This window comes from Serratia sp. H402Y, from assembly GCF_051172415.1.
GTDB classification, from domain to species: domain Bacteria; phylum Pseudomonadota; class Gammaproteobacteria; order Enterobacterales; family Enterobacteriaceae; genus Serratia; species Serratia ureilytica.
Genome location: NZ_JBPIYZ010000001.1, coordinates 332,554 through 445,460 on the forward strand (window position 1 = coordinate 332,554; position 112,907 = coordinate 445,460).

Sequence of the window (112,907 nt, forward strand, 5' to 3'; positions counted from 1 at the left end):
GGATAAAGATGAAAACTATTGAAGTCGACGAAGAGCTTTACCGTTATATTGCCAGCCACACGCAACACATCGGTGAAAGCGCGTCCGATATTTTACGCCGCATGTTGAAATTCACCGCCGGTCAGCCGATGCGCGCGTTGCCTGCCGCCAGTGCGTCGCCGTCCGTCGAACCGGAAAAAGCGGCGCCGGTTCAGCGCCCGCGCGATCGCGTACGCGCCGTGCGTGAACTGCTGCTGTCGGATGAATACGCCGAGCAGAACAAAGCGGTCAACCGTTTCATGCTGGTGCTGTCCACGCTGTACACCCTCGATGCCGCCGGTTTTGCCGCCGCCACCGAGGCGTTGACCGGCCGTACCCGCACCTATTTCGCCGGCGATCAGCAGACCCTGCTGGCCAACGGCACGCATACCAAGCCGAAGCATGTGCCGGGCACCCCTTACTGGGTGATCACCAATACCAATACCGGCCGCAAACGCAGCATGATCGAACACATCATGCAGGCGATGCAGTTCCCGGCGGAACTGATCGAGAAAGTTTGCGGTACCGTCTAATTTAGCGAACAGCCCGTCATGATGGCCGTGCGCGACGTATTTGCCCGGTCACCGACAGGGATGAGGGAGATATGTCGATGGCGAATAATCCACGTGCCGGGCAGCCCGCCCGTCAAAGCGATCTGATCAACGTAGCCCAGCTGACGTCGCAGTACTATGTGCTGCAACCGGAAGCCGGCAATGCCGCACATGCGGTGAAGTTTGGCACCTCCGGCCACCGCGGCAGCGCGCAGCGCCACAGCTTCAACGAAGCGCACATCCTCGCCATCGCTCAGGCGATCGCCGAAGTTCGTCATCAGCAGGGCACCACCGGCCCGTGCTACGTGGGCAAAGACACCCATGCGCTGTCCGAGCCGGCCTTTATTTCCGTGCTGGAAGTGCTGACCGCCAACGGCGTCGATGTGATCGTGCAGGAAAACAACGGCTTCACGCCAACGCCGGCGGTATCGCACGCCATTTTGTGCCACAACCGCCACGGCGGTGCCCAGGCCGACGGCATCGTCATTACGCCGTCCCACAACCCGCCGGAAGACGGCGGCATCAAATACAATCCGCCGAACGGCGGCCCGGCTGACACCAACCTGACGTCAGTGATCGAAAAGCGCGCCAACGAACTGCTGGCGCAGCAGCTGAAAGGCGTGCAGCGTCAGTCGCTGGACAAGGCCTGGAACAGCGGCCACCTGCACGCCAAAGATCTGGTGCAGCCTTACGTCGAAGGGCTGGTGGAGGTGGTCGACATGCCGGCCATCCAACGCGCCGGCCTGAAGCTGGGCGTGGATCCGCTCGGCGGTTCCGGCATCGCCTATTGGCAGCGGGTGGCGGAACACTACAAGCTGGATCTGACGCTGGTGAACGATTCCATCGATCAGACGTTCCGCTTTATGCACCTGGATCACGACGGCATCATCCGCATGGACTGCTCGTCGGAGTCGGCGATGGCCGGCCTGCTGGCGCTGCGCGACAAATTCGATTTGGCGTTCGCCAACGATCCGGATTACGACCGCCACGGCATCGTCACGCCGAAGGGCCTGATGAACCCGAACCACTATCTGGCGGTAGCCATCAACTACCTGTTCCAGCATCGCCCGCAGTGGGGCGCCGATGTTGCGGTAGGTAAAACGCTGGTGTCCAGCGCGATGATCGATCGCGTGGTGGCCGATCTGGGCCGCAAGCTGGTGGAAGTGCCGGTTGGCTTCAAGTGGTTTGTGGACGGTCTGTTCGACGGCAGCCTGGGCTTTGGCGGCGAAGAGAGCGCCGGGGCCTCGTTCCTGCGCTTCAACGGCCAGCCGTGGTCGACCGACAAAGACGGCATCATCATGTGCCTGCTGGCGGCTGAAATCACCGCGGTAACCGGTGAGAACCCGCAGCATCACTATGACGATCTGGCCAAGCGTTTCGGCGCGCCAAGCTACAACCGCATCCAGGCGCCGGCAACCCATGCGCAGAAAGCGGCGCTGTCCAAGCTGTCGCCGGAGATGGTCAAGGCCAGTACGCTGGGCGGAGACCCGATCACTGCACGTCTGACCGCAGCGCCGGGCAACGGCGCGTCGATCGGCGGCCTGAAAGTGATGACCGACAACGGTTGGTTCGCGGCTCGTCCTTCCGGCACCGAAGAGGCTTACAAGATCTACTGCGAGAGCTTCCTCGGGGCGGAGCACCGCGAGAAGATTGAGCACGAAGCGGTCGAGATCGTCAGCGAAGTGCTGGCTTCCGCCAAGTAATCACTTTTCTTGATTGATAAAAAGCGCTGTTTTTACAGCGCTTTTTTTATGGGCGCTATTTAGATATATCTTTTTCACGGCACGCGCTTGCGCATTTAGATATATCGATCTAGATTAGCGCTATCGATGCTGTTTAGATATATCTAAACAACCTCGTATTGATGTTCCCTACTAAAGCGAGGTCTCACCTTATGTTTCATCGATTAGGCTTACACCGGCATCATCATCACCATGAATGCGAAGAGGGTCGTCGTCATCGCGGCGGACGCCATCACTTCGGCGGTGAAGGCGAAGAGCGCGGCCGGGGTGGGCGCGGCGGCCGGGGCGGGCGTCATCGTCTGTTCGAACACGGCGATCTGCGCCTGGTGCTGCTGGCGCTGGTGGCGCGCAAGCCCAGCCACGGGTACGAATTGATCAAGGCGATCGAGGAAGCGTCATCCGGCCTGTACGTGCCGAGCCCGGGGGTGATTTACCCCACGCTGACGCTGCTGGAAGAGCAGGATTTCCTCGAACCGCTCACCACCGGCAACGGCCGCAAAAGCTACCGCATCACCGCGGCGGGCGAGGGCGAGCTGCAAAAGCATCAACAGGTGGTTGAGGTCATTCTGGCGCGTCTGGCGGGCGCCGGCCGCGAGCGTCATCGGCACGGCAACCTGGCGGAAGGCATCTACGACGCCATGAACCGTCTGCGCAGCCTGCTGCGCGGCAACGTGATGCGCGCCGATCTTACGCCGCAGCAGGTGGAGCGCATCAACGCCGCGTTGCTGACCGCCGTGGCGGCGATCGAAAGCGAAATGCAGATTCAACCTTCGCAACAGGAGAAGAACTGATGCCCGGCCACCGTTTTAACATTACCGTTGAAGCCCTGAGCGATCGCCAGGGCAATCCCGTCGAGAAAGCGCCGCTGAGTTTTGAGGTGAGCAACCACGACGATATTCTCGAGATCGTCGAACGCATTCGGGCGCGTGACGATCTGAACTTCGGCCCCGAGCAGAGCGCGGCCTTTGCCGTGGGGTTGAAGCTGTTCTCCGAAGTGATGATCGAAAACCGCAAACACCCGGTGTTCGCTCCGCTGCGCGAGGCGTTTAAGGAATTTATGGTCGGATTGAAGAAGGGCCCGGCGGCGTAAAGGCGCGGCAAACCGCGCCCTCCGGGGTTAAGGCATGAAGCGATAGCCGACGCCGGTTTCGGTCAGCAGGTGTTTGGGCCGGGCCGGATCGGCTTCGAGCTTCTGCCGCAAATGGCCCATGTAGATGCGCAGATAGTGGCTGTGCTCCACGTAGTTCGGCCCCCAGACGTGGCTCAACAGCTGGCGTTGGGTGATCACTTTGCCGGCGTTGGCCAGCAGCTCCGCCAACAGGCGAAACTCGATCGGCGTCAGATGCAGATCTTCGTCGTTGCGCAGCACCCGGCGATTCACCAGATCGACGGTGATCGCCGAAAAGCTCACCAGCGGGCTTTCCTGTTGGCTAGCCGAGTGGCGACGCAGCGCGACCCGCACCCGCGCCAGCAACTCACCGATGCCGAACGGCTTGCTGAGGTAGTCGTCGGCGCCGGCGTCCAGCGCGGCGATCTTGTCCTCTTCGGCGTTGCGCGCCGACAGCACGATCACCGGAATGGCGCTCCACTGCCGCAGATCGCGGATGTAACTCAGCCCGTCGCCATCCGGCAACCCCAAATCCAGGATGATCAGATCCGGTTTGCGCGTGCCGGCCTCAATCAGCCCCCGCTGCAGCGTTTCACTTTCAAACACCCGCAGGCCTTCGCTCTCCAGCGCGGTGCGCACGAAGCGGCGGATCTCTTTTTCATCTTCAACAATCAGAATGTTGGTTGGCGTTATGCTCACGTTTCCCCTGCGTTGATTACAGATCGAAGGCGTCGCCGTCGATCTCGGGCGGTTTTTCCAGCGGCAGCACGAAGCGGAAGCTGGCGCCGCCGTTGGCGCCGTTTTCCGCCCAGATGCGGCCGTCATGCACTTCAATAATGGCACGACAAATCGCTAACCCCAAGCCGACGCCAGGGATCGCCGACTCTTTATTGCCGCGTGAAAACTTGTCGAAAATCAGCTGCAGCTGATCGGCGGGGATGCCGGGGCCGTTATCCCAGACCTCGACTTCCAGCCACTCGGGCAGCGTGCGGGCGCGAATGCCGATGGTGGCCTCGGCGCCGGCGTATTTATTGGCGTTTTCCAACAGGTTGGTGAACACCCGTTCCAGCAGGCTGCCGTCGCAGTTGACCAGGATCTGTTCCGGCGGCAGATCGACCTCGATCGGATGCTGGCTGAGCAGCGGCTCCAGCATGTGCAGCGAAGCGCCGACGATCTCTTCCAGCGACTGCCACTCTTTACGCAGGCTGAAACCGCCAGACTGGATGCGCGCCATATCCAGCAGGTTGTTCACCAGCCGGGTGGTGCTCAGCACCTGCTGGCGGATCTGGCTGGCCTGGGTGGCGTGATTGGAGCCTTCGGCCGCCAGGTCCAGCGTGAGAATTTCCGCCTGGCCGAACAACACGGTCAGCGGGGTGCGCAGATCGTGCGACAGCGCCGCCAGCAGCGAGTTGCGCAGCTGTTCGCGTTCGGCGTCCAGCTTGGCTTCTTCGGCGCTGCGCGCCAGGTGCAGCCGTTCCAGCGCGCTGGCGATCAGCACTGCGAAGGTTTGCAGCAGCCGCTGTTGTTCCGGCACCATCAGCTGGCGCAGGTTGTTGGGTTCGATCGCCAACAGGCCGAAGGTCTGTTTGGGGGTATTGAGCGGCAGCAGTTGGTAAGGCACGCCGGGCAGGGTGTCGGTGCCGGCGCCGGCCGGCAAGCCTTTATCGAAACTCCAGCGCGCGATGGCTTCGTCTACCGACAGCAGCCCGCCTTCCTCGCCGATCATTTGCTGCAGCCGGCCGTCTTCCTGCGGCAGCAGCAGCACGGTTTTCGCCTGGAAGCTGCTGGAGAGGAAATGACGGCTGGTGTTGGCGATGTCGGCCACGGTCAGCGCGCGGCTCAGCCCGCGTGACATTTCGTACAGATGGCGCGCCCGCTGCTCGCGATAGCGCGCCACCCGGGCCTGATAACGCACCCCGGCGGTCAGGTTGCCGATGATGATGCCGACGGCGAGCATCACGCCGAAGGTCAGCAGATACTGCATATCGCTGACGGCGAACGACCATTCGGGCTGAACGAAGAACAGATCGAAACTGGCGACATTGATCACCGCCGCCAGCACCGATGGCCAGCGGCCGAAGAACAGCGCGACGATCGCCACGCCGAGCAGGTAGACCATCACCAGGTTGGCCTGATCGAAGCCCGGCAGCAGCCACTGCGAGAGCAGGGTGATCAGCGCGCACAGCGCCACCGCCACCGCGCAGCCGCGCAGCTGCATGCGCCATTTCTCATTGAAGCTGCGGCCGTCGTGCTCCTTGCCCGGCGGCGGCTGTACGGCGTCGCTGTCCAGCGCGACGATCACCAGATCGAGATCCGGGCCCAGGCGGCCGAGGCGATCGGCGAAACTGCCGCGCAGCTTCCAGCGCTGCTCGCTGCGGCGGCCGATGATGATTTTGCCGAGGTTATGTTCGCGGGCGTAGCGCAGCACTGCGCGCTCTTCGGACGGATCGGCCAGGGTGGCGGTTTCGGCGCCCAGCTCCTGCGCCAGCCGCAGCGCGCGCAGAATGGCGCGGCGCTGGTTTTCCGGCAGCCGGTGCAGCTTGGGGGTTTCCACGTAGACCGCATGCCAGTGGCAGCCGAGCCGCGCCGCCAGCCGGGCGGCGATGCGCACCAGCTTTTCGTTGCCGCTGTTGTGGCCGACGCACAGCAGAATGCTGTCGCGGGTGTGCCACACTTTCTCGCGTCCCTGGGTGTCGCGAAACTCGCGCATCTGGTCATCGACCCGATCGGCGGTGCGGCGCAGCGCCAACTCGCGCAGGGCGATCAGGTTGCCTTTACGGAAAAAATGCTCGATGGCGCGCTCGGCCTGACCGGGAATATACACTTTGCCTTCGTGCAGCCGTCGGCGCAGATCGTCCGGCGGCAGATCGACCAGCACCACTTCGCTGGCCTCGTCAAACACGTGGTCGGGCACCGTTTCGCGCACCCGCACGCCGGTCACGCCGCCCACCACGTCGTTCAGACTTTCCAAATGTTGTACGTTGACGGTAGTCAGCACGTCGATACCGGCGTCCAGCAGCTCTTCCACATCCTGCCAGCGTTTGGGGTGGCGCGAACCGTGGGCGTTGCTGTGCGCCAGTTCGTCCATCAGGATCAGCGCCGGATGGCGCGCCAACGCGGCGTCGAGGTCGAATTCCTGCACCAGTCGCCCGCGATGCTGGATGCGCTTTTGCGGCAACAGCGCCAGGCCGTCGAGCAGGGCGGCGGTCTCGCTGCGGCCGTGGGTTTCCACCACGCCGACCAGCACGTCCAGCCCCTGGGCGCGCAAACGCTGGGCCTCCTGCAGCATGGCGTAGGTTTTGCCCACGCCGGCGCAGGCGCCGAAGAATACCTTCAACCGGCCGCGCGGTTTTTCATTGGCCAGCGCCAGCAGGCTATCGGGATCGGGACGCTGCTGTTCTTCTTCGACCATGACAATTCCTTGTGTTACCAAGCAAAAAGGGGTTCGGCATGCCGAACCCTATCACTATGCTGAATACGGCGCGTTACTTCAACGCATCCAGCGCCAGGTTCAGCTTCAACACGTTGACCACCGATTCGCCCATGAAGTTGGGCGTGGCCCGATCGGTGTTGTCTTCGATCAGTTTGGCGACCTGTTCCGGCGGCAGATGACGTGCCGCCGCGACCCGCGCCAGCTGATACCGCGCCGCGACGATCGAGATATGCGGATCCAGCCCGCTGCCGGAGGCGGTCAGCAGATCCACCGGGATCGGGCCGTTCATGGCTGGATTGGCCTGGCGCAGCTGCGCCGCGCGTTCGGCGATAGCCTTATCCAGCGCCGGGTTGGTGGCCGCCAGGTTGCTGCCGGCGGAGGCCAGTGGATTATAGGCTGAATCGCCGGTCGCCGACGGGCGGCCCCAGAAATAGTCGGCGCGCGTGAAGTTCTGGCCGATCAGCGCGGAGCCGACCGCCTTGTCGCCCTGGTACAGCAGCGAACCGTTGGCCGCGCCCGAAAACAGCAGCTGCGCCAGCCCGGTGGTCAGCAGCGGATAGGCGATGCCGGTGAGCAGCGTCAGCAGGATCAACATCACCAGCGCAGGTCGTAAATACGTCATGTTCATTTCCCTCAATGGTTAACCGGCGACGTGCAGCGCGACCAGGATCAGGTCGATCAGTTTGATGCCGACGAACGGCACCAGCAGACCGCCGACCCCGTACAGCCACAGGTTGCGGCGCAGCAGAGCCGCGGCGCTCATCGGTTTGTAGCTCACCCCTTTCAGCGCCAGCGGGATCAGAAACACGATCACCAGGGCGTTGAAGATCACCGCCGACATGATGGCGGAGGCGGGGGAGTGCAGGTGCATCACGTTCAGCGCGTTCAGCTGCGGATAGGTGGCCGCGAACGCCGCCGGAATGATGGCGAAGTACTTGGCCACGTCGTTGGCGATGCTGAAGGTGGTCAGCGAACCGCGCGTCATCAGCATCTGTTTGCCGATATGCACCACTTCGATCAGCTTGGTCGGGTTGGAATCCAGATCGACCATGTTGCCCGCCTCTTTGGCGGCCTGGGTGCCGGAGTTCATCGCCACCGCCACATCGGCCTGCGCCAGCGCCGGGGCGTCGTTGGTGCCGTCGCCGGTCATCGCCACCAGACGGCCTTCCGCCTGATACTGGCGGATCAGCGCCAGCTTGGCTTCCGGCGTGGCTTCCGACAGGAAGTCGTCCACCCCGGCTTCGGCGGCGATCGCCGCCGCGGTCAGCGGGTTATCGCCGGTGATCATCACCGTTTTGATGCCCATCTTGCGCAGCTCATTGAAGCGCTCTTTGATGCCGCCCTTGACGATATCCTTCAACGCCACCACGCCCAGCACCCGGGCGCCTTCCGCCACCACCAGCGGCGTGCCGCCGGTGCGCGCCACGCTTTCCACCAGATCGTCCACCGCCCGCGGGAAGTGCCCCTGATTGGTTTCGACGTGACGGCGAATGGCGTCCACCGCGCCTTTGCGGATCATGCGCTCCTGCACGTTGACGCCGCTCATGCGGGTCTGGGCGGAGAAGGGCACGAAGGTGGCGTTCAGCGCCTGCAGATCGCGCTCGCGCAGGTTAAAGCGCTGTTTGGCCAGCACCACGATGCTGCGGCCTTCCGGCGTTTCGTCCGCCAGCGAAGCCAGCTGCGCGGCGTCCGCCAGCTCTTGTTCTTTCACGCCCGGCGCCGGCAAGAACTCCGAAGCCTGACGGTTGCCCAGCGTAATGGTGCCGGTTTTATCCAGCAGCAGCACGTCCACGTCGCCGGCGGCTTCCACCGCGCGGCCGCTGGTGGCGATCACGTTGGCGCCGAGCATGCGGCTCATCCCGGCCACGCCGATGGCGGACAGCAGACCGCCGATGGTGGTGGGGATCAGGCAAACCAGCAGCGCGACCAGTACGGTGATGGTGACCACGCTGCCGCTGCCGGCCGCCTCGACGCTGTATTGCGAGAACGGGAACAGGGTGGCGGTGGCCAACACGAACACGATGGTCAGCGCTACCAGCAGGATGGTCAGCGCGATTTCGTTCGGCGTTTTGCGGCGTTTGGCGCCTTCCACCATGGCGATCATGCGATCGAGGAAGGTTTCCCCCGGGTTGACGCTGCACTGCACCACCAGCCAGTCGGACAGCACGCGGGTGCCGCCGGTGACCGAGGAGAAGTCCCCGCCGGATTCGCGGATCACCGGGGCGGATTCCCCGGTAATGGCGCTTTCATCCACCGAGGCGCCGCCCTCCAGCACTTCGCCGTCGCACGGAATGGTGTCGCCGGCTTCCACCAGCACGATATCGCCTTTGCGCAGGCTCTCGGCGGCCACTTTCTCCGTGGCGCCGTCGCGGCGCGGGCCGGCCAGTTTTTTCGCCCAGCTGGTTTTCTTGGTGCCTTTCAGGCTTTCCGCCTGGGCCTTGCTGCGGCCTTCGGCCAGCGCCTCGGCGAAGTTGGCGAACAGCACGGTGAACCACAACCACAGGGAGACGCTGCCGGTAAAGGCGGCGGCACCGTCGGTTTGGCCGGCGAGGATCGCCAGCCAGATGGCGGTGGTCAGCAGACTGCCGATATACACCACGAACATCACCGGGTTGCGCCATTGAACGCGAGGGTCCAGTTTTTTCACCGCATCGATCAGCGCGGTGCGCACCAGAGCCGGTTCAAACAGCGCGCGTTGTTTGCGAGTCATCTCTTATTCTCTCTCTGTGACGTCTGTTAGTTTGCCAACCAAAGTTGCAAATGCTCGGCCACCGGGCCCAGCGCCAGCGCCGGCACGAAGGTCAGCGCGCCCACCAGCAGCACGGTGCCGATCAGCAGGCCGATAAACAGCGGCCCATAGGTCGGCAGGGTGCCGTTGCCCGCCGGCTGGCGTGGCTTGGCGCTCAGCGAACCGGCGATCGCCAGCACCGGCAGGATCACCCCGAAGCGGCCGACGAACATGGCGAAGGCCAGCAGCAGGTTGTAGAACGGCGTATTGACGCTCAAGCCGGCGAAGGCGCTGCCGTTGTTGTTGGCGGCGGAGGACAGGGCATAAAGCACTTCGCTGAAGCCGTGGGCGCCCGGATTGAGGATGCCGGCGCGGCCCGCGTCGGTGCCGATAGCCAGCGCGCTGCCCAGCAACACCAGCGCCGGCGTGACCAGGATCGCCAGCGCGGTCATCTTCATGTCATAGACGTCGATCTTCTTGCCCAGGTATTCCGGGGTGCGGCCGATCATCAGACCGGCGATAAACACCGTCAGCAGCACGAACAGCAGCATGCCGTACAGGCCGGAGCCGACGCCGCCGAACACCACTTCACCGATCTGCATCAGCCACATCGGCACCATGCCGCCCAGCGCGGTGAAGGAGTCGTGCATGGCGTTGACCGCCCCGCAGGACGCGGCGGTGGTCACCACCGAGAACAGGCTGGTGGCGAGAATGCCGAAGCGCGACTCTTTGCCTTCCATATTGATGTTGCTGTCGGCGCCCAGCGCGCTCAGGTGCGGGTTGCCCGCCAGCTCGGCGTACATCACCACCACCACCGCCACCACGAAGATCAGCGCCATCGCCCAGATCAGCGCGTGGCCCTGACGGTTTTCACCGGCCAGTTGTCCGAAAGAGAAGCACAGCGCGCAAGGGATCAGGAAGATGGCCAGCATCTGCACGAAGTTGGTCAGCACGGTCGGGTTTTCGAACGGGTGCGCCGAGTTGGCGCCGAAGAACCCCCCGCCGTTGGTACCGAGCATCTTGATCGCTTCCTGCGAGGCGACCGGCCCCATCGGCAGCGTCTGCTGCGCGCCTTCGAGCGTGGTGACGTGCAGGTAAGGCAGGAAGTTTTGCAGCGTGCCCTGGCTGACGAAGAACAGGGCGATCAGCAGCGCGATCGGCAGCAGCACATACAGCGTGATGCGGAACAGATCGGCCCAGGCGTTGCCGACGGTCTTGCCGGCGCGGCGGGTAAAGGCGCGGATCAGCGCAAAGGCCACGGCGATGCCGGTGGAGGCGGAAACGAAGTTCTGCACCGCCAGCCCGGCCATCTGGCTGAAATAGCTGAGGGCGCTTTCACCGCTGTAGGCTTGCCAGTTGGTGTTGGTGACGAAGCTGACGGCGGTGTTGAGCGCCAGATCCCAGGAGAGGCCAGGGAAGCCTTGCGGGTTGAGCGGCAGCGAGCCCTGCGCCATCAGCAGGGCGAACAGCAGCGCCAGGCCGAGCAGGTTAAACGTCAGGATCGCCAGCGCGTACTGCCACCAATTCATCTCGGTGGGGCGGATGCCGCAGGCGCGCCAGACGCCGGCTTCCACTGAGCGCAGCGCAGGCAGCGGCTCACCTTCGATCAGGCGCGCCATAAAACCGCCCAGCGGCCGGGCCAGCAGCAGAAGCACCAGCAGAAAACTGGCGATCAGTAAAAAGGCTGAAGCCGCCATCAGAAATCCTCCGCGTTAAACAGGGCGTAGACCAGATAGGCCAACAGCAGCAGAACCAACAGCGCACCACCAATAACGCTGAAACTCACGGGACACCTCCAGAGGTGTTGTTTTTGATAGAGGCAGTGTAGGGAGCGGGGTAGAAAGAAGATGAAAAAATCGCGCAGGCGGGTGTAAAAAAAGTATAAAAATGGCTGAAATTTCAGCAAAAATTGAGCATTTCAACCAGCAGGTTGGCGGCGAGATTGCGCCTGATGAGTGAATAAGCAAGGGCAGCGGCGTGGAAGCAGGAACCGGATAATAACCACAACGTAACCAATGTTAAGTTAAAAATTAACTTGGTTGTAACAAAATTACGAATCGCCGCGGTGATTAGCGATTTTTTGTGCGATTTAGTGGTCGGATGAGTAGTAAACTTTCATCAAGTGCGCTAAAATTTTGTCCAGTTACCAAATTACCGATTGTTCATTTGATACGCCCACGCCGTTTTCCCTGACAAATCAACGGCAGGCGTTTTTAAGGAGGTTCGCATGTCTACGACCTATCACGCTTATTCACTGCATCGGATTCTCCTGCGCCGCAGCGCAGTGGTGATCGCGGGCATTTTGGCCCTGCCGGTGATGCTGTTCCGCAGCGATCGCGGGCGTTTTTACAGCTACCTGCACCGCGTCTGGTCAAAAACCAGCGATAAACCGGTCTGGCTGCAGCAGGCGGAACTGGCGTCCTGCGACTTCTACTGAGTCACTGCCGACTCACGAACAACCCTCGCCCTGCGGCGGGGGTTTTTTTATGCCCCAAGCCCGCTGCCGTCAAGCGCAAGGTCGTATTTGGCAAGCCATTCTTCTACACTTTCCCCATCGACCAACACCACGAGAGAACGGTATGAGTGACAAGATCCCTATCGGCATCAGCGCCTGTTTACTGGGCGACGCGGTGCGTTTCGACGGTGGCCACAAGCGGCTGGCCTTCGCGGTGGAACAGTTGGCGCCCTATGTGCGCTTTGAGCCCGTATGCCCGGAAATGGCGATCGGCCTGCCCACGCCGCGCCCGGCGCTGCGCCTGGTGAAACAGGCGCAGCCGTGGCCGGCGATGCGCTACAGCAACGACGCCGGCGTGGATCTGACCGAGGAGATGCGCAGTTTCTCCGCGCAGCGCGTGGCCGCGTTGCAGCACTTGTGCGGTTACATCGTCTGCGCCAAGTCGCCGAGCTGCGGCCTGGAGCGGGTGCGGGTCTACAGCGAGAACGGCAAGGACTCGCGTAAAAACGGCGTCGGGCTGTTTACCGCCGAGCTGCTGCGCCAGATGCCGTGGCTGCCGGTGGAAGAGGATGGGCGTTTGCAGGATGCGGCGCTGCGGGAAAACTTTATCGAGCGAGTGTACGCGCTGTATGAGTTGAACATGCTATGGCGTCAGGGGCTGACCCGCGGCGGGCTGATCGCGTTTCACAGCCGCTACAAGCTGTCGCTGCTGGCGCATTCGCAGCCGGCGTACCGCGAACTGGGGCGTTTCGTCGCCGACATTCATCGCTGGGACTCGCTGGAAGACTTCGCCGTGGAGTACCGCAGCCGCCTGATGGCGCTGTTGGCGCACAAGGCGACGCGCCGCAACCATACCAACGTGCTGATGCACGTGCAGGGTTACTTCCGCCGCCAGCTCAGCGCGGCGCAGCGCCAGGAGCTGGCGCACCTGATCGACCGCTACCGGCAGGGCATGCAGCCGCTGCTGGCGCCGATCGCCTTGCTTAAGCATTACATGGCGGAATACCCCGACAGTTATTTGGCGGAACAACGCTATTTCGAACCTTATCCGGAGGCGCTGCGTTTGCGTTACGGCCATTGATTGACAAGGGAATTTTATGACCACGCATCTGGTCTGGTTGCGTAACGATCTGCGTATCACCGACAACAAAGCGCTGCACGCTGCCTGCAGCGATCCCAAAGCCCGGGTGCTGGCGGTGTTTATCGCCACCCCGCAGCAGTGGCGGGAACATGAGATGGCGCCGCGGCAGGCGGCGCTGATCCACGCCAGCCTGCGGGCGGTACAGCAGGCGCTGGCGCAAAAGGGCATTGCGCTGCATTGCCATGCCGGCACGGACTTTGCCGCGTCGATCGACTGGCTGGCGGAGTATTGCCGGCGAGAGCAGGTGGACGCGCTATTTTACAACCGCCAGTACGAACTGAATGAACGGCGACGCGATGCGCGGCTGGAGCAGCAGTTGAATGGACGGGTAACGTGCCACGGTTTTGATGACAGCCTGCTGTTGCCGCCGGGCAGCGTGCTAACCGGCGGCGGCGAGATGTACAAGGTTTATACGCCGTTTCGCAACGCCTTCATTCAGCGCCTGACTGAGTCCGACGTGAGCTGCCTGCCGGCGCCGAAGATCCGTGCCGATGGCGCGTTGCCTGCGCCTGAAGCGCCGGCGGCGTTCGATTATCCCGCGGCGGACATCGGGGATGATTATCCCGCCGGCGAGGAGGCCGCGCTGCAGCGGCTGCGCGCCTTTTGTCGTGAGCAGGTGCAAGATTACCTTCGGCAGCGCGATCTGCCCGCCATCGCCGGCACCAGCAGCCTGTCGCCCTATCTGGCGATCGGCGCGCTGTCGCCGCGCCAGTGTTTTAACCGCCTGCGCGCCGAATGCCCGCAGCTGCTGGAAGATCGCGAGAGCGGCGCTTTCGCCTGGCTGAACGAGCTGATTTGGCGCGAGTTCTATCGCCACCTGCTGGTGGCCTACCCCGAGCTGTGCCGCCATCGTCCCTTTATCGCCTGGACGGACAAGGTGCGCTGGAGCGCTGACGCGGCGAAGCTGCAGGCCTGGCAGCGGGGCGAAACCGGCTATCCGATCGTCGATGCCGCCATGCGCCAACTGAACGCTACCGGCTGGATGCACAACCGGCTGCGCATGATCAGCGCCAGTTTTCTGGTGAAGGATCTGCTGATCGACTGGCGCGCCGGGGAGCGCTATTTCATGTCGCAACTGCTGGACGGGGATCTGGCGGCCAATAACGGCGGCTGGCAGTGGGCGGCCTCCACCGGCACCGACGCCGCGCCGTATTTCCGCATCTTTAACCCGACCACCCAGGGTGAACGTTTTGATCCACAAGGCACTTTCATCCGTAAATGGTTGCCGGAACTGGCGGATGTGCCCGACAATGACATCCATTACCCCCACCGCTGGGCGGAAAAGCAGCGCCGTACGCTGAACTACCCGCTGCCGATCGTCGATCACAAACAAGCCCGCGTGGAGACGTTGGCGGCGTTCGAGGCGGCGAAACGGGGAGAGTCTTGAGGCAACTGCAAGGAGCGACGTAATGATGAAAAAGGTGCTGGCTCTGTGCCTGAGCGGCTATTCCGCGCTGGCGATCGCCGGCTTTGACGTGGTGGCGCTGGGCGTCGACGGCGGCGTCAGCGACGGCAACCTGACCTCTTATCTGATCCGCAGCGATAATCAGCCGCAGTATGTGGCGCTGGACGCCGGCTCGCTGCTGCCGGGCATCGCCAAAGGGCTGGAGAAGGGCAGTTTCCCGCAGGTGACCCCCGAGCTGGCCGCGCCTTATACGCCGCAGGGCTATGTGTTCCGGCAGTTGATCGGCGGCTATTTCATCAGCCACGGCCATCTGGACCACGTGGCGGGGCTGATCGTCGGCTCGCCCGAAGATAATAAAAAAACCGTTTACGCCCAGGCGGACACCGTGCTGACCCTGCGCAACCATTACTTCAACTGGAAGGCCTGGCCGAACTTTACCGACGCCGGCAACGGCTCGCGGCTGGGCACCTACCGGCTGCAAACGGTGCGGCCGCAGCAGCGCTTTACCCTCGGCCTGACCGGGTTGACCGGCGTGATGTACCCGCTCAGCCACGATCGCTACCCGTCATCAATGCTGCTGATTTCCAACGGCAACGAGTTCTTCGCCTACTTCGGCGATACCGGGCCGGACAAGGTGGAGCAGTCGCGCGATCTCGATACCGTGTGGCGCGTGCTGGGGCCGCTTGTCGAGCAGAAAAAGCTCAAGGGCATGATTATCGAAACCTCTTACCCTAACGGGGTGGAGGACAAACATCTGTACGGCCATCTGACGCCGGCCTGGCTGCTGAAGGAGCTGAAGAACCTGACGCAGTACAGCGGCGGCGAAGGCTCGCTGAACGGTCTGCCGGTGGTGATCAGCCACATCAAACCGAGCCTGAAGCAGGGCGAAGAGGCGCGCGCCGCCATTTCGCAGCAGCTGGCGCAGGGCAACGATCTGGGGGTGAAATTCATCCTGATGGCGCAGGGCGACCGGCAGACATTTTGACTATGAAGAGAGAAGAGAATGCGTAACCTCGATCTGGAACAACTGATCAACACGGAACTGAACGCCGCGGCGTTTCAGGACTATGCCCCCAATGGATTGCAGGTGGAAGGGCGCCCGCACGTGCAGCGCATCGTGACCGGCGTCACTGCCTGTCAGGCGCTGTTGGACGCCGCGGTGGCGCATCAGGCCGACGCGATCATCGTGCATCACGGCTATTTCTGGAAAAACGAGGCGCCGGCGGTGCGCGGCATGAAGCGCAACCGTCTGAAAACGCTGTTGACCCACGACATCAATCTGTACGGCTACCACTTGCCGCTGGACGCGCATCCGGTGCTGGGCAACAACGCGCAGCTGGCGCAGGCGCTGGGCATTCGGGTGATTGGCGACGTCGAGCCGCTGGTGCCGCACGGGGAATTCGAACAGCCGCTGACCGGCGAAGCGCTGCAACAGCGCATCGAAAGCCGGCTGGGGCGCGCGGTGCTGCACTGCGGCGATAACGCGCCTGAGCATATTCGCCGAGTGGCCTGGTGCACCGGCGGCGGCCAGGGCTTTATCGACAGCGCGGCGCGCTTCGGCGTCGATGCTTTCATCAGCGGTGAAGTGTCTGAGCAGACCATTCACAGCGCGCGCGAAATGGGCGTGCATTTCTTTGCCGCCGGCCACCACGCAACCGAGCGCGGCGGCGTGAAAGCGCTGGGGGAATGGCTGGCTCAGCACCACGGTTTTGATGTGACCTTTATCGATATCCCGAATCCCGCCTGATTTTTTTCTGCGTCGGATCCAGCCCGGCCTGCGCGCCGGCTGAATCCTTTTACCGCGCTATTTCCTTATTTTCCTTATGGTTGCGTTCTATTGACAGCCGGGGCTGCGTCACGCATAACTGGTGTGTTTTTCAGCGCGATAATAATAAGGAGAATAAGGGTGCAACAAGCGCGTTATTACCTTTTAGGTGAAAGAGCGGTAGTGCTTGAACTGTCACCGCCGGTGACGTTGCCGAGCCAGCAGCGCATCTGGGCGCTGGCGGAAAAGCTGAATCATCATCCTGACGTGCGGGAAGTGGTGCCGGGAATGAACAACCTGACGCTGCTGTTGCATACGCCGCAGGCCGACGCCGAAGCGATGCTCGCGTTACTGCAGCAGGGGTGGGAAAGCAAAGAGCGCCTGACGCCGGAGTCGCGTCAGGTGGAGATCCCGGTTGTCTACGGCGGGGAACAGGGCCCTGATCTGGATGAGGTGGCGCGCCATACCGGCATGACGCCGCGACAGGTGGTGGAATGCCACGCGGCGGCGGCCTACGTGGTCTATTTTCTCGGCTTTCAGCCGGGCTTCTCCTATTTGGGCGGCATGCCGGAAAAACTGGCGACGCCGCGCCGCGCCGAACCGCGTCTGGCGGTGGCGGCCGGCTCCGTCGGTATCGGCGGCGGCCAGACCGGCATCTATCCGCTGGCGACGCCCGGCGGCTGGCAGCTGATCGGCCGCACGCCGCTGGCGTTGTTCAATCCCCATGAAATGCCGCCGACGCTGCTGCGCCCGGGCGATAGCGTACGCTTTGTGCCGCAGAAGGAGGGCGTATGCTGATTATTCTGCGCGCCGGCATCTATACCACGGTGCAGGATTTGGGCCGTGAAGGATTTCGCCGTCTGGGCATCAGTACCGGCGGCGCGTTGGATCAACCGGCGCTGAAGATCGCCAACCTGCTGGTGGGCAACGCGCCGGAGGCCGCCGGGCTGGAGATCACGCTCGGCCAGTTCAGCGCCGAGTTTACCCGTCCCGGCTGGATCGCCCTGACCGGCGCCGGCTGCGACGCGCAGCTGGACGGTAAGCCGCTGTGGACCGGCTGGCGCTACCCGGTGAAAAAGGGGCAGCGGCTGGTGCTGGGCACGCCGAAGCGCGGCATGCGCAGTTATCTCGCGATCGCCGGCGGTATCGCCGTGCCGGAAATGCTGGGCTCGCGCAGCACCGACATGAAAGCCGCCTTTGGCGGGTGCGAGGGGCGTAATCTGAAGGACGGCGATCGGTTGCCGCTGGGCAAATCCGCCGCTGAACCGCAAACCCGCTGTGGCGTGAAGCAGTTACTGTTCACCAATCGCATCCGTGCGTTGCCGGGGCCGGAGTACGCCGAATTCAGCGAAGAGGCGCAAGATGCGTTTTGGCGCGCCGCCTGGCAGCTCAGCCCGCAGAGCAACCGCATGGGCTACCGTCTGCACGGCGGCACGCCGCTGGCACGCACCACCGACAGAGAGATGCTGTCGCACGGCCTGATGCCCGGCGTGGTGCAGGTGCCGCACAACGGCCAGCCGATCGTGCTGATGGCCGATGCGCAAACCACCGGCGGTTACCCGCGCATCGCCTGCGTGATCGAAGCCGATCTTTACCATTTGGCGCAGATCCGTCTCGGCGAACCGATCCATTTCGTTCTCTGTTCACTGGCCGAGGCGCAGCGCGCCAAGGCCGAGCAGGATCTTTTCCTTCGACAGATTGCCTGGGGGTTACATGATCGTTGATTTGAACGCCGATCTCGGCGAAGGCTGCGCCAACGACCAGGCGCTGTTGCAATTGGTGAGTTCGGCCAACATCGCCTGCGGCTTCCACGCCGGCGATGCGCAGACCATGCGTCAGTCGGTGCGCTGGGCATTGCAGTACGGCGTGGCGATCGGCGCCCACCCGAGTTTTCCCGATCGGGAGAATTTCGGCCGCACTCGCATGCAGCTGCCGCCGGAAACGGTGTACGCGCAGGTGGTGTATCAGCTCGGGGCGCTGGCGGCCATCGCCCGCGCCGAGGGCGGGGTGATGGTGCACGTTAAGCCGCACGGCATGCTGTACAACCAGGCGGCGGTTGAGCCGGCGCTGGCGGAAGCCATCGCCCGGGCGGTGCAGGCGGTCGATCCGGCGCTGCGGCTGGTGGGGCTGGCCGGCAGCGAGCTGATCCGCGCCGGGCAACGGCTCGGTCTGACCACCCGGCAGGAGGTGTTCGCCGATCGCGGTTATCAGGCCGACGGCACGCTGGTACCGCGCGGTTTGCCGGGGGCATTGATCGAGGATGATGAACAAGCGCTGGCGCAAACCCTGGAGATGGTGCGCCATCACCGGGTGCGCAGCGTCGATGGCGTTTGGACCGCCGTACAGGCGGAGACCGTCTGTCTGCACGGGGACGGCGAGCATGCGCTGGCGTATGCGCGCAAGCTGCGGGACAGTTTTGTTCAACAGGGCATCCGCGTCAGCGCAGAGCAGTAAAGCAAGACATAACATCACAAACAAAAAATTATTAGAAAATATCGAGGGAAGACTATGGAACAGGCCGTGAATCTCTGGCCACTGATCGGCATCGCCGCGATCGTGGTCGGGTTTGTATTGCGTTTCAATCCGGTGCTGGTGGTGATCGCCGCCGGCATCATTACCGGTCTGGCGGCGCTGATGCCGCTGGACGTCATTCTGGAAAAGCTCGGCGAGGGCTTTCTCAATACCCGAAACCTGCCGCTGATCCTGCTGCTGCCGCTGGCGGTGATCGGCCTGCTGGAACGTCACGGGCTTAAAGAGCGGGCGCAGGCGTGGATCGCCAAGATCAAAAGCGCCACCGCCGGCCGTTTGCTGATCGTGTACCTGTTCGTGCGCGAGATCACCGCGGCGATGGGGCTGACCAGCCTGGGCGGGCATCCGCAGATGGTGCGGCCGCTGCTGGCGCCGATGGCGGAAGGGGCGACGGAAAACCGCTACGGCGAGCTGCCGGAGCGTACCCGCCACCGCCTGCGCGCCATGTCGGCCGCTACCGACAACGTCGGGCTGTTCTTCGGCGAGGATATCTTCGTGGCCTTCGGTGCGATCATCTTCATGCATAACTTTATGCTGGAGTCCGGCGGCATTCAGACCGAGCCGCTGCATATCGCGCTGTGGGGCATTCCGACCGCCATTTTCGCTTTCCTGATCCACGCGTTCCGGCTGTATCGGATGGATAAACAGCTGAGCGCCGAGCTGGCGCAGCTGAATCAGGCGGCGCTGCAGGCGAAGGGGGAAGCGCGATGAACTTCCAGCAACAATACCTTTACTGGCTGGCCGGCGCGGTGCTGCTGATTGTGGCGGTGATGTCCTTGCGCGATCGCGCCAACCCGCGCCGCATCACCACCGGGCTGTTTTGGGGGCTGTACGGCCTGGTATTCCTGGTCGGCGACTGGACTTATCGCCTGCTGGGCGATGTACTGGGCGAGGGCAGTAACGAAAAACGCATGCTGCATATCATCGTTGGCGCGGTGGTGGTGGTGATGGCCCTGATTGCCGGCTTCGGCGGCGTGCGCCTCGGCAGCTATCACCAGCGGACGCCGCAGGAGCGCGAGGCGAGCGCCAAGCGCCTGGGCAACAAGCTGTTCATTCCCGCGCTGGCGATCCCGGTGGTGACGGTGGTCGGCGTGCTGCTGTTCAACAACGTGCCGGCGTTGCAAAACGCGGTATTCGGCAGCGGTAACCACGCGACGCTGATCACCCTGTTCTCGATGACCGTCGGCTGCCTGATCGGGTTGGCGATCGCGGTGACAATGACCCATGAGAAGGCGCTGCAGCCGATACAGGAAGCGCGGCGCCTGCTGGATTCGATCGGCTGGGCGTTCATTCTGCCGCAGATCCTCGCCACGCTGGGGCTGCTGTTTACCGTCGCCGGCGTTGGTACCGCGATCTCGCATTTGACCCAGGAATATCTGGCGGTCGATAACCGCTTTATCGCCGTGGCGGTCTACGCTATCGGTATGGCGGTGCTGACCATGGTGATGGGCAACGCCTTCGCCGCTTTCCCGATCGTTACCGCCGGCATCGGCATTCCGATCCTGGTGTTGCAGCACGGCGGCAACCCGGCGGTGATGGCGGCGATCGGCATGTTCTCCGGCTATTGCGGCACCCTGATGACGCCGATGGCGGCGAACTTCAACATTGTGCCGGCGGCGCTGCTGGAGTTGCCGGACAAGAATGCGGTGATCAAGGCGCAGGTGCCGACCGGCGTGCTGCTGCTGTTGGTTAACGTGTTCCTGCTGTATTTCCTGATGTTCCTGTAGGAGTAAGGATGCAAAAAGTATTGATTACCGGCTTCGAGCCGTTTGGCGGCGAGCGCCTCAATCCCTCCTGGGAAGTGGTGAAGCAGCTCAACGATATGGAACTGGTGGGCACGCGTATCGTGGCGCGCCAGTTGCCGTGCGTGTTCGGGGCCGCGCTGGAGGCGCTCAATGCGGCGATCGACGAGGTGCAGCCGGTGATGGTGCTGGCTATCGGCCAGGCCGGCGGCCGCACCGATATCACGATTGAACGGGTGGCGATCAACGTCGACGATGCGCGTATTCCCGACAATCAGGGGCAGCAGCCGGTGGATGAGCCGATCGTCGCCGGCGGTCCGGCGGCCTATTTCAGCACTTTGCCGATCAAAGCGATGGTGAGTTCGATGCGCGAGGCCGGCATTCCGGCCGCCGTTTCGCAGACTGCCGGCACCTACGTGTGCAACCATGTGATGTATGGGCTGCTGCACCGTTTGAGCGGCCAGCGCGAGGTGAAGGGCGGTTTTATCCATATCCCGTATCTGCCTGAGCAGGCGGCGGCGCACCCCGGCGCGCCGAGCATGGCGGCTTCGACGGTGCTGTTTGCGCTGGAGCTGGCCGTTTCCATCGCTTTGCAGGTGGAACACGATCTGAAAGTGGTGGGCGGCGCGACGCATTAATCAAGAGAATCCCCGGCGCATCGTGCTGCGCCGGGTCTACGCAAGGAGTGGTCTATGCCGGAAGGACCGGAGATCCGCCGGGCGGCGGACAAACTGGCGGCGGCGGTGATCGATCAGCCGCTGACCGCCGTCGATTTCGCTTTTCCCCAGTTGAAGCACTACCGCCAGCATTTGCTCGGCGAGCGCATCGTCGCCATCGAGCCGCGCGGCAAGGCGCTGTTGACCCACTTTTCCAATGGGCTGACGATGTACAGCCATAACCAGCTGTACGGCGTATGGAAAGTGGCGGCGGCGGGAGAGACGCCGGAGACCAAGCGCGATCTGCGGGTGCGGCTGGAAACCGCTCGCAGCGCAATATTGCTCTACAGCGCGTCCGACATCACCGTCGGGCCGCGCGAGGAGATAGAACAGCACCCGTTCCTGCAACGCATCGGCCCCGACGTGCTGGACATGACGTTGACGGTGGATGAGGTGCAGGAGCGTTTGCTGACGCCGCGTTTTCGCCGCAGGCAGCTGGGCGGCATGCTGCTCGACCAGGCGTTTCTCGCCGGATTGGGCAATTATCTGCGCGCCGAAATTCTGTGGCAGGCCGAACTGGCGCCGCAGCACAAACCGCAGGATCTGGCGCCGGAAGCGCTTTGGCGTCTGGCGGAGGCGCTGCTGGCGGTGCCGCGTCTTTCCTATCAGACGCGCGGGCAGGCGGATGAGAACCGCCATCACGGCGCGCTGTTTCGCTTCAAGGTGTTTCATCGCAGCGGCGAGCCCTGTGAGCGCTGCGGCGCGATGATTGTGCGCACCGACCTGTCGTCGCGGCCGTTTTATTGGTGCCCGGGCTGCCAGAAATAAGCAAAAAAAACGCCGCCCGAAGGGGCGGCGCTGTGCGGTTTCAGCCGGGGAAGCGGCTTACTTGGTTTTCAGCTGGGATTTGAAATCACGCTCGGCATAGCCGGTGTACAGCTGACGCGGACGGGCAATTTTGATGCCTTCGTCGTGCATTTCGTTCCAGTGCGCGATCCAGCCGATGGTGCGCGCGATGGCGAAGATCACGGTGAACATGGAAGAAGGAATGCCCATCGCCTTCAGGATGATGCCTGAGTAGAAGTCGACGTTCGGGTACAGTTTCTTCTCGATGAAGTACGGGTCGTTCAGCGCGATGTGCTCCAGCTCCATCGCCACCTGCAGCAGGTTGTCGTCCTTCTTGTTCAGCTCTTTCAGCACTTCGTGACAGGTCTCGCGCATCACGGTGGCGCGCGGATCGTAGTTCTTGTACACGCGGTGGCCGAAGCCCATCAGGCGGAAGGAGTCGTTCTTGTCCTTGGCGCGCTTGATGAATTCCGGAATGTGATCGACGGTCTTGATCTCTTCCAGCATTTTCAGCGCCGCTTCGTTGGCGCCGCCGTGCGCCGGCCCCCACAGGGAGGCGATGCCGGCCGCGATGCAGGCGAACGGGTTGGCGCCGGAAGAGCCGGCGGTGCGCACGGTCGAGGTAGAGGCGTTCTGCTCATGGTCGGCGTGCAGGATCAGGATGCGATCCATGGCGCGTTCCAATACCGGGTTCACCACGTACTCTTCGCACGGGGTGGCGAACATCATGTGCAGGAAGTTGCCGGCATAGGACAGATCGTTGCGCGGATAAACGAACGGCTGGCCCAGGGAGTATTTGTAGCACATCGCGGCCACGGTCGGCATTTTGGACAGCAGACGGAATGCGGTGATTTCACGGTGACGCTCGTTGTTGACGTCCAGCGCATCGTGGTAGAACGCCGCCAGCGCGCCGGTCACGCCGCACAGCACCGCCATCGGGTGCGAGTCGCGACGGAAGCCACGGAACAGATGGGTGATCTGGTCGTGGATCATGGTGTGGCGGGTAACGGTTGTTTTGAAGGTCTCGAACTCTTCCGGCGTCGGGGTCTCGCCGTACAGCAGGATGTAGCACACTTCCAGGTAGGAAGATTCTTTCGCCAGCTGTTCGATAGGGAAGCCGCGGTGCAGCAGCACGCCTTTGTCGCCGTCGATGAAGGTAATCTTGGATTCGCAAGAAGCGGTGGAGGTAAAGCCGGGATCAAATGTGAAATAACCTTTGGAACCCAGAGCGCGGACATCGAGGACATCAGGGCCCAGTGTCGGTGTCAATACGCCCAGTTCGATCGGAGCTTCGCTGTCGTTAATGGTTAGCGTCGCTTTCTTATCAGTCATTTACTGTCTCCTTAGCGCCTTATTTTAAAAACCACTAACAACTGAAATACCTTAAATCTCTGCAGGTTGCCCGCAAAAAATGGTGCGGACGCTAACTCTGTGAGCGACTGCGCAACTGTGCGCGGGTAGGGTACAGAGTGCTGACCAGGCGAACGAGACGGGTGACCAGTTGTTAACGATTCAGAGTAATTCGTTATAGTCTGTTAATCTTACCTATGAGCTGTTCGAAGAGATGTGAACCTATCCCAATAAACTGTTTTTATTTGCTTTATTTGCTTTTTGACGCCGGCAAAATCGAGCGGGAAACAACGGCTATTGGGATAGGTTCGCCAAATACACTGTTGCATAACTCGAACCCGGGGGGAAGTGTATCTGCTGACCCGTAGCGCATCATAGGACCGTTTGTGCCCCTATATGTAATGGAAATGTTGATCTCTTGTCAAATCAGATAATTAATTTTGCACTAATTGTGAAATCCGTGATCTGAATCACTGTTCGGGGGAAATGTTATCAAAGCGGTTGTATGAGAATTGTAATCAGAATGTGATCCTCCTATACTGCCGCCAGGTCTCCGGATTACCCTGAAGTAGGAGCACCCAGCGTTATAAATGCGCGCCGTTTGAGCACAGAGGATGTTGATGTTTGAGCGCGTGACGTGTAAGGGTTTTAGGCTCTTAACGCTGTCTGATCCCCGCCCAGGCCCGGAGGAAGGAAAATAATAAGAGCTGTGTGGGCAAATACGTGAAAAAACAACGACCTGTCAACTTGGATCTGCAAACGATCCGGTTCCCCGTAACTGCGATAGCGTCTATCTTACACCGAGTCTCTGGCGTAATTACCTTCGTTGCCGTGGGTATCCTCCTCTGGCTGCTGGGCCTGTCACTCTCTTCCCAAGAGGGGTTCCTGCAGGCGGCCGCCATCATGAATAGCTTCATCGTCAAATTCATATTCTGGGGCATCCTCACGGCGCTGGCCTATCACATTTGCGGTGGCATCCGTCACTTGTTAATGGATTTTGGCTACATCGAAGAGAGTTTGGCCGCCGGCACCCGTTCCGCCCAGGTGGCGATCGGTCTGACCGTCGTGCTGTCAGTTCTGGCTGGAGTCCTCGTATGGTAAACAACGTTTCTGCATTAGGGCGCAACGGCGTGCACGATTGGCTGCTGCTGCGTGCTTCCGCTATCATCATCACCCTGTACGTCCTGTATATCCTGGGCTTTTTCGTCACGGCTCCGGAACTCACTTATGACATCTGGCGCGGTTTCTTCGCCACTTCCATTACGAAAGTGTTCACTCTGCTGACCTTGCTGTCGATTCTGGTTCACGCCTGGATCGGGCTGTGGCAGGTGCTGACGGACTACGTCAAGCCGCTGGCGGTTCGCCTGGTGTTGCAGCTGGCTGTCGTGGTCGCGTTGCTGGTCTATTTACTGTACGGAACAATCGTAGTGTGGGGTGCTTAAATGAAACTGCCAGTCAGAGAGTTTGATGCCGTCGTAATCGGCGCCGGCGGTGCGGGCATGCGTGCCGCGCTGCAAATTTCCCAAGCGGGCTCGACCTGTGCCCTGCTGTCCAAAGTTTTCCCGACCCGTTCCCATACCGTGTCCGCCCAGGGCGGCATCACCGTCGCGCTCGGCAACAGCCACGAGGACAACTGGGAATGGCATATGTACGACACGGTGAAAGGTTCCGACTATATCGGTGACCAGGACGCCATCGAATATATGTGTAAAACCGGCCCGGAAGCGATTCTGGAACTGGAACACATGGGTCTGCCGTTCTCTCGCCTGGACGACGGCCGCATCTATCAGCGCCCGTTCGGCGGCCAGTCGCTGAACTTCGGCGGCGAGCAGGCGGCGCGTACCGCCGCCGCAGCCGACCGTACCGGCCACGCGCTGCTGCATACCCTGTACCAACAGAACCTGAAAAACCACACCACCATTTTCTCCGAGTGGTATGCGCTCGATCTGGTGAAAAACCAGGACGGCGCGGTGGTCGGCACCACGGCTATCTGCATCGAAACCGGTGAAGTGGTTTACTTCAAAGCCAAGGCCACCGTGCTGGCGACCGGCGGCGCAGGCCGTATTTACCAGTCCACCACCAACGCCCACATCAACACCGGCGACGGTGTCGGCATGGCGCTGCGCGCCGGTGTGCCGGTGCAGGACATGGAAATGTGGCAGTTCCACCCGACCGGCATCGCTGGCGCGGGCGTGCTGGTGACCGAAGGCTGCCGCGGCGAAGGCGGTTACCTGCTGAACAAGCACGGCGAGCGCTTCATGGAGCGTTATGCGCCGAACGCCAAAGATCTGGCGGGGCGCGACGTGGTTGCCCGTTCGATCATGATCGAAATCCGCGAAGGCCGCGGCTGCGACGGTCCTTGGGGCCCGCACGCCAAGCTGAAGCTGGATCACCTGGGCAAAGAGGTGCTGGAATCCCGTCTGCCGGGCATTCTGGAGCTGTCCCGCACCTTCGCGCACGTCGATCCGGTGAAAGAGCCGATCCCGGTTATCCCAACCTGTCACTATATGATGGGCGGCATTCCGACCAAGGTGACCGGTCAGGCGCTGACCGTGAACGAGAAAGGCGAAGACGTGGTGATCCCGGGGCTGTTCGCCGTGGGCGAAATCGCCTGCGTATCGGTGCACGGCGCCAACCGTCTGGGCGGCAACTCGCTGCTGGACCTGGTGGTATTCGGCCGTTCCGCCGGCATGCACCTGCAGGAATCGTTGGAAGAGCAGGGCGTGAGCCGTGACGCCAGCGACTCCGACGTGGAAGCTTCGCTTGATCGTCTGAACCGTTGGAACAATACCCGTTCTGGCGAAGACCCGGTCGAGATTCGCAAAGCGCTGCAGTCTTGCATGCAGCACAACTTCTCGGTATTCCGCGAAGGCGATGCGATGGCCAAGGGCCTGGAAGAACTGAAAGTGATCCGTGAACGTCTGAAGAACGCACGCCTGGACGATACCTCCAGCGAGTTCAACACCCAGCGCATCGAGTGCCTGGAGTTGGATAACCTGATGGAGACCGCGTATTCCACCGCCGTGTCGGCCAACTTCCGTACCGAGAGCCGTGGCGCACACAGCCGCTTCGACTACCCGGAACGCGATGACGCCAACTGGCTGTGCCATTCGCTGTATCTGCCGCAATCGGAAAGCATGACGCGTCGTGAAGTGAACATGCAACCGAAGCTGCGCCCGGCATTCCCGCCGAAAGTGCGTTCTTACTAATTGCGGAGATCGACAGATGAAACTCGAATTTTCCATTTATCGCTACAATCCGGATGTCGACGACGCGCCGCACATGCAGGACTACACCCTGGAAGCGGAAGAAGGCCGTGACATGATGCTGCTGGATGCGTTGATCCAGCTGAAAGAAAAAGATCCGACCCTGTCGTTCCGTCGCTCATGCCGCGAAGGCGTGTGCGGTTCCGACGGCCTGAACATGAACGGTAAAAACGGCCTGGCGTGCATCACCCCGGTTTCGTCGCTGCGCAAAGGCAACGGCAAGATCGTGATCCGTCCGCTGCCGGGGCTGCCGGTGGTGCGCGATCTGGTGGTGGATATGGGTCAGTTCTACACCCAGTATGAAAAGATCAAGCCATACCTGCTGAACGACGGCAAGAATCCGCCGGCGCGTGAGCACCTGCAGTCGCCGGAACAGCGCGCCAAGCTGGACGGTCTGTACGAGTGCATCCTGTGCGCCTGCTGCTCGACTTCGTGCCCATCGTTCTGGTGGAACCCGGACAAGTTCATCGGGCCTGCCGGTCTGTTGGCGGCGTATCGCTTCCTGATCGACAGCCGTGACACGGAAACGCAAGAACGTTTAGATGATCTGGACGATGCTTTTAGTGTTTTCCGCTGCCATAGCATTATGAATTGTGTCAGTGTATGTCCTAAAGGCTTGAACCCGACGCGTGCGATCGGGCATATCAAGTCCATGCTGCTGCAACGCGGCGCATAAACGGAATGAGATGCTGCGCCGGGCTCTTTTCCGGCGCACATCCCATAGGGGAGGGAACCTCTAAAAACTGACCCGCGGCTGCGGCGCTATGCAGCCTGGTTCTTCCGCCGGTTTTTAGAGGTTCCTTGTAAGGGACCGCAAGGTCCATAACAGAACGTATCGGGCCGTCATGGCCGCAAGTACGTCGAGTGAACCGTTTTACGGCAAACCGTATTCATCACGGTAATTATGTTAACCACGGCGAAAACTAAAGCTTCAAAGCTTAAGGGATCATGATGCAGAACGGCGCAATGAAGGCCTGGCTGGATTCCTCCTATCTGGCGGGCGCGAACCAGTCTTACATAGAGCAGCTCTATGAAGATTTCTTAACCGATCCGGGTTCCGTTGAAGATAGCTGGCGTTCCATTTTTCAACAGCTACCAACCGCGGGTGTCAAACCCGATCAGCTCCACTCTCAAACGCGCGACTACTTCCGCCGCTTGGCGAAAGACTCCGCGCGCTACAACACCACCATCACCGATCCGGCAACCGATGCCAAACAGGTCAAGGTACTGCAGCTGATCAACGCCTTCCGCTTCCGCGGACATCAGCATGCCAACCTCGATCCGCTCGGCCTGTGGCAGCGCGAGCAAGTTCCTGACCTTGAGCCCGCTTACCACAACCTGACCGAAGCCGATTTCCAGGAAACCTTCAACGTGGGCTCTTTCGCCATCGGCAAAGAAACCATGAAGCTGGGCGATCTGTACGCCGCGCTGAAGCAGACCTACTGCGGTTCGATCGGCGCTGAATACATGCACATCACCAACACCGAAGAGAAACGCTGGATCCAGCAGCGCATCGAGTCGGTGGTGGGGCGCGCCAGCTTTACCGCCGACGAAAAACGCCGTTTCCTGAACGAGCTGACCGCTGCGGAAGGCCTGGAACGCTACCTGGGCGCCAAATTCCCGGGCGCCAAACGCTTCTCGCTGGAAGGCGGCGACGCGCTGGTGCCGATGCTGAAAGAGATGGTGCGCCACGCCGGCAAGAACGGCACGCGTGAAGTGGTGTTGGGCATGGCCCACCGCGGCCGTCTGAACGTGCTGATCAACGTGCTGGGCAAAAAGCCGGCCGACCTGTTCGACGAATTCGCCGGCAAGCATAAAGAACACCTCGGCACCGGTGACGTGAAATATCACCAGGGCTTCTCCTCCGACGTGGAAACCGAAGGCGGCATGGTTCACCTGGCGCTGGCGTTCAACCCGTCGCACCTGGAGATCGTCAGCCCGGTGGTCATGGGGTCGGTTCGCGCCCGTCGCGATCGTCTGGACGAAGCGCGCAGCAACATGGTGCTGCCGATCACCATCCACGGCGACGCCGCCATTACCGGCCAGGGCGTGGTTCAGGAAACCCTGAACATGTCTCAGGCTCGCGGCTACGAAGTGGGCGGCACCGTGCGCATCGTCATCAACAACCAGGTTGGCTTCACCACCTCCAACCCGCTGGATGCGCGCTCTACCGAATATTGCACCGACATCGCCAAAATGGTTCAGGCGCCGATCTTCCACGTTAACGCGGACGATCCGGAAGCCGTGGCCTTCGTCACTCGCCTGGCGTTGGATTTCCGTAACACCTTTAAGCGTGACGTGATGATCGATCTGGTCTGCTACCGTCGCCATGGGCACAACGAGGCCGATGAGCCGAGCGCCACCCAGCCGGTGATGTATCAGAAGATCAAGAAACATCCTACGCCGCGCAAAATCTACGCTGACATTCTGACCGAACAGAAAGTGGCCAGCCTGGAAGATGCCACGGAAATGGTCAACCTGTATCGTGATGCGCTCGACCGCGGCGATTGTGTGGTTGAAGAATGGCGTCCGATGAATCTGCACTCCTTCACCTGGTCGCCGTACCTGAACCACGAGTGGGACGAAGAGTACCCGAGCAAGGTTGAGATGAAGCGTCTGCAGGAACTGGGCCGCCGCATCAGCACCGTGCCGGAAGCGATCGAAATGCAGTCACGCGTGGCGAAAATCTACGCTGACCGTGCCGAGATGGCGGCGGGCAACAAGCCGTTCGACTGGGGCGCCGCCGAAACGCTGGCCTACGCCACCATGGCGGATGAAGGCATTCCAATCCGCATCTCCGGCGAAGACGCCGGCCGCGGCACCTTCTTCCACCGTCACGCGGTGGTGCACAACCAGAAAAACGGTTCGGTCTATGTTCCGCTGGCGAATATCCACAGCGGCCAGGGCGAATTCAAGGTCTGGGACTCCGTGCTGTCTGAAGAGGCGGTGCTGGCGTTCGAATACGGCTACGCCACGGCGGAACCGCGCACGCTGACCATCTGGGAAGCGCAGTTCGGCGACTTCGCCAACGGCGCGCAGGTTGTTATCGACCAGTTCATCAGCTCCGGCGAGCAAAAATGGGGCCGTATGTGCGGCCTGGTGATGCTGCTGCCGCACGGCTATGAAGGCCAGGGCCCAGAGCACTCCTCCGCGCGTCTGGAACGTTATCTGCAGCTGTGCGCTGAGCAGAACATGCAGGTGTGCGTCCCGTCCACGCCGGCGCAGGTTTACCACATGCTGCGTCGTCAGGCGCTGCGCGGTATGCGTCGTCCGCTGGTGGTGATGTCGCCGAAGTCGCTGCTGCGTCACCCGCTGGCGGTCTCTTCGCTGGACGAGCTGGCCAATGGCACCTTCCTGCCGGCGATCGGCGAGATCGACGATTTGGATCCGAAAGCGGTCAAGCGCGTCGTGCTGTGCTCCGGTAAGGTTTACTACGACCTGCTGGAACAGCGTCGCAAGAACGAGCAGAAAGACGTGGCCATCGTGCGCATCGAGCAGCTGTATCCGTTCCCGCATCAGGCCGTGCAGGCCGTGCTGGAGCAATACTCGCACGTGCATGACTTCGTCTGGTGTCAGGAAGAGCCGCTGAACCAGGGCGCCTGGTACTGCAGCCAACACAACTTCCGTGAAGTGGTGCCGTTCGGGGCTTCTTTACGTTACGCAGGACGTCCGGCCTCCGCCTCTCCGGCGGTGGGTTATATGTCCGTACACCAGAAGCAGCAGCAGGCTCTGGTGAATGATGCGCTGAATATTGACTAATGTTCGCTCGCTTGCCGGCCGAGGGGCCGGCAAGCAGATGATAAAAAACTTAAGGGAAAGCTAAATGAGTAGCGTAGATATTCTGGTTCCTGACCTTCCTGAATCGGTTGCCGATGCAACCGTAGCCACCTGGCACAAGAAACCGGGCGACAGCGTTCAGCGTGACGAAGTCCTGGTTGAAATCGAAACCGACAAAGTGGTGTTGGAAGTGCCGGCCAGTGAAGCGGGTATTCTCGATGCTATCGTGGAAGAAGAGGGCGCGACCGTACTGTCTCGCCAGCTGCTCGGCCGCATCCGTCCGGGCGACAGCTCCGGCAAGCCGACCGCTGAGAAGAGCCAGGAGAAAGAAGCCACGCCTGCACAGCGCGCGACCGCGAGCCTGGAAGAAGAAAGCAATGACGCGCTCAGCCCGGCGATTCGCCGCCTGATTGCTGAACACGATCTCGATGCCGGCGCCATCAAAGGCACCGGCGTGGGTGGCCGCATTACGCGTGAAGACGTGGAAGCGCACCTGGCCAAAGGCGGCGCCGCTGCCAAACCAGCCGCCGCTGAAGCCGCGCCGCAGCCTGCTCTGGCCGGCCGCAGCGAAAAACGCGTGCCGATGACCCGCCTGCGCAAACGCGTCGCCGAGCGTCTGCTGGAAGCGAAAAACAGCACCGCGATGTTGACCACCTTCAACGAAATCAACATGCAGCCGATCATGGATCTGCGCAAGCAGTACGGCGAAGCCTTCGAGAAACGCCACGGCGTGCGTCTGGGCTTCATGTCCTTCTACATCAAGGCGGTGGTTGAAGCGCTGAAGCGTTTCCCGGAAGTGAACGCGTCGATCGACGGTTCCGACGTGGTTTACCACAACTACTTCGACATCAGCATCGCGGTTTCTACTCCGCGCGGCCTGGTGACGCCGGTACTGCGCGATGTGGACGCCATGAGCATGGCTGACATCGAGAAGAAAATCAAAGAGCTGGCCGTTAAGGGCCGCGACGGCAAACTGACCGTGGAAGAGCTGACCGGCGGTAACTTCACCATTACCAACGGCGGCGTATTCGGCTCCCTGATGTCCACCCCGATCATCAACCCGCCGCAGAGCGCCATCCTGGGCATGCACGCCATCAAAGATCGCCCAATGGCGGTCAATGGTCAGGTGGTGATCCAGCCGATGATGTATCTGGCGCTGTCTTATGACCACCGCCTGATCGACGGTAAAGAATCCGTCGGTTATCTGGTGACGGTCAAAGAGATGCTGGAAGATCCGGCTCGTCTGCTGCTGGACGTCTAGTAACCCTTGCCGGGCGCGGCATGCCGCGCCCGCACTCTGTGCTATGTGGCCGGAAAACCATGCGGTTTACCGCGTAATAATGGTCCGGCTAAAAACCTTCAGAACTGAATGGATAGAACATCATGAATTTACACGAATATCAGGCAAAACAGCTGTTTGCTCGGTATGGCATGCCGGCACCAACCGGTTACGCCTGTACCACTCCGCGTGAAGCAGAAGAAGCCGCATCCAAAATCGGCTCCGGCCCGTGGGTGGTGAAATGTCAGGTTCATGCTGGCGGCCGCGGTAAAGCGGGCGGCGTTAAAGTCGTCAACAGCAAAGAAGATATCCGTGCCTTCGCGGAAGCCTGGTTGGGCAAACGTCTGGTGACTTACCAGACTGACGCGCTGGGCCAGCCGGTTAACCAGATCCTGGTAGAAGCGGCGACCGACATCGATAAAGAGCTGTACCTGGGCGCCGTTGTAGACCGCGCGACCCGTCGCATCGTATTCATGGCGTCTACCGAAGGCGGCGTGGAAATCGAGAAAGTGGCGGAAGAAACCCCGGAACTGATCCACAAAATGACCATCGATCCGCTGGCGGGTCCACAGCCTTATCAGGGCCGTGAGCTGGCCTTCAAACTGGGCCTGACCGGCAAGCAAGTCAGCCAGTTCGCCAAGATCTTCATGGGTCTGGCGACGCTGTTCCTGGAGCGCGACCTGGCGATGGTTGAGATCAACCCGCTGGTGATCACCAAGCAGGGCGATCTGGTGTGCCTGGACGGCAAACTGGGCGCCGACGGCAACGCCCTGTTCCGTCAGCCTGAACTGCGTGAAATGCGTGACCCTTCGCAGGAAGACGAGCGTGAATCCCGTGCGGCTCAGTGGGAGCTGAACTACGTTGCCCTCGACGGCAACATCGGCTGCATGGTGAACGGCGCCGGTCTGGCGATGGGCACCATGGACATCGTTAAACTGCACGGCGGCGAACCGGCCAACTTCCTGGACGTTGGCGGCGGCGCGACCAAAGAGCGCGTGACCGAAGCGTTCAAAATCATCCTGTCCGACGACAAGGTGAAAGCGGTTCTGGTTAACATCTTCGGTGGTATCGTACGTTGCGATCTGATCGCTGACGGCATCATCGGCGCAGTGGCTGAAGTGGGCGTTAACGTCCCGGTCGTGGTGCGCCTGGAAGGGAACAATGCCGAACTGGGCGCCAAGAAACTGGCGGACAGCGGCCTGAATATCATTGCTGCGACCAGCCTGACTGATGCGGCTCAGCAAGTTGTTGCAGCAGTGGAGGGTAAATAATGTCCATCTTAATCGATAAAAACACCAAAGTAATTTGCCAGGGCTTCACCGGTAGCCAGGGGACTTTCCACTCCGAACAAGCTATCGCTTACGGCACCAAAATGGTTGGCGGCGTCACCCCGGGCAAAGGCGGCACTCAGCACCTGGGTCTGCCGGTGTTCAACACCGTGCGTGAAGCGGTTGAAGCGACCGGCGCGACGGCCTCCGTCATCTACGTTCCAGCGCCGTTCTGCAAAGACTCCATTCTGGAAGCGATCGATGCCGGCATCAAATTGATCATCACCATCACCGAAGGCATCCCGACTCTGGACATGCTGACCGTGAAAGTGAAACTGGACGAAGCCGGCGTGCGCATGATTGGGCCGAACTGCCCTGGCGTGATCACCCCGGGCGAGTGCAAAATCGGCATCATGCCTGGCCACATCCACCTGCCGGGCAAAGTGGGCATCGTTTCCCGCTCCGGTACCCTGACCTATGAAGCGGTGAAACAAACCACCGATGCCGGTCTGGGCCAGTCCACCTGCGTGGGCATCGGCGGCGACCCGATCCCGGGCTCCAACTTCATCGATATCCTGAAGATGTTCCAGCAGGATCCGCAGACCGAAGCGATCGTGATGATCGGTGAGATCGGCGGCAGCGCTGAAGAAGAAGCGGCAGCTTACATCAAAGAACACGTCACCAAACCGGTCGTGGGTTACATCGCCGGCGTGACCGCGCCGAAAGGCAAGCGTATGGGCCACGCGGGCGCCATCATCGCAGGCGGCAAGGGCACGGCGGACGAGAAGTTTGCTGCGCTGGAAGCGGCGGGCGTGAAAACCGTTCGCAGCCTGGCGGACATCGGCGACGCGGTAAAAGCGGTGCTGAAGCGCTAAGCATTGAGTACGAAATAACACTATCTCGACATGTTTGGCCACCCATTGGGTGGCCTTTTTTATGGGTGAAGATCAGAAGTCGTTAAGCGCCTTGATCAGCGCGATCCGATCCTGCAGGCGGCGCTGCCGCACCGGATCGGCGGCGGTTTGCCGCTGTTGCTCCAGCGAGGTGAGGGCGGTGCGGTAATCGTCGGCATTGTTGAACAGCGCGTCTTTGACGTTGATCGAGGCGACGTTGGTGTAGCGCCCGTCGTCGGTGGTCGGCACCTGGATAACGCCTTCATTGAGCAGCCGTTTGACGATCGCCCGCTGCGGTTCGTATCCCGCCATGCCGACCAGCTTCCAGCGCTGCGGCGGCACGCTCTGATACTGGCCGTGTTTCACTTCCGTCAGGTAGCGCAGAGTCAGGTTGCGAATGGTGCCTTCTTCTTCACCGTATTGCGCTTTGCTGTCGAACAGCACCGGGAAGGATTGCCCCTCCAGCGCGCCGCCCTTCTGCGTCAGGTGGCCCATACGGTAACTGTTCATGCCCAGGCGGATTGGCATGTCGTCGGTGACCGGCGTGCCGTCTGCCAGGCGCAGACTGACGATGCGTGAACCGGCCGGTTGACGCAGATCGATGGTGTAAGTGACGCCGTCGAAGAAATCGTTGGTGGAATATTTGGACGAGCGCCGCGCCGGGTTAAAGCTGTAGGTGACGTCGCCCGGCTGCAGCTGATTGAAATAATCGGCAGACCACTCCATGTAGCGTTTGAGCGCTTTGCCGTTGAGCTGATAAACGGTGATCTCGCCGCCGGCGTATTGGTAGTTAAAGGCGATATCCTTGGCCTTGATGTCGCCGACATCCAGTTTGGCGCGATCGTTGTCGATCTGCAGGGCGATCACCTGCGCCAGCGGTGCATAGTGACGGGCGGCCTGCTGGAATAACTCACTGATGCCGGTATCCTGAACGTGTACCTGAGGAATGCCGCGGAACTCGTCGGCAGGCACCAGATCGCTGCCGCTCAGCTTCGCCACGACTCGGTTGGCGTTGGCGCGCAAAATGTCATGATACGGCTGGTAGAGAGCCTGCATGGCGCTGTCCGGCGCCAGCCCCTTGATGGAATAGGTGTAGCTGTTTTTGTCGATCAGCGTGAATTTGCCGTCGCGGCGTTCAAATTGCAGGTCAATGCGTGACAGCGCGCGACCGTACTTATCCGGCTCCGTGATGATGACGCCGTTCACCACCGCTTTGTCGATTTTCACATGCATGTGGCCGGCGACGATCGCCGCCAGCTCCGGGTTGGCGTTGGCGATGTCCGCCACGCCGGTGCCGGGGCGCTGGTTCTCGTTGTCGATGCCCATATGCGCGACCAGCACGATCGCGTCGACCTGGCCGTCGATCTGCCTGATGACCTGTTTCACCGCCTGTACCGGATCGGTGAAGTTCAGCCCTTTGATGCGATCGGTGCCCTTGGCGAATTCCGCAGTCATCGGCGTGTCCATGCCGATGATGCCGATCTTCACGCCCTGGCGTTCGAGGATGGTATAGGCCGGCAGATAAGGTTTGCCGCTGTCCCAGACGATGTTGCCCGCCAGCGCCGCGCCTTTAAACTGTTTGAGCGGCGTGGCCAGCGCCGGCAGACCGAAGTCGAATTCGTGGTTGCCCATCACCCAAACGTCGTAGTCAAGCGCGTTGAGGCCCAGCATCATCGGGCTGACGGCCTCCTGTTTGAAGGTTTCGACGAAGTTGCCCTGGATGGTGTCGCCGGCGTCCACCAGAATCAGGTTGGGCTGTTCGGCGCGCACCTTTTTGACCTGGGTGGCTATCTGGCTCAGGCTGCCCGCCAGGTTTTCCGTGTCGCTGGCGTAGTCCCAGGGCACGAAAGTGCCGTGCAGATCGGAGGTGCCCAACAGGGTGATATTTACCGTTTCGGCGGCCATGGCGTTTCCCGAGAGTCCCAAGACAGAGGCAAAGATGATTTTTTTCATAAGTTATTGTCACTCAATGCAATTTTAACATAAGTGGTCATTTTGCTACAAAATCGCAACCTTTACGATCCCATTGCGAGAAATAGACTAATATTGGAGAGAGATTTGTTGTTTTGTGACTGCTATCACTGTCACGGCTTATTGGAAATAAAAGGTTAATTATGTCGCATAATAAGTGCGTAATAATACAATGGCGGCTCTTTTGAATTACATTTATTTAACACAAAAATATCATTAAAAAACAATTAAACCATTGCGCAACATGACCCTAAGAAAATTATGCGAAATGTGCTGATGAATATGGAAATAATATGCGGATAGGCTTAAATTGTCTCAGATCAAATTAGGCCGAAGTACCTCTTTCGGCTAAGATTTGACCTGTAACCAAAAGTCCAACCCACGTCACGTAAAAACCTATTTATTGTGTGGGATTGGGCGAGTATCATCCATGTTGTGATTATGGATGGTTGATCTTGTTGCATTTGTTACCCGTTGTCGGTTTTCAGTGGCGTGCTTGTCGACGGCCCGTGCGGGCTATTGGCCGAGTGTGCGGTTGAAAGCGGAGAAGCTGGATCAAATTTGTTGTGTTTAAGGGCATTCACTGCGGGGCGTTACTGGCGGCTTTGAAAGAAGCGTGCCGATAACCGCGTGTCGGAGTCTTCCTGCGAGGAGCAAGGAGTCAAGATGTTTGATATTGTCGAACTGTCGCGCTTACAGTTTGCTTTAACGGCGATGTACCATTTCTTATTTGTCCCATTAACGCTCGGTATGGCGTTCTTGCTGGCAATTATGGAAACGGTATATGTCCTGTCTGGCAAACAAATCTATAAAGACATGACCAAATTCTGGGGAAAGTTATTTGCGATTAACTTTGCTCTGGGTGTGGCCACCGGTTTGACCATGGAGTTCCAGTTCGGGACTAACTGGTCATATTTCTCTCATTACGTCGGCGATATCTTCGGGGCCCCACTGGCTATCGAAGGTCTGATGGCGTTCTTCCTTGAATCGACGCTGGTCGGCCTGTTCTTCTTCGGCTGGGATCGTCTGAGCAAGGTGCAGCACATGGCGGTAACCTGGTTCGTGGCCCTCGGCTCCAACCTGTCCGCGCTGTGGATCCTGGTCGCCAACGGCTGGATGCAGAACCCGATCGCGTCGGATTTCAACTTCGAAACCATGCGCATGGAGATGGTCAGCTTCTCCGAGTTGGTGCTTAACCCGGTTGCGCAGGTGAAATTCGTTCACACCGTGGCTGCAGGCTACACCACCGGCGCCATGTTCGTGCTGGGCATCAGCGCTTACTACCTGCTGAAGGGCCGCGACATCGCTTTCGCCAAACGCTCCTTCGCCATCGCCGCCAGCTTCGGCATGGCAGCGGTGCTGTCGGTGATCGTGCTGGGTGACGAATCCGGTTACGAAATGGGCGACGTACAGAAAACCAAACTGGCCGCCATCGAAGCGGAGTGGGATACCCAGCCGGCGCCGGCGTCCTTCACCCTGTTCGGCATCCCCGATCAGGACAAGATGGAAAACTCCTTCTCTATTCAGATCCCGTATGCGCTTGGCCTGATCGCCACGCGTTCCACCGACACTCAGGTCACCGGCCTGAAAGATCTGCTGGCGCAACATGAAGTGCGCATCCGCAACGGCATGAAAGCCTACCAGCTGCTGGAAGAGCTGCGCGGCGGCAATACCGATCCTGCGGTGCGTGCGGAATTCAACAAAACCAAGCAAGACCTGGGCTACGGCATGCTGCTGAAGCGTTATACCCCGAACGTCAGCGACGCGACGGAAGCGCAGATCCAGCAGGCGACCAAGGACTCCATTCCACGCGTGGCGCCGCTGTACTTCGCCTTCCGCATCATGGTGGCCTGTGGCGTGCTGATGCTGCTGATTATCGGTCTGTCCTTCCTGAGCGTGGTGCGCGGCCGCATCGGCCAGAAAAAATGGCTGTTGCGTGCGGCGCTGTATGGCTTGCCGCTGCCGTGGATCGCGGTGGAAGCCGGCTGGTTCGTGGCGGAATACGGCCGTCAACCGTGGGCGATTGGTGAGGTGCTGCCGACCGCAGTCGCCAACTCTTCGCTGACCGCGGGCGACATTCTGTTCTCGATGGGGCTGATTTGCGGCTTGTACACCCTGTTCCTGGTGGCTGAAATGTACCTGATGTTCAAGTTTGCGCGTCTGGGTCCAAGCAGCCTGAAAACCGGCCGCTACCACTTTGAACAACCGACTGCCGCCGTGCAGGAAGCGCGCTAAACAGGAGTCCACGTATGTTTGACTATGAAGTACTGCGATTTATCTGGTGGGTGCTGGTTGGCGTACTGCTGATCGGCTTCGCCGTCACCGACGGTTTCGACATGGGCGTCGGCATCCTGGTGCGCATCATCGGTAAAACCGATACCGAGCGCCGGGTGATGATCAACTCCATCGCCCCTCACTGGGACGGTAACCAGGTGTGGCTGATCACCGCCGGCGGCGCGCTGTTCGCCGCCTGGCCGATGGTCTACGCAGCGGCCTTCTCGGGCTTCTACGTCGCCATGATCCTGGTGCTGGCGGCGTTGTTCTTCCGCCCGGTCGGTTTTGACTACCGTTCCAAGCTGGAGAGCAGCCGCTGGCGCAACATGTGGGACTGGGGCATCTTCATCGGTTCCTTCGTGCCTGCGTTGGTGTTCGGCGTGGCGTTCGGCAACCTGCTGCAGGGCGTACCGTTCCATGTGGACGAGTACCTGCGTCTGTTCTACACCGGCAACTTCTTCCAGCTGCTGAATCCGTTCGGTCTGTTGGCGGGCGTGGTCAGTCTGACCATGCTGGTCACTCAGGGCGCGACCTATCTGCAGATGCGCACCACCGGCGAGATCCACCTGCGGTCACGCGCCGCAGCGCAGATCGCGACGCTGATCATGGCGGTATGCTTCCTGCTGGCGGGTGTGTGGCTGGTTAAAGGCATCGACGGCTACGTGATCACTTCGGCGCTGGACACCATGGCGGAATCCAACCCGCTGCGTAAAGAAGTGGCGCATCAGGCCGGCGCATGGCTGATCAACTTCAACAAGTATCCGCTGCTGTGGGCCTTGCCTGCACTGGGCGTAGTGCTGCCGTTGTTCACCATCCTGTTCTCGCGTCTGGAGAAAGGCGCGCTGGCGTTCGTCACCTCGTCGCTGACCATCGCCTGCGTCATCCTCACCGCCGGGGTCACCATGTTCCCGTTCGTGATGCCGTCCAGCACCGTGCCTAACGTCAGCCTGACCATGTGGGACGCGACGTCGAGCCTGTTGACGCTGAAAGTGATGACCGTCGTAGCGGCGATCTTCGTGCCTATCGTTTTGGCGTACACCAGCTGGTCGTACTACAAAATGTTCGGTCGTCTCGACAAGAACTACATCGAAAACAACAAGCATTCGCTGTACTAAGGATAAGGAGCTAAACCATGTGGTATTTTGCCTGGATTCTCGGAACGCTTCTTGCCTGCGCCTTCGGCATCATCACGGCGCTGGCGCTTGAGCAGAGCGAAGCGACCAAAGCTCAGCAAGACGGTAAGTAATGAGCTCGTCCGTGATTGACAAGCTGTACGCTGTCACCGACAAGGGCCCGGTTCGGGCCCTTTCACTGGTGCTGGCGTTGATTTTGGCGGGGTGCGTGTTCTGGGATCCGACGCGTTTCGCCGCCAAAACCAGCTCGCTGGAGATTTGGGAAGGGCTGTTGCTGATTTGGGCCGTATGCGCCGGAGTGATCCACGGCTTCGGATTCCGCCCGCAGCGCAGCGTCTGGCGCGCTTTTTTCGCGCCGCTTCCTGCAATTGTGATCTTGTGCGCAGGATTACTTTACGTTTCTTTATAATCTCCCCGATGTCCCCACGTTATGGGCCCTCACGGCCCATAATTATTTTCATTCCCATCTTGTAACCCATTCCCAACCCGATCTGTCTTGCGTATAGTAGCAGCGTTAAATTGCATTGCTGGGAAGTAGAGTGAGTAATACGTTGTTTCGATGGCCGGTTCGCGTTTACTACGAGGATACCGATGCCAGTGGTGTGGTCTATCACGCCCGCTACGTCGCCTTTTTTGAAAGAGCGCGCACAGAGATGCTGCGTCAGCACAACTTTCATCAACAGCAGCTGCTCAGTGAACAAGTCGCTTTTGTCGTCCGGCGCATGACGGTGGATTATCTGGCTCCGGCTCGTCTCGACGAGCAACTGGAGGTCCAGAGTGAAATCACCTCTCTGCGCGGGGCTTCTCTCACGTTTGCTCAACGCATTGTCAATTCTGACGGGGCCCTACTGAGCCAGGCAGATGTCCTGATTGCCTGTATTGATCCACACCAAATGAAGCCAAGAGCGCTTCCTAAGTCTATTGTCGCGGAGTTTAAGCAGTGACTGACATGAACATCCTAGATTTATTCTTGAAGGCGAGCCTGCTGGTTAAGCTTATCATGTTGATTTTGATATGCTTCTCGGTAGCCTCTTGGGCGATCATCATTCAGCGCACCCGCATCCTCAATGCGGCGACGCGTGACGCCGAAGCCTTTGAAGACAAATTCTGGTCCGGTATCGAGCTTTCCCGTCTGTACCAGGAAAGTCAGGCGCGTCGCGATAGCCTGACCGGTTCCGAGCAGATCTTCCATTCCGGCTTCAAAGAGTTCGCCCGCCTGCACCGCGCCAACAACCATGCGCCGGAGTCGGTGATCGAAGGGGCGTCGCGTGCGATGCGCATTTCGATGAACCGTGAGCTGGAAACGCTGGAAACCCATATTCCGTTCCTCGGCACCGTCGGTTCGATCAGTCCGTACATCGGCCTGTTCGGCACCGTGTGGGGGATCATGCACGCCTTTATCGCGCTGGGCGCGGTGAAGCAAGCCACGCTGCAGATGGTGGCGCCGGGTATCGCCGAAGCGCTGATCGCCACCGCGATCGGTCTGTTCGCCGCCATCCCGGCGGTAATGGCCTATAACCGTCTCAACCAGCGCGTCAACAAGCTTGAGCAGAATTACGACAACTTTATGGAAGAGTTCACCGCTATTCTGCATCGTCAGGCCTTCTCCAGCGACAGCAAATAAGTAGGAGGTAGCATGGCGAGAGTACGTGGACGTAGTCGGCGCGAGCTGAAGTCCGAAATTAACATCGTTCCGCTGCTCGACGTGTTGCTGGTGCTGCTGCTGATCTTTATGGCAACCGCGCCAATCATCACGCAGAGCGTGGAAGTTGACCTGCCGGACGCCACCGATTCCAAAACGGTGTCCAGCGATGACAATCCGCCGGTGATCCTCGAGGTTTCCGGCGTAGGTCAATACACCCTGGTGGTGGATCACAACCGTATGGAGCTGCTGCCGCCTGAACAAGTCGCGGCCGAAGCCAAGTCGCGTTTGGCGGCTAACCCGAAAACGGTCTTTTTGATCGGCGGTGCGAAGGAAGTCCCTTACGATGAGATTATCAAGGCATTGAATATTCTCCATCAGGCGGGCGTAGCTTCCGTGGGGCTGATGACCCAGCCGATCTGACCGTAAGGCGAACGGCAACCCGGTTCCTGCGCTGCGGCCCAGGAACCCCGTATAAGCAACACCAGTTTTTGGGAATCTATTTTGGTAAAGGCAACTGAGCAAAACGATAAGCTGAACCGCGCCGTTATTGTTTCGGTCGTTCTGCACTTCATATTGATTGCCCTGCTGATTTGGGGATCGCTGCAGGAAAAGGTCGACATGGGCGCCGGCGGTGGTGGTGATGGCACCGTGGTGGGCGCGGTGATGGTCGATCCCGGCGCGGTGGTGGAGCAGTACAACCGCCAGCAGCAGCAGAGCAACGATGCGCAGCGTGCCGAGAAGCAGCGCCAGAAAAAAGCGGAGCAACAGGCCGAAGAGCTTCAGCAGAAGCAGGCGGAGCAACAGCAGCGCCTGAAAGAGCTGGAGAAAGAGCGTTTGGCGGCGCAGGAGAAAGCCGCGCAGAACGCCAAGGCGCAGGCTGAGCAACAACAGAAGGCGGCGGAGCAGCAGAAGCAGGCCGCCGAGCAGCAAAAAGCGGCGGAAGCCGCCGCTGCGAAGGCCCAAGAGCAACAGAAGGTCGCCGAAGCCGCCGCCGCCAAGGCGAAGGCCGAAGCGGACAAGGTCGCCAAGGCGCAGGCGGACGCGCAGAAGAAAGCCGAAGCGGAAGCCAAGAAAGAAGCTGCCGCTGCCGCCGCCGCCAAGAAACAGGCGGAAGAGGCGAAGAAAGCCGCCGCCGCCGCGGCAGAAAAGAAAGCTGCAGAGGCCGCGGAGAAGAAAGCGGCTGCTGAAGCCGAGAAAAAAGCCGCAGCGGAAGCCGAGAAGAAGGCTGCCGCCGAGGCAGAGAAGAAAGCGGCGGCCGAGAAAGCCGCTGCCGCCAAAAAAGCCGCTGCGGACGCCAAGAAGAAGGCCGCCGCCGAGGCTGCGAAACAATCGGAGGAGGTTAGCGATCTGTTTGGCGGCCTGGCGGATGGCAAGAACGCGCCGAAAGGCGGCGGTGCCAAATCGAAGGGCGACGGTAAACCGGCCGGGCAGGGCAATGCCAAGACGGCTGGCGCCAGCGGGGCGGATATCAGCGGTTATATGGGGCAGATTCAAGGGGCGATTCAGAGCAAGTTCTATGACGCCAGTTCGTTCGCCGGCAAAACCTGCGACCTGCGTATCAAGCTGGCGCCGGACGGCCTGCTGATAAGCGTACAAGCAGCGGGGGGCGATCCTGCTCTGTGTCAAGCTGCGGTGTCTGCCGCCAAGTTGGCGCATATACCGAAGCCGCCGAGCGATGCCGTTTATCAGCACTTTAAGAATTCTATACTTGAATTCAAGCCGCAATAACGGTTGATTGAGTGAGTGTTATCACAGGGATGTACTAAGGTAACCAACAGGGATTATGTAGTTTTACGTAAGTTGGTTTGTTAAAATTCTGCTAATTTATCGCAGGCATCCCGCCTGGATAAGGGAGATGAGATGAAGCAGGCATTTCGAGTAGCGCTAGGTTTTTTAATTCTGTGGGCGTCCGTGTTGCACGCGGAAGTTCGCATTGAAATCACCCAAGGGGTCGACTCCGCTCGTCCGATTGGCGTGGTGCCGTTTAAATGGGCGGGCCCAGGCACGCCGCCGGAAGATATCGGCAAGATTGTCGGCGCGGATCTGCGCAACAGCGGCAAATTCAACCCGATCGACGTGGCGCGCATGCCGCAGCAACCCACCTCCGCGTCTGAAGTGACGCCGGCGGCCTGGACTGCATTGGGCATCGACGCCGTAGTGGTCGGTCAGGTTCAACCTGGCGCCGACGGCAGCTACCTGATCTCCTACCAGTTGGTGGACACCTCGGGTTCGCCGGGCACCGTATTGGCGCAGAACCAGTATAAAGTGACCAAACAGTGGTTGCGTTATTCTGCCCATACCGCCAGCGACGAAGTGTTCGAGAAGCTGACCGGCATCAAGGGCGCGTTCCGCACCCGTATCGCCTACGTGGTGCAGACCAACGGCGGGAAATTCCCGTACGAGCTGCGCGTAGCGGATTACGACGGTTACAACCAGTTCACGGTGCACCGTTCGCCTGAGCCGCTGATGTCGCCAGCCTGGTCGCCGGATGGCAGCAAACTGGCTTACGTGACCTTCGAGAGCGGCCGTTCCGCGCTGGTGGTGCAAACCCTGGCTAACGGCGCCATCCGCCAGATCGCTTCGTTCCCGCGCCACAACGGTGCGCCGGCGTTCTCGCCGGACGGCAGCAAGCTGGCCTTCGCGCTGTCCAAGAGCGGCAGCCTGAACCTGTACGTGATGAACCTCGGCTCCGGCCAGATCACGCAGCTGACCGATGGCCGCAACAACAACACCGAACCGACCTGGTTCCCGGATGGCCAGTCTCTGGCGTTTACCTCCGACCAGGGCGGGCGTCCGCAGATTTATAAAATCAGCGCCAGCGGCGGTGCCGCACAGCGTCTGACGTGGGAAGGCTCTCAGAACCAGGATTCTGAAGTCAGCTCCGATGGTAAATTCCTGGTGATGGTCAGCACCAACAGTGGTGCACAACACATCGCCAAACAAGATCTTGGATCAGGCGCCGTTCAGGTTTTGACCGGCACCTTCCTGGATGAAACGCCTAGTATTGCGCCAAACGGCACCATGGTGATCTATAGCTCCACGCAAGGTATGGGCTCCGTGCTGCAGTTGGTGTCAACTGATGGGCGTTTCAAAGCGCGTCTTCCGGCAACTGATGGACAGGTCAAATTCCCTGCCTGGTCGCCGTATCTGTGATGCATGTGTAAATATGTATGGCAAACTATAAAAGGATCAAAGAAATGCAACTGAACAAAGTGCTGAAAGGGCTTCTGCTGGCACTGCCAGTTCTGGCTGTAGCAGCTTGTAGTTCTAACAAAAGCGCGAACAACGACCAATCTGGTATGGGCGCTGGCGCCGGCACTGGTATGGAAAACGGCAGCAGCAACCTGTCTTCCGAAGAACAAGCTCGTCTGCAGATGCAAGAACTGCAGAAGAACAACATCGTTTACTTCGGCCTGGACAAGTATGACGTAAGCTCCGAATTCGCTCAGATGCTGGACGCGCACGCTGCATTCCTGCGTAACAACCCGTCTTACAAAGTGACCGTTGAAGGCCACGCTGACGAACGCGGCACGCCGGAATACAACATCGCTCTGGGTGAGCGTCGTGCTAACGCCGTTAAAATGTACCTGCAGGGTAAAGGCGTTTCCGCTGACCAGATCTCTATCGTTTCTTACGGTAAAGAAAAACCAGCAGTACTGGGCCACGACGAAGCGGCTTATGCTAAAAACCGTCGTGCCGTTCTGGTTTACTAAGAGAATCGCATGAACAGTAACTTCAGACGTCACCTGTTGAGTCTGTCGTTACTGGTTGGCGTAGCGGCCCCTTGGGCCGCTACTGCCCAAGCGCCAATCAGTAATGTCGGCTCCGGCTCGGTCGAAGACCGCGTCACCTCGCTTGAGCGCATCAGCAATGCTCAAGGCCAGCTTTTAAACCAACTCCAGCAACAACTCTCTGACAATCAACGCGACATTGATTCTCTCCGTGGGCAAATCCAGGAAAGCCAGTATCAGTTGAATCAGGTCGTTGAACGCCAGAAGCAAATCTATCAACAGATGGATAGCCTCAGCCAGGGCGGCGCTCAGAGCGCCTCTGCGGCAGCGGGCGCTGCCGGCGGGGCAGCCGCAGGCGCATCTTCCGATGCGGGCAGCAGCGCGCCTGCAGCCGCTTCTGCAACGCCGAGCGGCGGTGATGAGAACAGCGACTACAACGCCGCTGTTTCTCTGGCGCTGGAAAAAAAACAGTATGACCAGGCGATTTCCGCCTTTCAGTCCTTCGTAAAACAGTACCCGAAGTCTACTTACCAGCCCAACGCCAACTATTGGCTGGGCCAGTTGTTCTACAACAAGGGTAAAAAAGACGATGCGGCCTATTATTTTGCGGTGGTGGTGAAGAATTACGCTAAATCACCGAAGGCGCCGGACGCCATGTACAAGGTGGGTATCATCATGCAGGAAAAAGGGCAGGCCGATAAAGCCAAGGCCGTGTTCCAGCAGGTGATTAAACAATACCCAACCAGTGCGGCGGCCAAGCAGGCGAAAAGTCGCGTAGGCGGTTAACGGTTAGAAAAATGAGCCCAGAAGTTAGTCGATTTGACCGATTTCTGGGCTCATTCGCGTGAAGAACAAGCAGTTGAACGCATCGGTAAAAAATTTAGGTTGCGCTGCCAAGATAAATTAGTAATATATGCCGCCGTTGCCAAGACATCTTGCAAGATGTTAAAGCGGCAGGGAAATTGGGTCGTTAGCTCAGTTGGTAGAGCAGTTGACTTTTAATCAATTGGTCGCAGGTTCGAATCCTGCACGACCCACCAATTTCTGAAGTAGCAGTAACCACAACAGTGGGTGATTAGCTCAGTTGGTAGAGCATCTCCTTTACACGGAGGGGGTCGGCGGTTCGAGCCCGTCATCACCCACCACTGTTATGGGTCGTTAGCTCAGTTGGTAGAGCAGTTGACTTTTAATCAATTGGTCGCAGGTTCGAATCCTGCACGACCCACCATTCTTCGAGAATGGCAGCTTCAGAATCGGTTTGATGTGGCAAAGTAAAGGTCCGAGTCGAGTACCCGTCGAGTTGTCCTGAACATCCCCATCCTTGTTTTCCGCGAGTCGGTTTTTGTAACCTATTCGCCATCAGCAGTAAACCACATCAGTGGGTCGTTAGCTCAGTTGGTAGAGCAGTTGACTTTTAATCAATTGGTCGCAGGTTCGAATCCTGCACGACCCACCACTCTTTGATAGAGCAAGGTGTTAAATCGTCAGGATGAGAACCGTAGAGGTTCGAGTCTCGCGAAGCGAGACAACATCACCCCGGTGATGGCCCGCAAGGGCGAGGCCAAAGGCCGAGTTATCCTGCACGACCCACCACTCTTTGATAGAGCAGGATGTGAAAAATAGCAGTACCAAAGCAGTGGGTGATTAGCTCAGTTGGTAGAGCATCTCCTTTACACGGAGGGGGTCGGCGGTTCGAGCCCGTCATCACCCACCACACTGCGGGTCGTTAGCTCAGTTGGTAGAGCAGTTGACTTTTAATCAATTGGTCGCAGGTTCGAATCCTGCACGACCCACCAATTCAGAAAAAAGCGCCTTTTGGCGCTTTTTTCGCATCTGCGCCTATCTGGCTCTGCCTTTATCTTCTTGCTGACATAGCCCACTGAGTCGTGCGGGTGAGATCCTGCGTTCAGGTTAGAGCATCGCGCAGCGATACGACAACGCGCAGCGTTGCCCGTAGGGTGAGGCCACAGGCCGAATCAATCCTGCACGATCCACCAATTCAGAAAAAAGCGCCTTTTGGCGCTTTTTTCGCCTCCGCAGCACCCCAACCTGAATCCCTGCTTTCTCGTTTCAACTCTGCGCCAATCGGCATCCGGGTCTTCCCTGGGCGTTATGCGTCTTCGCCAGGCCATTATCCGCTGTGTTCTGCGCGGCTCATTCCAGTGTTTTTAATCTATTAAACACTAAGTGCGCAAATTTGAAAATATCAGCGGACTTTTCGCGCAATTTTAGGTATTTTGTTTAGTATATAAAACTAAGGGCGTTGCGGCAGGCGATATTCAAATGGCAGGCGCCCAGCCTAGCATGAGATTGCAGCGATGAGTGAAATGTTTGATGTCAACGCGGCGGTGTATCCTTTCCCGCCCAAACCGGTACCGCTGGACGTAGCGGAAAAAGCCTTTTATCGCGAAAAGATCAAAACCTTGCTCAAGCAGCGCAATGCGGTGATGGTCGCCCACTACTATACCGATCCGGAAATCCAGGCGCTGGCGGAAGAAACCGGTGGCTGCGTGGCGGATTCGCTGGAAATGGCGCGCTTCGGCAGCGCCCATCCGGCTTCCACGTTGTTGGTGGCCGGCGTGCGCTTCATGGGGGAGACCGCCAAGATCCTCAGCCCGGAAAAACAGGTGCTGATGCCGACCCTGTTTGCCGAATGTTCGCTTGACCTGGGTTGCCCGGAAGAGGAGTTCCATGCGTTTTGCGACAGCCATCCCGATCGCACCGTGGTGGTCTATGCGAACACCTCGGCGGCGGTCAAAGCGCGCGCCGACTGGGTGGTGACCTCCAGCATCGCCGTCGAACTGATCGAGCATCTGGATAGCCTGGGCGAGAAAATTATCTGGGCGCCGGATCGCCATCTCGGCAGCTACGTGCAGAAGCAGACCGGCGCCGACGTGCTGTGCTGGCAAGGCGCCTGCATTGTCCATGACGAGTTCAAGACCCAGGCACTGCGGCGCATGAAGGCGCTCTATCCGCAGGCGGCTATCCTGGTGCATCCCGAATCGCCTCAGGCGGTGGTCGAGCTGGCGGATGCGGTGGGGTCTACCAGCCAGTTGATTCAGGCGGCGAAAACATTGCCGCATCAACAGCTGATCGTTGCCACCGATCGCGGTATCTTTTACAAGATGCAGCAGGCCTGTCCGGACAAGGAGCTGTTCGAAGCGCCGACCGCCGGAGAAGGCGCGACCTGCCGCAGCTGCGCGCATTGCCCGTGGATGGCGATGAATGGCCTGAAGGCGATTGCCGAAGGTCTGGAGCAGGGGGGCGCACAGCATGAGATCCACGTGGACGCTGCGTTGCGTGAAAAGGCGCTGGTGCCGCTGAACCGCATGCTGGATTTCGCCGCTCAGCTTAAGATGCAGGTTAAAGGCAACGCTTAACCGTTTAAAAGGATGACCTCATGAGCTTCTTCAGTACCAGCAATATTCTGGTGCACATTCCGCTTGGCGCGGGCGGTTACGATCTGTCGTGGATCGAAGCCATCGGCACCCTGTTCGGATTGCTGTGCATCTGGTACGCCAGCAAGGAAAAAATCGTCAACTACCTGTTCGGTCTGATCAACGTCACGCTGTTCGCGGTGATTTTCTTCCAGATCCAGCTGTACGCCAGCCTGCTGCTGCAGCTGTTTTTCTTCGGCGCCAATATTTACGGTTGGTATGCCTGGAGCCGCCAGACGCAGGATAATCAGGCTGAGCTGCAGATCCGCTGGCTGCCGCTGCCGAAAGCGCTGGCTTGGGCGGCGGTGTGCGTCATCGGCATTGGCCTGATGACCTTTAACATCGACCGCGTGTTCGCCTGGCTGACGCAGATTGCGGTGGCGGTGATGCAAGGGCTGGGGCTGAACGTACAGATGCCGACGCTGCAGCCGGACGCCTTCCCGTTCTGGGATTCGGCGATGATGGTGCTGTCCATCGTGGCGATGATCCTGATGACGCGCAAGTACGTGGAAAACTGGCTGCTGTGGGTGGTGATCGATGTCATCAGCGTGGCGATCTTCGCTTACCAGGGCGTTTACGCGATGGCGCTGGAGTACGTCATTCTGACGTTGATCGCGCTGAACGGCTCCTGGCTGTGGATCAAGAGCGCCGGGCGCAACCATTCCAATCCGTTATCTTCCGCTCCGTAACAACGCAGAGGGCGCCGTGATGGCGCCCTCTTGGCTTAGTGGCGATGCCCCAGGTGCGAATGCGCTTCGGCATGTGAGTGTTCACTCGGCTCCGGCGCCCGATTGATACCGCAGTCCGGCGTCTCGCAGTGCCGGTACTCCATCTGAATGGTCACGTGGCCGATCTTGTAGTGTTGCAACAGATAAGCCTGGATGCGTTGCAACAGCCCATCGTGGTCATGTGGCGGGATCACCTGCGCATGCAGCGTCATCAGCTTCTGTTCGCCGATCTGCCAGACGTGTACGTGGTGGATATTGCGCACTTCCGGGATGTTCAGGCACAGGTCTTTTTGCAGCTTGGCGATATCGACCTCCTGCGGCGTGCCTTCCAGCAGCTCGTGGAAGCTCTCCTTCAGCAGCCGCCAGGCGCTGCGCAGCACCAGACAGGAGACCAACACCGACAGGATCGGGTCAATCGGCGTCCAGCCGGTGGCGAGAATAACGATGGCCGCGACGATAGCGCCCACCGAGCCGAGCAGGTCGCCCAGCACATGCAGCGCGGCGGCGCGCACGTTGATATTTTTCTCTTCGCTGCCGCGATGCAGCAGCCAGAAGGCGAACAGGTTCGCCAGCAGCCCCGCTATGGCGATGATCAGCATCGGGGTACCCATCACCGGCTGCGGTTCGAAGAAACGCCGTATCGCCTCCCACAGGATGAATACCACGATCACCAGCAGCGCCGCGGCGTTGAGGAAGGCCGCCAGCGTGGTCAGGCGCAGGTAGCCGAAGGTGTGGCGCGCGTTGGGTTTGCGCTGGGAGAAGTGCACCGCCATCAGCGCCACCAGCAGCGCGGCGGCGTCGGTCAACATATGGCCGGCGTCGGCCAACAGCGCCAGCGAGCCGGACAACAGGCCGCCGACCACCTCGGCCACCATAAAGACGGCGGTGACTAAAAAAGCGGTCAGTAGGCGTTTACTATTACTGTTACTGTCTTTCGGCAGGTGTACGTGTGGAGTGTCCGACATTATTCATCCTTATGCATAGCGAAAGAGGGGGCGGCGGCGAGCAGAGCGTCCAGCTCCGGTTCTATCTGCGCCACTAACGCCTTTAATTTAGTATAAGCGGCGGCGGCAAGCTCGCCCCGACGTGCGGTATCCACCAGCTGTTGGCACAGCTGCGCGGCTTCCGGCAGCTGCAGCATCAGCAGGCTGCCCTTGATGCGGTGTGCCGCCTGCTCCAGGCGAGGCCAGTCGTTCGCGGCGACGGCGTCCGCCAGCCGCTGCCGGTCTTGCCGCAGCGTATCGCCGAGCGTCTGCGCCAGCCGCTGCAGCATGGCGCGATCGCCGCCCGCCATTTCGGCCAGCGTTTGCCGTAGGTCAGTAAGGACTGACTTTTCTTCCTGAGCCTGCGGTTGCTGAGCCAATACCTGGCCGATCGCCGTCAGCGAAATCGGCTTGGTCAGGAAGTGATCGATCGCCACCAGCCCCGGCGGGATGCGGGTAAACTCCTGCACGTCCGCCGAACAGAGCACGATGCGGCAAGGCGGGCGCTGCAGCCGCTGTTCGTCGCGCCGGATCAGCCTGGCCAGCGTCAGGCCGTCCGGGCGCGGCATGTTATAGTCGATAAACAGCAGGTCAAACGGCTGCCGTCGCTGGGCCTTCAGCAGCGCATAGCCTTGTTCGAAGCGGGCGGGTTGCTGCCCGAAGTGGCGCAGTTGGCGTTCCAGCAGCAACAAATTGGTGGGATGATCGTCGATCAGCGCGGTACGCAAGGCGGAAGACGGCAGAGCGAAGGTGTGCTCCTCCTGGGCGTCAGCCGGCGCGTCGCCGCTCAGCTCGACCGGTATCACTACCTCGACGCGGGTGCCGACGCCCGGCTGCGAGTGCAGCTCTATGCGGCCGCCCATCTGTTCGACGATTTCTTTGCAGATAGACAGGCCCAAACCGGTACCTTGCACCGAGATGCGTTGCGCGCCGCGCGCGCGGTAAAACGGTTGAAACAGCTTGCCTACCTCATCGGCGGCGATGCCGCAGCCGCTGTCGTTCACCGTTAACTGCAACTCTCCCCGTCGTTCATCCTGCGCGCGCCAGCCGACCTCGACCTGAATGGTTCCGCGCGTCGTGAACTTTATCGCATTGTTTATCAGGTTGTTAGCTACCTGAAGTAAACGCTCACCATCAATGACCACCGCCTCCGGCAGCGCCGGATCTGCCGCCACTTTCAACGTCAACGGCCGTTCGCCGATAAGCGGCCGGTAAAGGGCGTCAATACGCGCGACCCAGGGGCGCAGCGCCACCGGTTTTGGCGCCAACGTCAACGACCCGGTTTCCAGTCGGGCGTGATCCTGCAGGTCGTTGAGCAGGTTGAGCAGCGATGAGGCCGAACTGTAAATCACCGGCAGGCCTTCCGGCGCCGGTTGGCGTTTGAGCTCCAGTTCCAGCAGGCCAAGGATGGCGTGCATCGGCGTGCGCAGTTCATGGCTGACGGTGGCGAGGAATTTGCTCTTCATGCGGTTTTCCGCTTCGGCGCGGCGGCGCGCCTGCTCGAGCTCTTCGCGTTCGCGTTTTTCACGGCGCTGCAGCATGAAACGGCGCAGCGTCAGCGCCAACAGCAGCACGGTGGCGGCGGCCAACAGCGCCAGCAGCCAGGTGGTCTGCGGCGGCATGCGGTTGTCGTTCACCGCGTCGATAAGGTTGCTGCGGTCGACGATCCACTCGTCGCGCAGCGATTGCAGGGTATCCGCCGGGATCTGCATCAGGTTCTTATCGAGGATCGCCAGCAGCAGCGGCTGATCGCGGCGTACGCCGAACGCTACCGGATAGGGGATGTTGTTGGCGGCGAAGGCCAGTTTGATGGTGCCGGAATAGCGCGACAGCGCCAAAAAGTTGGCGGAAATGACGTTATCCACCAGCGCATCCAACTGGCCGTTGGCCAGCGCGTCGTACATCGACTTGCTGTCGGCGAAGCTGACGGTCTGTTCCTGCTCCGGCACCAGCCCCTGAGCCAAATCGCCCTGCAGCACGCCGATGCGCTTGCCGGCCAGATCGCTCCAGGTCGAGACGCCGTTGGCATACTGGCCGACGTAAACGCCCCACAGCGAACGGTGGATCGGCATGCTGGCGCCATAGCGCGCCTTGACGCCGCGCGCCAGCGGCAGGGCGGCGCGGAAGCTGGCCTGGCCGGATTGCACCAGCTGATCGGCCTGCTCGGCGTTGCGCGCCCACAGCGGCGCGAAACGCAGCCCGGTGTTTTGCGCGATGATGTTGAGAATATCGATGGCGTAGCCGCGCGGCTGGCCGTCGGAACCGCGGTAGGCGAACGGGAAGTTGTTCTCGATGGCGGCATAGTAAACCACGCGGTGGCTCGCCACCCAATTCTTCTCCATCGTCGTCAGATCGGCATTGCCGGTATCGAGGTAGCTGGGGATCTTTTTGCTCCAGCGGCTCTGCAGGGCATTCATCAGTTCCATCGGCGCGTCGGCGATGGCGGTGTCCAGCGTGTCTATCAGGCGCGGGTCGGCGGCGGCGAACACGAAGGAGAGGTTGCCCAGGTTCTCGTTGCTTTCAATTTGATAGAGCTGGCCGAGCTGCAGTTGGTCGATGATAAAGCTGGCGCTGGCCTCGTCGGCGATAAAGTAGTCGCTGCTGCCGTTGAGCAGCGAATAGACCGCCTGCAGGTTGTTGTCGTAGCGCTGGATCTGCGACGCCACCGCCTGCAGGGCGCCGCCGGACTGCATGTCGGTCAGCGCGCCGATCGCGACGCGGGCGTTGGCGGAATTGAGCATCACCGGCCTATCGTTGCTGCGATCGCGCAATACGCGCAGGTTGCTGATGTAGTAAGGCTGGGAGATCTCCAGCCCGTGCAGCGCTTCGCTCTGCGGGATGCCGTACAGCAGATCGACCTTGCCGTCGTGCAGCGCCTGTTCCAGCTGGGTCAGATCGGCGAAGCCGTAAATGGCGAAGCGGATGCCGGTCACCTGCTGGATATAGCCGAGGTAGTCGGCGTTCAGCCCATACAGATCGTCGTCCACGATGATGTTGTACGGGCTGGTGTTCTCACTGATGATGCCGACGCGCAGCGTGCGATCGCGCCAGGGATTTTTCTCGCCGACGATCAGCATATTCTCGGGGGTATTCAGGTTGCTGACCAGCTGATAGCGCACCGGCTCCGCCGCCTGCGCCAGGCCGCACCACAGGATCAGCAGCAGCAGGGCGCGGCGCATCATGGCGCCAGCTCTTTAAACACCGCCACCAGCTCCAGCAGGTTGCCGGCGCCGGTTTTGCGCTGGATGTTTTTTTTGTGCGTGCTGACAGTCTTGTTGCTGATGTGCAGCCGGTCGGCGATCTGCAGGTTGGACAGCCCCTGGCTCAGCAAGCCCAGCACCTCGAGCTCCTTAGGGGTGAGCAGCCCGCCGTCCGCCGTCGGTGCCTCTTCGGCCAGCGCAGCGGCGGGGAAGCTGATTTCACCGTCCAGCACCTGTTCGATCGCCTGCACCAACTCCGCCAGCGAGCTGCCTTTATTGACGAAACCGTCGGCGCCGGCGGCATGCGCCATGCGCGCATAGACATCGGCTTCCTGCGCGGTATAGATCAGGATCTTTTGTTGCGGATAGCGGCGGCGGATTTTTTTCAACAGCTGCAGCCCGTCGACCTGCGGCAGGCCGATATCCAGGATCACCAGGCCGAAAGCGGCCTCGGCCAGCAGGGCCAGCGCCTGTACGTCATCCTGCGCCGCCTGCAGGCGGTAGGGGCGGGATGATTTCATTAGCGCCGCTTCCAGTGCGACATGAACCACCGGGTGGTCATCAACTAATAGCAGAGAGGGCATGTTCAACTCGGGTCACTTTATATTCTGATCGCTAGCATAGCGAAAAAGGAGGCTCTGCGCTCGCCAGATGAAACAGCACAATCTGCTGTTAATTTGGCGGTTCCAGCGGCGGGGGGCAAAGGTGATTTACAGCGCCATTCTCACAGGCTAGATTGTTGGGATCTACACCGTTACGCACTGCGAAATACCCCACGATACCGAATGGAAAAGCTATGAATTACCAAAACGACGATTTACGCATTAATGATATTAAGGAACTCCTGCCGCCGGTGGCTTTGCTGGAGAAATTCCCGGCCACTGAACGCGCGGCAAAGACGGTGTCCCAGGCCCGCAGCGCAATTCACAATATCCTCCGCGGCAGCGACGATCGCCTGCTGGTGGTGATTGGCCCTTGCTCCATCCATGATACCCAAGCCGCCAAAGAGTACGCGGGGCGCCTGCTGGCGCTGCGTGAAGAACTGAGCGGCGAGCTGGAAGTGGTGATGCGCGTGTACTTCGAAAAACCGCGCACCACCGTGGGCTGGAAAGGCCTGATCAACGATCCGCAAATGGACAACAGCTTCAACATCAACGACGGCCTGCGCCTGGCGCGCAAGCTGCTGGTGGAGATCAACGACAGCGGGTTGCCGGCCGCCGGCGAATTCCTCGACATGATCACGCCGCAGTACCTGGCGGATTTGATGAGCTGGGGCGCCATCGGCGCGCGCACCACGGAATCGCAGGTGCACCGTGAACTGGCCTCTGGTCTCTCTTGCCCGGTCGGCTTCAAGAACGGCACCGACGGCACCATCAAGGTGGCGATCGACGCCATCAACGCCGCCGGCGCGCCGCACTGCTTCCTGTCGGTGACCAAATGGGGCCACTCGGCGATCGTTAACACCAGCGGCAACGGTGACTGCCACATTATCCTGCGCGGCGGCAAAGAGCCAAACTACAGCGCGGCGCATGTGAAGGACGTCAAAGCCGGTTTGAGCAAAGCGGGGCTGCCGGCGCAGGTGATGATCGACTTCAGCCATGCCAACAGCAGCAAACAGTTCAAAAAACAGATGGACGTGAGCGCCGATGTTTGCGGGCAAATTGGCGGCGGTGAAAAAGCGATTATCGGTGTAATGATCGAAAGCCACCTGGTGGAAGGCAACCAGAGCCTCGAAAGCGGCGAGCCGCTGGTTTACGGCAAGAGCGTCACCGACGGCTGCATCGGCTGGCAGGATACCGAAACCGTGCTGCGCGATCTGGCGGCGGCGGTGAAAGCGCGCCGCGGTTAATCGCGTAAAGAGGGGCTCGCCAGCGGGCCCTTTTTCTATTTACCTTAAAATTTTATATCTCCTGTCAATTTAAGGCCTACAGTCAATAGGCTTATTAAATCTTTAAGCGGCCGTATTCGCATTATTCCTATTTAATAAAAGAATAATTGTCACCGCTCTCGGCATTGTGCTTATATAAGACGCTTTTTTTATTCCATAAACCCCGCAGGCCTAATAAGTGGGGAGTGGTATGACCTTATTCCTTTCAGGACGAAAGAATTATGACAAACAATACCTCGCAGCCGCTGGGGCTGCACCGGATTAAATTCCATGGGAAAGGTGGTGAGTACTTCGCTATTTGGTTAGTCAACGCGTTATTGACCGCTCTGACCCTGGGCATCTATTCCGCCTGGGCGACGGTGCGTCGTCGTCGCTATTTTTACGGCAACACGGAATTGGACGGCGATCGTTTCGATTATCATGCGCAGCCGCTGCAAATTCTGAAAGGACGGCTGTTGGTGATCGGCGGCATCATCGTATTTTATTTCCTGCTGGCGGTGACGCCATTGCTGGGGCTGTTGGCGCTGCTGGTATTGCTTGCCCTGTTGCCGTGGATTGTTATCCGCAGCTGGCGCTACAATGCGATTATGTCGAGCTATCGCGGCGTGCGCTTTAATTATGTCTGCCGCACCGGGCGCGCCTATTGGGCTTTGCTGTTCTGCCCGTTATTGCTGATTATCGGACTGTATGTCGGTCTGATCGTCTTGCTCGGCATTGGCAGCGGTCTTGGCAGCATCAACGCCATCGCATTTATGCTGGTGCTGACGCTGATTTTGGCCGTGCCGGCATTTGCGGCGGTAAACGGCATTATTAGCGCACTGCAGCATGATTTGTACGTTAATAACCTGTTTTTCGGGAACACGCCGTTTATTGCCGAACTGAAGAAATCGGCCTTTATCAAATTTGCCTTGATCGGCCTGCTCATATTCCTGCCGTTCATGTTGGTCGCGCTGGTGTGCATCGGTTCGTTCTTCTTTACCCTCTATCAGATGGTATTGATGGGCATGTTGACCAACGAAGCCATCGATGTGCTGGTACTGGACAATATCAGCAGCCTTCTGCTGATGATGGTGGTGCTGCTGATCGGCGCCCTGGTGGCCAGCAGCTACCAGGTTGTCGCCCAACGCAACTACCTGTTTAACCAGGCAAGGCTGAACGGCGACATCAAGCTGCATTCCTCAATGAAAACGCTGCCGTACATGGGATTGTTGATCACCAATACCCTGATTACCCTGTTCTCGCTCGGTTTGGCGGCGCCGGTGGCGGAAGTGCGTCATGCCCGTTATCTGGCGGCGTGCACGGCGGTTGAAGGCGATCTGGCGCTGCTGGACATTACGGCGCATCAGGAAACCGCCAACAGCGCGGTGGCCGAAGAAGCGGTGCAGGCGCTGGATCTGGGCGGCAGCTTCTGAGGCGCCGATGATCCTTGAAGGTGCTTATCAGTTGCCGGGACGGGCCGCACGTGAGGCGGCTCGTCTGCTGGTGAACGAAAGCGGCGAAGGCGTGACGTTGCAGCGGCAGGATGAACAGCGTTACATCCCGCTGACGGACATCACCGTTTCTGCCGCGCTGGGCAATATTCCGCTGACGCTTACCTTCAAGGGCGGCGGGCGTTTTGTGCCCGATGACGACGCGGCCTTTCGCCGCTGGTTCTATCAGCGCCGTTCGCCGGGTTGGGTGCATCGCCTGGAACGCCATAAACGCGGCGTCGCCCTGGCGCTGCTGATGACGCTGCTGGCGGTAGTGACTTACGTTTACGTGGTGCTGCCGTGGGCGAGCAGCGAGATCGCCATGCGCATCCCCACCTCGGTGGAACAGAAGCTGGGCGAACATACGCAGACGTTCTTGGAGCAGAGTGGCTTCGCGCCCTCGGCACTGCCGGCCGAACGGCAACGGGCGCTGCAGCAGCTGTTCCGGCAGGTGATGCCGGCCGACATGCGCCAAGAGCGCACGCCGCTCTCGCTGAAGTTGATGGCGGCGCCCGGCGCGCCGAACGCCTTTATGTTGCCGGACGGCACGCTGGTGCTCAGCGATAGCCTGGTCACCTTGTCGAAAAACGACGATGGCTTGGCGGCGGTGATGCTGCACGAAATGGGGCATCACGCTTATCGCCATCCGATGCGCATGTTGGTGCGCTCGTCACTGGTGGCATTGACGCTGATGTGGATGACGGGTGACGTCAGCGGCATCGGCGACACGTTGCTGCAGTCCGCATCCTTCGTAAATGAGATGCAGTTTTCTCGCGGGATGGAGCGTGAGGCGGATGCGTTTGCGATAGCGGAAATGCAGCGCCAGGGGCGTTCGCTGGCGGAAATGGCGGCGATCTACCGCGCGTTGGCGCAGGCGCCTGAACGAGAAAAGACCGATGACTGGGCGCTGCCTGCCTGGCTCAGCACTCATCCGGCGATGCAGGAACGGCTGGATGCGGTAAATGAGGCGATGGCGCAGCAGAAATAAAAAAGCCCCCGGTGAAAACCGGGGGCTTTTTCGTGAACCGGCGAAATTACTTCGCTTTACCCTGGTTCGCCACGGCCGCCGCTTTTGCAGCGATCTCATCGGCGTTACCCAGGTAGTAACGTTTGGTTGGCTTGAAGTTCTCGTCGAACTCATACACCAACGGCACGCCGGTTGGGATGTTCAGCTCGAGGATTTCGTCTTCGCTCAGGTTATCCAGGTATTTCACCAGCGCGCGCAGCGAGTTGCCGTGCGCCGCAACGATCACGCGCTCGCCGCTCTTGATGCGTGGCAGGATCTCTTCGTCCCAGTAAGGGATAACGCGATCGATGGTCAGCGCCAGGCTTTCGGTCAGCGGCAGCTCTTGCTCGGTCAGCGAGGCGTAACGCGGATCGTGGCCAGGATAACGTTCGTCTTCTTTGGTCAGCTCCGGCGGGGTCACTGCGAAGCCGCGACGCCATTGCTTCACCTGCTCGTCGCCGTATTTTTCAGCGGTTTCCGCTTTGTTCAGACCCTGCAGCGCGCCGTAGTGACGTTCATTCAGCTTCCAGGATTTTTCGGTTGGCAACCAGGCCTGATCCAGCTCGTCGAGGATGTTCCACAGGGTGTGGATCGCGCGCTTCAGTACGGAGGTGTAAGCGAAGTCGAAAGTGAAACCTTCTTCTTTCAACAGCTTGCCTGCTGCTTTCGCTTCGGTGCGGCCCTTGTCGGACAGATCAACATCATACCAACCGGTGAAGCGGTTTTCTTGGTTCCACTGGCTTTCGCCGTGACGCACCAGAACCAGCTTAGTTACAGCCATAGCTTAACTCCTTAATAATCTGACATTTCAATGATAACGAAAATCATTATATTGCCGCGGGCCGGGGCTCGGCAATCGATAGTGTCTAACCATAGCCAATTTCTTGCCGCAAAGTAAGGGCTGGAGAAAGGAAAAAGCTGAATCGTTCAACCTGAGGCGGAAGGGGGAGAAACGGCGCGTCGGAATCGCTTCGGACGCGCCGTGGCAGAGGGGAAATCAGGCCGATTTTTTCAGGCAGTTGCTCATGAAGGTTTTACGCGCGTCGCCCTTCAGATCCTTGGTCTTGGCGTCGGCGTTGCAGGTTTTCATCTTCTGCTGCTGCGGCGTCAGGGTTTTGCCCGTCGCAGCGGCGCCTTCGGATTTCAGACAGGTGCTCATAAAGGTGGAGCGATCCGCGCCTTTCAGCGACTTGGTGGATGCCTGCTGGTTGCAATCGGTCATGCGTTTCTGTTGGGCCGCCTGCGCCGGCGAAGGCGTTTTCGTCGCCGTCGTCGCGTCGGCCGCCATCAGATTGGTGCTCAGCATTAAGCCCGCCAGCAATGGAAGTGCAGTAATCAGACGCATAGGTGTTCCTTCAGCTATTGATTGGCCGCCATCGGCCGAAAATTGTGACGTTGCACAAGGCGTTGTGCTTATCACGGTAGCCTGAGTGTAGTGCGCGCTTTGGAATAAGGGAAGGTGGGCGTCGGCGGGGGGATAGGGCTAAAAGGTAAGCATTTATAACAAATCGCCCCCGGCCGCACGGCGAGGGGCATGGCGGGTTAGATAGGATAAAACTGATAATGCGTGGCGCTGCGGTAGCGGCTCCCCGGCTGCAGCCAGCAATCCGGCTGCGGCCACTCGGGATGGTGCGGGCTGTCCGGCAAAAACTCGCTTTCCAGCGCCACGCCGGCATGGTTGGCATAGCTGCCGCCGTCGCGCGCCGGCGTGCCGGCCAGAAAATTGCCGCTGTAGAGTTGCAGCGCAGGTGCGTCGGTGAACACGCTCATTTGCACCTGCCCGTCGGCGGACCATAAATGGGCCGCCGGGCTTTCCAGCGCGCCGCAGATGCGGTGCAACAGAAAGGCGTGATCGTAGCCGTTGACCCGCTGTTGGTCGCGATCGCGCAGGAAATCCTGCAGCAGCGTTTTCGGTTGACGAAAATCCATGCCGCTGCCGTCCACCGGCGTCAGCTCGGCGCAGGGAATGCCCTCGGCGTCGACGGGCAGATAGCGATCGGCGAACAGCTGCAGCCGTTGGGCGCGGGCGTCGGTGCCGGGGCCGTCCAGATTGAAATAGGCGTGGTTGGTCAGGTTGACCGGGCAGGGGCGATCGACCTGCGCCAGATAGCTGATTTCCAGACGATTATCGGGGGTCAGGCGGTAGCAAACCTGCACGTCGAGATTGCCGGGGAAGCCCTGATCGCCATCCGCTGAATGCAGCGCATAGCAGACCTGGTGCGCATCCTGCTGTACCCGGCGCCAGCGGCGGGCATGAAAACCGTCGGGGCCGCCGTGCAACTGGTGCGCGCCCTGATTGGCGAGCAGCGCATGGGATTTACCGTCGATGGGCAGGCTGGCATTGGCGATGCGGTTGGCGTAACGGCCAACGGTGGCGCCCAGATAGGCGCCCTGACGTTGATAGTCCGCGGCGCTGCGGCAGCCGAGCAGCAGCTCGCGTTTTTCGCCGGATGTGAGCGGTAATACCGCGGACAACCAGGTGGCGCCCCAGTCCATCAGGGTGACGGTCATGCCGCCGGCGTTTTGCAGCCGCGTCAGCTGGTAAGGCTGCCCATCGGGCGCCGCTTCCGTGCTCACCGTCAGCATGTGCCGGCCCCCTGCGAAGCCTGGCAGACGTAAAACGTTTCCCGCAATCCGCCGGTTTGCAGCGGATACTCGTGCGCCACGGCGGCGCGCACCGTTTCCACGAGGTCCTGCGGCATCAGCGCGACGATGCAGCCGCCAAAGCCGCCTCCGGTCATGCGCACGCCGCCGCGCGGGCCGAGGGTCGCTTTGACAATCTCGACCAACCGATCGATTGGCGGCACGGTGATTTCGAAGTCGTCACGCATCGAGGCGTGGGACTCCGCCATCAGCCGACCCATGCGTTGCAGATCGCCGGCCGCCAGCGCATCGGCCGCCGCCAGCGTGCGGGCATTCTCGCTGATGACATGGCGCGCGCGTTTGGCCACCAACGGATCCAACTCATGTTGACGCGCTGCAAACTGTTCGGGGCTGACGTCGCGCAGCGCCTTGACGCCGAAGAAACGCGCCGCTTCTTCGCACTGTTTGCGGCGGGTGTTGTATTCGCTGTCCACCAGCCCGCGTTGCACATTGGAGTTGATGATCACCACCGCCACGCTGTCCGGCATCGGCACCGCGCGGGTCTCCAGCGAGCGGCAGTCGATCAGCAGAGCGCTGTCGTGCCGGCCGAGCGCGGAGATCAGCTGGTCCATGATGCCGCAGTTGCAACCGACGAATTGGTTCTCCGCCTCCTGGCCGTTCAGCGCCAGCGCCACGCCGTCCAGCGGCAGCTGATAGAGCGCCTGCAGCGCCTGGCCCACCGCCACTTCCAGCGCGGCGGAGGAGCTGAGCCCCGCGCCCTGCGGCACATTGCCGGCGATCACCAGATCCGCGCCGCCGAAATCGGCGTTACGGCGCTGAAGGTGCTTCACCACGCCGCGGACATAGTCGGACCAGCGCTGGTCGGGATGGCTGACGATCGGATCGTCGAGCGAGAATTGATCCTGCTGATTCTGATAATCGGCGGCCAGCACGCGGATCTGACGGTCGTCGCGCTTGGCGCAGGCGATAACGGTTTGGTAATCAATGGCGCAGGGCAGCACGAAGCCGTCATTGTAATCGGTATGCTCGCCGATCAGGTTCACCCGCCCCGGCGCCTGGATGGTCAACGCCGGCGCATAGCCGAAGTGTTCGGTAAACAGGGAATGGGTAAGCGGTTTCAGGCTCATGCTTGGGCTCCGGCTTCACGGTAATGAATATCGCTGACGGCGCGCAGACGCTCTGCGGCCTGTTCGGCGGTCAGGTCACGCTGGGTTTCCGCCAGCATCTCGTAACCGACCATAAATTTGCGCACGCTGGCTGAACGCAGCAGCGGCGGATAGAAATGGGCGTGCAGCTGCCAGTGCCGGTTGTCGGCGCCATTGAACGGCGCGCCGTGCCATCCCATCGAATAGGGGAACGAGCACTGGAACAGGTTGTCGTAGCGGCTGGTCAGCTTCTTCAGCGCCAGCGCCAGATCGCGGCTTTGCGCCGCGCTGAGATCGGTGATGCGCTGCACCGCCGTTTTCGGCAGCAGCAGCGTTTCAAACGGCCAGGCGGCCCAGTAGGGCACCACCGCCAGCCAGTGTTCGGTGTTCACCACGATGCGTTCGCCTGCGGCCAGCTCGCGCTGCGCATAGTCCAGCAGCAGCGGGGAGGCATGTTCCCGGAAATAGTCGTGTTGCAGGCGATCTTCGCGTTCGGCCTCGTTCGGCAGAAAACTGTTGGCCCAGACCTGCCCGTGCGGGTGCGGGTTGGAGCAGCCCATCGCCGCGCCTTTGTTTTCGAACAGTTGCACCCAGGGGTAGTGCTTGCCCAGCTCCTCGGTTTGCGCCTGCCAGGCGGTGACCACCTGCTCCAGCGCCGGCAGCGTCAGTTCGGGCAGGGTCTTGCTGTGATCGGGAGAGAAACAGATAACCCGGCTGACGCCGCGCGCGCTCTGGCTGCGCATCAGCGGATCGTGGCTGTCGGGCGCCGGCGGCGTATCGCTCATCAGCGCGGCGAAATCGTTGGTAAAGACATAGGTGCCGCGATATTCCGGATTGCGATCGCCGGTGACGCGCGCATTGCCCGGGCACAGGAAACAGTCGGGATCGTGCGTCGGCAGCGTTGCCGTGGGGACGCTCTCCTGTTGGCCCTGCCAGGGGCGCTTGGCGCGGTGCGGTGAGACCAGCACCCACTGGCCGCTCAGCGGGTTAAAGCGGCGGTGCGGATGGTCGATAGGGTTAAATTCCGTCATACGGTTCCTTTCTTGGCGTCGACGAGGGTGTAATCGCTTCCAATTACCGTCTTGATACGCCCATTGCTGAACAGGGAGTGGTCAATGCGCAAAAAGATAGCATGGCTACAGCGATAAAAAGGTGATCCAACGCGAAAAATGGAATCGTTTACACTTCGATGCAAAGCGCCGGACAGGCGGCGTAAAGCAGCATGCAAAGCGGTTGATGGCGGGGCGGTGAGGCGCTTGTGATAGCGTTTTCATCCAGCCACCGGCAGAGAAGCGCTCTCTGCCGGCGTCAGACGTTAGGGATGCTGATACAGCGGGTAGGTGAAGAACAGCAGATGGGTCAGGTTCAGTCCGAAATGGAACAGAATCGGTACCCACAGACGGCCGCTCCACATCCACGCCAGGCCGTAGATCACCCCGGCGAGGGTCGCGAAGATCACCATCAGCGTACCGCCCGCCAGATGCGCGGCGCCGAACACCAGGGAGGCGACAATCAGCGCCGGCCAGGCCCCCAGCCACTGGCTGAGGCGCTGCTGCAGGTAGCCGCGAAACAGCGCTTCTTCGGCCATGCAGACGAAGAACAGGTTCGCCATGACGAAGGGCAGGATCCAGGCAGGCGCATGCAGCTCGATTTTTAAGCCGCCCAGCGCCACCGCCAGCAGCAACAGCGCCGGCACGGCCAGCAGCAGCGCAATCCAGCCCGCCTTGCCGCCGTTGCCGCCGCGTTCGGCGGAAAACAATGTGGGCAAGCAGGCGAACAGCAGGAACGGCACCATCGCCTTGTCGAAGTTGTAATACATGGTGAACGGCGCGCTGAGCGGGCCGGCCTTTTCGCCGTCGATCATCAGCTGGTTGTGGATGCCAGGCACCAGATGCAAGAACAGCGCCACGCAGCCGGCGATCACCAACCCTTCGAGCGCGATCGCCAGATTACGCTGCGCGCGAAAATAATGACGTAGACCCGCCAGCGCCACGATGGCCAACAGGCAACCCAGGCTGAGTGGCGTCAGCACCCCATGATAAAGCCCCATGCCCGCCGAGGCGGCCAGGATCACCCAGGCTATCAGCCGGTTAAACGGCAAGAAAAATAACGAAGCAGCCAGTACGCCCCACATAATATGTCCCTTTAAAATATGTACACGGCGCTCAGCGCCTTTGCGGCGTGCGATGATGGCGAAATTGAGCGCTAAAGCGGATAGTAGCACACCAGAATGACGCTAAAGGTCGGGGCAGTGATGCATTCGTGCATTATGCCGGCCGACACAACCGGCGGCGATGCGGGTTAACCTCTCATCCAGGCCTGCGAACGGGTGATTTCGGCCAGATTTTGCAGGGTATCCAGACTCTGCTGGTGGATCTCCTGCGTAGGGGCTGCGCACAGATCGTGCAATACGGTCACCTGAAAGCCGGCGTCGTGCGCCTGACGCGCGGTGCTTTCGATGGCGAGCGGCGTGCTGATGCCCGCCAGCAGCAAATGGTGGCACCGATGTTGCCGCAGCCAGGCTAACAAATTGTTACCGGAGAAGGCGCTAACCGCCGTTTTTTCAAACTGCAGATCGGTCTCTTCCCGGTGCAGTTCGGGCACCCAGCGGCATCCCGGGCCATTTAGCCGCAGCGCGCCGATCTGCTTGAGATGGTTGAACAGCGGCGAGTGAGGCGGGATGTCATGATAATCGTCGGCGAATCCCACCCGCACCCAAATTACCGGGATTTTTCGCACCCGCGCATAGGCCGCGGCGGCATTGACGTTGGCGAGCAGGTGGGTCGCCGCCACCTGTTCACGGCAGTGGTTGGCGCGGCCTTTGGGCCCGATAAGATCCTCGATCAGGTCGATGATAATCAACGCAGCGGACATGGCGTCTCCAGAAAATGGCTTTCTTTCTTTCTATGATAAAAGGCCAAATGTGATGTGCTGCGGTGAAGTGTTGCCGGATATGTTTACGCCGCGTTTCAGACGGAGGCCGCCTCCAGCCGCTGGTGTTGATAGCCGTAGCCGCCCTCGCCGTCGGGCACGAAGCTGAGGCGGTGGGTGATGCACTGCGGCGCATCTTCGGCATGGTGCGAAACGAACAGCAACTGCGTGGCGCCCTGGCCGATCAGCACGTCGATGAAGCGGCGCACCAGCTGGCGATTGAGCGGATCCAACCCTTGCAGCGGCTCGTCGAGGATCAGCAGCGCCGGGTGCTTCACCAGCGCGCGGGCGATCAGCGCCAGCCGCTGTTGGCCCCAGGAAAGGCTGTGGAACGGGGCGTCACCGCGCGCGCCGTCGAGCCCGAGCAGCGCCAGCCATTGCTCGGTCAGCTGCCGCTGGCGATCCGAGACCGCCTGATAAATGCCGATCGAATCGAAGAACCCCGACAGCACCACGTTGCGCACGCTGGTGTTGACGCGATAATCCAGATGCAGGCTGCTGCTGACGTAGCCGATATGGCGTTTGATTTCCCAGATGGTTTCCCCGCTGCCGCGGCGGCGGCCGAACAGCGTCAGATCGTTGCTGTAGCCCTGCGGGTGATCGCCGGTGATTAAACTGAGCAGGGTGGATTTGCCGGCGCCGTTCGGACCGACGATCTGCCAGTGTTCACCAGGGTTAACCTGCCAGTCGAGATGATTGAGGATCGGCCGATCGTTATAACTGACCACGCCGTCACGCAGGACGATCAGCGGACGATCCGCCGGCAGGGCCTCTTTTTGCGTCGGATCCTCCGTTTCCGGCAGCGCCAGCCCGCTGAGATTTTCGCTGTGCGCCAGCTGCGCCACCAGCGCGTCCGCCATCACCTGGCTGCGCGGCCCGCGGTTGGTCAGGGTGCAGTCCGCCAGCACGCCCACCTGCCGGACAAAATCCGGTATTTCGTCGAAACGGTTGAGCACCAGCACCACGGTCTGTCCCTGGGCGGAAAGCTCGCTCAGCAGCGCGGCGAGCTGCGCGCGCGAGTGCACGTCCAGCCCGTCGAAAGGTTCATCGAGGATCAGCAGGTCGGGCTGCGGCATCAGCGCGCGGCACAGCAGGGTTTTACGCGTTTCGCCGGTAGACAGGTATTTGAAGCGGCGCGTCAGCAGGGCGGTAATGCCGAATTGCGCGGCCAGTCGCTCACAGCGCGCGACGTCTTTCACCTCTTCCTGAATGATCTCCGCCGCGGTACGGCCGGTGTCGTCTTCGTCCGCGCTGAGCAGATCGGTATTGTTGCGTTGCCACTCGTCGCTGACCATCTTTTGCAACTGTTCGAAGGAGATGCGCACCGCATGCTGAAAGTCGTTGCGGCGTTCGCCGCGCAGCAGAACCAGTTCGTCGGCCAGCGCGCGCGCCAGGGCGGATTTTCCGCTGCCGTTGGCGCCGACGAAGGCCCAGCTTTCACCGGCTTGGATCGCCAGCGCTTCCAGCGTCAGGGTGCGGGTATCGCTCAAGCGGAATGAACCTTGCGAAATGTGCAACGACGACATCACCTGTTCCTTTTTTTGCAATTATTTGCCTTAGAAATAGGCGCATTGCCGGGTGATGTCAATCAACAAAAACGCAACATCACGTTGCGCTTAACACAACGTGGCGACAATCACCCGATCGGCGTTGAACAGGGCGTGTACGGCGTCGCCGACGCTCAGCTGCAGGCGCTGCAGCTCCGCCGTCGTCAGGGTGGCGCACAGGGTTTCGCCGCCCGCCAGCGTCACCAGCACCTCGCTGTGTTCGGCGCCCGGCTGAATGCCGGCCACCACGCCCGCCAGCGCATTATCCGCGTCGGCGTTATCGGCCGCATCGACGCTCAGACGCACCCAGGGCGCCTTGATCAGCGCCAGCACCTCTTTGCCGGGCGTCAGCTGCAGCCGATCGGCGCTTTGCTGGGTAATGGCCGCCGTCAGGCGAGTGCTGCCGTCGTTCAGCTGGATCGCCAGATGCTGCTGTACCTGCTGGTGGTCGCGTTCGATCACGGTGCCGAAAAACTGATTGCGTGCGCTGGTTTGCAGCGAGAAGCGCGAGATGGCCGCCAGCAGGCTATCGAGCGGCAGATCGTCCTGCTGCAGCACGTCGAAGGCTTTTTGCTGCACCTGGCCCAGCAGATCGTACAGCTGGATCAGCCGTTGGCCGTAGTGCGTCAAATGCGCGCCCCCGCCGCCTTTGCCGCCGGTGGCGCGTTCCACCACCGTTTGTTCCGCCAGTTGGTTCATCTCATTGATGGCGTCCCAGGCGCTTTTGTAGCTGATGCCCGCCAGTTTGGCGCCCTGGCTGATGGAGCCGGTGTGCTGCACCTGTTTCAGCAGCGCGATGCGGCGCGGATCGGCGAACAGCTTTTGCTGGAGTTTGAGAGTCAGAAGAATTTCGGCCTGCATAGCGCATCCTGTCGGCGGCAAAAATCGTATTGTCGCCGATTTGGCGGCAAAGCGCCAAAGGGCACGTTTGGCCGATCACAATTTCGCCTTGCTGGCTAAAATAACTCCGGTTTTAGCGATTTTTTGGGTTAGAATAACCCGATATGCGGTGAAAGGCATTTGCCGCTCAATGGGCAGTTAAGCGAGGCTATCATGTTGGAATTATTGAAAAGTCTGTTATTCGCCGTGGTGATGGTGCCGGTGGTCATGGCGCTCATTCTCGGCTTGATCTACGGTTTTGGCGAAGTGTTCAACGTCTTCTCCAAAGTGGGCCGTTCGAAAGAAAACCGCACCCAGCACTGACCGTTCCCCATCCCGATACCCGTCGGCATCGCCCGGCGGGCATTCCTCAAGTTATCTCACGCTTTGCCGATAAACCGCATGACAAGCTTTCGCGCAACGTTATATTATTTTTTATATAACGAAGAGTGATAATGCACGTTAACTTGCGGAGAAAAACAATGAAACAGCAATGGACCCAATGGGTTGGCGGGATCGTGTTGGCATCGGGCCTGGTGACTCAGGCCTCGGCGGCGGAAAAGATCACCGTGTTCGCCGCCGCGTCGCTGACCAACGCGCTGCAGGACATCGCCACCCAGTATCAAAAAGGCAAGGACGTGCAGGTGGTTTCCTCCTTCGCGTCGTCCTCGACGCTGGCGCGCCAAATTGAGCAGGGCGCCCCGGCCGATCTGTTTATCTCCGCCGATCAACAGTGGATGGATTACGCCATCGACAAGCAGCAGATGGTGAAAGACACCCGCTATACGCTGCTGGGCAACGAACTGGTGCTGATCGCCGCCAAGAACGATAAACAACACAAGATCGCCATCGACAAGCAGACCGATTGGGCCAAACTGCTGAACGGCGGCCGCCTGGCGGTGGGCGATCCGGATCACGTGCCGGCCGGCATCTACGCCAAAGAGGCGCTGGAGCATCTGGGCGCCTGGCGCACGCTGGAGCCTAAACTGGCGCGCGCCAACAATGTGCGCAGCGCGATGGCGTTGGTGGAGCGCGGTGAAGCGCCGCTCGGCATCGTCTACGGTTCCGACGCGGTCGCCAGCGACAAGGTGAAAGTGGTGGGCGTGTTCCCGGAAGACAGCCACAAACCGGTTGAATATCCGATGGCGATTGTGAAAGATCGTCAAAATCCGACGGTCAGCGCTTTCTATACCTATTTGAAGAGCCCGGAAGCGGCCGCTATTTTCGAACATTATGGATTCACCCCGCGTAAATGATTCTGAGCGAGTACGAGTGGCAGGCGGTTGAGCTGAGCCTGAAAGTTTCCGGTTTGGCGGTAGTCTGCAGCCTGCCGTTCGGCATTCTGATGGCCTGGGTGCTGGTGCGCTGCCGTTTTCCCGGCAAGGCGCTGCTCGATGGCGTCATTCACCTGCCGCTGGTGCTGCCGCCGGTGGTGGTCGGTTATTTGCTGCTGATCGCCATGGGGCGGCGCGGCGTCATCGGCGAGCTGCTGTACGATTGGTTCGGCTTCAGCTTCAGCTTTAGTTGGCGCGGTGCCGCGCTGGCGTCGGCGGTGGTGGCGTTTCCGCTGATGGTGCGCGCCATTCGGCTGGCGCTGGAGGCAGTGGATACCCGGCTGGAACAGGCGGCGCGCACGCTGGGCGCCAATCCGTGGCGGGTATTTTTCACCATCACGCTGCCGCTGTCGCTGCCCGGCGTCATTGTCGGCGTGGTGCTGGCCTTCGCCCGTTCGCTGGGGGAGTTTGGCGCCACCATTACCTTCGTCTCCAACATTCCCGGTGAAACCCGCACCATTCCGCTGGCGATGTATACGCTGATTGAAACGCCGGGGGCGGAGGCCGCCGCCGCGCGTCTGTGCGTGATCGCCATCGTGCTGTCGCTGGCTTCGCTGATGGTGTCCGAATGGCTGGCCCGCTGGGGCCGCAAACGGATGGGGGTGTAAATGCTGGAGCTGGATTTCTCGCAGCAGCTGGGCGACCTCAATCTCAACGTCCGCGCCGATTTGCCGGCGCAGGGCATCACCGCGATTTTCGGCCTGTCCGGCGCAGGCAAAACTTCATTGATCAACGCCATCGGCGGCCTGACCCGCCTGCAGCAGGGGCGCATCGCGCTTAATGGCCGCACGCTGGTGGATACCGCCGCGGGCCTCTGCCTGCCGCCGGAAAAGCGCCGTATCGGCTATGTATTTCAGGATGCGCGCCTGTTCCCGCACTATCGGGTGCGCGGCAACCTGCAGTACGGCATGGCGGCCGGCATGCGCGCGCAGTTCAACACCATCGTCGAGCTGTTGGGCATCGGGCCGCTGCTCAATCGGCTGCCGCTGACGCTCTCCGGCGGTGAAAAACAGCGGGTGGCGATCGGCCGCGCGCTGCTGACCGCGCCGGAACTGCTGCTGATGGACGAACCGCTGGCCTCGCTCGATCTGCCGCGCAAACGCGAGCTGCTGCCGTATCTGGAGAGGCTGGCGCAGGACGTCAACATCCCTATCCTCTACGTCAGCCACAGCCTGGACGAGATCCTGCGTCTGGCCGAGCAGGTGATGGTGCTGGAGCGCGGCGAGGTGCGCGCGTTCGGCGGGCTGGAAGCCGTCTGGGCCAGCAGCGCGCTGCGGCCGTGGCTGCAGCGTGAAGATCAGAGCAGCGTGCTGCGCGTCAGCGTGATTGAGCATCATCAACGCTATGCTATGACCGCGCTGGCGCTCGGCGATCAGCGGCTGTGGGTCAGCGGCATCGACGCCGAATTGGGCACCCAACTGCGCATTCGTATCAACGCCGCCGACGTCTCGCTGGTGCTGCAACCGCCGGTCAACAGCAGCATTCGCAACGTGTTGCCGGCCAAGGTCAGCGAGTGTCTGGACGTGGGCGGGCAGGTGGAAGTGAAGCTGGCGGTCGGGGAACACGTGCTGTGGGCGCGCATCACGCCGTGGGCGCGAGACGAACTGGCGATCCGCCCCGGGCAGTGGCTGTACGCGCAGGTGAAGAGCGTGTCGATCAGCCGCGAGAGCCGCTAAGACAGGCCCTCCCGGCGGGAGGGCGAAAAGACTAGAGTACGCGGGTGCGGATCACCTCGGCGATGCCCGGCTGCAGGTTATCGGCGATCACCAGATCGGCGCGTTCCTTGATCGCGTCATCGGCGTTGCCCATCGCCACGCCCAAACCGACCGCTTCCAGCATGCTGATGTCGTTGTAGTTGTCGCCGAACGCCACCACCTGATCCATGCTCAGTCCCTGCGATTCCACCCATTGGCGCAGGCGCTTGCCTTTGCTGTTGCCGCCTTTGGCGATATCCACCTGATCGTGCCAGGACCATTCGCACGCCAACCCCAGCTCTTTTTCCACCGTGTCGGCAAACTCGCGCAGCGCCGGAATATCGGCGTGCGAGGTGGCGAATTTCCAGATCGCCTGCGCGTCGTCGGCCGCCTGCGCCAGGCTGCCGACCTGCAGCAGCGTCGGGCGCTGCGCCGCAGGCAGGGTTTCGGCCCAGGCCAGCGAGCGAGTCACGTGGCCGCTCGGTTCCTGATACAGCATGGCGTCGTCAACGTACATCAGCCCGTGAATGTCGGTCTGTTTGAGCATCTGCAGCACCTGTTTGGCCTGCTCCTTCGCCAAGGGATCGGCGGCCAGCACCTTTTTCTGCTGAAAATCATACAGGTAAGTGCCGTTGCAACAGATGGCCGGCGTGTCAATCTGCAGCGCCTGGTAGAACGGATGGATGGCGACGTGATGGCGGCCGGTGACCACCACCACCTGGACGCCGGCGGCGCGCGCCTGCGCCAGCGCTTCCAGCGACTGCGGTAAGATGCGTTTTTGATTGTCCAGCAGGGTGCCGTCAAGATCGAGGGCGATGACGCGGTAGCTCATAGGGTTCTCGTTATCGTTAGCCATAAAATTAATCCGATGGTACACCGGATAGCCAATGGAGAAAACCGCGTGAGCTTCCGGTGCTAAGCAGGGTTGCCATGCGACGGATGTGCGGTAAGCTAGGGACAATCGAACGGCCTGAAACCGGTTCCTCTTTTACCCTTTGCAAGGAGAACACATGAAGCAAATCGTTTATGTCGCCAGCCCGGAGAGCCAGCAGATCCACGTCTGGCAGTTGGACGACGCCGGCGCGCTGACGCTGCTGCAAACCGTTGACGTGCCGGGCCAGGTGCAGCCGATGACCCTTCATCCGGACAAGACTCACCTGTACGTCGGCGTGCGTCCGGCGTTCGGCATCGTCAGCTACCGCATCGAGGCGGACGGCACGCTGCAGCAGGCCGGCATGGCGCCGCTGCCGGGCAGCCCGACCCATATCTCCACCGATTTGCAGGGGCGTTACCTGTTCTCCGCTTCCTACAGCGGCAACTGCGCCAGCATCAGCCCGATCGGCCACGACGGCGTGGTCACGGCGCCGATCCAACAGATCGACGGCCTGAGCGCGCCGCACTCCGCCAACATCGATCCGACCAACCAGCTGGTGCTGGTGCCGTGTCTGAAAGAAGACCGCATCCGTCTGTTCAACCTGAGCCTGGCGGGCCAGCTGACGCCGCACGCGCAGGACGCGGTGGATATCGCCGCCGGCGCCGGTCCGCGCCATATGGCGTTCCACCACAACGACAAGTTCGCTTATTGCGTCAACGAGCTGAACGGCACGGTGGACGTACTGGCCATTTCGGAAAACGGCGGCAAATACACCATGACGCAAACGCTGGATATCATGCCGGACGATTTCGACGGCACCCGCTGGGCGGCGGACATTCATATCACGCCGAACGGCCGCTTCCTGTACACCAGCGATCGCACCGCCAGCATTCTGACCCTCTTCAGCGTCTCCGAAGACGGCGGCACGTTGAGCGTGGTCGGCTATTATCCGACCGAAGCGCAACCGCGCGGTTTCAATATCGATCACAGCGGCCGCTTCGTGATTTCGTCCGGCCAGAAGTCCGATCACATCGCGGTGCATGAAATTGATCAGGCCAGCGGTCAGCTGACTATGTTGGCGCGTTATCCGGTGGGCAAAGGCCCGATGTGGGTAAGCGTGCTGGCGAAGTAATTCGGCGGGCAGAGCAGAAAAGCGCGGTTCGGTTGAGCCGCGCTTTTTTATGGGCGGAGATCAATCAGTTGAACATCACCGTCAGCGTGGCGCTGCCGAGGCTGTGGAAATGCACGTTAAAGCCCACCAACGCGCCGCTGGAACCTTCATCCACCTCAATGCTTTCCACGTCCAGCGCATGCACGGTGAACTGATAGCGGTGGCGTTCGCCATTCGGCGGCGCGGCGCCGCCGTAACCGGCCGAGCCGAAGTCGGTACGGGTTTGCAGCGCGGCGCTCGGCAACGGCGCTTTGCCGGAGCCTGCGCCCTGCGGCAGCTCGCGCACGTCGGCCGGAATATTGGCCACCACCCAGTGCCACCAGCCGGAGCCGGTCGGGGCATCGGGATCGTACAGGGTGACGACGAAGCTTTTGGTGCCGGCGGGCACGCCGTCCCAGGCCAGGTGCGGCGACAGGTTATCGCCGCGGTAGCCCATGCCGTTGAAGACCTGAGTCTGCGGCATTGTGCCGCCGTCCTGCAGATCGTTGCTGTACAAACGAAAAGCCATAATGACTCCCAGTTGTCGATAAACGCGGACCCTTAAGCTAGATCTTTTCGGTGGAACAATACAACCCCTTGCGCCAGCGGCGGACGGTTGATCTCGACGGTGACATGCACCAGTTCGGGATGCGCGGCCAACAGTTGGCGCACCCGATCGGCGGTGAGGGCGCGATCGGCGCTGCTCAGGGCGAGGACGCAATGATATTTTCCTTTGCCGATGCGGCCTACATGCAAATCGGTCAGCGTGAGCGCGTGGCCGGAAGCGGCCAGGGCCTGGCGGATCTCTTGCGCCACCGGGGCGTCCATTTCGGCATCCAGCAAAATCTTTCCGCTATCGCGCATCAGGCTATAGGCCCAGGCGGCCACCATCGCCGCGCCGACGATGCCCATCAGCGGATCGAGCCAGGCGGCGCCCCAAAGCTTGCCGCCGAACAGCGCGACGAGCGCCAGCACCGAGGTGGCGGCGTCGGCGAGCACGTGAACATAGGCGGAACGCAGGTTGAGGTCATGATGAGTGTCGTCGTGGTCATCCCCGTGATGATGATGATGGTGGCCGCCGCCGCGCAACAGCCAGGCGCAGAGCAGGTTGACGGCCAGCCCGATCGCGCCGATGGCGATGGCTTCGTTGTAATGAATCGGGCTAGGATTCAGCAGCCGCTGCCCAGACTGAAACAGCATCAGCGCCGCCACCAGCACCAACAACACCGCGCTGGTGTAACCGGCCAGCACTTCGATCTTCCAGGTGCCGAGGCTAAAGCGGCGATCCTTGGCCAGCCGGCGTGCGGCGCCGTAAGCCAGTACCGACAGGCCCAGGGCCAGCGCGTGCGAACTCATGTGCCAGCCGTCGGCCAGCAGCGCCATCGAGTTAAACAGCCAGCCGCCGGCGATCTCGATAGCCATCATACTGGCGGTGAGTATCACCGCCCATCTGGTGTTTCTTTCGGCCAATGGGTTACCATCGTCAAAAACGTGGCTGTGCTCGCGGTGCAAAACGGGCGCGTGAGACGTCATGGTGAAGTTCCTCAGCAAAAGATAGTGTGCTGAAATATACTATACCCCAGTATAGTAAATAACAATCAGGCGGAAATGATGAGCCATACCCACAGAGATCAAAAGAAGCTGTTGGCGCGGGTGCGCCGCATTAAAGGGCAGGCCGAAGCGCTGGAGCGCGCGCTGGAGAGCGGCGGCGAATGTTCGGCTGTTCTGCAGCAGATCGCGGCGGTGCGCGGCGCGGTCAACGGCCTGATGGCGCAGGTGCTGGAAGGGCATGTGCGCGAACATCTGGCTGCCGCGGACGCTACGCCGCAGCAGCGCGAGCAGGACATCGAGCAATTGATGACCGTTTTACGTTCTTATATGAAGTAATCATGATTTCACTGAAAAAACGCACGCCGTGGTTCGGCTGGCTGCGCCGTTGGGCCAAAGGCATCAAGCGCGATATCTACGCGCTGTGGCTTGCCGCCCGTGATAAGCGCACCCCGTGGTACGCCAAGCTGATCGCGCTGCTGGTGGCCGGCTATGCGATCTCACCGATCGATCTGATCCCGGATTTTATTCCGGTGCTGGGCTATCTGGACGATGTGATCATCGTGCCGTTGGGCATCATGTTGGCGGTGCGGCTGATCCCCAAACCGCTGATGGCCGAGCTGCGCGAGAAGGCGCAAAAGCGCGTCGATAATCCCACCGGCCGCATGGCGGCGGCGATGATCATTGTACTGTGGCTGCTGTGTTTGGGATTGCTGGCCCGCTATCTGGACCAGCATTGGTAAGGCATTAACGCGCGGCGGCGGCGACGGCGGCGGTCAGGCGGCTGAGCTGGTCCGCTTCGATGATGTAAGGCGGCATCAGGTAAATCAGCTTGCCGAACGGCCGGATCCATACCCCGCGCTCGACGAACCCGCGCTGCAGCTCGGCGACATCCACCGGTTCGCGCATCTCCAGCACCCCAATCGCGCCCAGCACCCGCACGTCGGCCACCTTCGGCAGCGCCGCCAACGGCAACAGTTCCCGCTTCAACTGGGTTTCGATGGCGCTCACCTGCGCCTGCCAGCGATTTTCCGCCAGCAGCGCCAGACTGGCGTCCGCCACGGCGCAGGCCAGCGGATTGCCCATAAAGGTCGGCCCGTGCATAAAGCAGCCGGCCGCGCCGTTGCTGATGGTCTCCGCCACATGGCGGGTAGTCAAGGTGGCGGAAAGGGTCATATAGCCGCCGGTCAGCGCCTTGCCCAGACAGAGAATGTCCGGCACCACCTGCGCGTGCTCGCAGGCGAACAGCTTGCCGGTGCGGCCGAAGCCGGTGGCGATCTCGTCGGCGATCAGCAGCACCTGATGGCGATCGCACAGCTCGCGCACCCGCTTGAGATAGGTCGGATGGTAGATGCGCATGCCGCCGGCGCCTTGCACCACCGGTTCCAGGATCACCGCCGCCACTTCACCGGCGTGCTGTTCCAGCAGCGCGGTGAACGGCGCGATATCCTCTTCACGCCATTCCTCGTCGAAGCGGCACTGCGGCGCGGTGGCGAACAGGTGCGGCGCCAAATACCCCTGATAGAGGCTGTGCATCGAGTTGTCCGGATCGCAGACCGACATCGCGCCGAAGGTATCGCCGTGATAGCCGTGGCGCAGCGTCAGGATGCGCTGCCGGCGCTCGCCGCGCGCCTGCCAGTACTGCAGCGCCATTTTCAGCGACACTTCTACCGCCACCGAACCAGAGTCCGCCAGGAACACGCACTGCAGCGCTTCCGGCGTCATTTCCACCAGCCGACGGCACAACGAGATGGCGGCCGGATGGGTAATGCCGCCGAACATCACGTGCGACATCTTCTCCAACTGCTGGCTGGCGGCCTGATTCAGGCGCGGATGGTTGTAACCGTGGATCGCCGCCCACCAGGAGGACATGCCGTCCACCAGACTCCGGCCGTCCGCCAGCTGCAGTTCGACGCCGCTGGCCGATTCGATCGGGTAACAGGGTAACGGGCGGCTCATGGAGGTGTAGGGGTGCCAGATATGGCGTTGGTCAAACGCCAGGTCGGAAGCGGTGACAGACATTGTTGTAAACCAAATTGGATTAAGATTGGTTGACAGTATATCCACAATATTTAAACTGGCGACACTTTTTCGTTTTGGAGACGCCATGATGGCCGACCGCATTCACTGGACAGTAGGGCAAGCCCAGGCCCTGTTTGATAAACCGCTGCTGGAACTGCTGTTCGAAGCGCAAACCGTACACCGCCAGCACTTCGACCCGCGTCAGGTGCAGGTCAGCACGCTGCTGTCGATCAAGACCGGCGCTTGCCCGGAAGACTGCAAATACTGCCCGCAGAGCTCACGCTACAAGACCGGCCTGGAGTCGGAGCGGCTGATGCAGGTCGAGCAGGTGCTGGAATCGGCGCGCAAGGCCAAGGCGAACGGTTCGACCCGTTTTTGCATGGGCGCGGCGTGGAAGAACCCGCACGAGCGCGATATGCCTTATCTGCAGCAAATGGTGCAGGGCGTGAAAGCGATGGGCATGGAAACCTGCATGACGCTGGGCACGCTGGACGGCACCCAGGCCGAGCGGCTGGCGGAGGCCGGGCTGGATTACTACAACCATAACCTCGACACCTCGCCGGAGTTCTACGGCAACATCATCACCACCCGCAGCTACCAGGAGCGCCTGGATACGCTCGACAAGGTGCGCGACGCCGGCATCAAAGTGTGCTCCGGCGGCATCGTCGGGCTGGGTGAAACGGTGCGCGATCGCGCCGGGCTGCTGGTGCAGCTGGCCAACCTGCCAAAACCACCGGAGAGCGTGCCGATCAACATGTTGGTGAAGGTGAAAGGCACGCCGCTGGCGGATAACGATGACGTCGATCCGTTTGATTTCATCCGCACCATCGCGGTGGCGCGCATCATGATGCCATCTTCTTATGTCCGTCTCTCCGCAGGCCGCGAACAGATGAACGAACAGACGCAGGCGATGTGCTTCATGGCCGGCGCCAACTCGATCTTCTACGGTTGCAAGCTGCTGACCACGCCGAATCCGGAAGAAGACAAAGACCTGCAGCTGTTCCGCAAGCTGGGGCTCAACCCGCAGCAGACCGCCACCGAACACGGCGACAACCAGCAACAGCAGGTGCTGGCCAAGCAACTGCTGAACGCCGATACCGCCGAGTTTTACAACGCGGCGCCGTGATGAGCTGGCAGCAACGCATCGAGCAGGCGCTGGCTGAGCGGCGCCTGAACGCCGCCTACCGCCGGCGACAGACCACCGAGGGCGGCAACGGCCGCCAGATCCGGCTCGGCGATCGTCTCTATCTGAACTTCTCGGGCAACGACTACCTGGGCTTGAGCCAGGATGCGCGGGTGATCGCCGCCTGGCAGCAGGGCGCGCAGCGTTACGGCGTCGGCAGCGGCGGTTCGGGCCACGTGACCGGTTTTAGCGCGGCGCATCAGGCGCTGGAAGAGCAACTGGCGGCTTGGCTCGGCTATCCGCGCGCGCTGCTGTTCATCTCCGGCTACGCCGCCAACCAGGCGGTGCTGGCGGCGTTGATGCAAAAGGGCGATCGCATTTTGGCCGATCGTCTCAGCCATGCCTCGCTGCTGGAGGCGGCGGCGCAGTCGCCGGCCGAGCTGCGCCGGTTCCAGCACAATCAACCGCAGGCCTTGGCGGATCTGCTGGCCAAACCCTGCGACGGGCAGCGGCTGGCGGTCACTGAAGGGGTGTTCAGCATGGATGGCGACGGCGCGCCGTTGGCAGAGCTGCATCGCTTAACCCGTGCGGCGGGCGCCTGGTTGATGGTGGACGACGCCCACGGCATCGGCGTGCGCGGCGAACAAGGCCGCGGCAGCTGCTGGCAGCAGGGCGTGCGGCCTGAACTGCTGGTGGCGACCTTCGGCAAGGCGTTCGGCGTCAGCGGCGCGGCGGTGCTGTGCGATGAGGCGACCGCCGAGTATCTGCTGCAGTTCGCCCGCCATCTGATCTACAGCACCGCGATGCCGCCGGCGCAGGCCTGCGCGCTGCAGGCGGCGCTGGTCTGCATTCGCGAGGGCGATGATCTGCGCACCCGGCTGCAGGACAACATTCGGCGTTTCCGTCAGGGCGCGGCGCCGCTGGCGCTGACCCTGACGGATTCCGACACCGCCATCCAGCCGCTGCTGGTGGGGGACAATCAACGCGCGCTCGATCTGGCGACCCGCCTGCGCGAGTGCGGCCTGTGGGTGAGCGCCATCCGTCCGCCGACGGTGCCCCCGGGCGGCGCGCGGCTGCGCATTACCCTGACGGCGGCGCATCAGCCGCAGGATATCGATCGCCTGCTGGAGGTGCTGAATGACGTCAGCCAATGACACAGTGAACAAACAGGCGGTCGCCTCGGCCTTCAGCCGCGCGGCCGGCAGCTACGACGCCGCCGCCGAGCTGCAGCGTGACGTTGGCGAGCGCTTACTGGGGATGGGGAGTTCCCACTCGGGCGAACAGCTGCTGGACGCCGGCTGCGGCACCGGCTATTTCAGCCGTATGTGGCGTGAGCGCGGCAAACGGGTGACCGCGCTCGATTTGGCGCCGGGCATGCTGGACGTCGCCCGCCAACGGCAGGCGGCGCATCATTATCTGCTGGGCGATATCGAACAGGTGCCGCTACCCGATGCGGCGATGGACATCTGTTTCAGCAGCCTGGTGGTGCAGTGGTGCAGCGATCTGCCTGCCGCGCTGGCAGAGCTGTATCGCGTGACCCGTCCCGGCGGCGTGATCCTGTTTTCCACGCTGGCGGCGGGCTCGCTGCAGGAATTGGGGGACGCCTGGCAACAGGTGGACGGCGAACGTCACGTGAACGCCTTTTTGCCGTTGACGCAGATCCGCACCGCCTGCGCCGCCTATCGACACGAACTGGTGACGGAGTTGCGTATCCTGAATTACCCGGACGTGATGACGCTGATGCGTTCGCTCAAGGGCATCGGGGCGACGCATTTGCATCAGGGGCGCGAGGGCGGCCTGATGTCGCGCGGCCGCCTCGCCGCGCTGCAGGCGGCTTACCCGTGTCGGCAGGGGCAGTTCCCGCTCAGCTATCATCTGGCTTATGGAGTGATTTATCGTGAGTAAACGTTGGTTCGTGACCGGCACCGACACCGAAGTGGGGAAAACCGTCGCCAGCAGCGCCTTGCTGCAGGCCGCCAACCGGGCGGGCTACCGCAGCGCCGGCTATAAGCCGGTGGCCTCCGGCAGCGAGATGACCGCCGAGGGGCTGCGCAACGGCGACGCGCTGGCGCTGCAGGCCAACAGCGGCGTGGCGCTGGATTACGACGAAGTGAACCCTTACGTATTTGCCGAACCGACCTCGCCGCATATCGTCAGCGCCGATGAAGGCCGGCCGATCGACGCGGCGCGGCTGTCCGACGGCCTGCGCCGGCTGGAGCAGCGCGCCGATTGGGTGCTGGTCGAGGGGGCCGGCGGGTGGTTTACCCCGTTGTCGGCGGAGTACACCTTCGCCGACTGGGTGCGGCAAGAGCAACTGCCGGTGATCCTGGTGGTGGGCATCAAGCTGGGCTGCATCAACCACGCGGTGCTGACGGCCCAGGCGGTGCAACAGGCCGGGCTGACGCTGGCCGGTTGGATCGCCAACGACGTGGCGCCGCCGGGGCGGCGGCATCAGGAATACCTGGCTACGCTGCGCCGTATGCTGCCCGCGCCGCTGCTGGGCGAAATCCCGCACCTGCCGCAGGCCGAACGGGCGCCGCTGGGGCAGTATCTGGATATCAGCTTGCTGGCGCAGTGAGAGGTTCTGGCTGATGAATCACAACGCCGGGTCTTATGACCCGGCGTTGGCTTTTACATAGCGGTAATACAGGCGTTATCGAGATAAAGCACGCCATTTTTCGCCAGGGCAAACAGGTTGAACGTCAGGATGACATGGGTCGCCCAGACCGGGACTTTTCGTCGATTGGCGTTGAAACGATATTCGGTGTACTCGGCGTAAGCATCGGCTTTCAAGGCGGCGTCCCAGGCTGCCGGCGCGGCTTTGGCGATGAGCGAGACGCCGTTGTCCGCATGGTCCTGGATACAGGCATATTGCAGCGTCGCGAACAGATTGCCGGTACCGCCGTTGACCGTTTTCAGGGTAAAACAGGCGCCCAGCTGCTCATATTGCGCGGCGGGCACGATCACTCTCACTCCGGCGTTGGTATTGGCGTTGCCCAACTTGGTCACTTTCAGGGCATTGCTGCCGTTGACGCCCGCGCCGGCTTCGATACTGATAGTCACTGCGTCTGAGGTAAAGGGCTCGCTGATCGTGCCGCCTGTCACTTCCCAGCCAAACGGCTTAGCGGAAAAGGCGAACTCACCGTCTTTTAACTTGTTATTCACGGCGCCGACCAGCGTCTGGATCCCGGCGCCACCCCCACCGCCATCCAGTCGACTATTGACGATGACAAAGTCGCCGGTACCGCTGAAATAGCGGCCGCTGGCGGTTCGTACGCCATAGAACTTCACGCTGTCGACGATAATCCCGCTACTGCCGGCCTCGGCGTAAAACAGCGACGCTTGCGCCAGTCGGCCGCCGGCGACGATGATTTCGCCGCCGTGAATCAACAGCGATGCATTTTGATTGGCGCTGCAACGGAAGGGAATTTCCGTGAGCGGACTATTACCGTTGTTGAATTCCATATGGCAGCCATGCAATTCAATGCTACCGGCCTCAACGTCGGCAATCGAGCCGGCATAGTCGATCGAAGTGCCGAACAGGCGGAAGGCGCCGTTGGGGTTAGCGTTGCGAACGGCCAGCCCCTGGGAATTGCCGAGGGTGCCACCGAAGAAGTTGATGCCTTCACCGAAGTTTTGGGCGCCGCTGTTCGTTGAAGGCATATGCAGGCACTCAAAACAGCGAATGACTTCACAGGCGTAGTGGTGGGCGATATAGGCATTGGTACCGTAGTACAGGCCGTAGTAGAAGCCGGAAATATAGACGTTATTGACGGAAAAGTTGCCCAGCGGGCCTTCAGGCGAATCGAAACGGACGCCGTCGATATAGGTGTATTCGATCGTCGTTTCATCTTTGCTGTTGTTAATCCTGGCGCCGGTGCCCTTTACGGTGAAATCTTTCATGATAGGCGCCGGGCGAATAGGAACGTTGCTATCCAGCGCGCCGTTGCTGGTATAGCAGCGCAGGAAATAGTTATGGTCGCTTTCCGTGCCGTTGGGGATCTCGGTAGTGACGTTGACGCCGTTGCCGTCGATATAGACGAATCCGACATTGATATCGGTTTTAGGCGCCGTCCAAAGGGCAAAAGGCGCGGCGAATCTGACAATCGCAGGGCGTTTTAACGTTTTGATGATAAAGTCTTGTGCGCCGACCAGTTCGTCGCGCGAACTGACGTAAATGCCTTCAATATTAAGACGTTCCTGCAGGCTCCAGTTTTTGTTGCGCAAATCCGCGTATTGAATAAATGCCGCGTTGTTGTCTGTCATGCTTACATCCCTCGATATTATGGTGTCGGTGTGACCCCTATCGAGTATGAAAAGATGGCCGGCCCATGCCTATTGGGCGCAGACCGGCCGTGACTGATACAACAGCAACCTAATCGCTAACCCGAGCACTCACTCCGCCAGCCCGGCGCCGATCAGCGCCTCATCCAGCTGCGCCAGCGCGCCGTGCGCCACGGTGCGCCCGCTATCGAGCAGACAAAAACGATCCGCCACCCGGCGCACGAACGGCAGCTGATGCTCTACCAGCAAAATGGTCATGCCCAACTCATAGTTGAGCCTGCGGATCACGTTGCCGATGTCGGCGGCGATCGAGGGCGGTACGCCCGTCGTCGGTTCGTCGAGGATCAGCAGTGCCGGCTCCTGCGCCAGCGCACGACCAATCGCCAACTGGCGTTGAGCGCCTTCGCACAGATCGCCGGCGCGGCGGGTGCGCATCTGGCGCAAATTGGGAAACAGGCTGTAGATCAGCGGCGGAATGCGGTAAGGGGCGCCGCGCACGGCCATCTGCGCCACTTGCAGATTCTCTTCCACGCTCAGCTGCGAGAAGAGTTGCCGCCCTTGCGGGACGTGGCTGATGCCGAGTGCGGCGCGGCGCTCCATCGGTTGCAGCAGCAGGTTTTGCGGCGGCTGATCCGCCGGCTGCCAGGTCATGCTGCCGCTCACCACCGGCAAATGCCCCATGATGCAGTTGACCAGCGTGGTCTTGCCCACGCCGTTGCGCCCGAGCAGCACGGTGCACTGGCCGCGCGGCAGCTCCAGGTTGATGTCCCACAGGGTATGATTTTGCCCGTAAAATTGATTGACCGATCTCAGACTCAGCATGTGGCATTCTCCTCATAGACATAGGCGCCCGTTCCACTCGTTGGTGGGGTGCTGCAAAGGCCGCATTGGCGGTTGATTTCCCGAGTGTGGCAATGTCCGGAACAAAATGCCGTCCCTCCGATTCACCTGAGCAATGTCTGCGGTGGACGGAAAGACAGTCAATATGTCGTGAAAAACGACGTTTATGACGACTTGGTGTCGTTCTCGCGCTTTTACGAGGCATAGCCAGGCGGCGGTTGCACGCCGCATTCGGCAGCGCATTATGCTGTCGCGCCTCGTTCGCACGTGGGAAGATAAAGCAACTCCCAGGCCAGTTTTGCCACTGGCCGAAAAGGGGGAGTGTTATCGCTTTGTTAACCGCCTGTCAGGCCCGACGCGCTCTGCCACGGCGGCCTGAAAATACGCCGGGAAGTTAACCCGGACGTTTTTTGCACTCTTGTGGTGCTCTCCGGCGTGGGCGTGGTGCAAGGCGTTGCGCCGCCGTCAAGCGCGATCGGCGTGAAAGGGGGCAATGCGATTTTGGCAATGGGGATTTTTAGTATTAATCGGCATAAACAAAGCGATATTTTTATGAAAAAATAACTAAAAAAGCCATTTTGGCGAGTGTAAAGGGCGAAAAGCTTTCTTTCTGTAACTCCCGCCACGGGCGGGGCGGTGAGAGTTATCCACTATTCCTGTGGATAACCTTGTGCATTAGATTTAGAAAAACGCTGTAAAGCGAGAGCCGACGCGGGTTCTGTTCGCTTTGTCCGCAATCTCGTCTTTTTATTAAAACTATTAATTATCAATAAATTAACTAAAATCAAGACACCAGGGCATTGATCGGGTTTCTATGTGTGATTTTTCGCCACGGTGCTATCAATAAGTTAATTTTCGGCAAGTTCTGGGGATAAATCTGTTATTGACAATAAAAATGTCACCCCGCTGTAACCTCACGGTGCAACGGCGTTGCCGCGCTGCCGGGCGCAGCGACGAATCCGCTTGAAGCTGGTTTTATATCCAGTATCATGGACACTGGCGCAAATCGCCGACACTTTCCATAATTAGGGGCCACGTCCGGCGTAGAGCCGGCTGGCCGCCTGAGCGCGCGCATCTCCACAGGGTAGCCGAGCAATGAGTAAACTTTTCAAACTGCATTCTGATTTCAAACCGGCCGGCGATCAGCCGGAAGCCATCCGCAAACTGGAAGAGGGGTTGGAAGACGGCCTGGCGCACCAGACGCTGCTGGGGGTAACCGGCTCGGGAAAAACGTTCACCATCGCCAACGTGATAGCCGATCTGAATCGGCCGACCATGGTGCTGGCGCCGAACAAGACGTTGGCGGCGCAGCTGTACGGCGAGATGAAAGAGTTTTTCCCGGAGAATGCGGTGGAGTACTTCGTCTCCTACTACGACTACTACCAGCCGGAGGCCTACGTGCCCAGCTCCGACACCTTCATTGAAAAAGACGCTTCGGTGAATGAGCACATCGAGCAGATGCGCCTTTCCGCCACCAAGGCGCTGCTCGAGCGGCGCGACGTGGTGGTGGTGGCGTCGGTGTCGGCGATCTACGGCCTGGGCGATCCGGATCTTTACCTGAAGATGATGCTGCACCTGACCAAGGGCATGATCATCGATCAGCGCTCCATTTTGCGCCGGCTGGCGGAGCTGCAGTATTCCCGCAACGATCAGGCTTTCCAGCGCGCCACCTTCCGCGTGCGCGGCGAGGTGATCGACATCTTCCCGGCAGAGTCGGACGAGCTGGCGCTGCGCGTCGAGCTGTTCGACGACGAAGTGGAGCGGCTGTCGCTGTTCGATCCGCTGACCGGGCAGATTGAGCAGGTGGTACCGCGTTTTACCATCTACCCGAAGTCGCACTACGTGACGCCGCGCGAGCGGATCATTCAGGCGATGGAAGAGATCAAGGTCGATCTGGCGGACCGCCGCAAGGTGCTGTTGGCCAACAACAAGCTGCTGGAAGAGCAGCGCCTGACGCAGCGCACCCAGTTCGATCTGGAGATGATGAACGAGCTGGGTTACTGCTCGGGCATCGAAAACTACTCGCGCTACCTTTCCGGGCGCGCCGAGGGCGAGCCGCCGCCGACGCTGTTCGATTACCTGCCGGCGGACGGCCTGCTGGTGGTCGACGAATCCCACGTCACCATTCCGCAAATCGGCGCGATGTTCAAGGGCGACCGCGCGCGCAAGGAAACGCTGGTGGAGTACGGTTTCCGCCTGCCGTCGGCGCTGGACAACCGCCCGCTGCGCTTCGAGGAGTTCGAGGCGCTGGCGCCGCAGACCATCTATGTCTCCGCCACGCCGGGCAAATATGAGCTGGAGAAATCCGGCGGCGATCTGATCGACCAGGTGGTGCGCCCGACCGGGCTGCTGGATCCGATCGTGGAAGTGCGGCCGGTCGCCACTCAGGTGGACGATTTGCTCTCCGAGATCCGCAAGCGTGCGGCGATCAACGAGCGCGTGCTGGTGACCACCCTGACCAAACGCATGGCGGAAGACCTGACCGAATACCTGGAAGAGCATGGCGAGCGCGTGCGCTACCTGCACTCGGATATCGACACCGTGGAACGCGTCGAAATCATTCGTGACCTGCGTCTGGGCGAGTTTGACGTGCTGGTGGGCATCAACCTGCTGCGTGAGGGGCTCGACATGCCTGAGGTGTCGCTGGTGGCGATTCTGGACGCCGACAAGGAAGGTTTCCTGCGTTCCGAACGTTCGCTGATCCAGACCATCGGCCGCGCGGCGCGTAACCTGAACGGCAAGGCGATCCTGTATGGCGATCGCATCACCGATTCGATGGCCAAAGCGATCGGTGAAACCGAGCGGCGGCGCGCCAAGCAGCAGGCTTACAACGAAGCCAACGGCATCGTGCCGCAGGGGCTGAACAAGAAGATCGGCGACATTCTGCAGATTGGCCAGCCGGTCAACCGCGCCAAGGGTAAAGGCAGGGGCAAGGCGGCGGACAGCGACGCTCAGCTGCAGAACCTCACGCCGAAAGCGCTGGATCAGAAAATCCGCGATCTGGAAGCGCAGATGTATACCCATGCGCAAAATCTGGAGTTCGAGCAGGCGGCTGCGCTGCGCGACGAGATCCACCAGCTGCGCGAGCAGTTCATCGCGATTTCCTGACCGTTGGACGGCGCCCGCGCTGTGGGCGTCAAAATTCCTTGTCGGCCGCGTCAAAGCTGTTATGGTGTGCGGCCCGATTTGACCACGAAGAGTACCGAACATGAGCCAACACCAGTCTAAAGACCCGCTGCACGGCGTGACGCTGGAGCAACTGCTGAATAAACTGGTGGATCACTACGGTTGGTCCGAGCTGGGTGCGCGCATTCGCATCAACTGCTTCCGCAGCGATCCGAGCATCAAGTCCAGTCTGAAATTTTTGCGTCGCACGCCCTGGGCGCGTAAAGAGGTGGAAGATCTGTATATCGATATGGTCAGCCATCCCGCCCCAGCCAGCGATAATCCCTGGCTGCGCGGGCGAGACGGTTAAATTCGGTCAGCGGCGGTCGGCCAGCTCCACCAGCGCTTGATCCAGCGCCTGGCGCAGCAGCTGGCGATCGTGGCGATAAGGGATGTCGCTCGCTTCCAGCGGTTGCTGAATCACCACCCGATCCTGCACTTCACTGGCGTCCACCGCCGGGCCGACGATCAGCGCATCGATCATCCGGCGGCCGATCTTCTCTTCCATCAGCGTCAGCTTATCCTTTAACGACAGCGCCGCGGCGGCCACGCTCAGCTCGCGGCCGAGGTTGCCGATATAGATCATGCTGGCGCTGCTGCGGCGCAGCGCCTGGGTGAGATCGTCGAGCAGCAGCAGCGGCATCAGGCTGGTGAGAAAACTGCCCGGCCCAATCAGGATCACGTCGGCCTGCGCGATGGCGTCCAGCGCTTCGCGCGTGGCGTTGACCGGGGGAGACAGCATCAGCTCCTGCGGCATATGAGTCAGTTGGTCAACATTCACTTCACCGTAAACATGGTTGCCTTCGTGATCGTGCGCCATCAAATCCACCGGCTGTTCCGACATCGGAATCAACGCCGCGTCCACCTTCAACAGGCTGCGCACCAGGTTGATCGCTTCCAGCGGGCGCACGCTCAAGTGATCCAGCGCTTTCAACATCAGGTTGCCGAGGTTATGGCCGGCCAGTTCGCCGTTGCCGCTGAAGCGGTATTCGAACATCGCCGAGGCGACGCTCGGCTCGGTGATCAGCTGGTTGAGACAGTTGCGGGTATCGCCCCAGGCAATGCCGCCTTCCGAACGGCGGATGCGGCCGGTGGAACCGCCGTTGTCGGTGGTGGTAACGATGCCGGTCAGGCGGGAGCCTAAGGACGACAGGGCCGACATCACACGGCCCAGGCCGTGTCCGCCGCCCAACGCCACCACGCGGTCGAGATCGGCCAGGGTACGATTACGCATAAATTTCCTTACAAAGGGGCTGAACTGCCCGCATAAGGTAGCGGATCCGGCGTAAAAACGCGATATACCCGTTATCCTTGACGTTGCCTCTGGGGTGAACGCGCTTGCCGTCGGGAGGCGACGCCCATTATTTAGGGGATAAAGAGTGCCATTTGCGTGATTCTGGTCAATTCGCCCTCGTAAGCGATGTTTATCATGGTTTACCCGATTACGCGGCGTCTAAAAGCGCTGTATATACAGTTATATAGCGAATTAACGCGTTGGCTATCGTTGCCGATTAGCGCTAGAATTCTGCTGAAAACCACGGTTTCATTCCGGCTACTCAAGGTAGCGGGAAGAGAAATCAAACTCCTAGCCCCTGCGCCTACGTTGTTCATCCGGAACGATATGGCGCCTGGGCCGTGGCGAAGTCAGCCACCAGGGTGCAGAGGGGAAACGCTCGCATCTCCCGACTTTGGAAAGGTGTTATGGTACCGCAACTCATTGATGCTTATGAGCGCAAGTTCTATTACCTGCGCTTGTCGATCACCGACGTGTGCAACTTTCGTTGCACCTACTGTCTGCCCGACGGCTACAAGCCGAGCGGCAGCCCGAAAAGCTTCCTGTCGCTGGATGAAATCCGCCGCGTCAGCCGCGCGTTCGCCGAACTGGGCACCGAAAAGGTGCGTCTGACCGGCGGCGAGCCTTCGCTGCGCCGCGACTTTACCGAGATCATCGCCGCCGTGCGGGAAAATCCGGCCATCCGCACGCTGGCGGTCACCACCAACGGCTACCGTCTGGCGCGCGACGTCGCCGCCTGGCGTGACGCCGGTCTGACGGCGATCAACGTCAGCATCGACAGTCTGGATCCCCGCCAGTTTCACGCCATTACCGGTCAGGACAAGTTCCGCCAGGTGATGGACGGCATCGACGCCGCCTTCAGCGCCGGTTTCAGCAAGGTCAAGGTCAACGCCGTGCTGATGCGCGACGTCAATCACCAGCAACTCGGCGCGTTTCTCGCCTGGATCAAGGATCGGCCGATCCAGCTGCGCTTTATCGAACTGATGGAAACCGGCGAGGGGGGCGAACTGTTTCGCAAACACCACGTTTCCGGCGAAGTGATTCGCCTGCAGCTGGAGCAGCAGGGTTGGCAGCGCCAGGCGCGCGGCCGCAGCGACGGCCCGGCGCAGGTGTTCAGCCATCCGGACTACCAGGGTGAGGTGGGTCTTATCATGCCGTATGAAAAAGACTTCTGCGCCAGCTGCAACCGGCTGCGCGTTTCTTCCATCGGCAATCTGCATCTGTGCCTGTTCGGCGAGCAGGGGGTGCCCCTGCGCGATCTGCTGGCGGACGACGGCCAGCTCGACGCGCTGAAGGCGCGCATTCAGAGCGGGCTGCTGAGCAAGAAGCAGACCCATTTCCTGCATCAGGGTAACAGTGGGATCACCCAGAACCTGTCGTTTATCGGCGGCTGACAGCCAATAGGAGCTTATTGAACCATGAGCCATGCGAGCAGCGAGTTTATTCCGGCGCATATCGCCATCCTGACCGTGTCCGACAGCCGCGGCGCGGCGGAAGACACCTCCGGCCAATATCTGCAGGAAGCGGCGCAGGAAGCCGGCCATCAGGTGGTGGATCGCGCCATCGTCAAAGATGACATTTACCAGATCCGCGCACGGGTTTCCGCGTGGATCGCCGATGACAACGTGCAGGCGGTGCTGATCACCGGCGGCACCGGTTTTACCGCGCGCGACAACACGCCGGAAGCGCTGTTGCCGCTGTTTGACAGAGAGGTGGAAGGGTTCGGCGAACTGTTCCGCATGGTGTCGTACGAAGAGATCGGCACCGCGACGATCCAGTCGCGCGCGCTGGCCGGTCTGGCCAACCGCACGGTGATTTTCGCCATGCCGGGCTCCACCCGCGCCTGCCGCACCGCCTGGGAGCGGATTATCGAAGAGCAGTTGGACGCGCGCCATCGCCCGTGCAACTTCCAGCCCCATTTGAAGAAGCCCTGAGTCATGACACAGCTAACCCACATTAACGCCGCCGGCGAAGCCCATATGGTCGACGTTTCCGCCAAGGCCGAAACGGTGCGCGAGGCGCGCGCCGAAGCCTTCGTCGACATGTTGCCCGCCACGCTGGCGATGATCGTCGACGGCAGCCATCACAAGGGCGACGTGTTCGCCACGGCGCGCATCGCCGGCATTCAGGCGGCCAAACGCACCTGGGAACTGATCCCGCTGTGCCACCCGCTGATGTTGAGCAAGGTCGAAGTGCAGCTGGAGGCGCAAACGGAGCACAGCCGGGTGCGTATTGAAACCTGCTGCCGGCTGACCGGCAAAACCGGCGTCGAGATGGAAGCGCTGACCGCCGCCTCGGTGGCGGCATTGACCATCTATGACATGTGCAAAGCGGTACAGAAAGACATGGTGATCGGCCCGGTGCGCCTGCTGGCGAAAAGCGGCGGCAAATCCGGCGATTTTAAGGTGAACGCATGATCGATATTCTTTTCTTCGCGCAGGTGCGCGAACTGGTGGGCACCGGCGCGCTGTCGATGCCGGCGGATTACCCGACCGTCGAGGCGCTGCGCCAGGCGCTGTGCGCGCGCGGCGATCGCTGGGCGCTGGCGCTGGAGTCCGGCAAACTGCTGGCGGCGGTCAATCAGTCGCTGGTGGCGGCGGATCACCCGCTGCGCGCCGGCGATGAAGTGGCCTTCTTCCCGCCGGTTACCGGGGGGTAAGCATGGAAAACACCCGCATTCGCGTGGGCGAAGCGCCGTTCAACGTCGGCGACGAGTATCAGTGGCTGGCGCAGTGCGACGCCGACGGCGCGGTGGTGACCTTCACCGGCAAGGTGCGCAACCATAACCTCGGGGACGATGTCAGCGCGCTGACGCTGGAACACTACCCCGGCATGACCGAGAAGGCGCTGGCGGAGATCGTGGCCGAGGCGCGCAGCCGTTGGCCGCTGGAGCGCGTGACGGTGATCCACCGCGTCGGCGCGCTGTATCCCGGCGACGAGATCGTGTTCGTCGGCGTGACCGGCGCGCACCGCGGCATGGCGTTCGCCGCCAGCGAGTTCATCATGGACTACCTGAAGACCCGCGCGCCGTTCTGGAAGCGCGAAGCGACCGGCCAGGGCGATCGTTGGGTGGACGCTCGCGACAGCGATCGTCAGGCCGCGCAGCGCTGGCATGACGCGGCTAAATAACGCCTCAACAGCGGAAACAAATCAAGACCTTTGCCGCTTTCGCGCGGCCTATTCTGTGGTACGCTTATAGCAGGCGAAGCCCCGTTTACGGGGCTTCGGAATCTTGTTTACAACGCAAAAGGTAACCGTCATGGACCGATATCCACGCTCTAATGGTTCAATCGTCGAACGTGCCAACAGCGGCATTCAGGCCTACATGGCGCAGGTTTACGGCTGGATGACCTGCGGTCTGCTGCTGACGGCGTTCGTTTCCTGGTATGCGGCCAATACGCCCGCGATCCTCAACTTCATCTTCTCCAGCCAGATCACCTTCTTCGGTCTGATCATCGCCCAGTTGGCGCTGGTGTTCGTGATTTCCGGCATGGTCAACCGCCTGAGCGGCGCGGTGGCCACCTCGTTGTTCATGCTGTACTCGGCGCTGACCGGGCTGACGCTGTCGAGCATCTTTATCGCGTACACCTACAGCTCGATCGCCAGCACTTTCGTAGTCACCGCCGGCATGTTCGGCGCGATGAGCCTGTACGGCTACACCACCAAGCGCGATCTGAGCGGCTTCGGCAGCATGTTGTTCATGGCGCTGATCGGCATCGTGCTGGCTTCGCTGGTGAACATCTGGCTGAAAAGCACCGCGCTGATGTGGGCGATTACCTACATCGGGGTGGTGGTGTTCGTCGGCCTGACCGCGTACGACACGCAGAAACTCAAGGCGATGGGCGAGCAGCTGAACGCCGATGATAAAGACGGCTTCCGCAAGTACGCCATCGTTGGCGCGCTGACGCTGTATCTCGACTTCATCAACCTGTTCCTGATGTTGCTGCGCATTTTCGGCAACCGCCGCTAAATCCGTCGTCTTTCATGCCTTAGGGTATTTGGCGATCAAAAAGCTCTGCATGTGACATGCAGAGCTTTTTTTATGCGATCTTGCGGCGGAACAGCGCGTAGGCGGCGCTGCCGGTGGTGGCGGTGATCACCAGCAGCGGCCACAGGCTGCGCCAGATAATGCTGAAGCTGGCGTCCTTCAGGTAGATCTGCTTGGTGATGTCGGTGAAGTGGCGTATCGGATTCACCCAGGTCAGATCCTGCAGCCACACCGGCATATTCTCCACCGGCGAGACATACCCCGAGAGCAGGATCGCCGGCATCATGAACACGAACACGCCGATAAACGCCTGCTGCTGAGTGGCGCACAGCGACGAGATCAGCAGGCCGAAACCGACCAGCGACAGCCCGTAGATCAACATGGTGGCGTAGAACAGCAGCAGCGATCCGGCGAACGGGATCTGATACAGGAAGATGCCGATCAACAGCACGATGCTGGCCTGGAAGCTGGCGACGATCAGCGCCGGCACCGCCTTGCCGATAAAGATCTGCCAGGTGGTGAGCGGCGAGACCAGCAGCTGTTCCAGCGTGCCCTGTTCACGTTCGCGCGCCACCGACAGCGAGGTGACGATCAGCACGCCGATGGTGGTGATCATGGCGATCAGCGACGGCACCACGAACCATTTGTAGTCCAGATTCGGGTTATACCAGTTGCGTACCACCAGTTCGCTGTTGTTGGGTTTCGCGCGGTTGCCGAGCAGCTCGTTCTGATATTCCTGCACGATCTGCTGCACGTAGTTGGCGGCGATCTGCGCGCTGTTGGAGTTGCGCCCGTCGAGCAGCAGCTGCAGCGGCGCGGTGTTGCCGGTGGCGATATCGCGCGAGAACTGCGCCGGGAAGCGGATCAGCAGCAGCGCCCGCTGGTTGTCGATGGTGGTCTTTATCTCCTGCGGATTGCGCAGCAGCAGGACATGGGAGAAGGCTTTGGCCTTGGCGAAGCGCTGGGTCAGCTCCACCGAGGCCTGGCCGCTGTCCTCGCTGTAGACCGCGATGGTGGCGTTGGTGACCTCCAGCGTCGCGGCGAACGGGAACAGCAGCACCTGCAGGATCACTGGCATGATTAAAATGGCGCGGGTTTGCGGATCGCGCAGCAGCGCCTGCATTTCCTTGATGATGAGCGTCAACAGACGGTGAAACATCACTCTTTCTCCTCAATCCAGCCGGCGCTGGGTTTTCCAGGCCGTCAGGCCGATGAACACCACGGCGGAAGCGATCAGGAACAGCAGATTGATCGCCAGCACGGTGCCGACGTTGCCCGCCAGGAACAGCGTTTGCAGCGTGCTGACGAAGTAACGCGCGGGAATGATGTAGGTCACCGCGCGTACGATGGCCGGCATGCTGTCGATCTGGAAGATGAAGCCGGACAGCATGATCGACGGCAGGAAGGCGGCGTTCAGCGCCACCATCGCCGCGTTGAACTGGTTGCGGGTGAGGGTGGAGATCAGCAGGCCCATGCCGAGGGTGCTGGCGAGGAACAGGCTGCTGATCAGCAGCAGGATCGGCAGCGAACCGCGATAGGGCACGCCGAGCACCCAGACCGCCACCGCCATGCACAGCGCCATGGCGATCATGCCGAGGAAGTAATACGGGATCAGCTTGGAGAGCAGCAGCTCGCTGCGCGTCACCTGGGTGGAGAGCAGGGCTTCCATGGTGCCGCGCTCCCATTCGCGGGCGATCACCAGCGAGGTGAGAATGGCGCCGATCACCGTCATGATGATGGTGATGGCGCCGGGAATGATGTAGTGCCGGCTGATGGCCGCCGGATTGAACCAGTAGCGCATCTGCACGTCAATCAGCGGCTTGTCGTTGCTCCCCCGATCGGCGGCGCGCTGCTGCTGCCAAACTTGCCATACGCCCTGGGCATAGCCCTGCACGAAGTTGGCGGTGTTCGGCTCGCTGCCGTCGGTGATCACCTGGATGGGGGCGCTGTCGTGCGGGCGCGCCATGCGCTGGTCGAAATCCACCGGGATCACCACCAGGCCGCGGATCGTGCCGGCCTGCATCTGCTGGATCAGCTGCTGGCGGTTGTCGCTGATGGTCGGTTCGATATAGGGCGAACCGGCGAACGCCTGGGCCAGATCGCGCGCGTCTTCGCTCTGTTGCTCCATCAGAATGCCCAGATGCAGCTTGCTGGAGTCCAGGTTGATGCCGTAGCCGAAGATAAACAGCAGCATCAGCGGGATAACGAAGGCGATCAGGCCGCTGCTGGGATCGCGCAGTATTTGCCGCGTCTCCTTCAGGCACAGCGCGCGCAGTCGGCGCCAGGAGAAGCCGCCGTCGTCGATTGGGGCTCGATTGTCGCTCACCGCGGTTCCTCCTCGTCGTAGCCCTGCACCAGTTCGATAAACGCCTGTTCCATCGAGGGGTTGGGGTTGTCGTCGCGCGCTACCTGTTGTTTGAGATCGTCCGGCGTGCCGGCGGCGATGATCTTGCCGCGATACACCAGGCCGATGCGGTCGCAGTATTCCGCCTCGTCCATAAAGTGGGTGGTCACCATCACCGTGACGCCCTTGTCGACCATGCCGTTGATGTGCAGCCAGAACTCGCGCCGCGTCAGCGGATCGACACCGGAGGTCGGTTCGTCGAGGAACAGAATATCCGGTTCGTGCATCAGCGCGCAGGCCAGCGCCAGGCGTTGCTTGAAGCCGAGCGGCAGGGCATCCGGCGTCTGATCGAGGATCGGCGCGAAGTTGAAGGCGCGGGACATCTCGTCGATTTTGTCGCGCTGCGCCTTGCCGCTCAGGCCGTAGACCCCGGAGAAGAACTTCAGGTTCTGCGCCACCGTCAGGTTGCCGTACAGCGAGAATTTTTGCGCCATGTAGCCGAGGCGTTGGCGCGCCTTGCCGGAACTGGTCTTCAGATCCATCCCCAGCACCAGCGCCTTGCCGCCGGACGGCACCAGCAGGCCGCACATCATTTTGAAGGTGGTGGACTTGCCGGCGCCGTTCGGGCCGAGCAGGCCGAAGATTTCGCCACGCCGCACCTGAAAATCGACGTGATCGGTGGCGGCGAAATCGCCGAATTTCTTGGTCAGCTGCACCGCTTCAATCACCGTTTCACCGCTTTCTCCGTCAACGGTCGGCATGATCTCCGCCAGCGCCGAGCGATGGTTGGGGCCGCCGCCGAGCAGATCGATAAACGCATCCTCGAAGCGCGGATCCGCTTCGTCCAGTTCGGCGTCCGGCAGATCCAGCGCCTGCAGCAGCTGCCGATGATCTTCGCCTTCTTTCAGGATCAGGCGCAGGTACTTGCCCTGGATCACGCCGTCGGTGACCGCCGGCAGGCAGATCGCCCGCTGCAGCAACGATCGATGGCTGCCGGGCGGCGCGGCGATCAACACCGTGCGTCCGGCCATGCGCTGGGTCAGATCCTGCGGCGCGCCGCTGAACAGCAGCTCGCCCTCGTTGAGCAGCAGCACTTCGCGACACTGCTCGGCCTCGTCGAGATAAGAGGTGCTCCACAGGATCAACATGCCGTCATTGGCCAGCTCGTGCACCATGCGCCACAGCTCGCGGCGCGAGATCGGATCGACGCCGACGCCCGGTTCGTCCAGCAGCAGCACCTGGGGTTCGCCCACCAGCGTGCAGGCCAGTCCCAGTTTTTGCTTCATGCCGCCGGACAGCTTGCCCGCCAGACGCTCGGTGAAGCGGGTCAGATCGGTGAATTTCAGCAGCCGTTCGAAGGTCTGGCGGCGAAGATCGCCGGTGACGCCGCGCAGATCGGCGTACAGCGTCAGGTTCTCCATCACCGTCAGATCCTCATACAGCCCGAACTTCTGCGGCATGTAGCCGAGGATCGCATGCAGTTGGCGATCCTGGCCGATCGGATCCAGCCCGGCGACCCGCAGTTTGCCGCTGCTTGGCTTCAGCAGCCCGGCCAGCATGCGCAGCAGGGTGGTTTTGCCGGCGCCGTCCGGGCCGACCAGTCCGATGACCGCGCCGCTGCGCAGGGTGGTGGTCAGGCTGGCGACCGCCGGTTTCTCAAGCGACGGGAAGCGCTTTTCCAGCCCTTCCAACTCGATGGTGTGCGCCTGTTCCATGGCCGGCCTCAGGGTTTGGCGAAGCGCAGGGTGACCGGCATGCCCTGACGCAGCGCATCGTCGGCGTCGGTGACGATCACCCGCAGGCGGTACACCAGATCGGTGCGCAGATCCGGCGTTTCAACGCTTTTCGGCGTGAATTCCGCGGTCGGCGAGACGAAACCGATCTTGCCGTGGTAAGGCTTGCCGGGGCGGCCGTCGGTGTAGATCTCAAGCTCGGTGCCGGGCACCGCCTGGTTCAGGCTGGTTTCGTTGACGTAGGCGCGCACCCACACCGGCCGGGTCAACGACAGGGTGAACACCGTGCCACCGGCGCCGAGCATGGTGCCCGGTTCTACCGCACGGGTCAGCACCGTACCGGCGGAAGGGGAGAGCAGCGTGGCGTCTTGCAGGTTCAATTGCGCCTGCGCCAACGCCGCTTCGCTTTGCGCCACCTCGGCCTTGGCCTGTTCAATTTCTTGCGGGCGGTTGCCGCTGCGGTATTGCGACAGTTTGTCTTTCGCCGCTTGCAGGTTGGCCAGCGCCTGGTTGCGGGCGGTGCGCGCATCCTCCAGCGCGTCGGCGGAGGTGGCGTTTTTCGCCCACAGCCCTTGCTGGCGCTTCAGGAAACTGTCGGCGTAGGCGAAAGCGGACTGGCGCTGCGCCATTTCTGACTGCACCTGGGCTATCTCTTCGCTGCGATAGCCGGCCTGCAGCAGCGACAGTTTGGCGCGCGCGCTGCCGACATTGGCTTCGGCCTGTTGCAGCGCGTTGCGGTAGGGAGCATCGTCCAGTTTGCCGAGCAGCTGGCCCGGCTGAACGGTATCGCCTTCATCCACCGTCAGCGACGCCAGGCGGCCGTCGACGCGAAAGCCGAGGTTGACCGTGCGGATATCGACGTTGCCGTACAGCGTCAGCGGCCGCTCCTGCTGCTGTTGGTAATGCCATACCCCGTAAGCGACGGCCGCGATCAGCAGAATCAACAACACGATCAAGGCACTGCGTTTTTTGTTCATAACACTCCCTGCCTGAATTTACGCGCCGTGACGTTGGCGCAGCCCAATAACTAAAATCTCGATATGCTCGCTCAGCACCGCCGCGATTTGCGCCGCTTCGCCCTCACCAATCTCTTGCCAGCCGGCCTGACGGCGGATGGTCTCCCGCGCTACGCGGAACGACAGCACCTCGCCGATCAGCGCATGGGTATGCAACACGAGGCGGGCAGCGCGTTCGTCGATGCCGGTGGCGGCCGACAGCAGGCGGCACAGCCGTTCGTGCATCGGCGCGATCACCTGGCGGTGGATCAGCGGGTAGGCGTCGGTTGGGGCGAGCTGTTCGCGCGACATGATTTTGCTCAGATTCAGTGTGTGCGGCTGGGTCATCAGCTCGCTGAAGGCCAGCAGGCCACGCTGCAGCAAACGCAGCGCCGCGTCGGGCGATCGCTGTGCGGCAGGCTGCTGCCCAAAGCGATCGACCTCTTCGGCCAGCGGGGCGAACGCCTGCTGGATGAAATCGGCGAGCGACTGCGCCACGGCCAGATACAGCCCCTCTTTGGAGCTGAAGTAGTAGGTGATGGCGGCGATATTCTGGCCGGCGCGCTGGGCGATATCGCGGGTGGTGGCGCCCTGCAGGCCATATTCACCGAACAGGTCGGTCGCCGCGGCGAGCAGTTGCCGACGCGTTTGCTCGCCGCGCGCCCGGCCGGCGGCCTGATGAGGGACGGAAGCTGGCATAGGTCACGCTCAAAGTTAATCAATCATATGATTAACTTTATGCCAGATTGTTTAAAACGCAACCGCTAACCACAATGAGTTATGTGACCGACTTCAGATAATGCTGAATTTACGGCAGATTGTGCTCTCTGCACGTAAAAGTGCTTTTTATTGCGCGACTTCTGTTACAATCGCCGCCTGGTGCACTGCAGTTTGTGCCAATCCCTCGTGGTCATGCTTAATGCCCCGTCTGATCATCCTCCCAGGAAACTGCACCGAACACTGTTAGGTTAGGGGGGATCTGGAGTTTTTCTCTTTATGTCATTTGAAACCCTCGGCTTAAGTGCTGAAATTGTGCGCGCTGTTGAAGAACAGGGCTATCGCGAACCGACGCCAATTCAGCGTCAGGCTATCCCTGTCGTGCTGGAAGGTCGTGACCTGATGGCCAGCGCCCAGACCGGCACCGGTAAAACCGCCGGTTTTACCCTGCCGCTGTTGCAGCTGCTGAGCAAGCATGACCATCCGGTCAAAGGCCGTCGCCCGGTGCGCGCGCTGATCCTGACGCCAACCCGTGAGCTGGCGGCGCAGATCGGCGAAAACGTCGATGCCTACAGCAAACACCTGCGCCTGCGTTCGCTGGTGGTGTTTGGCGGCGTGAGCATCAACCCGCAGATGATGAAGCTGCGCGGCGGCGTCGATATCCTGGTGGCGACGCCGGGGCGTCTGCTGGATCTGGAACATCAGAACGCGGTTGACCTGTCCAAAATCGAAATTCTGGTGCTGGACGAAGCGGACCGCATGTTGGACATGGGCTTTATCCATGACATCCGTCGCGTGCTGGCCAAGCTGCCGGCCAAGCGCCAGAACCTGCTGTTCTCCGCCACCTTCTCCGACGACATCAAGGCGCTGGCCAACAAACTGCTGCATAACCCGGCCTCGGTGGAAGTGGCTCGCCGCAATACCGCGTCCGAGCAGATCGAGCAGAGCGTGCACTTCGTCGACAAGAAGCGTAAGCGGGAACTGCTGTCGCAGATGATCGGCGAAGGCGACTGGAAACAGGTGCTGGTCTTTACCCGCACCAAGCATGGCGCCAACCACCTGGCGGAACAGCTGAACAAAGACGGCATCACCGCCGCGGCGATCCACGGCAACAAGAGCCAGGGCGCCCGTACCCGTGCGCTGGCCGATTTTAAAGACGGCCGCATCCGCGTGCTGGTGGCGACCGACATTGCGGCGCGCGGTCTGGATATCGACCAGTTGCCGCACGTGGTGAACTACGAGCTGCCTAACGTGCCGGAAGACTACGTGCACCGCATCGGCCGCACCGGCCGCGCGGAGCGTACCGGCGAAGCCATCTCGCTGGTGTGCGTGGATGAACACAAGCTGCTGCGCGACATCGAGCGTCTGCTGAAGCGTGAAATTCCGCGCATTGCACTGCCGGGCTACGAGCCGGATCCGACCATCAAGGCCGAGCCGATCATCAACGGCCGCCAGGGTGGCGGACGCGGCGCGCCGCGCGGCAACGGCGGTGGCCAGCGTTCCGGTAACGGCGGCGGTCAGCGCAGCGGTAACGCCAACGGCGGCCAGCGTGAAAACCGTGGCAACGGTAACGGCAACGCTCGCCCGCAGGGTGACGGCCAGCGCCGTTCCGGCGCGCCGGCCTCGCGTCGCCCGCGCAACCGCAAACCGGCCGAATAAGCCCGATTGCGCAAAAGCAAGCCGCCTGTATGGGCGGCTTTTTTTTTGCCTGGCGGAACGACATTTTCGTACTAGGCTGGACGGTGGCTATCCCTACATTCCAGGAGACGGAGATGAAATTGAAGTGCGCAATTCTTGATGATTACCAGCAGGTGGCGCTCAACATGGCGGATTGGTCAGCGCTGGCCGATCGGGTGGAGGTGTCCGCCATCAGCGCGCACTTTGCCGATGAGGCGGAGCTGGCGGTGCATCTGCAGGAATGCGACATTCTGGTCATCATGCGCGAGCGCACGCCGATAACCGCCTCGCTGCTGGCGAGGCTGCCGCAGCTGAAGCTGCTGATCACCTCCGGCATGCGCAATGCCGCTATCGATTTGGCCGCCGCCGCTGAGCGCGGCGTAGTCGTGTGCGGCACCCGCAGCGGGTCGGCGGCGCCGATGGAGTTGACCTGGGCGCTGCTGCTCGGGCTGGCCAAGCATATCGTGCCGGAAAGCGCCGGGCTGCGGAACAACGGCCCGTGGCAGCTGGGCTTGGGCGTCACGCTGCAGGGGAAGACGCTGGGGCTGCTGGGGCTGGGCAAGATCGGCGGCCAAATGGCCAGGGTGGCACAGGCGTTCGGCATGCGGGTGCTGGCCTGGAGCCAGAACCTGACGGCGGAACGGGCAGCGCAGGAGGGCGCCCTGCTGGCGCCGTCCAAACGTGCGCTGTTCGAGCAGAGCGATTTTGTCTCCATTCACCTGGTGCTGAGCGATCGCAGCCGTGGGCTGGTAGGGCGGGACGAATTGACGGCGATGAAACCCACCGCTTACCTGATCAACACCTCGCGCGCGGGGATCGTCGATCGGGCGGCGCTGGTGGACGTGCTGCAACAGCGGAAGATTGCCGGCGCCGGGCTGGACGTGTTCGAGACGGAGCCGCTGCCGGCCGACGATGTGTTTCGTCAACTGCCCAACGTGCTGGCGACGCCGCATGTGGGTTACGTGGCGGACGACAACTACCGCGCCTACTTCACCGAGGCGGTCGAGGACATTGCGGCGTTTCTCGCCGGTCAACCGATCCGTCGGCTGGGCTGACGGCGTTTTTAATGCCCGCAGAGGCTTGTCTGGCGCGGGCATTCACCCGTATCATTGCGGGTCTTTTTTTAGCTGGGATTGGTCATGCGCGTATTATTGGCTCCGATGGAGGGCGTTCTCGACTCTTTGGTGCGTGAGTTACTCACCGAAGTGAACGACTACGATCTGTGCATCACCGAATTTTTGCGTGTGGTCGATCAGCTGCTGCCGGCCAAGTCGTTCTACCGGCTGTGCCCGGAGCTGCGTCACGCCAGCCGCACGCCGTCGGGCACGCTGGTGCGGGTACAGCTGCTGGGGCAGTACCCGCAGTGGCTGGCGGAGAACGCCGCGCGCGCGGTGGAATTGGGCTCTTACGGCGTCGATCTCAACTGCGGCTGCCCGTCCAAGCTGGTGAACGGCAGCGGCGGCGGGGCGACGCTGCTCAAAGATCCGGAATTGATCTACCAGGGCGCCAAAGCGATGCGCGCGGCGGTGCCGGCCCATCTGCCGGTCACGGTGAAGGTGCGCCTGGGCTGGGACTCTTCCAATCGCAGCTTTGAAATCGCCGATGCGGTGCAGCAGGCGGGCGCCAGCGAACTGACGGTGCACGGCCGCACCAAAGAGGACGGCTACAAGGCGGATCGCATCAACTGGGCGGCGATCGGCGAGATCCGTCAGCGGCTGAGCATCCCGGTTGTCGCCAACGGCGAGATCTGGGATTACCAGAGCGCGCAGGATTGCCTGCAGACGACCGGCTGTGACGCCATCATGCTGGGGCGCGGCGCGCTCAACGTGCCGAACCTGAGCCGGGTGGTGAAATATAACGAACCGCGCATGCCCTGGCCGCAGGTGGTTGAGCTGCTGCAAAAATACGTCCATCTGGAAAAGCAGGGCGACACCGGCTTGTATCACGTGGCGCGCATTAAACAGTGGCTGGGTTATTTGCGTAAAGAATATGATGAAGCAACTGAACTGTTCAGCGAAATACGCGCGCTGACGACGTCCGGGGATATTGCGCGCGTCATCTGCCGCAGCTGAAAATAAACCCGCGCGTGGCGGGTTTATTTAAATTGGCATTATCAGGCGGCTTTATCAAGACGGTTTAATTCTATCTCGATATCCTGAATGGTTTTTTCCAGTCCTTCCAGACAGGCGCCCTGTTTATTCAATAGGTCGTTAATGGCTTCGGCGAATGCCTTATTTTTGCATTCCCCCTGATCGAAGGCCAGCCAGTGTGCGGAGAGCGTCTCGATATTCGACTGCGCGTAGTGGCGCATTTCCTTCAGCTGGGAAGCGACATTGCGTAAATTATCCAGCTGCGCCTGTGCATTTGCATTGTTGCTCATGAATTTCTCCTTGAGTTGGCCGTTAAATAATTTCGACTGCGGGATCAAGCTTACCCTATTTAAATAAAAATATCACCCTGAGTGGTCTGGGTGGTTATTTTTGTGTGGGTGTGGCTATATTTATTTTTCGGCTGAACAAGGACTTGGGTGGAATTGTAAAAATAGATAAATACGGTGTTTTTGGCGATTATTTTCGGCCATCCCGTTCGGGATGGCCGTTATTCTACCCCTTAAGCGTGAGGCCGACTATGCCGCGTCCGCCAGCATAAACATGCCGTAGGGGTGAATTTCCAGATAATACTGCTCGCCGACGTTCGGTTGCAGGCGGGTGGCGTTAACCTGCAGCAAAATCTGTTGCCCGTGCCACGCCACCGTCACCTCATACTGCGGCCCCATGTAGGCGACATGCTGGATCTCGCAGCGCTGGCTTTCATCGCCATGCTCGCTCAGCGTGATCGCTTCCGGCCGCACGCCCACCGTGCCGGCGCCCTGGGCGGCAAAGTGCGCGGGGCGCGGCAGGCGATAGCCGCTGATATCGACATGATCGGCGCTGAAGCTGGCCGGGAACAGGTTGGCGTCCCCCATAAAGCTCGCCATAAAGCGCGAGGCGGGCTGCCGATAGAGATCCTGCGGCGAGCCCATCTGCATGATATGCCCCTTGTTCATCACCAGTACGGTGTCGGAGACTGCAAAAGCCTCGCTCTGATCGTGGGTGACGTACAGCGACGTGATATCAAACTGCTTTTGCAGCTCGCGGATCTTTTCGCGCATGCTGCGGCGCAGGTTGGCGTCGAGGTTGCTCAACGGCTCGTCGAACAGCAGCACTTTCGGCTTGAGGATCAGCGCGCGCGCCAGCGCCACGCGCTGCTGTTGGCCGCCGGAGATCTGATCGACATAGCGATCGTCGAACCCCGCCAAGTCCACCATCGCCAGCGCTTCCTGCACGCGCGCTTTCACTTCGGCGCGCGGAATGCCGAGCATCTTCAGGCCATAGCCGACGTTCTCCCCCAGCGACATGTGCGGGAACAGGGCATAAGACTGGAATACCATGCAGATGTCACGCTGCTGGATGGAACGATGGGTGACGTCTTCACCATCAATGAATATCTGCCCGTCGCTCGGTTTTTCCAGCCCGGCGACCAGGCGCAAAATGGTGGTCTTGCCGCAGCCGGAAGGGCCGAGCAGCGTCACCATTTGCCCCCGTGGGATGGTGAGCGTGATGTTATCGATTACCGTGTTGCTGCCGAACCGTTTGGAGACGTTACGCAGTTCAACGAAATTTTTCTGGCTCATCATGGGCTCCATTACGCCTGGTTTTTGGCTTTTGAACGGGAGATGCGTGCCTCGCCGATCAGCCAGTCAAAGAGGAAAATAATCGCCAGCATCACCACGATCAGAATTGAACCGTAGGCGATCGCCACGCCGTATTCGCCGTCTTCCACGCGGTTGAGGATGTAGGCGGTGGCCACGCGGGTATCGGGGGTGACCAGGAAGACGATGGCGCTGACGGTGGTGATGGCGCGCACGAAGCTGTAGATCAGCGCCGACAGGATCGCCGGGCGCAGCAGCGGCAGCAGGATGTGCGTGATGGTGCGCAGCGAGCCGGCGCGCAGGCTGAGCGAGGCTTCGTCCAGCGATTTGTCTATCTGGCCCAGCCCGGCGATCCCGGCGCGAATGCCCACCGGCACGTTGCGCATCACCATCGAAATAATCACGATGGCGGCCGTCCCGGTGAGGTACACCGGCGCGCCGTTAAAGGCGAGAATGTAAGAGACGCCGGCCACGGTACCCGGCACCGCAAAGCACAGCATGGTGGTGAACTCGATGGTCTTTTTGCCCTTGAACTGTTGGCGCACCACGATCCAGGCGATCAGCAGGCCGAACGCGGCGGTGATCGGCGCGGCGATCCCGGCGTACAGCAGCGTGTCGAGCAGCGAAGGCCACGCGCCGTCGCTCATGCCCTGGCCGAACAGTTTGATGAAGTTATCCAGCGTCAGCGTGTAATCCACTCCCCAGTTGACGGTGAAGCTGCCGTAGAAAATGCTGCCGTAAAGCAGGGCGTTAAAGGCTACCCACACCGCCAGCAGTGCGATCACGCCCCACACCAGCGTGACCGGCAGCGGCTGCACGTCGCCGCGATACGATTTGCCGGACACGGTGACGTAGGAACGTTTGCCGATCCACATATACTGGATGCAGAACACCAGCAGTGAGAACAGCAGCAGGAAGGCGCCGAGGGTGCTGGCGGCCTGATAATCGAGCTGCGAACCGGTGATGTAAAAATAGATTTGCGTCGCCAGCACGTCGAAGTTGCCGCCGAGCACCAGCGGGTTGCTGAAATCAGCCAGCGATTGCACCACCACGATCAAAAACGCGTTGGCCAGCGCCGGTTTCAGCAGCGGCACGAACACGCCGTTAAAGGTTTGCCAGCGGCTGGCGCGCAAGGTGTAGGAGGCCTCTTCCAGCGAAGGATGAATGGTCTTGATCGCGCCGTCGAGGATCATGAACGCCATCGGGGTGAACGCCAGCACCTGCGCCAGCCAGATGCCGGTAAAGCCGTACAGCCAGTTGGTGTTGGTCAAACCGAACCAGGCCACCATCCACTCGGTGACGTAGCCGGAGCGCCCCATCATCAGCGTGACCCCCAGGCCGACGACGAACGGCGGCGTGACGATGGGCAAGATGGAGAAGATGCGGCCGATAATGGCGCTGCGCTTGGCGATGCGGGTAGTGTAAATTGCCAGCACCAGGCCGAAAAAGGTGCAGCCGGCGCCCACCGCGATCGACAGGGCGATGGAGTTGAGGATCACCTGAATGATATGCGCCTGCGTCAGCACGTTCATAAAGGCCAGCGGCGCGAACGCGCCCGTCTGGTCGGTGAACATTGGAATGAAAATCGCGATGCTCGGCCAGACGATGAAGACGCCGATCAGCGCCACGATGGTGACCAGCGCGCCGATAACGAAACGGTCGCCGCCCAGCCAGTCGAGGCGGGTCAGCGCCAGCGTCATGATGGCGCCCAGCGCGGTCAACTGCACCAGGGTGGCGTAGCCTAAACCGCGTCCCGCCACCGTGGCGCTGACAACGATAAAGGCCATGCACAGCAGCGCCCAGCCGGCATCGAACGCGTGGCGGCGCCGCTGCTCACGGCCCGCCGCAGCGTAAGGGCGCAGCAGCAGCAGGCTCGGCAGCAGGCACCAAAGCCAGCTGATATTGCGGTGTGACCAGCCGTAGGCCGCGAGGATCTCTTCGCCGGTGGACTCCAGCAGGCCGTAATCCAGGCTCCAGCTCGGCAGCAGGGCGAACGCCAGCCAGCCAAGCAAAACCCAAAGGGATATCGCATCTCGTTTTTTCACGAGATGGAGTGCATGTGTATGTGACATAAGTTTCCCGGATGTTCAGGCCGGGCAAGCCGTGAGGCTTACCCGGCAACAGGCGCAGAATGTGGGCTTATTTACCCATCTTGACTTCGCTGACCCATTTATTGATCAGCGCCTTGCGGACGTCGGTCGAACCGTACTTGTCCATGTCGTAGTTGATCAGCTTCAGGTCGTCGAGCTTCAGCGAGTTCGGCGAGGTATCGGCGGTGGTGTTGGTCAGGATCTGATAGGACTTGCCTTGCTTCCACGCCAGCTCCTGCGCCTCTTTCGACAACACCCAGTCCACGAACAGCTTGGCGTTGTCGAGGTTGCGCGCGCCTTTGAGGATGCTGACGCCGCCGATTTCGTAGCCGGTGCCTTCACACGGCGAGATCAGCTCAAGCGGCGCGCCCTGTTCCTTTTCGAGCGAGTAATCATGCAGGAAACCGATGCCGATCGCCGTTTCGCCGCGGGCGGCGTTGCGCGCCGGGGCAATGCCGGACTTGGTGTACTGCGAGACGTTGGCGTTCAGCTGTTTGAGGTAAGCGAACGCCTGATCGTCTCCCCACAGCTGGGCAAAGGTCGCCAGCGCGGTGTAGGCGGTGCCGGAGCTTTGCGGATCGGCGATTTGAATTTCGCCTTTGTATTCCGGCTTGGTCAGGTCTTTCCAGCACTTGGGCACCGGCAGATTTTTCTCTTTCAGGCGCTGGGTATTGACGCCAAAGCCGAGAATGCCGACGTAGACCGCCGAGGAGTAGTTGCCTTTCAGCTTGGCCGGATCGCGGAATTGCGTCATCACCTGGTCGAGATTCGGCGATTTGTACGGCTGCAGCAGCCCCATTTCACCGGCCTGGGATTGCGGATCGAGCGTACCGCCGTACCAGACGTCCGCCTGCGGGTTCTTCTTCTCGGCGTCCACTTTCGCCAGCGTGCTGCCGGAACCGTTGCGGATGAACGCGGTTTTCACGTCATATTTCTCGCCGAAGGCTTTGGTTTCCGCTTCGCACATTTCATTGGTGGCGCTGCAGTAGACCACCAGGCGGCCCTTGGCGTACGCGGCGCCGCTCAGGGTCGCCAGCGCGATGCCGGACGCTATCAGGGTAGTGACCCACGTTTTTTTCATTGTTTTATCCTTCTCTCGGTAGAGGTGGTAACGCTCGCCATCAGCAGCGGCATCAGCAATAAACCCATAAGAACGGCGGCGATCGACAGCAAACTGAACATGCCTGACCAGCCGTAGCCTTCGATGACCCGCGACAGCGGCCAGCCCGCCAGCGCCGCCCCCAGATAGGCGAACAGGCCGAGAAAGCCGGTGATGGAGCCCGCGGCGCCTTTGTGCCCGCATTCCACGGCGGCGAGGCCAATCAGCATCTGTGGGCCGAAGACAAAAAAGCCCACCGCAAAGAAACAGCCCGCCAGCAGCGCGTAGTGGTGCACCGGCGCCAGCCACAGCGCGGCGACGGAAACCATCAGTCCGAGCGTGAACAGCAAAATCATCGGCGCGCGCTGCCCGCCGAACAGCACATCCGAGCCCCAGCCGGCAAACAGCGCGCCGAGCAGGCCGCCTATCTCGAACAGCATCACCGTCGCATTGGCGCTGAGCAGGTTGACGCCGTGGCTTTCCGTCAGCCACAGGTTGCCCCAGTCGTTCAACGCAATGCGGATCAGGTAGACCAGCACGTAAGAGACGCCGAGCAACCAGATCATCGGGTTCTTCAGCATCGTGGTGCGCAGCATCCGCCACAGCCCCATCGGCGGGCTTTGCTGTTCCTGGCGCAGCTCCAGCGGATCGTGGCGCCACTGGCCGACCGACGGCAGGCCTTCTTCCTGCGGCGTGCCTGTCAGCTGCCGCGTGAGCCAGATGCCCAGCACCATGCTGACGGCCCCCGGGATCAACATCGCCGCCTGCCAGCCCCAGCGCTGGGCGGCGAAGGCGCTGATCAGCGGCACAATCGCGCCGCCGAGGTTGATCGACATATTCCAGCAGCCCCACCAGAAGCCGCGCTCGTTGCGCGAATACCAGTGGGTCAGCAGCCGCGCGCAGGGCGGCCAGCCCCAGCCCTGAAAGAAGCCGTTCAGCGCCCAGACCGCCAGCAGCAGCGTCAGCGATTCGCCGAAGGCGAACGCCACGTTCAGCAAACCGGTGGCGAACAGGCCGATCCCCATAAACCCGCGCTGCCCATGGCCGTCGTGCCACAACCCGGCGACGAATTTCGACAGGCCGTAGCTCAGATAAAACAGCGAGCCGAGCAGGCCGATGTCTCCTTTATCCAGCCCCAAATCCGTTTGCAGCGCCGGCAGCACGTAATTCACGCTTTTGCGCGTCAGGTAAAAGGCGGCGTACCCGATGACCATGTACAGCAGCAGCCGCGGGCGCAGCGCGCGGTAACGATGATCGATTTCAGATGCTGAGCGTGCTTGCATAGCCGCCTCCCTGGTGCTGACTATAAGAAGGTGAAAAGGAAAGGGGATGAGATAAAGTCCGGAGTGGCTAAGACTTTTTCCTAGTTAGTCGGCGGTTTGTTGCAAATTTGTGGGCAGGTTAACAATTACCCGGGTGCCGCGCTGCGTTTCCAGCGTCAGTTCGCCGCCGAGCGCGCTGACCCGTTCGCGCATTCCCTGAATGCCGAAGCCCGGCGCGTTGCCCGCATGGATGCCGACGCCGTTGTCCCGTACCTCGAGGTGCAACATGGCGCCTTGCTGATACAAAACGATGGCGACTTCGCTGGCCTCGGCGTGTTTGCACACGTTGTTGAGCAGCTCTTGCAGCAGCCGGTAGAGGGTGAAGCGCACCGTCTCGCCGGCGGGCGTGTCGGTCAGGCGGTAGTCGAAACGGCAACGGATGCCCCGCTCGCTAAAGGCGAATTCGCTCAGCAGGTGGTGAAGCGCGTCTTTGAACGCCAGCTCGTCCAGCGCGGGCGGGCGAAGTTGGCGCAGTAGCTGGCGCGTGGAGTGATGAATGCGCCGGGCGAGATCGCCTATCTGGTTCGCGGCGGCCTGGGTTTGCGCCGGATCGCGCGCCCGCTTGACCAGCTGCGACTGAATTTGAATGGCGGTGATGTTCTGGCCGATTTCATCGTGCAGCTCGCGCGCCAGGTTCTTTCGCGTGTCTTCTTCGGTGTGGATCAGTTTTTCGGTCAACGCCCGCCGCGCCGCCAACTCTTCTTCCAGGCGTCGGCGATAGTGGTGCAGGTTTTGCGCCAGGTGCTGCTGACGGCTGATGGCGATGCCCAGACCGATGCCGAGCAGCGCCTGGGTCGCCAGAAAGATTTCCAGCTCGACCAGATTGCCGAACCCCACGCCGACCTGCCGCGCGAGGGTGATCATCATGCTGCCGAGCAGGCCGGACAGCACGCCGCCCTGCCAACCGAACTTCCACGCCATCACCACGTTCGGCAAAAACACCACGATCAGCAGCAGGCGCTCGATTTCCGGCGACAGCACCATCTGCGTACCGATGCCGATAACGAAAAACAGGCTGCACCAGATGATTAAGGACGCGCGCAGCGGCGGGTTGGCGGTGTCCAGCCCCAGCAGATGGTAGCGGTGCTGCTGGCGCAGAAATTCAAAGATCAGGTAGACGAACGGGGTCAACAAAACACCGCCGGTAAACGACGCCAGGCCGAGCAGCATCGCCGGGCTCTGCGCGAAAGGCGACAGCAGGGCGGTATTGAGCAGCGAGGCGGCGGTCACTGCGGCCAGCAGCAGCGTCAGCCGTTGCCAGTAGAGCGGAAAACGGCGCCAGAATCGCTGCGCGAGCGCGGCCGGGAGCAGGGTGATGAACGGCGCGGCCAGCAGGCCATAGCCGCTCAGCAGGCGTTCGCCGTGCAGCCAGAACAGCAGCAGCACCGGCGGTATTATCAGGGCGGGCCAATAGCGGCGCGCCAGCAAGATCAGCAGCGCGAGATAGACACCGTGAGACAGAAACAGCGCCGCCTGATTGCCGTTGTGGGTCAGATAGAAGCCGAGCGTCCAAAGCATCAGCCAGCCGCTGCCCCAGGCCAACAGGATAAACAGCGAGATAACCCAGCGCCGTGAGCGGAGTGACATCAATGCCCCGCCAGCAGCTGATGATCGAGGGCGAAATGCACCAGCTCGATGGTGCTGTTGCACTGCAGCTTGCCCAGGACGTTGGCGCGATGTACGTGTACCGTTTTATGGCTGAGATCGAGCTTGAAAGCGATCTCCTTTACGCTGTCGCCTTTGACCAGCAGCTCGAAGATTTCACGCTCGCGCGGGGTCAGCACTTCCAGCGCCGTGGCCGGCTGCTCGCCGCCGCGCAGCGCCCGCAGCGCGTCGGCGCACAGGTAATGGCCGCCCATATCGACGGAGCGCACCGCCTGCACCAGCTCTTCCGGCCCGCAGCGTTTGGTCAGATAACCGCTGGCGCCGGCATCCAGCGCGCTCTGCACGAAGGTGGGGGAGTCATAAATGCTGAGTATGATCGCGCGAAACTGCGGCTTCTGCGCCCGCAGGCGTTTCAACAGGCTCAGGCCGTTTTCATCCGGCATGGCGATGTCCATCACCGCGACGCTGACGTCGTCGCGCAGCAGCGCCGGCCAGGCCGCCGCCGCGCTGCTGTATTGCCCCGCCACGTCGATGTCTGCTTCGAGGCTGAGCAATTGCGCAAAGCCGGAGCGCACCACCACATGGTCATCGACCAGTATCACACGGATCATTTTTCGCACTCTGTTGCCGAATCATGATCCTATGATGCCTGCCGCCGCGATGCTGGCAATCAGCCAAGCGCGGTTATGCAATCGATGTAACAGAATCGTAATAAAAGGACGCCGCCCGCGCCGTCAACGATCCACATCGATGGCGAAATGCCGCCACAGCGCGGCTCGCCGTTCCTCTTCCGAATGCAGCGTCGTTTCGTGGCGTTGATGATCTTCGGTCACGATCAGCTTCATGTCGCTGAGGGTCACTCGGCCCAGTTCGGTCGGCCGTGAACACACCAGGCGCTGGGTGAAGTGCGACTGCGGCGAGGTGCTGTGGAAGTGGCACATCTCATCGAATTCATGCGGTTCGCGCGGCTGAACGGTAAAGCGATACAGGGTTTTGGCATGCGAGCGCTGGTCGCCGTTGCGGCGTTCCAGCAGGTAATATTCGCCTTCCCGCTCCAGGTGGAAGGTGCCGCTGGCCTGCGGTTGCGGCTCGGCAACGACGATTTTGAGCGGCGTCAGGAAGGAATCGCCGAAACCGACGTCCACCAGCCAGGCCTGGCCAGATCCACCCGCAGCGCCAGATGGTCGTAGGGTGGGCCGAAATGGCCGTCGCGCGCGCGGATCTCGCCGGAGATAAAGCTCACCCTGAAACCGATCTCCCGCAGCAGCAGGGCGAACAGCGTATTCAGCTCATAACAGAAACCGCCGCGGTTACGCTCGACCACTTTGCTGAACAGCGCTTCGGGCGCCAGCTGAATACCCTGATGATAAATAATGCTCAGGTTCTCGAACGGCACGCTCAGCATGTGGCGATGATGCAGCTGTTGCAACGTGGGGAGATCGGGGCGGGCGACGCCGGTAAAGCCGATATGCTGCAGGTAGCGTTGGGTGTCCACAGGGTGTCTCGCATGAGAAAAAGTAGGCTTAAAATAGCGGGCTTTGTGGCGTTTGTGAGCGCATTACGTGCTGCGCCTCGGCAGCCGGATTACTTTCCCGACGGGCGTCTTAGGTAAAGCGCCGGGTTCAGTGAGCGCAGATGCATTTTCAGTACGGTACCCCGTTGAAAGAGATAGTTGAGTACGGTCAATGACAGCAGTTCGGTCAGCAAGGTGCTGTAAGCGGCGCCCATCATGCCGTATTGCCGAATCAGGCCGTATGACAGAGGAATGTTAATGATAAACACCAACAACATTTTGCGGGAAAGGAAGCCGTAACCGGAAAACAGCACGATGTATTTATAGGCCACGGTCCCCAGGGCGGAGAGCAGGGTGGCGACGGCCAACACCCCCATGGCGGCATAGGCCGCCAGGTATTGCTCGCCGTACAACAGTGCGATGACCGGTTTGCCCAGCCAAACGATCCCGGCGACGATGGCTAAGGCGATGGCCAGCACCAACCCATTCAGTTTGGCCGCGGCGCGCATCGCGTCTTCGCGCCGATAGGCGAATATTTTCGCGAAGAACGAGGTGATGACGGCATCGGTAACGAACATCCAGGCGGTCGCCAGGGTAATGGCGACCGAGTAAATGCCCAGCACCGCGGCGGAAACGAACCACATCAAAAACAGCTGCGCCAGCCGGGTATAGATGGCGATGGAAACATTGGATACCGCCAACGGCAGGCCGCTGGCGAGCAGATAGCGCACATATTTGCGCCGAATACGGCCGGGGGCCGAAAAGCCCGGATGGCGGCGATGATAAAGGTGATGACGGATCAGATAGGGGATGAGGTACACCATCACGATAGGGATGGCCAGAAAGTACAGGTGCAGATCAAAAAACACGATCAGCCAGCGAGCCAACAATGCGCTGGCTAAGCCGGCCACGTTGGCCAGGGTATTGAAACGCGATTCCAGCCGGGCGTCATGGTAAATGGCGAAGACGTCTTTGAGTGAAAAAAACGAGGCCAGGAATGTGGCGGCGCAAAAGTAAAAGGTCGTGAAGTCTTCCCGCAGCCCGGTATAAAGCAAGATGATCGCAGAAAAGGCCAGGAAACAGGCTTGCCTCAGCCGGTTGGTGGAGAACATCAGCGCTGCGCCGGAGCGCGGATTACGGCTAATGCGTTTGAAGAGGATGGTGTCCGACCCCAGCAGCGCCAACGTTTGGGTAATGGCGAAAATCGCCGTGGCAAAGGTAATCTTTCCGAAGCTTTCCGGCCCAATATATTTGGCCATGTAGGCGGTGATGAATATAACGCCGAGGATTGATACCGTCTTTTCCGCTATCATCCAGGAAGCGTTTCTTATTATGCTGAAGTCTATGATCTTTAGTTTCACTGACGCTTCCCTGAATACCTTATGATATAGGATTATTCCGTTTTTTATCCTTTAATAATCACCAAGGCTTTTTTTATATTTTACAATTGAAGTCAATTGCATTTAAACTTTAGCTGGGTCTTTTGTTATGTTGGATTAATGGATGAATCAACGGAATGAGAAAATTCGTAAAATACCTCTATAAGGTTTCGCCTGACTTTATTTATTATCAGCTGTCGCATTATTTTGCTCACGGAAGCTTCGTCAACTTTTTGAATCCTAAAAGTTTTTCTGAAAGGATTTACCACAGAATGCGCTACCCGCGCGAAGAGTTCAGCCTGTTGGCGGATAAGGTGGCGGTGAGGGATTATATATCCAGTCGCGTTTCGGAAAAATACCTAACGCCGGTCATCATGATAACGGAGAACTTCACTGAGCAAGACTATTTGTCGTTGCCTCAATCTTTTGTTATCAAAACAAATAATGCCTCGCAGCAAGTTAAGATTGTCAGAGATAAAGCGCGAGTGAGTTATGATGAGATTGCAAGCACTCTCAAGAAATGGTCAAAAATAACGTATTGGAAGCGCTTTCGTGAGAAGCACTATGCGAAGATCCCACTGCAAATTGTGGTTGAAAACCTGTTGGACATCGAACGCGACGGTGAATTGATCGACTATAAAGTGCATGTTTTTAACGGCAGCCAGCCTTATCTGTTCGTGGAGTTGCTGCGGGGCGGCCCGGAGCCGACGTCGCTGGAGTTTTTGGACCGCCATGCGCATCACTGCTTTTTTACCCAGAAAGATATTCCCCAGATCAACACGTTGCACGCGAAGCCTGACTTTTGGGATGAGATGATTGAGGTCGCCCAAGCCGTTGCCGCCGATCTGGACTACTGCCGGGTCGATTTCTACCTGACGCAAGACAGGCTCTATATCGGCGAGCTGACGCTCACCCCCGGTGCAGGCAATGAAGTGTACCAACCGCGCGCTACCAACCTGCTGCTGGGCGAGCTGATGGCCAAAACCTGAACGCTATGCCGAGCGTTGAGCCAGTTCCCGCAGCCAGCCCAAAAACGCCGCGGCGCCGGGTTTTTCCAGCGTGCGCGGCGGGTAAACCACGTAGTAGGGCTTGCTGAGCGGCAGCGCCGGTTCTGCCAGGGTGACCAGCCGGCCTTCCGCCAGTTCACGGGCGATCAGCCGCCGCTGGCCGAGCAGCACCCCGCGTCCTTGCACGGCGGCGTCGATGGCCAGCGAGGTCAGGTTATAGGTCAGCCCGCGGCGCGGCGGCGGCGACCGATCGGCGGCGGTGAACCATTCGTGCCAGCCCGGCAGAAACTGGCTCTCCTTGCCCCAGTCGACGTGGAGCAGCGGCAGCTGCGTCCAGTCGCCGCGATCGCGCAGCGCCGGGCTGCATACCGGCTGCACCCGATCCTGAAACAGCCGCGCCTTTTCCAGCAGCGGGTAATCCTGATCGCCGAAGCACAGCGCAAAATCCGCCGCCGAATGGGCGAAATCGACCGCCGCATGGGTCGCGTGCAGCCGCAGATCGCCGTCGGGGCACTGCGCCAGCCAGTCGCCCAGCGCTGGATTCAGCCATTTAGAGGCCAGCGCCGGCAGGGCGAACACCGTCAGCGCCTGTTTGCCGCGCTGGCGTTCGACGTGTTGCTGCGCCACGCGCAGCGTTTCAAACGCCTCCTGCACGTAGGCCAGGTAGTCCGCGCCCTGTTCGGTCAGCGTGACGCCGCTTTTAGCGCGAATGAACAGCGTGATGCCCAGATGTTGTTCGAGCTGGCGGATCTGTTGACTGACGGCGGCGGCGGTCAGCGCCAGCGCATCCGCCGCACGGGCCAGGCTGCCGGTGCGAGCGGCGGTTTCGAACGCCAGAATGGCGCTCAGCTTGGGCAAGCGCGCACGGGACGGTGAGTGCATGAGCAGGGCTTATCGCTAAGAATTCGTTAGCTTATCCATAACGTATTTTTGTTATGGCGGCAATGCGGCATTCGCTACAGTGGGAGGCATCCGGCTTTCGCACACGAGGGGAACGTCATGCCGCAACTTGCCGATATTATCGATCTGTCCGCCCACCCCATCGACGACGCCGCGTTCCGCGTCCGCTGCCGGCAAACGCTGGCGCGCGCCGGCGCGCTGGTGCTGCCCGGATTTCTGCGCGAAGCCGCGCTGGCGACGGTGCGGCTGGAAGGCGCCGAACAGCACCATGCGGCGTTTTACGCCACCAGCAAACACAACGTGTATCTGCGGCCGCAGGACGACGCGCTGCCGGCCGAGCATGCGCGCAACCGGCTGGTGGTGTCGTCCAAGGGCTGCATTACCGACGAGGATATTCCGCCGCAGTCGCCGCTGCGCGCGTTGTACGACGCTCCGGCGTTTCGCGCGTTCCTCTGTGCGGTGCTGGATGAGGCGCAGCTGTATCCCTACGCCGATCGTCTGTCGTCGATCAACCTGCATTACGCCCACACCGGTCAGGAGCTGGGCTGGCATTTTGACAACTCCTCGTTCGCCATCACGCTCCTGATCCAGAAACCGCAGGCGGGCGGGCGCTTCGAATACGTGGAGAACCTGCGCGACGCCGATCGCGGCGAGATGAACTATGCCGGGGTCACGCAGGTGCTGGACGGTGAGCGGGCGGTCAAACAGCTGGCGATGGAGGAGGGGGATTTGGTGCTGTTTCGCGGGCGCAACGCCATGCACCGGGTGACGCCGACCGAAGGCGACACCACGCGCATGCTGGTGGTGCTGGCCTACAATGCGCAGCCGGACGTGATGCTGTCGGAAAGCGCCAGAATGACGTTCTACGGGCGGTTATAGCGGATAAAAAAACCGCCCCGGAGGGCGGTTTGTCGATTCAGTGCGGGTTCTGCTCTTCGTGAGCCTGCTGTTCCAGCTTCACTTCCTGCGCGCGTTTGCGCAGGCCGAACCAGCCCA

Annotated in this window: 107 protein-coding genes, 6 tRNA genes, 2 other RNA genes, 1 pseudogene and 1 riboswitch (1 of these 117 running past the window's edge); of the genes and pseudogenes, 73 read left to right on the forward strand and 43 right to left on the reverse strand. The window is 60.8% G+C overall.

Translation table 11 applies throughout. The annotated features are described in order from the left end of the window. Positions 1 to 8 precede the first annotated feature (8 nt). From seqA to ACSBQS_RS01720, 4 genes are all read left to right on the forward strand, one after another. Complete coding sequence (gene seqA, locus ACSBQS_RS01705; RefSeq protein ID WP_047025699.1) at positions 9 to 551, forward strand: replication initiation negative regulator SeqA; 543 nt, start codon at positions 9 to 11, stop codon at positions 549 to 551. Positions 552 to 628: 77 nt separating this feature from the next. Next, positions 629 to 2,272, forward strand: a complete 1,644-nt coding sequence (gene pgm / locus ACSBQS_RS01710; RefSeq protein ID WP_047025831.1) for a phosphoglucomutase (alpha-D-glucose-1,6-bisphosphate-dependent) — start codon at positions 629 to 631, stop codon at positions 2,270 to 2,272. A gap of 191 nt (positions 2,273 to 2,463) precedes the next feature. Continuing rightward, a complete protein-coding gene (locus ACSBQS_RS01715) occupies positions 2,464 to 3,102 on the forward strand; it encodes a PadR family transcriptional regulator (protein WP_047025698.1) in 639 nt (212 codons plus the stop codon). Beyond that, positions 3,102 to 3,401: a DUF3861 domain-containing protein gene (locus ACSBQS_RS01720; protein WP_033642181.1), complete on the forward strand. Its 300-nt coding sequence runs from the start codon at positions 3,102 to 3,104 to the stop codon at positions 3,399 to 3,401. The genes ACSBQS_RS01715 and ACSBQS_RS01720 overlap by 1 nt, the downstream gene beginning before the upstream one ends. Before the next feature lie 27 nt (positions 3,402 to 3,428). Here ACSBQS_RS01720 and kdpE read toward each other — a convergent pair whose 3' ends face one another. The 6 genes from kdpE to ACSBQS_RS01750 form a co-directional block, all read right to left on the reverse strand. Continuing rightward, on the reverse strand, positions 3,429 to 4,118 hold the full coding sequence (gene kdpE / locus ACSBQS_RS01725; protein ID WP_033637458.1) for a two-component system response regulator KdpE: 690 nt from the start codon (positions 4,116 to 4,118) through the stop codon (positions 3,429 to 3,431). A 16-nt stretch (positions 4,119 to 4,134) separates the two neighbouring features. After that, positions 4,135 to 6,831: a two-component system sensor histidine kinase KdpD gene (gene kdpD / locus ACSBQS_RS01730; protein ID WP_047025697.1), complete on the reverse strand. Its 2,697-nt coding sequence runs from the start codon at positions 6,829 to 6,831 to the stop codon at positions 4,135 to 4,137. Positions 6,832 to 6,904: 73 nt separating this feature from the next. Beyond that, a complete protein-coding gene (gene kdpC, locus ACSBQS_RS01735) occupies positions 6,905 to 7,474 on the reverse strand; it encodes a potassium-transporting ATPase subunit KdpC (RefSeq protein WP_342165515.1) in 570 nt (189 codons plus the stop codon). Between the two features lie 18 nt (positions 7,475 to 7,492). Continuing rightward, a complete protein-coding gene (gene kdpB, locus ACSBQS_RS01740; RefSeq protein WP_033642184.1) occupies positions 7,493 to 9,562 on the reverse strand; it encodes a potassium-transporting ATPase subunit KdpB in 2,070 nt (689 codons plus the stop codon). 26 nt (positions 9,563 to 9,588) lie between these two features. Further along, the gene (kdpA, locus tag ACSBQS_RS01745) at positions 9,589 to 11,277 is read right to left on the reverse strand and encodes a potassium-transporting ATPase subunit KdpA (RefSeq protein ID WP_342165513.1); all 1,689 of its coding nucleotides are present in this window, start codon (positions 11,275 to 11,277) and stop codon (positions 9,589 to 9,591) included. Then, positions 11,277 to 11,366, reverse strand: a complete 90-nt coding sequence (locus ACSBQS_RS01750) for a K(+)-transporting ATPase subunit F (RefSeq protein ID WP_016928742.1) — start codon at positions 11,364 to 11,366, stop codon at positions 11,277 to 11,279. The genes kdpA and ACSBQS_RS01750 overlap by 1 nt, the downstream gene beginning before the upstream one ends. Positions 11,367 to 11,807: 441 nt before the next feature. Between ACSBQS_RS01750 and ACSBQS_RS01755 the strand changes: the two genes are divergently transcribed. From ACSBQS_RS01755 to nei, 12 genes are all read left to right on the forward strand, one after another. Beyond that, complete coding sequence (locus ACSBQS_RS01755; RefSeq protein ID WP_004939916.1) at positions 11,808 to 12,017, forward strand: YbfA family protein; 210 nt, start codon at positions 11,808 to 11,810, stop codon at positions 12,015 to 12,017. 142 nt (positions 12,018 to 12,159) lie between these two features. Next, positions 12,160 to 13,116 (forward strand): YbgA family protein, encoded by a 957-nt coding sequence (locus tag ACSBQS_RS01760; protein ID WP_033651168.1) that lies wholly within the window; start codon positions 12,160 to 12,162, stop codon positions 13,114 to 13,116. A 16-nt stretch (positions 13,117 to 13,132) separates the two neighbouring features. Then, entirely contained in the window at positions 13,133 to 14,563 is a 1,431-nt protein-coding gene (phrB, locus tag ACSBQS_RS01765; protein ID WP_072628175.1) for a deoxyribodipyrimidine photo-lyase, read from the forward strand. A gap of 22 nt (positions 14,564 to 14,585) precedes the next feature. After that, on the forward strand, positions 14,586 to 15,566 hold the full coding sequence (locus tag ACSBQS_RS01770) for an MBL fold metallo-hydrolase (RefSeq protein ID WP_342165510.1): 981 nt from the start codon (positions 14,586 to 14,588) through the stop codon (positions 15,564 to 15,566). An 18-nt stretch (positions 15,567 to 15,584) separates the two neighbouring features. Beyond that, positions 15,585 to 16,328 carry a type 2 GTP cyclohydrolase I gene (locus ACSBQS_RS01775; RefSeq protein ID WP_016928738.1) on the forward strand — a complete coding sequence of 248 codons (744 nt, stop codon included), beginning with the start codon at positions 15,585 to 15,587 and terminating at the stop codon, positions 16,326 to 16,328. A gap of 159 nt (positions 16,329 to 16,487) precedes the next feature. Next, positions 16,488 to 17,144, forward strand: coding sequence for a 5-oxoprolinase subunit PxpB (gene pxpB / locus ACSBQS_RS01780; RefSeq protein WP_071997796.1), 657 nt, complete (start codon positions 16,488 to 16,490; stop codon positions 17,142 to 17,144). Next, on the forward strand, positions 17,138 to 18,070 hold the full coding sequence (gene pxpC / locus ACSBQS_RS01785) for a 5-oxoprolinase subunit PxpC (protein WP_047572334.1): 933 nt from the start codon (positions 17,138 to 17,140) through the stop codon (positions 18,068 to 18,070). The genes pxpB and pxpC overlap by 7 nt, the downstream gene beginning before the upstream one ends. Next, the gene (pxpA, locus tag ACSBQS_RS01790; RefSeq protein ID WP_004939906.1) at positions 18,060 to 18,800 is read left to right on the forward strand and encodes a 5-oxoprolinase subunit PxpA; all 741 of its coding nucleotides are present in this window, start codon (positions 18,060 to 18,062) and stop codon (positions 18,798 to 18,800) included. Before pxpC ends, pxpA begins: the two co-directional genes overlap by 11 nt. A gap of 54 nt (positions 18,801 to 18,854) precedes the next feature. Beyond that, on the forward strand, positions 18,855 to 19,586 hold the full coding sequence (locus ACSBQS_RS01795; protein ID WP_016928734.1) for a DUF969 domain-containing protein: 732 nt from the start codon (positions 18,855 to 18,857) through the stop codon (positions 19,584 to 19,586). Next, entirely contained in the window at positions 19,583 to 20,602 is a 1,020-nt protein-coding gene (locus ACSBQS_RS01800) for a DUF979 domain-containing protein (protein ID WP_033642193.1), read from the forward strand. Before ACSBQS_RS01795 ends, ACSBQS_RS01800 begins: the two co-directional genes overlap by 4 nt. Positions 20,603 to 20,610: 8 nt before the next feature. After that, complete coding sequence (gene pcp, locus ACSBQS_RS01805) at positions 20,611 to 21,255, forward strand: pyroglutamyl-peptidase I (RefSeq protein ID WP_016928732.1); 645 nt, start codon at positions 20,611 to 20,613, stop codon at positions 21,253 to 21,255. 54 nt (positions 21,256 to 21,309) lie between these two features. Then, entirely contained in the window at positions 21,310 to 22,101 is a 792-nt protein-coding gene (nei, locus tag ACSBQS_RS01810; RefSeq protein WP_047025691.1) for an endonuclease VIII, read from the forward strand. 57 nt (positions 22,102 to 22,158) lie between these two features. On the opposite strand, the gene ACSBQS_RS01815 is transcribed toward nei, so the two are convergent. Then, positions 22,159 to 23,451: a citrate synthase gene (locus tag ACSBQS_RS01815; protein WP_033642196.1), complete on the reverse strand. Its 1,293-nt coding sequence runs from the start codon at positions 23,449 to 23,451 to the stop codon at positions 22,159 to 22,161. Positions 23,452 to 24,180: 729 nt separating this feature from the next. Between ACSBQS_RS01815 and sdhC the strand changes: the two genes are divergently transcribed. From sdhC to sucD, 8 genes are all read left to right on the forward strand, one after another. Then, on the forward strand, positions 24,181 to 24,570 hold the full coding sequence (sdhC, locus tag ACSBQS_RS01820; RefSeq protein WP_004939893.1) for a succinate dehydrogenase cytochrome b556 subunit: 390 nt from the start codon (positions 24,181 to 24,183) through the stop codon (positions 24,568 to 24,570). Further along, entirely contained in the window at positions 24,564 to 24,911 is a 348-nt protein-coding gene (gene sdhD, locus ACSBQS_RS01825) for a succinate dehydrogenase membrane anchor subunit (RefSeq protein WP_004939891.1), read from the forward strand. The genes sdhC and sdhD overlap by 7 nt, the downstream gene beginning before the upstream one ends. Next, the gene (gene sdhA, locus ACSBQS_RS01830) at positions 24,912 to 26,678 is read left to right on the forward strand and encodes a succinate dehydrogenase flavoprotein subunit (RefSeq protein ID WP_015376974.1); all 1,767 of its coding nucleotides are present in this window, start codon (positions 24,912 to 24,914) and stop codon (positions 26,676 to 26,678) included. It begins immediately after the preceding gene. A gap of 16 nt (positions 26,679 to 26,694) precedes the next feature. Continuing rightward, the gene (locus ACSBQS_RS01835; protein ID WP_015376975.1) at positions 26,695 to 27,411 is read left to right on the forward strand and encodes a succinate dehydrogenase iron-sulfur subunit; all 717 of its coding nucleotides are present in this window, start codon (positions 26,695 to 26,697) and stop codon (positions 27,409 to 27,411) included. A 275-nt stretch (positions 27,412 to 27,686) separates the two neighbouring features. Next, the gene (gene sucA, locus ACSBQS_RS01840) at positions 27,687 to 30,494 is read left to right on the forward strand and encodes a 2-oxoglutarate dehydrogenase E1 component (RefSeq protein WP_033644215.1); all 2,808 of its coding nucleotides are present in this window, start codon (positions 27,687 to 27,689) and stop codon (positions 30,492 to 30,494) included. 64 nt (positions 30,495 to 30,558) lie between these two features. Beyond that, positions 30,559 to 31,773 carry a 2-oxoglutarate dehydrogenase complex dihydrolipoyllysine-residue succinyltransferase gene (gene odhB, locus ACSBQS_RS01845; RefSeq protein ID WP_033642197.1) on the forward strand — a complete coding sequence of 405 codons (1,215 nt, stop codon included), beginning with the start codon at positions 30,559 to 30,561 and terminating at the stop codon, positions 31,771 to 31,773. Between the two features lie 122 nt (positions 31,774 to 31,895). Beyond that, positions 31,896 to 33,062 (forward strand): ADP-forming succinate--CoA ligase subunit beta, encoded by a 1,167-nt coding sequence (gene sucC, locus ACSBQS_RS01850; RefSeq protein ID WP_015376978.1) that lies wholly within the window; start codon positions 31,896 to 31,898, stop codon positions 33,060 to 33,062. Next, positions 33,062 to 33,934 (forward strand): succinate--CoA ligase subunit alpha, encoded by an 873-nt coding sequence (gene sucD / locus ACSBQS_RS01855; RefSeq protein ID WP_004939878.1) that lies wholly within the window; start codon positions 33,062 to 33,064, stop codon positions 33,932 to 33,934. The genes sucC and sucD overlap by 1 nt, the downstream gene beginning before the upstream one ends. Before the next feature lie 72 nt (positions 33,935 to 34,006). Here sucD and ACSBQS_RS01860 read toward each other — a convergent pair whose 3' ends face one another. Then, a complete protein-coding gene (locus tag ACSBQS_RS01860) occupies positions 34,007 to 35,905 on the reverse strand; it encodes a bifunctional metallophosphatase/5'-nucleotidase (RefSeq protein WP_197666235.1) in 1,899 nt (632 codons plus the stop codon). 684 nt (positions 35,906 to 36,589) lie between these two features. On the opposite strand from ACSBQS_RS01860, the gene cydA reads away from it, so the two are divergent. The 21 genes from cydA (at position 36,590) to pnuC (ending at position 48,832) form a co-directional block, all read left to right on the forward strand. Further along, entirely contained in the window at positions 36,590 to 38,158 is a 1,569-nt protein-coding gene (cydA, locus tag ACSBQS_RS01865) for a cytochrome ubiquinol oxidase subunit I (protein ID WP_004939873.1), read from the forward strand. A 14-nt stretch (positions 38,159 to 38,172) separates the two neighbouring features. After that, the gene (gene cydB, locus ACSBQS_RS01870) at positions 38,173 to 39,312 is read left to right on the forward strand and encodes a cytochrome d ubiquinol oxidase subunit II (protein WP_015376980.1); all 1,140 of its coding nucleotides are present in this window, start codon (positions 38,173 to 38,175) and stop codon (positions 39,310 to 39,312) included. 17 nt (positions 39,313 to 39,329) lie between these two features. Continuing rightward, positions 39,330 to 39,443, forward strand: coding sequence for a cytochrome bd-I oxidase subunit CydX (gene cydX, locus ACSBQS_RS01875; RefSeq protein WP_004939868.1), 114 nt, complete (start codon positions 39,330 to 39,332; stop codon positions 39,441 to 39,443). Further along, positions 39,443 to 39,739, forward strand: coding sequence for a cyd operon protein YbgE (gene ybgE / locus ACSBQS_RS01880; RefSeq protein WP_004939866.1), 297 nt, complete (start codon positions 39,443 to 39,445; stop codon positions 39,737 to 39,739). The genes cydX and ybgE overlap by 1 nt, the downstream gene beginning before the upstream one ends. A 130-nt stretch (positions 39,740 to 39,869) precedes the next feature. Further along, a complete protein-coding gene (gene ybgC / locus ACSBQS_RS01885) occupies positions 39,870 to 40,274 on the forward strand; it encodes a tol-pal system-associated acyl-CoA thioesterase (protein ID WP_004939863.1) in 405 nt (134 codons plus the stop codon). After that, positions 40,271 to 40,954: a Tol-Pal system protein TolQ gene (gene tolQ / locus ACSBQS_RS01890; protein WP_004939862.1), complete on the forward strand. Its 684-nt coding sequence runs from the start codon at positions 40,271 to 40,273 to the stop codon at positions 40,952 to 40,954. The genes ybgC and tolQ overlap by 4 nt, the downstream gene beginning before the upstream one ends. Positions 40,955 to 40,966: 12 nt before the next feature. After that, positions 40,967 to 41,395, forward strand: coding sequence for a colicin uptake protein TolR (gene tolR / locus ACSBQS_RS01895; RefSeq protein WP_004939859.1), 429 nt, complete (start codon positions 40,967 to 40,969; stop codon positions 41,393 to 41,395). Between the two features lie 81 nt (positions 41,396 to 41,476). Further along, complete coding sequence (gene tolA / locus ACSBQS_RS01900; RefSeq protein ID WP_046686581.1) at positions 41,477 to 42,703, forward strand: cell envelope integrity protein TolA; 1,227 nt, start codon at positions 41,477 to 41,479, stop codon at positions 42,701 to 42,703. A 132-nt stretch (positions 42,704 to 42,835) separates the two neighbouring features. After that, positions 42,836 to 44,128 (forward strand): Tol-Pal system beta propeller repeat protein TolB, encoded by a 1,293-nt coding sequence (tolB, locus tag ACSBQS_RS01905; RefSeq protein WP_004939856.1) that lies wholly within the window; start codon positions 42,836 to 42,838, stop codon positions 44,126 to 44,128. A 44-nt stretch (positions 44,129 to 44,172) separates the two neighbouring features. After that, positions 44,173 to 44,688: a peptidoglycan-associated lipoprotein Pal gene (gene pal, locus ACSBQS_RS01910; protein WP_004939853.1), complete on the forward strand. Its 516-nt coding sequence runs from the start codon at positions 44,173 to 44,175 to the stop codon at positions 44,686 to 44,688. A 9-nt stretch (positions 44,689 to 44,697) separates the two neighbouring features. After that, on the forward strand, positions 44,698 to 45,492 hold the full coding sequence (gene cpoB / locus ACSBQS_RS01915) for a cell division protein CpoB (protein ID WP_004939852.1): 795 nt from the start codon (positions 44,698 to 44,700) through the stop codon (positions 45,490 to 45,492). Positions 45,493 to 45,670: 178 nt separating this feature from the next. Continuing rightward, positions 45,671 to 45,746 (forward strand) — tRNA-Lys (locus tag ACSBQS_RS01920). Positions 45,747 to 45,775: 29 nt separating this feature from the next. Beyond that, positions 45,776 to 45,851: transfer RNA gene (locus tag ACSBQS_RS01925), tRNA-Val, on the forward strand. A 7-nt stretch (positions 45,852 to 45,858) separates the two neighbouring features. After that, positions 45,859 to 45,934 (forward strand) — tRNA-Lys (locus tag ACSBQS_RS01930). Between the two features lie 152 nt (positions 45,935 to 46,086). Beyond that, positions 46,087 to 46,162, forward strand: a tRNA-Lys gene (locus ACSBQS_RS01935). A gap of 13 nt (positions 46,163 to 46,175) precedes the next feature. Then, a non-coding RNA gene (locus ACSBQS_RS01940) (RtT sRNA) lies at positions 46,176 to 46,299 on the forward strand. A gap of 45 nt (positions 46,300 to 46,344) precedes the next feature. Then, positions 46,345 to 46,420, forward strand: a tRNA-Val gene (locus ACSBQS_RS01945). A gap of 6 nt (positions 46,421 to 46,426) precedes the next feature. Continuing rightward, positions 46,427 to 46,502, forward strand: a tRNA-Lys gene (locus tag ACSBQS_RS01950). Positions 46,503 to 46,578: 76 nt separating this feature from the next. After that, positions 46,579 to 46,703, forward strand: a non-coding RNA gene (locus ACSBQS_RS01955) — RtT sRNA. Between the two features lie 321 nt (positions 46,704 to 47,024). Next, positions 47,025 to 48,086 (forward strand): quinolinate synthase NadA, encoded by a 1,062-nt coding sequence (gene nadA / locus ACSBQS_RS01960; protein ID WP_015376982.1) that lies wholly within the window; start codon positions 47,025 to 47,027, stop codon positions 48,084 to 48,086. Between the two features lie 20 nt (positions 48,087 to 48,106). Continuing rightward, positions 48,107 to 48,832, forward strand: a complete 726-nt coding sequence (pnuC, locus tag ACSBQS_RS01965) for a nicotinamide riboside transporter PnuC (protein WP_033652339.1) — start codon at positions 48,107 to 48,109, stop codon at positions 48,830 to 48,832. 35 nt (positions 48,833 to 48,867) lie between these two features. Here the strand turns inward: pnuC and zitB are convergent, their stop codons facing one another. The 3 genes from zitB to ACSBQS_RS01980 are packed head-to-tail and all read right to left on the reverse strand — an operon-like array spanning position 48,868 to position 53,638. Then, the gene (gene zitB / locus ACSBQS_RS01970) at positions 48,868 to 49,836 is read right to left on the reverse strand and encodes a CDF family zinc transporter ZitB (RefSeq protein WP_047025689.1); all 969 of its coding nucleotides are present in this window, start codon (positions 49,834 to 49,836) and stop codon (positions 48,868 to 48,870) included. Then, complete coding sequence (locus ACSBQS_RS01975; RefSeq protein WP_047025688.1) at positions 49,836 to 53,036, reverse strand: ATP-binding protein; 3,201 nt, start codon at positions 53,034 to 53,036, stop codon at positions 49,836 to 49,838. Before ACSBQS_RS01975 ends, zitB begins: the two co-directional genes overlap by 1 nt. Next, positions 53,033 to 53,638, reverse strand: coding sequence for a response regulator (locus ACSBQS_RS01980; protein WP_033642206.1), 606 nt, complete (start codon positions 53,636 to 53,638; stop codon positions 53,033 to 53,035). The genes ACSBQS_RS01975 and ACSBQS_RS01980 overlap by 4 nt, the downstream gene beginning before the upstream one ends. Before the next feature lie 212 nt (positions 53,639 to 53,850). Here ACSBQS_RS01980 and aroG point away from each other — a divergent pair, with 212 nt between their 5' ends. The 3 genes from aroG (at position 53,851) to ACSBQS_RS01995 (ending at position 57,399) form a co-directional block, all read left to right on the forward strand. Beyond that, positions 53,851 to 54,903 carry a 3-deoxy-7-phosphoheptulonate synthase AroG gene (aroG, locus tag ACSBQS_RS01985; protein WP_025301893.1) on the forward strand — a complete coding sequence of 351 codons (1,053 nt, stop codon included), beginning with the start codon at positions 53,851 to 53,853 and terminating at the stop codon, positions 54,901 to 54,903. Positions 54,904 to 55,163: 260 nt separating this feature from the next. Further along, positions 55,164 to 56,354, forward strand: a complete 1,191-nt coding sequence (locus tag ACSBQS_RS01990) for a YjgN family protein (protein ID WP_033642207.1) — start codon at positions 55,164 to 55,166, stop codon at positions 56,352 to 56,354. Positions 56,355 to 56,361: 7 nt separating this feature from the next. Then, the gene (locus ACSBQS_RS01995; RefSeq protein WP_046686585.1) at positions 56,362 to 57,399 is read left to right on the forward strand and encodes a M48 family metallopeptidase; all 1,038 of its coding nucleotides are present in this window, start codon (positions 56,362 to 56,364) and stop codon (positions 57,397 to 57,399) included. A gap of 46 nt (positions 57,400 to 57,445) precedes the next feature. On the opposite strand, the gene gpmA is transcribed toward ACSBQS_RS01995, so the two are convergent. The 9 genes from gpmA to modE form a co-directional block, all read right to left on the reverse strand. Next, positions 57,446 to 58,198, reverse strand: a complete 753-nt coding sequence (gene gpmA, locus ACSBQS_RS02000; RefSeq protein ID WP_004939834.1) for a 2,3-diphosphoglycerate-dependent phosphoglycerate mutase — start codon at positions 58,196 to 58,198, stop codon at positions 57,446 to 57,448. 216 nt (positions 58,199 to 58,414) lie between these two features. Continuing rightward, positions 58,415 to 58,762 (reverse strand): PsiF family protein, encoded by a 348-nt coding sequence (locus tag ACSBQS_RS02005; protein ID WP_033652343.1) that lies wholly within the window; start codon positions 58,760 to 58,762, stop codon positions 58,415 to 58,417. A 197-nt stretch (positions 58,763 to 58,959) separates the two neighbouring features. Then, entirely contained in the window at positions 58,960 to 60,003 is a 1,044-nt protein-coding gene (gene galM / locus ACSBQS_RS02010; RefSeq protein WP_060659827.1) for a galactose-1-epimerase, read from the reverse strand. Further along, complete coding sequence (gene galK / locus ACSBQS_RS02015) at positions 59,997 to 61,148, reverse strand: galactokinase (protein ID WP_197666240.1); 1,152 nt, start codon at positions 61,146 to 61,148, stop codon at positions 59,997 to 59,999. The genes galM and galK overlap by 7 nt, the downstream gene beginning before the upstream one ends. Next, entirely contained in the window at positions 61,145 to 62,197 is a 1,053-nt protein-coding gene (galT, locus tag ACSBQS_RS02020) for a galactose-1-phosphate uridylyltransferase (protein WP_163964667.1), read from the reverse strand. The genes galK and galT overlap by 4 nt, the downstream gene beginning before the upstream one ends. Before the next feature lie 284 nt (positions 62,198 to 62,481). Then, entirely contained in the window at positions 62,482 to 63,300 is an 819-nt protein-coding gene (locus tag ACSBQS_RS02025; protein ID WP_033652347.1) for a CPBP family intramembrane glutamic endopeptidase, read from the reverse strand. A 167-nt stretch (positions 63,301 to 63,467) separates the two neighbouring features. Beyond that, positions 63,468 to 64,040: a cysteine hydrolase family protein gene (locus ACSBQS_RS02030; RefSeq protein ID WP_033642216.1), complete on the reverse strand. Its 573-nt coding sequence runs from the start codon at positions 64,038 to 64,040 to the stop codon at positions 63,468 to 63,470. Between the two features lie 95 nt (positions 64,041 to 64,135). Further along, complete coding sequence (gene modF, locus ACSBQS_RS02035; RefSeq protein ID WP_042785657.1) at positions 64,136 to 65,623, reverse strand: molybdate ABC transporter ATP-binding protein ModF; 1,488 nt, start codon at positions 65,621 to 65,623, stop codon at positions 64,136 to 64,138. Positions 65,624 to 65,713: 90 nt separating this feature from the next. Beyond that, entirely contained in the window at positions 65,714 to 66,505 is a 792-nt protein-coding gene (gene modE, locus ACSBQS_RS02040; protein WP_342163232.1) for a molybdenum-dependent transcriptional regulator, read from the reverse strand. 192 nt (positions 66,506 to 66,697) lie between these two features. On the opposite strand from modE, the gene ACSBQS_RS02045 reads away from it, so the two are divergent. From ACSBQS_RS02045 to modC, 4 genes are all read left to right on the forward strand, one after another. Beyond that, complete coding sequence (locus tag ACSBQS_RS02045) at positions 66,698 to 66,847, forward strand: AcrZ family multidrug efflux pump-associated protein (RefSeq protein ID WP_004939813.1); 150 nt, start codon at positions 66,698 to 66,700, stop codon at positions 66,845 to 66,847. 158 nt (positions 66,848 to 67,005) lie between these two features. Next, on the forward strand, positions 67,006 to 67,779 hold the full coding sequence (modA, locus tag ACSBQS_RS02050) for a molybdate ABC transporter substrate-binding protein (RefSeq protein WP_170853365.1): 774 nt from the start codon (positions 67,006 to 67,008) through the stop codon (positions 67,777 to 67,779). Beyond that, on the forward strand, positions 67,776 to 68,465 hold the full coding sequence (gene modB, locus ACSBQS_RS02055) for a molybdate ABC transporter permease subunit (protein WP_047025682.1): 690 nt from the start codon (positions 67,776 to 67,778) through the stop codon (positions 68,463 to 68,465). The genes modA and modB overlap by 4 nt, the downstream gene beginning before the upstream one ends. Next, a complete protein-coding gene (gene modC / locus ACSBQS_RS02060; protein ID WP_342163229.1) occupies positions 68,466 to 69,533 on the forward strand; it encodes a molybdenum ABC transporter ATP-binding protein ModC in 1,068 nt (355 codons plus the stop codon). Positions 69,534 to 69,564: 31 nt separating this feature from the next. On the opposite strand, the gene ACSBQS_RS02065 is transcribed toward modC, so the two are convergent. After that, positions 69,565 to 70,383 (reverse strand): pyridoxal phosphatase, encoded by an 819-nt coding sequence (locus tag ACSBQS_RS02065; protein ID WP_033652412.1) that lies wholly within the window; start codon positions 70,381 to 70,383, stop codon positions 69,565 to 69,567. Positions 70,384 to 70,561: 178 nt separating this feature from the next. On the opposite strand from ACSBQS_RS02065, the gene pgl reads away from it, so the two are divergent. Beyond that, positions 70,562 to 71,557: a 6-phosphogluconolactonase gene (gene pgl, locus ACSBQS_RS02070; protein WP_170853364.1), complete on the forward strand. Its 996-nt coding sequence runs from the start codon at positions 70,562 to 70,564 to the stop codon at positions 71,555 to 71,557. A 64-nt stretch (positions 71,558 to 71,621) separates the two neighbouring features. On the opposite strand, the gene ACSBQS_RS02075 is transcribed toward pgl, so the two are convergent. Together ACSBQS_RS02075 and dmeF are read right to left on the reverse strand one after the other, a co-directional pair. Further along, positions 71,622 to 72,104, reverse strand: a complete 483-nt coding sequence (locus tag ACSBQS_RS02075; protein WP_042783877.1) for a kinase inhibitor — start codon at positions 72,102 to 72,104, stop codon at positions 71,622 to 71,624. Positions 72,105 to 72,136: 32 nt separating this feature from the next. Beyond that, complete coding sequence (gene dmeF / locus ACSBQS_RS02080) at positions 72,137 to 73,108, reverse strand: CDF family Co(II)/Ni(II) efflux transporter DmeF (protein WP_147837718.1); 972 nt, start codon at positions 73,106 to 73,108, stop codon at positions 72,137 to 72,139. A gap of 78 nt (positions 73,109 to 73,186) precedes the next feature. On the opposite strand from dmeF, the gene ACSBQS_RS02085 reads away from it, so the two are divergent. Both ACSBQS_RS02085 and ACSBQS_RS02090 read left to right on the forward strand, forming a co-directional pair. Next, on the forward strand, positions 73,187 to 73,462 hold the full coding sequence (locus tag ACSBQS_RS02085) for a metal/formaldehyde-sensitive transcriptional repressor (RefSeq protein ID WP_025301915.1): 276 nt from the start codon (positions 73,187 to 73,189) through the stop codon (positions 73,460 to 73,462). 2 nt (positions 73,463 to 73,464) lie between these two features. Further along, positions 73,465 to 73,866, forward strand: coding sequence for a YkvA family protein (locus tag ACSBQS_RS02090; RefSeq protein WP_047025679.1), 402 nt, complete (start codon positions 73,465 to 73,467; stop codon positions 73,864 to 73,866). Between the two features lie 4 nt (positions 73,867 to 73,870). On the opposite strand, the gene bioA is transcribed toward ACSBQS_RS02090, so the two are convergent. Then, positions 73,871 to 75,145, reverse strand: a complete 1,275-nt coding sequence (gene bioA, locus ACSBQS_RS02095; RefSeq protein WP_089196737.1) for an adenosylmethionine--8-amino-7-oxononanoate transaminase — start codon at positions 75,143 to 75,145, stop codon at positions 73,871 to 73,873. A gap of 88 nt (positions 75,146 to 75,233) precedes the next feature. On the opposite strand from bioA, the gene bioB reads away from it, so the two are divergent. The 4 genes from bioB to bioD are packed head-to-tail and all read left to right on the forward strand — an operon-like array spanning position 75,234 to position 78,846. After that, positions 75,234 to 76,271 carry a biotin synthase BioB gene (gene bioB, locus ACSBQS_RS02100; RefSeq protein ID WP_033652413.1) on the forward strand — a complete coding sequence of 346 codons (1,038 nt, stop codon included), beginning with the start codon at positions 75,234 to 75,236 and terminating at the stop codon, positions 76,269 to 76,271. After that, positions 76,271 to 77,422, forward strand: a complete 1,152-nt coding sequence (gene bioF, locus ACSBQS_RS02105) for an 8-amino-7-oxononanoate synthase (RefSeq protein WP_147880385.1) — start codon at positions 76,271 to 76,273, stop codon at positions 77,420 to 77,422. Before bioB ends, bioF begins: the two co-directional genes overlap by 1 nt. Further along, on the forward strand, positions 77,406 to 78,173 hold the full coding sequence (gene bioC, locus ACSBQS_RS02110; protein WP_047025676.1) for a malonyl-ACP O-methyltransferase BioC: 768 nt from the start codon (positions 77,406 to 77,408) through the stop codon (positions 78,171 to 78,173). The genes bioF and bioC overlap by 17 nt, the downstream gene beginning before the upstream one ends. Then, positions 78,166 to 78,846, forward strand: coding sequence for a dethiobiotin synthase (gene bioD / locus ACSBQS_RS02115; RefSeq protein ID WP_033642233.1), 681 nt, complete (start codon positions 78,166 to 78,168; stop codon positions 78,844 to 78,846). Before bioC ends, bioD begins: the two co-directional genes overlap by 8 nt. Positions 78,847 to 78,899: 53 nt before the next feature. Here bioD and ACSBQS_RS02120 read toward each other — a convergent pair whose 3' ends face one another. Next, entirely contained in the window at positions 78,900 to 80,534 is a 1,635-nt protein-coding gene (locus tag ACSBQS_RS02120) for a hypothetical protein (RefSeq protein WP_147837720.1), read from the reverse strand. 129 nt (positions 80,535 to 80,663) lie between these two features. Then, a complete protein-coding gene (locus ACSBQS_RS02125; RefSeq protein ID WP_033642235.1) occupies positions 80,664 to 81,374 on the reverse strand; it encodes an ATP-binding cassette domain-containing protein in 711 nt (236 codons plus the stop codon). 453 nt (positions 81,375 to 81,827) lie between these two features. Here ACSBQS_RS02125 and ACSBQS_RS02130 point away from each other — a divergent pair, with 453 nt between their 5' ends. From ACSBQS_RS02130 to ACSBQS_RS02140, 3 genes are all read left to right on the forward strand, one after another. Continuing rightward, positions 81,828 to 81,956 carry a hypothetical protein gene (locus tag ACSBQS_RS02130; protein WP_255326645.1) on the forward strand — a complete coding sequence of 43 codons (129 nt, stop codon included), beginning with the start codon at positions 81,828 to 81,830 and terminating at the stop codon, positions 81,954 to 81,956. A gap of 531 nt (positions 81,957 to 82,487) precedes the next feature. Beyond that, complete coding sequence (uvrB, locus tag ACSBQS_RS02135) at positions 82,488 to 84,500, forward strand: excinuclease ABC subunit UvrB (protein ID WP_047025674.1); 2,013 nt, start codon at positions 82,488 to 82,490, stop codon at positions 84,498 to 84,500. A gap of 100 nt (positions 84,501 to 84,600) precedes the next feature. After that, entirely contained in the window at positions 84,601 to 84,867 is a 267-nt protein-coding gene (locus ACSBQS_RS02140) for a VF530 family DNA-binding protein (protein ID WP_004939783.1), read from the forward strand. Positions 84,868 to 84,873: 6 nt separating this feature from the next. Here the strand turns inward: ACSBQS_RS02140 and yvcK are convergent, their stop codons facing one another. Next, on the reverse strand, positions 84,874 to 85,791 hold the full coding sequence (yvcK, locus tag ACSBQS_RS02145) for a uridine diphosphate-N-acetylglucosamine-binding protein YvcK (RefSeq protein ID WP_033642237.1): 918 nt from the start codon (positions 85,789 to 85,791) through the stop codon (positions 84,874 to 84,876). 336 nt (positions 85,792 to 86,127) lie between these two features. Further along, positions 86,128 to 86,272: riboswitch (molybdenum cofactor riboswitch) on the forward strand. Between yvcK and moaA the strand changes: the two genes are divergently transcribed. From moaA to ACSBQS_RS02175, 6 genes are all read left to right on the forward strand, one after another. After that, positions 86,259 to 87,245, forward strand: coding sequence for a GTP 3',8-cyclase MoaA (moaA, locus tag ACSBQS_RS02150; RefSeq protein ID WP_016928681.1), 987 nt, complete (start codon positions 86,259 to 86,261; stop codon positions 87,243 to 87,245). It overlaps the preceding riboswitch by 14 nt. A gap of 24 nt (positions 87,246 to 87,269) precedes the next feature. Next, entirely contained in the window at positions 87,270 to 87,785 is a 516-nt protein-coding gene (gene moaB, locus ACSBQS_RS02155) for a molybdenum cofactor biosynthesis protein B (RefSeq protein WP_033642238.1), read from the forward strand. A 3-nt stretch (positions 87,786 to 87,788) separates the two neighbouring features. Beyond that, on the forward strand, positions 87,789 to 88,268 hold the full coding sequence (moaC, locus tag ACSBQS_RS02160) for a cyclic pyranopterin monophosphate synthase MoaC (protein ID WP_025301929.1): 480 nt from the start codon (positions 87,789 to 87,791) through the stop codon (positions 88,266 to 88,268). Beyond that, positions 88,265 to 88,510: a molybdopterin synthase sulfur carrier subunit gene (gene moaD, locus ACSBQS_RS02165; RefSeq protein WP_004939768.1), complete on the forward strand. Its 246-nt coding sequence runs from the start codon at positions 88,265 to 88,267 to the stop codon at positions 88,508 to 88,510. Before moaC ends, moaD begins: the two co-directional genes overlap by 4 nt. A 2-nt stretch (positions 88,511 to 88,512) precedes the next feature. Further along, the gene (moaE, locus tag ACSBQS_RS02170) at positions 88,513 to 88,980 is read left to right on the forward strand and encodes a molybdopterin synthase catalytic subunit MoaE (RefSeq protein WP_072628147.1); all 468 of its coding nucleotides are present in this window, start codon (positions 88,513 to 88,515) and stop codon (positions 88,978 to 88,980) included. Between the two features lie 130 nt (positions 88,981 to 89,110). Then, the gene (locus ACSBQS_RS02175; RefSeq protein ID WP_004939761.1) at positions 89,111 to 89,821 is read left to right on the forward strand and encodes a Bax inhibitor-1/YccA family protein; all 711 of its coding nucleotides are present in this window, start codon (positions 89,111 to 89,113) and stop codon (positions 89,819 to 89,821) included. Positions 89,822 to 89,891: 70 nt separating this feature from the next. Here the strand turns inward: ACSBQS_RS02175 and ACSBQS_RS02180 are convergent, their stop codons facing one another. From ACSBQS_RS02180 to cecR, 5 genes are read right to left on the reverse strand one after another with little or no spacing between them, the layout of a single operon-like run. Next, the gene (locus ACSBQS_RS02180; protein ID WP_033652362.1) at positions 89,892 to 90,998 is read right to left on the reverse strand and encodes an ABC transporter permease; all 1,107 of its coding nucleotides are present in this window, start codon (positions 90,996 to 90,998) and stop codon (positions 89,892 to 89,894) included. A 12-nt stretch (positions 90,999 to 91,010) separates the two neighbouring features. Next, a complete protein-coding gene (locus ACSBQS_RS02185) occupies positions 91,011 to 92,165 on the reverse strand; it encodes an ABC transporter permease (protein WP_042783887.1) in 1,155 nt (384 codons plus the stop codon). Beyond that, positions 92,162 to 93,898 (reverse strand): ATP-binding cassette domain-containing protein, encoded by a 1,737-nt coding sequence (locus ACSBQS_RS02190; protein ID WP_099785322.1) that lies wholly within the window; start codon positions 93,896 to 93,898, stop codon positions 92,162 to 92,164. The genes ACSBQS_RS02185 and ACSBQS_RS02190 overlap by 4 nt, the downstream gene beginning before the upstream one ends. A gap of 8 nt (positions 93,899 to 93,906) precedes the next feature. Continuing rightward, positions 93,907 to 94,893, reverse strand: coding sequence for a secretion protein HlyD (gene hlyD, locus ACSBQS_RS02195; RefSeq protein ID WP_033642244.1), 987 nt, complete (start codon positions 94,891 to 94,893; stop codon positions 93,907 to 93,909). Between the two features lie 18 nt (positions 94,894 to 94,911). Further along, positions 94,912 to 95,610: a transcriptional regulator CecR gene (gene cecR / locus ACSBQS_RS02200; RefSeq protein WP_033642245.1), complete on the reverse strand. Its 699-nt coding sequence runs from the start codon at positions 95,608 to 95,610 to the stop codon at positions 94,912 to 94,914. 297 nt (positions 95,611 to 95,907) lie between these two features. Here cecR and rhlE point away from each other — a divergent pair, with 297 nt between their 5' ends. The 3 genes from rhlE (at position 95,908) to dusC (ending at position 99,377) form a co-directional block, all read left to right on the forward strand. Continuing rightward, on the forward strand, positions 95,908 to 97,287 hold the full coding sequence (gene rhlE, locus ACSBQS_RS02205; RefSeq protein ID WP_042783890.1) for an ATP-dependent RNA helicase RhlE: 1,380 nt from the start codon (positions 95,908 to 95,910) through the stop codon (positions 97,285 to 97,287). A 113-nt stretch (positions 97,288 to 97,400) separates the two neighbouring features. After that, positions 97,401 to 98,360: a D-2-hydroxyacid dehydrogenase family protein gene (locus ACSBQS_RS02210; RefSeq protein ID WP_047025668.1), complete on the forward strand. Its 960-nt coding sequence runs from the start codon at positions 97,401 to 97,403 to the stop codon at positions 98,358 to 98,360. Positions 98,361 to 98,444: 84 nt separating this feature from the next. Continuing rightward, positions 98,445 to 99,377 carry a tRNA dihydrouridine(16) synthase DusC gene (gene dusC / locus ACSBQS_RS02215; RefSeq protein ID WP_033652368.1) on the forward strand — a complete coding sequence of 311 codons (933 nt, stop codon included), beginning with the start codon at positions 98,445 to 98,447 and terminating at the stop codon, positions 99,375 to 99,377. A 41-nt stretch (positions 99,378 to 99,418) separates the two neighbouring features. Here dusC and ACSBQS_RS02220 read toward each other — a convergent pair whose 3' ends face one another. The 9 genes and pseudogenes from ACSBQS_RS02220 to ACSBQS_RS02260 form a co-directional block, all read right to left on the reverse strand. Further along, the gene (locus tag ACSBQS_RS02220) at positions 99,419 to 99,685 is read right to left on the reverse strand and encodes a hypothetical protein (protein WP_033642249.1); all 267 of its coding nucleotides are present in this window, start codon (positions 99,683 to 99,685) and stop codon (positions 99,419 to 99,421) included. 246 nt (positions 99,686 to 99,931) lie between these two features. Next, positions 99,932 to 100,978, reverse strand: coding sequence for a ferric ABC transporter ATP-binding protein (gene fbpC / locus ACSBQS_RS02225; RefSeq protein ID WP_033642250.1), 1,047 nt, complete (start codon positions 100,976 to 100,978; stop codon positions 99,932 to 99,934). Between the two features lie 11 nt (positions 100,979 to 100,989). After that, complete coding sequence (locus ACSBQS_RS02230) at positions 100,990 to 103,068, reverse strand: ABC transporter permease (protein WP_197749668.1); 2,079 nt, start codon at positions 103,066 to 103,068, stop codon at positions 100,990 to 100,992. Between the two features lie 67 nt (positions 103,069 to 103,135). Then, positions 103,136 to 104,167 carry an ABC transporter substrate-binding protein gene (locus ACSBQS_RS02235; RefSeq protein ID WP_096242024.1) on the reverse strand — a complete coding sequence of 344 codons (1,032 nt, stop codon included), beginning with the start codon at positions 104,165 to 104,167 and terminating at the stop codon, positions 103,136 to 103,138. Next, positions 104,164 to 105,492, reverse strand: a complete 1,329-nt coding sequence (gene uhpC, locus ACSBQS_RS02240) for an MFS transporter family glucose-6-phosphate receptor UhpC (protein ID WP_258007692.1) — start codon at positions 105,490 to 105,492, stop codon at positions 104,164 to 104,166. The genes ACSBQS_RS02235 and uhpC overlap by 4 nt, the downstream gene beginning before the upstream one ends. 60 nt (positions 105,493 to 105,552) lie before the next feature. After that, positions 105,553 to 107,094: an MASE1 domain-containing sensor histidine kinase gene (locus ACSBQS_RS02245; RefSeq protein WP_434989565.1), complete on the reverse strand. Its 1,542-nt coding sequence runs from the start codon at positions 107,092 to 107,094 to the stop codon at positions 105,553 to 105,555. Continuing rightward, positions 107,094 to 107,723: a response regulator transcription factor gene (locus ACSBQS_RS02250; RefSeq protein ID WP_033642255.1), complete on the reverse strand. Its 630-nt coding sequence runs from the start codon at positions 107,721 to 107,723 to the stop codon at positions 107,094 to 107,096. Before ACSBQS_RS02250 ends, ACSBQS_RS02245 begins: the two co-directional genes overlap by 1 nt. Positions 107,724 to 107,846: 123 nt before the next feature. Continuing rightward, a pseudogene (locus ACSBQS_RS02255) lies at positions 107,847 to 108,607 on the reverse strand (arylamine N-acetyltransferase family protein). Between the two features lie 89 nt (positions 108,608 to 108,696). Then, positions 108,697 to 109,986, reverse strand: coding sequence for an oligosaccharide flippase family protein (locus tag ACSBQS_RS02260; protein WP_046686607.1), 1,290 nt, complete (start codon positions 109,984 to 109,986; stop codon positions 108,697 to 108,699). A 155-nt stretch (positions 109,987 to 110,141) separates the two neighbouring features. Between ACSBQS_RS02260 and ACSBQS_RS02265 the strand changes: the two genes are divergently transcribed. After that, a complete protein-coding gene (locus ACSBQS_RS02265) occupies positions 110,142 to 110,993 on the forward strand; it encodes an ATP-grasp fold amidoligase family protein (protein WP_046686608.1) in 852 nt (283 codons plus the stop codon). A gap of 3 nt (positions 110,994 to 110,996) precedes the next feature. On the opposite strand, the gene ACSBQS_RS02270 is transcribed toward ACSBQS_RS02265, so the two are convergent. Beyond that, entirely contained in the window at positions 110,997 to 111,893 is an 897-nt protein-coding gene (locus ACSBQS_RS02270) for a LysR substrate-binding domain-containing protein (RefSeq protein ID WP_197749667.1), read from the reverse strand. A 117-nt stretch (positions 111,894 to 112,010) separates the two neighbouring features. On the opposite strand from ACSBQS_RS02270, the gene ACSBQS_RS02275 reads away from it, so the two are divergent. Further along, positions 112,011 to 112,790, forward strand: a complete 780-nt coding sequence (locus ACSBQS_RS02275) for a HalD/BesD family halogenase (RefSeq protein ID WP_047025660.1) — start codon at positions 112,011 to 112,013, stop codon at positions 112,788 to 112,790. 37 nt (positions 112,791 to 112,827) lie between these two features. Here the strand turns inward: ACSBQS_RS02275 and ansP are convergent, their stop codons facing one another. After that, on the reverse strand, positions 112,828 to 112,907 hold the 3' portion of the coding sequence (gene ansP, locus ACSBQS_RS02280) for an L-asparagine permease (protein ID WP_047025659.1). It continues 1,387 nt past the right edge of the window; 80 of the gene's 1,467 nt are visible here — the last part of the coding sequence; its start codon lies beyond the right edge, outside the window; its stop codon occupies positions 112,828 to 112,830.

Coding starts and splice junctions, on each gene's coding strand:
- seqA (WP_047025699.1), top strand. CDS start 9: ATGAAAACTATTGAAGTCGACGAAGAGCTTTACCGTTATATTGCCAGC.
- pgm (WP_047025831.1), top strand. CDS start 629: ATGGCGAATAATCCACGTGCCGGGCAGCCCGCCCGTCAAAGCGATCTG.
- ACSBQS_RS01715 (WP_047025698.1), top strand. CDS start 2,464: ATGTTTCATCGATTAGGCTTACACCGGCATCATCATCACCATGAATGC.
- ACSBQS_RS01720 (WP_033642181.1), top strand. CDS start 3,102: ATGCCCGGCCACCGTTTTAACATTACCGTTGAAGCCCTGAGCGATCGC.
- kdpD (WP_047025697.1), bottom strand. CDS start 6,831: ATGGTCGAAGAAGAACAGCAGCGTCCCGATCCCGATAGCCTGCTGGCG.
- kdpC (WP_342165515.1), bottom strand. CDS start 7,474: ATGACGTATTTACGACCTGCGCTGGTGATGTTGATCCTGCTGACGCTG.
- kdpB (WP_033642184.1), bottom strand. CDS start 9,562: ATGACTCGCAAACAACGCGCGCTGTTTGAACCGGCTCTGGTGCGCACC.
- kdpA (WP_342165513.1), bottom strand. CDS start 11,277: ATGGCGGCTTCAGCCTTTTTACTGATCGCCAGTTTTCTGCTGGTGCTT.
- ACSBQS_RS01755 (WP_004939916.1), top strand. CDS start 11,808: ATGTCTACGACCTATCACGCTTATTCACTGCATCGGATTCTCCTGCGC.
- ACSBQS_RS01760 (WP_033651168.1), top strand. CDS start 12,160: ATGAGTGACAAGATCCCTATCGGCATCAGCGCCTGTTTACTGGGCGAC.
- phrB (WP_072628175.1), top strand. CDS start 13,133: ATGACCACGCATCTGGTCTGGTTGCGTAACGATCTGCGTATCACCGAC.
- ACSBQS_RS01770 (WP_342165510.1), top strand. CDS start 14,586: ATGATGAAAAAGGTGCTGGCTCTGTGCCTGAGCGGCTATTCCGCGCTG.
- ACSBQS_RS01775 (WP_016928738.1), top strand. CDS start 15,585: ATGCGTAACCTCGATCTGGAACAACTGATCAACACGGAACTGAACGCC.
- pxpC (WP_047572334.1), top strand. CDS start 17,138: ATGCTGATTATTCTGCGCGCCGGCATCTATACCACGGTGCAGGATTTG.
- pxpA (WP_004939906.1), top strand. CDS start 18,060: ATGATCGTTGATTTGAACGCCGATCTCGGCGAAGGCTGCGCCAACGAC.
- ACSBQS_RS01795 (WP_016928734.1), top strand. CDS start 18,855: ATGGAACAGGCCGTGAATCTCTGGCCACTGATCGGCATCGCCGCGATC.
- ACSBQS_RS01800 (WP_033642193.1), top strand. CDS start 19,583: ATGAACTTCCAGCAACAATACCTTTACTGGCTGGCCGGCGCGGTGCTG.
- pcp (WP_016928732.1), top strand. CDS start 20,611: ATGCAAAAAGTATTGATTACCGGCTTCGAGCCGTTTGGCGGCGAGCGC.
- nei (WP_047025691.1), top strand. CDS start 21,310: ATGCCGGAAGGACCGGAGATCCGCCGGGCGGCGGACAAACTGGCGGCG.
- ACSBQS_RS01815 (WP_033642196.1), bottom strand. CDS start 23,451: ATGACTGATAAGAAAGCGACGCTAACCATTAACGACAGCGAAGCTCCG.
- sdhD (WP_004939891.1), top strand. CDS start 24,564: ATGGTAAACAACGTTTCTGCATTAGGGCGCAACGGCGTGCACGATTGG.
- sdhA (WP_015376974.1), top strand. CDS start 24,912: ATGAAACTGCCAGTCAGAGAGTTTGATGCCGTCGTAATCGGCGCCGGC.
- ACSBQS_RS01835 (WP_015376975.1), top strand. CDS start 26,695: ATGAAACTCGAATTTTCCATTTATCGCTACAATCCGGATGTCGACGAC.
- sucA (WP_033644215.1), top strand. CDS start 27,687: ATGCAGAACGGCGCAATGAAGGCCTGGCTGGATTCCTCCTATCTGGCG.
- odhB (WP_033642197.1), top strand. CDS start 30,559: ATGAGTAGCGTAGATATTCTGGTTCCTGACCTTCCTGAATCGGTTGCC.
- sucC (WP_015376978.1), top strand. CDS start 31,896: ATGAATTTACACGAATATCAGGCAAAACAGCTGTTTGCTCGGTATGGC.
- sucD (WP_004939878.1), top strand. CDS start 33,062: ATGTCCATCTTAATCGATAAAAACACCAAAGTAATTTGCCAGGGCTTC.
- ACSBQS_RS01860 (WP_197666235.1), bottom strand. CDS start 35,905: ATGAAAAAAATCATCTTTGCCTCTGTCTTGGGACTCTCGGGAAACGCC.
- cydA (WP_004939873.1), top strand. CDS start 36,590: ATGTTTGATATTGTCGAACTGTCGCGCTTACAGTTTGCTTTAACGGCG.
- cydB (WP_015376980.1), top strand. CDS start 38,173: ATGTTTGACTATGAAGTACTGCGATTTATCTGGTGGGTGCTGGTTGGC.
- cydX (WP_004939868.1), top strand. CDS start 39,330: ATGTGGTATTTTGCCTGGATTCTCGGAACGCTTCTTGCCTGCGCCTTC.
- ybgE (WP_004939866.1), top strand. CDS start 39,443: ATGAGCTCGTCCGTGATTGACAAGCTGTACGCTGTCACCGACAAGGGC.
- tolR (WP_004939859.1), top strand. CDS start 40,967: ATGGCGAGAGTACGTGGACGTAGTCGGCGCGAGCTGAAGTCCGAAATT.
- tolB (WP_004939856.1), top strand. CDS start 42,836: ATGAAGCAGGCATTTCGAGTAGCGCTAGGTTTTTTAATTCTGTGGGCG.
- pal (WP_004939853.1), top strand. CDS start 44,173: ATGCAACTGAACAAAGTGCTGAAAGGGCTTCTGCTGGCACTGCCAGTT.
- cpoB (WP_004939852.1), top strand. CDS start 44,698: ATGAACAGTAACTTCAGACGTCACCTGTTGAGTCTGTCGTTACTGGTT.
- nadA (WP_015376982.1), top strand. CDS start 47,025: ATGAGTGAAATGTTTGATGTCAACGCGGCGGTGTATCCTTTCCCGCCC.
- pnuC (WP_033652339.1), top strand. CDS start 48,107: ATGAGCTTCTTCAGTACCAGCAATATTCTGGTGCACATTCCGCTTGGC.
- zitB (WP_047025689.1), bottom strand. CDS start 49,836: ATGTCGGACACTCCACACGTACACCTGCCGAAAGACAGTAACAGTAAT.
- ACSBQS_RS01975 (WP_047025688.1), bottom strand. CDS start 53,036: ATGATGCGCCGCGCCCTGCTGCTGCTGATCCTGTGGTGCGGCCTGGCG.
- ACSBQS_RS01980 (WP_033642206.1), bottom strand. CDS start 53,638: ATGCCCTCTCTGCTATTAGTTGATGACCACCCGGTGGTTCATGTCGCA.
- aroG (WP_025301893.1), top strand. CDS start 53,851: ATGAATTACCAAAACGACGATTTACGCATTAATGATATTAAGGAACTC.
- ACSBQS_RS01990 (WP_033642207.1), top strand. CDS start 55,164: ATGACAAACAATACCTCGCAGCCGCTGGGGCTGCACCGGATTAAATTC.
- ACSBQS_RS01995 (WP_046686585.1), top strand. CDS start 56,362: ATGATCCTTGAAGGTGCTTATCAGTTGCCGGGACGGGCCGCACGTGAG.
- gpmA (WP_004939834.1), bottom strand. CDS start 58,198: ATGGCTGTAACTAAGCTGGTTCTGGTGCGTCACGGCGAAAGCCAGTGG.
- ACSBQS_RS02005 (WP_033652343.1), bottom strand. CDS start 58,762: ATGCGTCTGATTACTGCACTTCCATTGCTGGCGGGCTTAATGCTGAGC.
- galM (WP_060659827.1), bottom strand. CDS start 60,003: ATGCTGACGGTGAGCACGGAAGCGGCGCCCGATGGGCAGCCTTACCAG.
- galK (WP_197666240.1), bottom strand. CDS start 61,148: ATGAGCCTGAAACCGCTTACCCATTCCCTGTTTACCGAACACTTCGGC.
- galT (WP_163964667.1), bottom strand. CDS start 62,197: ATGACGGAATTTAACCCTATCGACCATCCGCACCGCCGCTTTAACCCG.
- ACSBQS_RS02025 (WP_033652347.1), bottom strand. CDS start 63,300: ATGTGGGGCGTACTGGCTGCTTCGTTATTTTTCTTGCCGTTTAACCGG.
- ACSBQS_RS02030 (WP_033642216.1), bottom strand. CDS start 64,040: ATGTCCGCTGCGTTGATTATCATCGACCTGATCGAGGATCTTATCGGG.
- modF (WP_042785657.1), bottom strand. CDS start 65,623: ATGTCGTCGTTGCACATTTCGCAAGGTTCATTCCGCTTGAGCGATACC.
- modE (WP_342163232.1), bottom strand. CDS start 66,505: ATGCAGGCCGAAATTCTTCTGACTCTCAAACTCCAGCAAAAGCTGTTC.
- ACSBQS_RS02045 (WP_004939813.1), top strand. CDS start 66,698: ATGTTGGAATTATTGAAAAGTCTGTTATTCGCCGTGGTGATGGTGCCG.
- modA (WP_170853365.1), top strand. CDS start 67,006: ATGAAACAGCAATGGACCCAATGGGTTGGCGGGATCGTGTTGGCATCG.
- modB (WP_047025682.1), top strand. CDS start 67,776: ATGATTCTGAGCGAGTACGAGTGGCAGGCGGTTGAGCTGAGCCTGAAA.
- modC (WP_342163229.1), top strand. CDS start 68,466: ATGCTGGAGCTGGATTTCTCGCAGCAGCTGGGCGACCTCAATCTCAAC.
- ACSBQS_RS02065 (WP_033652412.1), bottom strand. CDS start 70,383: ATGAGCTACCGCGTCATCGCCCTCGATCTTGACGGCACCCTGCTGGAC.
- pgl (WP_170853364.1), top strand. CDS start 70,562: ATGAAGCAAATCGTTTATGTCGCCAGCCCGGAGAGCCAGCAGATCCAC.
- ACSBQS_RS02075 (WP_042783877.1), bottom strand. CDS start 72,104: ATGGCTTTTCGTTTGTACAGCAACGATCTGCAGGACGGCGGCACAATG.
- dmeF (WP_147837718.1), bottom strand. CDS start 73,108: ATGACGTCTCACGCGCCCGTTTTGCACCGCGAGCACAGCCACGTTTTT.
- ACSBQS_RS02085 (WP_025301915.1), top strand. CDS start 73,187: ATGAGCCATACCCACAGAGATCAAAAGAAGCTGTTGGCGCGGGTGCGC.
- ACSBQS_RS02090 (WP_047025679.1), top strand. CDS start 73,465: ATGATTTCACTGAAAAAACGCACGCCGTGGTTCGGCTGGCTGCGCCGT.
- bioA (WP_089196737.1), bottom strand. CDS start 75,145: ATGTCTGTCACCGCTTCCGACCTGGCGTTTGACCAACGCCATATCTGG.
- bioB (WP_033652413.1), top strand. CDS start 75,234: ATGGCCGACCGCATTCACTGGACAGTAGGGCAAGCCCAGGCCCTGTTT.
- bioF (WP_147880385.1), top strand. CDS start 76,271: ATGAGCTGGCAGCAACGCATCGAGCAGGCGCTGGCTGAGCGGCGCCTG.
- bioC (WP_047025676.1), top strand. CDS start 77,406: ATGACGTCAGCCAATGACACAGTGAACAAACAGGCGGTCGCCTCGGCC.
- ACSBQS_RS02120 (WP_147837720.1), bottom strand. CDS start 80,534: ATGACAGACAACAACGCGGCATTTATTCAATACGCGGATTTGCGCAAC.
- ACSBQS_RS02125 (WP_033642235.1), bottom strand. CDS start 81,374: ATGCTGAGTCTGAGATCGGTCAATCAATTTTACGGGCAAAATCATACC.
- uvrB (WP_047025674.1), top strand. CDS start 82,488: ATGAGTAAACTTTTCAAACTGCATTCTGATTTCAAACCGGCCGGCGAT.
- ACSBQS_RS02140 (WP_004939783.1), top strand. CDS start 84,601: ATGAGCCAACACCAGTCTAAAGACCCGCTGCACGGCGTGACGCTGGAG.
- yvcK (WP_033642237.1), bottom strand. CDS start 85,791: ATGCGTAATCGTACCCTGGCCGATCTCGACCGCGTGGTGGCGTTGGGC.
- moaA (WP_016928681.1), top strand. CDS start 86,259: ATGGTACCGCAACTCATTGATGCTTATGAGCGCAAGTTCTATTACCTG.
- moaB (WP_033642238.1), top strand. CDS start 87,270: ATGAGCCATGCGAGCAGCGAGTTTATTCCGGCGCATATCGCCATCCTG.
- moaC (WP_025301929.1), top strand. CDS start 87,789: ATGACACAGCTAACCCACATTAACGCCGCCGGCGAAGCCCATATGGTC.
- moaD (WP_004939768.1), top strand. CDS start 88,265: ATGATCGATATTCTTTTCTTCGCGCAGGTGCGCGAACTGGTGGGCACC.
- moaE (WP_072628147.1), top strand. CDS start 88,513: ATGGAAAACACCCGCATTCGCGTGGGCGAAGCGCCGTTCAACGTCGGC.
- ACSBQS_RS02175 (WP_004939761.1), top strand. CDS start 89,111: ATGGACCGATATCCACGCTCTAATGGTTCAATCGTCGAACGTGCCAAC.
- ACSBQS_RS02180 (WP_033652362.1), bottom strand. CDS start 90,998: ATGTTTCACCGTCTGTTGACGCTCATCATCAAGGAAATGCAGGCGCTG.
- ACSBQS_RS02190 (WP_099785322.1), bottom strand. CDS start 93,898: ATGGAACAGGCGCACACCATCGAGTTGGAAGGGCTGGAAAAGCGCTTC.
- hlyD (WP_033642244.1), bottom strand. CDS start 94,893: ATGAACAAAAAACGCAGTGCCTTGATCGTGTTGTTGATTCTGCTGATC.
- cecR (WP_033642245.1), bottom strand. CDS start 95,610: ATGCCAGCTTCCGTCCCTCATCAGGCCGCCGGCCGGGCGCGCGGCGAG.
- rhlE (WP_042783890.1), top strand. CDS start 95,908: ATGTCATTTGAAACCCTCGGCTTAAGTGCTGAAATTGTGCGCGCTGTT.
- ACSBQS_RS02210 (WP_047025668.1), top strand. CDS start 97,401: ATGAAATTGAAGTGCGCAATTCTTGATGATTACCAGCAGGTGGCGCTC.
- dusC (WP_033652368.1), top strand. CDS start 98,445: ATGCGCGTATTATTGGCTCCGATGGAGGGCGTTCTCGACTCTTTGGTG.
- ACSBQS_RS02220 (WP_033642249.1), bottom strand. CDS start 99,685: ATGAGCAACAATGCAAATGCACAGGCGCAGCTGGATAATTTACGCAAT.
- fbpC (WP_033642250.1), bottom strand. CDS start 100,978: ATGAGCCAGAAAAATTTCGTTGAACTGCGTAACGTCTCCAAACGGTTC.
- ACSBQS_RS02230 (WP_197749668.1), bottom strand. CDS start 103,068: ATGTCACATACACATGCACTCCATCTCGTGAAAAAACGAGATGCGATA.
- ACSBQS_RS02235 (WP_096242024.1), bottom strand. CDS start 104,167: ATGAAAAAAACGTGGGTCACTACCCTGATAGCGTCCGGCATCGCGCTG.
- ACSBQS_RS02245 (WP_434989565.1), bottom strand. CDS start 107,094: ATGTCACTCCGCTCACGGCGCTGGGTTATCTCGCTGTTTATCCTGTTG.
- ACSBQS_RS02250 (WP_033642255.1), bottom strand. CDS start 107,723: ATGATCCGTGTGATACTGGTCGATGACCATGTGGTGGTGCGCTCCGGC.
- ACSBQS_RS02265 (WP_046686608.1), top strand. CDS start 110,142: ATGAGAAAATTCGTAAAATACCTCTATAAGGTTTCGCCTGACTTTATT.
- ACSBQS_RS02270 (WP_197749667.1), bottom strand. CDS start 111,893: ATGCACTCACCGTCCCGTGCGCGCTTGCCCAAGCTGAGCGCCATTCTG.
- ACSBQS_RS02275 (WP_047025660.1), top strand. CDS start 112,011: ATGCCGCAACTTGCCGATATTATCGATCTGTCCGCCCACCCCATCGAC.